Consider the following 114105-nt stretch of genomic DNA (forward strand, 5'->3'; position numbering starts at 1 on the left):
CCAGGTTTTGTTCGTTTGTGTCCACGCCGCTGATATGCCCGGCCAGACCCCGTTCACTGAGAGCCAGCCCCAGCGAACCGCCGATTAAACCAACGCCGATGATGACGCAGCGGTCGATCATTTCAGTTTGCCCATTTTCCGCCCCATTGCCCGGGCAATGTCGCCCAGCTTTTGCATCATGGAGCTGAAATTCTCCGGAGTCAGGGACTGGGGCCCGTCGCACAGGGCTTCGGCGGGGTTGGGATGCACTTCCACCAGCAGCCCGTCCGCGCCGGCCGCTATAGCGGCGCAGGCCATGGGTTCCACAAACCGCCACTTGCCGATGGCGTGACTGGGGTCAACAATCACCGGCAGGTGGCTGAGATATTTGACCACCGGTACCGCCGTTAAATCCAGCGTGTTGCGGGTGTATGTTTCAAAGGTGCGCACGCCCCGCTCACAGAGGATGACATCCCGGTTGCCTTCGGCCAAAATGTATTCGGCAGCCAAAAGCCACTCTTCGATGGTGGCTGATGGGCCGCGCTTCAACAATACGGGCTTGCCGGCCCGGGCCACTTCCCGCAGCAGGGAAAAGTTTTGCATGTTGCGCGCCCCGATCTGTAAAACATCGGCGTACTCGGCAACCAGTTCCACGGTGCGGGGATCCATCACCTCGGTCACGATGCGCAACCCGGTTTGCTCCCTGGCCTCCGCCAGCAGTTTCAGACCTTCTTCCTCCAGTCCCTGGAAGGAATAGGGCGAGGTGCGGGGTTTATACGCGCCACCCCGCAGCAAGGTGGCGCCGGCGGCCCGGATCAATTGTGCGGCCTGCAGTAATTGTTCCCTGCTTTCCACGGCACAGGGGCCGGCCATGACGTGGATGGTGCCTCCGCCTATCTCCAGGTCCCCCACTTTCACCACGGTGGGTCCGTCCATGTAAGCCCTGCTGGCCAGCTTGTAAGGCTGGAGAATCGGCACAACTTTTTCCACGCCCGGCATGGCCTCCAGCGCGTGGTCGCTCAACCTGGTCTTGTCTCCAATGGCTCCGATGATGGTTCTTTCCACTCCCCGGGAAAGATGAGTTTGGAAACCGGCATCCTTTAATTTTTGCAGCACGCGATCTATATCAACATCTTCGGCATTATGGTTCATAATCACAATCATCAATAATCCCCCGCCAATCCTTTCTTTTGTTTGATAGTATTATTTTTTTACAACACCTGGATTTTCTACACACAAAAAAACAAAAACTCCCCAAGGGAGTGACTATGTCTTCATGAAACATCGCCCCCTGCCGTGCTACCGTCATCGTCTTCCATGTGATCGCCAGTCAACTATTCTACCAGTTTAGACCATACTACCGTAGATATATATTAGCATTTTTACCAGTTCGGCGCAACCCGAATGTAAAACACCGCCCAAACCGCCAATCAATCTTTAAGGTCAGGCCGGAGTTTAACGGCATCATCAAGGTAGACGTGTTTTACATCCCGCTGTGCTACGTCTATATTTGCATGCATCAAGACCCTGATGCACCCGCTCATGCTTCCGGGCACGTCCACTTCCTGGGCACAAAGCATCGGGATGTAGCTCCACCCCTGCATTTTCCTGGCACACGCGGCCGGAAAAGCCGCGTTCAAATCGCTGGTCAGGGTAAACATGACGCTCACAATATCACCGGTCGTAATATTGTTTTCACTCATCATGGCGCGGAGAAGCTTGCGCGTGGCCTTGCCGATGGCTTCTTCCGTATTTTCCTTGACCGTAATCGCTCCCCTGATACCGCGCATGGAAAACCCTCCGTTAATCAGGAAGATACCGCCCGGTGGCCAAGCCCGATCGCCACCTCGTCCAGGTGCAACAGGCCCACGCCAAAAAAAACAGCCACGCTGATATGGTCCGCGTAACGGGCAATACCGATTTTCCCGCCCACATTAAGCCCCAAAGCTTTGGGCATAATCTGGCTCAGCGCCTCACGGGTGGCCCCGGCCACGGCGCCCTCGTCGGCATGCACTTCGCGGATCACGCCTTCCCGTTTGGCGGCTACCACGGCCCGTTCCGTTATTTTATTGACCGAGGCGATAAAGTCGCCCCCGTGATCGACTGCGGCCGTTTTTATACCGGCTTTTAAAAAGCGGGCCTTATACTCCTTTTCCTGTTCCCTGCTTTCAGTAAGAGCCATTTTGATCGCGGCCCTGGCCACCTCTCTGCTGCCAACTGGCGGCATGCGCACACCTCCGTCCGTTAATGTTCACCTTTACTTGAGTCGCCTATCTTCACCGTACCCAACCTTTTCGTGGTGCCTTCCACTTTATAAACCCGGCCTTTAACGGGCCACACAACATCCCCGAAAGTTTCAACAACCTTAAATGAAACCGGGTGCTTGTAATATTTCGTATCGATCGCCAGCACGTCGCCGTGGGAAACGGATACGGTTACATAACGGTGCTCGAAGCTTTCCTTTTTCTCGCCGTTGACAAGCACCGCCGCCCTGGGTAAAGTAGTGTAGTCCAGCATTTGAAAGGTAACCAGGTGGTCCAAATCTTCGCTGTTAAAGCCCGAGCCGGCGTTATATTGATCTTCAACTTTACTGACGGTCCGTACCACCGGGTCGTAAACAAACCACTGCACTGTAACGAGCATTACCGCGCAGAGAACCACCACCCGCAACAACCAGCGCTCCAGCCTGGCTCCCCAAAAAAGAAAATCCTTGCGCACGGCATATCACCCTTCTTTTTTTAACATGATATATGCCGCGCCCGTAACGAATATTAACGCAAGTTATATTTTCTTTCCAGGTGTTCGATGGAATTTTTCAACTCACCGTAAATTTTAAACAAGAGCCGTTCCATATCCTGCCGGCTCAAAACCATCCGGCCCGGTTCAATCACTTCAATTTTACGGAAATCTTCCCGGGCGATGAACCGGAGCAAATCTTCAAGGTTTTCGGCCGTCATGGTCAGGATGACCGGGGCGTAGGCAACCTCATTATTAGTGACATCGTCCCATACCGTGTAAACCTCGGCGCTCATGTCAATGTCTTCTATATGTACACCCTGGATGGGCACGTTTCTTAAAAGCGCTACCTGTTGTTCCCGGGCTTCTTCGGCAGCCTTGTCCACCGGCTTGCCGCCGAACAAAAAACGACCGGGCCGGGCCTGTCCCCTGAAATCCAGCCTTATTCTCACCTTGATCTCCCGGTCTTCATTCAAGTCGCCAACGCTCATGCCCAGCGCACCTCCGAGCGATTTTGACACATAATTCTACCGGCAGGCCGGAATTTCCTGCCTCGGGTATTTTTTCATCTTAATTTCTTAATTTTGAGTATCACCGGGCCGGGCCATCTTTTTCAGGCGGGCTATTTCCCTGAAAGTAAGGTGCCTGTATTGGCCGGGTTTTAGACCGCCCAGTTCCAGGGGGCCGATTCGAACTCTGCGCAGCGCCAGCACGGGGTGTCCGATATGCTCGCACATGCGCCGTACCTGCCTGTTCCTGCCCTCGTGGATGGTAATTTCCAGCAGTCCGTTCCCCCCTTTGTCGCTGACCAGGCGAACCCGGGCCGGCGCCGTCGGCCCGTCTTCCAGCGGCACACCCCGGGCCAGCGCCTTCAGCTTTTCCGGCGCGGGCACCCCTTTCACCCGGGCCAGGTAAGTTTTAGGTACTTCGTGGCGCGGGTGGGTCAGCGCGTAAGCCAGGTCCCCGTCATTGGTAAGCAATAATAGCCCCTCGGTATCGTAATCAAGCCGGCCCACGGGGTAAACCCGTTGTTTAATCCCCCGCAATAAATCGGTGACCTTGGCCCTCCCCCGGGGGTCTTTCACCGTGGTGACGTATCCCGCGGGTTTATTTAACAGAAGATAGACCTTTTTTTCCGGCCTTGCCAGGGGGCGGCCGTCAACCTCAACCCGGTCCTTCAACGGGTCGATTTTCAGCCCCGGCGTGGTGACAACTCTGCCGTTTATCTTTACCCTTCCCCGGGCGATCAATTCCTCGCATTGCCGCCGCGACGCCACCCCGGCCCGGGCCATAAATTTATGCAGGCGTTCCATGTTTATTCACCTCAATATAATCATACCACTTTTTCCGCACAACAAAAAAACCCCGGGCCGGGGTTTTAGTATAGCTTAACCAAACATTTTATTGCACACGTAAATCGACGCCACCAGGGTGGTGAAATCAGCGGATAAACCGGAAATAATGGAATAACGGTAGCGGGAAATACCCACCGAGCCAAAATACAGGGTCAACACATAGAAGGTGGTGTCCGAACTGCCCTGCATGGTGGAAACCAGGCGACCGATAAAGCTGTCGGGACCGTTGGTCTTAATGATATCGGTGGCGATGCCCAGGGCGGCTCCGCCGGAAAGGGGGCGCATGATCGCGTGCGGCAGCACTTCGGCGGGAAAGCCCACCATGTTTAAAACCGGCGAAAAAATGTTGACCAGGATGTCAAGCGCTCCCGAAGCCCGGAACACGCTGATGGCCACCAGCATGGCAACCAGATAGGGTATGGTTTTAATGGCCGTGCCGAAACCGTCTTCCGCTCCCTCCACAAAGGTTTCAAAAACGTTAACCTTCCTCACCATCGCAATCAGGGGCACCAATAGCAGCACAACGGGAATGGCCCAGCGGGAAAGATCCGACACTATGCCGAACATTATTTTACCTCCCCCGGCTAGATAAATATCTCAGCAGTCTGTCCATGCATACGGCAACCGTCATCCCTGCAGCGGTGGCAAAAATGGTGGTACCCACGATCTCGGTGGGGTCCGCCGACCCGTAAATCAGCCTGATCCCAATGATGGTGGTGGGGATCAGAGTGATGCAGGAAGTATTTAAAGCCAAGAAAGTACACATGGCGTCGGTTGCCGTTTTAGGGTCCCCCCGGTTCAGTTTTTGCAGTTCCTGCATGGCGATCAACCCCATGGGCGTCGCGGCGTTGCCCAATCCCAGGATGTTGGCGCTCAAATTCATCACTATCGCCCCCATGGCCGGGTGATCCTTGGGCACGCTGGGAAAAAGAAAGCTCGTGACCGGCCGGACCATCCGGGCCAGCGCGCGCACCAGCCCGGCCGCCTCGGCCAGTTTCATGATCCCCAGCCAGAAAGTGATGATGGCGATCAGATCGATGGAGGTCTGCACCGCGAACTGCGCTCCCTCCAGGGCCGCCTTGGTCACCAATTCCACGTTGCCGTTTACCGCGGCCACCAGTACCCCGACCACGATCATGCCCAACCAGATGTAATTGACCATGCTTGTAATCTCCTTGCGTTATGGTATATTTAATCAATATGACCGGGTTGTCCCAAATATGAAAAAATCCGGGCCGGTTTCAAGACCCGGATTTTGATGTCACCGCGGCCGGCTGAACCACCGGTTTTCGCCATCCAATAAACTAATCATTGCATATCACCGCAAATGAAGAAACAGGGCATTGCCGTCCCTGTCTTAAATCAGCTTTTTCTTTATTATACCGCATAACCCGGACCGGCGCACCCTTTCGTGGATTGCCGCGGTGTCTGTTGTATACAGCCCCCTTTGTTTCATCCTTTCAAAATAAACAGACCCCGAAAAGGTGTATTTTTTGGCCAGTCCCTCCGGTTGTTTGATCTCCCGGTGCATAAAGCTGATTATGTCACCGGCGGCCAGGTCGTCCGGCAACGCCAACGGTTCCTTGCCGGCAAGCAGGCGCACGGCGTTGTGCCCGGCCAGCAAACCGGTGACAATGGCCTCGGTATGGCCCACCAGCGGGCCGGTTTTTTCCCCGGCGCAGAACAAATTGCTTACTCCTTCCACCTGCAGGGTGTCATTGCAGTAGGCCATGGCCATGAACCGCACCGAGTTTCCCCTGCCCCCGGAATAAGGATCGGCATAGCGGGCATTGACAAAACCCGGCAAGTCTCTCAGTTTTTCCAGGGGGAAAAAGGGCGTCATTAACTTGGCGTGCCCTGTATCCAGGATAATTAAATTCCTGGCGTATTCCTCCAGGGCGTACTGCTGGCATGCCTTGGTACCAAGCAGTTCTTCCTTGTGCATTTCAGCGGTTAAAGGAACAACCAAAACGCCTTCCCGATCCAGCTGTTCCACCAGGTGCGGCGCAAGGGAACCTTTTTCCAGTTTACAGGAACCGCTCATGGCTTCAAAGCGCGCCAAACCTTCCCCCGCCCTGATTTCCGGCAGGCCCGCCCTGGCCGTGACACTGGTGCGCGGGCCAAAGGTGGGACAGCGCAGTATACACATGGCGCACCCGGAGCCAAAGCGGGTGCAGTACTTGGCCGGCCCCGCGGAACCGGTGGTATCGATAAACACATCGCCGTGCAGCATTTCATTGGTGGAAGTAACCACGCCGTTAATCCGGCTGTTGCTTAAAAACACATCCGTCATCCTGGTTTGCAGCTTGATTTCGACACCATACCGGGATAAAAAGTTTCGCACCGCCGGTTCAATTTTAGTCACGTCATAAAGCATGGCATGCCTGTGTCCCGGGAAATCGATGCAGTCATGCCTGGATACGGATTTGATTAGTTCAACCAGCTCTTCACCGCCCAGGGCACGGGTTTCCTCCAGGGCGGTAAACCTGCCGTTGTTGCACATAATTCCGCCCACCAGCCCGGTGCCAAGCAGCATATCCGTTTTTTCCAGCATCAAAACATCCGCCCCCGCGCTTTTGGCCGCAAATGCGGCCGCGCAGCCGGCCCAGCCGCCGCCCACGATAATAACCTTCATCTTCATCCTCCTTCAGGAGGCCGCATGCTCCCGTATTATTATATTCCGGCACGCTTTTAAAGTTCACCGGATAAAAAGCAAAAAGGCCCGCTCAAGCAAGCCTTTGTCAAACAAGTTTCCTATGTATAACTTTTCCGGATCAGTACGGGTTCCGGTTACTATCCTGCCTGTTGGCCTTATTTGCCGCGCGCCGTTCCAATATCCCCTGAAACTGGTTGATCAACTGCGGGGCCAGGTCAATCAGCCTGTCGTAAATGGCGTTGCCGTCCACCGGCAGCATTCTCACCTGCCCGTTCCCGGCCACCAAAAAGCCCACGGGCTTCACCGACATTCCGGCGCCGCTTCCCCCGCCGAATGCGGGTATCGAGTTTTCACCCTGCTCTCCATCCTTGCCCTCCCCGCCAAATTCAAATTCACTGCCGCCCGCGCCAAAACCGCACGCCACCCTGGAAATAGGAATAATTACGCTGCCGTCGGGTGTTTCCACCGGTTCCCCCACCACTGTGTTGACGTCCACCATTTCTTTGATACTTTCCATGGCCGTTTTCATTAATCCTTCAATGGGATGTTGCTCCATGCCTCAATACCCCCAGACTTTTTGGCGATTTTTCAGGTACAACCACCCGGCCAGCATTCCCGCATAGATAATATGGCCCAGCCTCAGGCTAAATATGCAATTTAACTGCATCCATAGCGCCACACGGTCATTAAACAACGGTTTGATTTCCAGTTCCGGCCTGGGTGCCGGTTTTTTCAATAAACCATAAACCCGGGCGGTAAGATTGCTTTTCAAAACCCACAGCATGCCCACCGCCAGTCCGGTTTGGCCGGCCTCCCATAAACCCAAACCGGTGCGCCAACTGAACCGGTGCAAAGTGGTGCCGGCCAATAAATAGCGTTGGGCGGGATAAGTCGCCCGGTACAGCCCGGCCGCTATTTTATACAAATGCCAGGCCCGTCCGGGAGTGACGCGGGTTTTTTCCCTGGCCAGGGTGGAACCGGACCGCCCGGCCAGCCTGGCCCGCAGTTTAAGCACCGGTCGTAAAGCGCGGAAGCCCAAACCGGCGGAGGACAACCGCAGGCGCAATTTAACCAGGCCCCATAACAGCGTCAAGCGCACTCCGGTTACCGGCGTCGAAAGTTTGAGCGCACGGTCCGGGCCGGAATTTTCCTCGCTGTTGTAGGTGTATTTGATGCTGACAATAACCGGGGAAGCCAGCAATAAAAAAAACAGCACCAGGCCAACGCCGGTAACAAGTAAAATCCACATGTTTTACCCCTTGCCTTATTTTGCCGGCGCCTCCGCATAATTATACGTATCAAAATTGTTATGCCCTGCAAAAATCTTTAGGGCATAACAATTTGTTTATCTATCATAAACCGCCCAGAGGACTCCCTCCTATATGTTGTATTGATCTAACATTTTATTTTATAATTTAGCCTGAGGGGGTTGGATAAGCGGCGTGGAAGAACTGTTTTTTGGTGCAGCCAATATAAATTCACCACTCCGGAAGGTAGACATTCGCATTAAGATAGTGGCTATTATGAGCTTTGTAGTTATATCATCTACACTCGGGTCATATTCAGTACTTTCTATGGCTGCAGTATTTGTACTTTTTTTAACGGCCATTTCAAAGATACAACTCTCCTTTCTGATTAAGAGATTGTTTTGGCTTTTTCCGTTTACAGGAGTATTGGTATTGCTTTTTCCCTTTGTCATTCCAGGGGTACCCATATGGCAAGTCAATACCGGCTTTGCAACCCTTACTGCATCGGATGCCGGTTTGCAACGGGCAGTTGTACTATCGCTGCGGGTTATTGTGGCCGTACTTTCAATAAACCTTTTAACGGCTAATACCGCCTTCAGGGATCTGATGGCCGGTTGTAAGGACCTGAGGATACCGCCCATTATTATCCATCTTATAGAATTCACTGTAAGATTTATGTTTATTCTGGTTGATGAACTGCAGCGTATGCGGATTGCCCAGCGTTCCAGAGGATTCCAATCAGGCAAGAGTCTTTTTCATAGGCATACTTTTAGAGCATTAGGGCAGTTAATAGGTATCCTTTTTATCAGGGCCTCAAAGCGAAGTGAGCGAGTATATAATGCCATGTTAGCCAGAGGTTTTACCGGTGAAATGAAAACTAGATCTCATTTTTGTTTAAAAATATATGATTTATGGTGGGGCTTCACTATTTTGGCTGCGGGATTAAGCTTGAAATTGGTAGAATTTATGACCGGCTAATTTATACCTATGAACTATTCATAAAAATTTTTTTTAAATTGAACTTTCAATGAAGGAAAATTACAAATTGCATAGAATGAAATTGCATAGAATGAAATTGCATAGAATGTTAGTTGTTACTTATAGAATGTATAACTGGTGGAAAGAAACCACCAAATAAAATGAGAATATGTTTTTTTAACATACCACGAAGGTATATCCCTGTACGAAACAGGGGGTTACTTCGTGGTTTTTTTATTGAAGGAAGGTGATAAATGAGAGTCGCTATAGTAAATTAGATGTTCAACGAGGTAAATAGGGAAACTAATTATTATTTATAAAAGAAAAGGGGGTTGATGCAGTGCATATACCAGATGGATTTTTGGATGTGAAAACTTGGGTCAGTACCTACGCATTAAGTGCAGGTGCCTTAGGTTATAGCATAAAAAAATCAAGGGAAGTTTTGAACGACCGGCTGATACCTAAATTAGGGATTATAGCTGCATTTATTTTCGCTGCCCAGATGGTCAACTTTCCGATTGCGGGAGGTACCTCCGGACATCTTTTAGGGGCAGCTCTGGCGACAATCCTATTGGGGCCTTTCAATGGCTGCCTGATAATTTCAACTGTACTAATTATCCAGTGTATTGCATTTCAGGATGGCGGCCTGACGGCACTTGGGGGTAATATCTTCAACATGGCAGTTGTGGGAGTTATCACAGCATACTTGATATACTCTCTGCTCTCAAAAATTTTACCTGGTAGCACAGGTAGGAATATAGCCGTCTTCCTGGCGTCCTGGGCTTCAGTAGTTATGGCTGCGTTTGCGGCTACGGTTGAATTAGCAACGTCAAACACAGTTCCCTTTAGTGTTGCATTCCCGGCCATGGTGGGTATTCACATGCTGATCGGTATTGGTGAGGGTTTGATTACTGTAGTGGTTATTAATTTCGTTGAAAAAGTTGGTTTTGTAGATGCAGGTCCCGCTGTTAAATCCAATTGTGAGGTGAAAACGAATGGGTAACCTGGCTAAGGTTTTTATCGCAGCCCTTATAGTAGCAGCTTGTCTCTCGCCTTTTGCCTCACCTCATCCTGACGGGCTGGAAAGGGTGGCGGAGGACAAGGGTTTCCTTGAGAAGGGCGAGGGAAAAGAGGTAATTACATCTCCGATTCCGGATTATCTGTTCCCGGGCATTGGAAACGAATCGCTAGCTACATCCGCAGCGGGAGTAGTGGGTACATTGCTTACCTTCGGGGTAATGTACGGTTTGGCAAAGGCGGTGGGAAAAAAGAACTCACAAACTGGTTAAAATAAATATTGCACAACTGACTTAATGGATAGTTGTTTGGCAGTATAATATTATTGCTTTCACGAAATAACCTCCATATAAGATAAGAATAAGGTAAGAGGCCGGCTTCTTTTTGAAAAGCCGGCCTCTTAGTTAAATATATTAGTGCTCGTGAGTGTGATCTGCGTGATCGTGTTCGTGATGAACTTCAACCCCTGGCACGTGTCCGTGTTCATGTTCATGCTCGTGTGTGTGGGTTATAGCCGGGTGTTCATGTTCATGTTCATGCACCTCATCTCCATGCATGTGCCTGTGTGTGTGCCGCACCGCAGGATGGGTATGTTCATGCACGTGTTTCACCTTTTCGACCATTACGGTCCCCCCCTTCATGAAGGTTCGCTGCCGTTCGTCGGAGCGTTTCTGATTAAATTATACCTCTTTTTCCCTCTCCTGTCTAACAGTTAGTATTACTAATTATTAGTTTAATTATCCGCATTAAAGCACATTTTTCGCACCTACCCCACCAAAGATATTCAGCAGGTAAACAAAAAAATCATTGATCTTGACTTGAAGTTTTTATATAATATCCTTGAAAGTTGCAGTCACGGATGCCGCTTTCTTTAACGGTGATAAGTGGAGAAAGTGCACTTTTAGGGCCACGGAGGTCCTGTCCACATTACGGCAGGGTTTATGTGGCTTTTTTGATTTATAAATGGGAGAGAGCATTGTCATGGAAATTATGCTCTCATATAAAGGCCTTAAATGCAGGTTAAGGGATGGATGTGTTGGCCACGGTATGTTCCTGCAAGCATTGGAAATTGGGGGTTGGTAATGGCTAATGTCGTTGAAGTAAATGACCTTAGTTTTGTATATCCGGATGGCAGCAGGGCTTTAAACGGCATATCCTTTTCCATCAGGGAAGGTTCGCGAGTAGCCATCCTGGGGCCTAATGGGGCTGGCAAATCCACCCTTCTTTTGCACTTGAACGGATTGAACCTGCCCCAGCAAGGTACGGTAAGGGTTTTGGAAAGGAAAGTGGACAGGAAAACCGAAAAATGGGTACGTACCGTGGTGGGGATGGTTTTTCAGGACCCGGACGATCAAGTGTTTTCAGCTACGGTATGGGATGATGTGGCCTTTGGACCTTTAAACATGGGCTTGGCTGATGACGAAATTGTGTCGCGGGTAGAAAGGGCCTTGCAGGCAGTGGGAATGTTTGAGCACAGGGATAAACCCCCTTACAACTTGAGCTACGGCCAAAAAAAGCGAGTGGCTATTGCCGGAGTATTGGCCATGGAACCCAAAGTTATTGTATTGGATGAGCCCAATGCGTTTTTAGACCCTGCAGGGAAAAAGCAGGTGGTGCGCATCCTTGAAAACCTGCATCAAAGGGGAATAACCATTATCATTGCCACCCACGATGTGGATTTGGCCGCCGAATGGGCAGATCAGGTGATTATTATAAAAGATGGCAAAATAATAGCTGAGGGCGAGCCATGGCTGTTAACGGATAAGAAATTAGTGGAGGAAGCCAGCCTGAGATATCCGTTAGTGGCCCAGATATTTCTTGCCATGCCGGAATTTAAAATTAACCCGGTACCCCTGACCGTGGAGCAGGCTATAAAGGCGATGCGTCGTTTTTTAAATGCACAAATTAGCAACAAGGCCATTCTTTAAAAAATGGAAAGCTGATTCAAATTAAAGTGGGGCCTGAAATTATTGACCATGAAGGTCTTTCATCTTGCTTGAAGCTAGATGGGTCTTCATGGTTTTTCATTTTATAGTGGTATTGAAAGGCTGGGCTTTTATGGTTTTATTTTTTATTTCTACAACTGATATAAGAGGGTGATTTGAATTTTAAGTATATTCTCATTATGCAATACAAAACTGTTTGACGTTCTCGGGCAGTCGATCGGAAAAGAACTTAACATCTTTTTAAAAGACCGGTTGCTGTACAATCACTGCCTGCGTGTGGCAAACCATGCCGCTCGTCTCGCTTCGGTTCTGGGTTTGATGGAGGAACAGCAAAAAGTAATTTATTATGCCGGCCTGCTTCACGACATCGGCAAAATCATGGTAAAAAAGTCTATTCTTTATAAGCCATCCGCCTTGACGGTTCAGGAAAGACGAATTATTGAAAAGCATACTTGCTGGGGAGAATTAATTTTACATAACGTTTACTTTTTGAAACCGGTTTTACCGGTAGTTTTGCACCACCATGAACGCTTTGACGGTACCGGTTACCCTTCTAAACTGAAAGGGGACGACATACCGTTGGGAGCCAGAATACTTAGCGTTGCCGATGCCTTTGATGCCATGACCTCCCCACGTATTTACCGTAAAACGTTAGCGCATAAAGATGCCCTGGAGGAATTGAGAATGTGCAGTGGTAAACAATTTGATCCTCTTGTCGTAAAGGCCTTCATTGGGTCCTGGCCATCTAATACCAAACTTGCGGGCAAAATAGTTGGTTATCCAATTAATATGTTCGAAATACCGCCAACGACAAAGGACGGATAACCTTGAGACATTCTTTAACGCAATTATTAACGCGGTGGTTTTTGATTTTTGCCTTCTTGCCCGCAGTTATCTTCGGTTACGCTGCATGTAAGTATATGATAGTAGCTACTGAACACTCTACTGCTGTGATTCTCAACAGTACATGCCAAAAAGATGCGGAGTTTATCGCTTTCTGGTTTCAAGAACGTCTTGATGACCTGAGAAAAGTGATACCTACCGGTCCTGTAAAATCACTGCCGGTTCTGGAAACCGAACTCAAAAAAGCAAAAGCTGAAATTAATGGCTGCACGCGTGTTGCCTGCGCAGATATGAAAGGAGTTGTTCTGGCAGATTCCGCCGGGAGGGTTGGGGATAACGTTTCGGCTTTAAAATGGTTTGAAGCGGTAACAAGTGGGCAGGTCCACGAAACGGCAATTTTTACGGACCCTGACAGACGGGCTATGATTATTGCCATGCCTGTTCATGCCGGCGATGTGCAGGTGGTATGGGCGGAATTTGATGTTAAGCTATTTCATTCCATATTGCAACAGAGTCACCTGGAGCAAATCAGCCATCTTGATTCATCCGGCCAGAAGAGATGGCTATACGGATTTGGCTATCGTTCTAAAAAACCGGAATGGGATGAAATAAGAATATATTTACTGAGACCGGATGGCCGGGTTTTAGTTGAACTGGATAATCATTCAGGTGCAAAGGTTTCCAGCCCCCAATCGCTTCCAGATACTGCTACAAAGGCTGAATCCGAAGTTATGCGCTGGCTTCAAAACAAAAGTTCCGGATATGGTACTTACATCAACCGGCATGGGGAAAAAGTGCTTGCTGCGTGCCGGTGGATACCCGATCCCGGGATGATGCTGGTTGTAGAGGAGAAAAGAAAAGATGTCCTGCGCGGACTTTATTCCCAGGGCTCTACCATGATTTTGCTGGCCTTGTTGTTGATGGTACTGTTAACTGTCCCTTTGAGTACCATCGTAACTCAAAGAGTGACTGAGCCGTTGCGCCAACTGGCCAAAGAGGCCGACAAGATTGCCGCGGGTCACTTCGGGCACCAAATTGCAGTTACTTCCCGGGGAGAAGTTGAGATGTTGTCCCGGGCTTTTAACGAGATGTCTTTACGCTTGCAAGAATTCTATGCCCGGCTTACCCGGCAGATAGAACTGCTGGCGCAGCAAAAAGAAGAAATCATTAAACGCAACCAAGAGCTCGAGGCGCTCCAGGAGCAACTTAAAGAGAACCAGGCAGAGCTTGAGGAAAAGAACCTTCGTCTTGAGGAAATAGCTCATATTGATGAGCTTACCCAGGTCCTTAACCGCCGCGCATTAATGGAGCGGACCATGCTCGAATTGGAGCGGGCGCACAGGTATGCGCAGCCGGTGGCAATGATCATGATGGATGTGGATAAGTTTAAACAGATCAATGATAACTGCGGGCACGCGTACGGAGATCTTGTGCTCAGTGACCTGGCCAAGTTGATTAAAACAACTGCCCGTGTATCCGACGTTGTGGGACGCTATGGAGGAGATGAATTTGTTGTTGTTTTGCCCAATACGGATGAGGAGGCGGCATTTTCCTTTGCCCGAAGGGTTATTGAAAAAGTGAACAAGCATTCTTTTATCACTCCATTAGGGAGATTAGAGATAGGCGTAAGCCTTGGGGTTTCGGTATGGCAACCGGATAACGGTAACGGTAACCTTGAAGAACGAATGCGGGTATTACTGCACCAGGCCGACATGGCTTTGTTGGAGTCAAAACGGCAAGGCCGCAACCGGGCTACATTGTACAGTAAGCATCATTAGGGTTGCAAAACAAGATTTTTCGCTTGTCAAACCCCGAAATAGCTCAAAACCAGCAAAAATGGCAGAGAAATCCTGTTCTGCAACAATACTGATATTCACTTCCAATAATCCAGGCCCACGTTGCGCCGGGCCCGATCCAGGTAAACCGCCCCCCGCCTCCCGCGCTTTTTGCGCACCCCGGCGCAAGGTTTCCGGGGCCACCAGTACCCCGACCACGATCATGCCCAACCAGATGTAATTGACCATGCTTGTAATCTCCTTGTATTATGGTATATTTAATCAATATGACCGGGTTGTCCCAAATATAAAAAAATCCGGGCCGGTTTCCAGCCCGGGTTCTATGTCACCCAGTTTTATTTAATTCCTTCCCGCTTATTCCGACATCCTCAAGCTCGTCCTGCTGCAACAGCCCCCTGGTGTAAGCGCTGATGATGTCCGTTCTGGACAACAGCCCGACGACTTTTTTTTCGTTACCGGGATCAATAACCGGCAGTCGTCCGACATCGTGTTCGTTCATCCTTTTAACCGCCACGCTGATCGGCTCGTATGGCGTAACGGTCACCAGGTCGTGCGCGGCGATTTCTTGCACCGGTCTGTTCCCATCCCCGCCGGCAATTGCCTTTTCCAGTTCGTTCCGTGTAATAATACCACAAATATGCCCATGTCCGTTGATCACTGGAAAGCCCCGGTGGGGGCTGCCATGTACCAGTTTCCATGCTTCTTTGCAAGCAAAACCGGCGGGAATGGTTTCAATTTGGGCGGTCATCACATCCTTGACCAGCACGTTTTTCAGAATGTCGGGCCTCCTGGCGGCCTCAACGTCCAGGCCGCGCCTGATCAATTTAACCACATAGACATTGCTGGGGTATAATGTTTTAGCCACCACCGAACTGGTAATGCAGGCGATCATGGTGGGCAAAATGATGTGGTAATCGTTGCTCATCTCAAAGAGCATAATGATTGCCGTGATCGGGGCGTGAGCGCTGCCCGCAATCACACCCCCCATGCCCACCAGCGCGTACGCGGCGGGAATTTCGGCAACGTCGGGAAATAAGAAGTGGAAAAGATAGCCCAGTGTAGCGCCCAGCATGGTGCCCATGAACAACCCGGGTGCGAAAACGCCGCCGGAACCACCGGAGCCTATAGTAATGGAGGTAGCCAGCAATTTTAAAATCAACAGTGCTGCCGCAGTTTCCAAGGCCATTTTGCCGGCAATCGCGGCTTCAATACTTTCAAATCCCACTCCGAAAACATGCGGCGCGAACAGGCCGATGCAGCCCACAAACAATCCCCCAAGTGCGGGCTTCAAATATTCGGGTACCTGTTTGATTAAATTAAACATGTCCTCGATTTTATAAAAAACTTTGATGTAATAAACCGAGAACAGGCCGCATGCCACCCCCAGTAGAGCGTAAAGAAACAGTTCCAGCGGGTGATTGAGCGGGTATGCCGGAACGGCGAATGCCGGGCTGGCGCCAAAAAAAATGATGCCGACAACCGCGGCGGCGACGGATGAAATGATGACAAGCACCAGGTGATTGCCGGTAAAATCCCCCAGGATTACTTCCAAGGCAAACAACACGCCGCCAATGGGTGCGTTAAATGTTGCGGCAATGCCGCCGGCGGCGCCACATGCGACCAGTGCCCTCATTTTACGGGACGGCACCTTGAATAGTTGGCCCAGTGTGGAGCCAATGGCCGCACCGATGTGCACAATGGGCCCGACGCGGCCGGCTGAACCACCGGACCCGATGCACACCGCGGAAGCTAAAATTTTAAGCGGCACCACCCTGGGACGGATATAACCCCCGCGCACGGTCACCGAAGCGATGACCTCCCCGACGCCGGGTCCTTTCACCTCCCTGGCGAAAAAATATGTAATTGGTCCTACCACCAGGCCCCCCAGCGCGGGTAAAAGGATCACGTAATAATGCCCCAGAAATGGTAGCCACTGTTCCCCCCGGCCGAAAAACACCGCCTCGAAAAGAGCGATCATTTTACGGAAGGCAACCGCGGCCAATCCGGTGCAAATGCCGGTAGTTACGGCCAGGGTCACCCGGTAAAGTTGTTCGTAAAACCCGGCGGCGCCTCCATTGTTTTTATCTTCGCCATCCAGTAAACTAATCATTTATATCACCGCAAACAAAGAAATAGGGTATCGCCTTCCCTGACTCAAATTGGCCTTTTCTTTATTATATTGCATAACCCGGACCGGCGCACCCTTTCGTGGATTGCCGCGGTGTCTGTTGTATACAGCCCCCTTTGTTTCATCCTTTCAAAATAAACAGACCCCGAAAAGGTGTATTTTTTGGCCAGCCCCTCCGGTTGTTTGATCTCCCGGTGCATAAAGCTGATTATGTCACCGGCGGCCAGGTCATCCGGCAGCGCCAACGGTTCCTTGCCGGCAAGCAGGCGCACGGCGTTGTGCCCGGCCAGCCTGGCCCGCAGTTTAAGCACCGGTCGTAAAGCGCGGAAGCCCAAACCGGCGGTGGACAACCGCAGGCGCAATTTAACCAGGCCCCATAACAGCGTCAAGCGCACTCCGGTTACCGGCGTCGAAAGTTTGAGCGCACGGTCCGGGCCGGAATTTTCCTCGCTGTTATAGGTGTATTTGATGCTGATAATAACCGGGGAAGCCAGCAATAAAAAAAACAGCACCAGGCCAACGCCGGTAACAAGTAAAAAAATCCACATGTTTTACCCCTTGCCTTATTTTGCCGGCGCTGCCCGGCAAATATGCGCACCGTCACAGTATATTTTAAAAATGGGACGGTTATATTTAACAAAGCACCTGTCCCAATAGATTTAGCTTTACTTCCAATAATCCAGGCCCACGTTGCGCCGGGCCCGCTCCAGGTAAACCGCCCCCGCCTCCCGCGCTTTTTGTGCACCACGGCGCAAGGTTTCCAGCACATAAGGTTTATTTGCAGCCAGTCTTTCCCGTTCTTTCCGGTACGGGGCGAAATACTCCCAGATGACGCCAAACAGTTCCTTCTTGACCTCCCCGTATTTAAGGCCGGGAGTCAGAAACCGCTCTTTAAGCGCGGCTTTTTCCTGTTCGCTTAAAAAGAGGGCATACAAGTCGAACAGCACATTGCCCTCAATGGGCTTTGGCTCGTCCACCGGAGTGGAATCGGTTTTGATGCTCATTACTTTTTTACGCAGGGTTTTTTCGTCGGCGAAGATTTCTATGGTATTCCCGTAAGACTTGGACATTTTTTGGCCGTCGATGCCCGGCACCAGGGCCACGTCTTCCGCTATGTCCGGCTCCGGGACGACAAATGTTTCCCCGTAAGTGTTGTTGAACCGGATGGCGATATCCCGGGCCACTTCCAGGTGCTGCTTTTGGTCCTTCCCCACCGGAACCTTTTCCCCGCCGAAAAGCAAAATATCCGCCGCCATCAGCACCGGGTAGGAAAACAACCCGTGGCTGGCCGGTATTCCCTTGGCTGTTTTGTCTTTATAGGAGTGGCAGCGTTCCAGAAGCCCCATTCCCGTGACGTTGGACAGCAGCCAGGTCAGCTCGGTCACCTCGGGCACATCGGACTGGACCCAGAACACCGATTTTTCCGGGTCAAGGCCCAGGGCCAGGAAATCACAGGCCGCTTCAAAAGTCCGTTGTCTCAATAAACCGGCGTCGAACACGGTAGTTAAAGCATGGTAGTTCACCAGAAAGCAAAACAATTCGTTGTTTTCCTGGTACTCCACCATTCTTCTCATCATCCCGAAATAATTGCCCAGGTGTAGCGATCCCGAAGGCTGGATACCCGATAAAACGCGCATAGCTGGTCCCCTTTTCCGTATGGTATGGATTTGCCTGCTTTAAGGCATTAAATTATTTTTGCTATAGCCAGTAATATATTAACAATAAAATTCACCACCGGCCACAGGATTTTTCCCAAAATCCCGGTGAAAAGCAATAAAAGCAAGATAATTGTACCGTACGTTTCCATCTGGTAGAGGAAATGGGATTGGCGCGGCAGCAGGCCGGCCAGTATTTTCGACCCGTCCAGGGGCGGCACCGGGATCAGGTTGAACACGGCCAAAACAACGTTAATCTGTAAAGCCAGCAGTAAAAAATAATACCCGTAAGGAATCAGGTGAGTTACTCCCGTGCCCAACAACAAGGCTGTAACCAGGGCCACCAGCAAATTGGCGGCAGGGCCGGCCAGCGCGATCATCAACATCCCCCGGGCGGGGTCGCCGCGCAGGTTGTAGGGATTGACCGGCACCGGCTTGGCCCAGCCGAACCGGAATAAAACCAGCATCAAGAATCCCACCGGATCGATATGCGCCAGGGGGTTCAGGGTCAGCCGGCCCTGGTACCTGGCCGTGCGATCGCCCAGGCGATCGGCCACCCACCCGTGGGCGAATTCATGAAAGGTCAGGCCCACCAGTATTGCCGGCAGCAAAAGCAGTAGTTCTCGCAGGCTGGGGAAATCTAACATTTCTTTTCTCCTCCGGTTACCCTGGACAGGTAATTACGCACAAAAAATTGTTCTTCCTCCTCGGTCCGCACATTGCCGTCCAGGCGCTCCCGCCATAGCGCGTCAAGCGTTTCCCTGTACAGGGGGCCGGGCGGGTAACCGAGTTTTTTAATATATTTTCCGTTAATCGTAGGTTTGCTATCCATTATGGTATTCAACAGTTGCCGGAATCGTTCCTTGATCCAGTCCTCTTCCAGAATAGCCAGCAACATGGGGTAGGATTCACGGGGCATTTCCAGCAGCACACCCGCCAGTTGACTGGTTTTAACATCCTCCGGAGCCTTCCAGATCATCGCTATGGCTTCGCGCCATCCCTTAAGGGCGGCCAGCACTTTCCCGGTCTGCCGTTTGCTCAGGTGATACCTTTCGCAAATCCCGCGGGCCACTTCCATATCCGACCAGTGCAGTGCAGCAATCAGGTGCGGCAGCCACTTTTCCGAAGTTTGAAAGTAACCCCATGAGTCAAGCAGGTCCATGGACTGGCTTAAATCCCTCAGCACCGGGTCGACTTCCCAGTAATTCACGCCCGGGAAAATAAAGGACCAGACCTTTAACTCCTCCAGGCGCCGCAACATCGGGGCCGCTTCCCTTTCCACCAGGATATGCTTCAGCTCTTCCCAGATGCGCTCGGGGGTCACCCGGGCCAGTACGGACTGGCGCACCGCTTCCTTTAAAAATTTAAGGGTTTGCTGTTCGATTTTAAAACCGTACCTTTGTTCAAAGCGGACGGCTCGAAGAATCCTGATGGGATCCTCAATGAAACTTAAATTATGCAGCACCCTGATCAGGCCCTGCTCCAGATCTTCCCGGCCGTTAAAAAAGTCAACGATATTGCCGAACTTTTTATCGTTTAAACACACGGCCATGGCGTTGATGGTAAAATCACGCCGGTACAGGTCCTGGTGCAGGGAAGAGCTCTCCACCTGGGGCAGGGCGGCCGGGTAAGCGTAAAACTCCAGCCTGGCGGTGGCCACGTCGATTTTAAATTCCTCTGAGAATACCACCTCGGCAGTGCCGAATTGCTTGTGCACCCTGACCCGGGCGCCATGGTGTTCGCCAAGGGCCTCGGCCAGCAAGATGCCGTCCCCTTCAACCACAAGGTCCACGTCCAGGCTGGCGTGGCCGAGCAAAACGTCCCGAACCAACCCCCCGGCGGCGTAAACCTTGTAATTCATCTCATCCGCTATTTTTCCCGCCTGCTTCAAAATACCCCACACCGTGGGGGACAAATTCTTGCGCATGATCCAGCTGATATTCCGACGGGTGAGCTGGGAACCGTTATTGTAGATGGTTTTGTGCCTGTTTTGCACTTCGCCGTGCAGCGTGCGCAGTACGTCGGTGCGGGAGACGATGCCCACCAGCTTGCCGTCATCAACCACAGGAACCCGCCCGATATCGTGGTTGATCATCAACTGCTGCACCTCGGAAACCGGCATGTCGCTCGGTACGGACACAACCCGCACGCTCATAAACCCTTTCACGGGAGCATGTCCCAGGCCGTGATGGTTGGCTTTTTCCACGTCGCGGCGGGAGATTACCCCAATCAGTTTGTCCCCTTTAACCACGGGCAAGCCGGTGTGCCCGTAGCGCAACATAATCGTGCCCGCCTCGGCGATACTCATTTCGGGGGTTACCGTTTTCACCGGCGAGGACATGATGTCGGCGGCACAAAGCGGCGGCCTGACCTTTTTATAAATCACATCCAGCAGTTCCCATACTATGTCCTCGACGTTTCCATTCTTTACAGTGGCGGATGCCGCACCGGCGTGCCCCCCTCCGCCAAAGTGTTTTAATATTTCGGCTACATTGGCCTGGGGGATACTGCTCCGGCCTGCAATATGCACCCGGTCGTCCATCTCGGCCAGGACAAAAACCACGTCGATGCGTTCAATTTCCGAGATCATGTGGTTGATCATGGACAGGCCGACCACAAATTCATCTGTTTTGGCCCGGGCCAGCAAAACTTTGACCCCGTTGATCTGGTGCAGGTCGGCATTATTGAGCAGTTCCTTAAGCAGCTTTTTCTGCTCGTCCGTCATCGGCCGGCCCAGAAATTCCGCCACCACCGCCAGGTTGGCGCCTTTTTTCAGCAGGTAGGAAACAGCTTCGGCATCCCGGTGCGTGGTATTGGTGAACATCAGCGACCCGGTATCGCCGTAAATGCCCAGGGCGAAGATGGTGGCCTCCAGGGATGTCAGGGATAAACCGGCTTCCTTGATTTTTTCCACCAGCAGGGTAACGGTCGCCCCCACCGGGTCAACCACTTCCACAGAACCCCTCACGTCGCCTTCCATCCAGGGGTGATGGTCGTAGATATGCACGTCGACCCCGGGTTTGCTTAAGATATCGCCGATTTTACCCACCCGGCGGGGGTTCTTGGTATCCACCATTACAACCCTTTTAACCTGCCCCAAATCAATTTGCCTGATGTTGTAAACGTTCAAGGTATCTTTATGCAGCGATACGAATTCTTCCACGTTGCGGGAAAGTTTGCCCGGCAGCACCATCTTGGCTTCCGGGTACAATTTTTGAGCCGCCACCATGGCGGCGAGACCGTCCATATCGGTATTGGTATGAGTGGTAATGATTTCCAAAACCCATCTTCCTCCACCGGACACAATTATTTTTGTTTGTCGCATTAGTTTCATATTATACCATATTTGCCCGCCCGGTGTGAAAAAAAATACCCTGCAGGTGTTCAAAAGACCCTGCGGGGCATTTTCCTCAGGCTCCGCATCCAGTGCTCCTTTCGCTCCAGAAAGCCACCGGATCACCTGCCGCTGTGGTGATTTGACAACTAATACCCGGCCCCGGCCAGTTGCACCACCTTCCGTTTGACCAGCCTCTCCGGCACCACATCGTTTCTGATCAAGTCTTCGTAGGTTTCCCTGGCTACGATAACATCGGCTTCGCCGTCCCTGACCAGTACCATGGCCGGCCGCGGCAGGCGGTTATAGTTCATGGACATGGAATAGTTATATGCTCCCGTGGCGGAAACGGCCAGGATATCGCCCGGGTTGACCGCGGGCAGATTGATGTCCCAAATCAACATGTCGCCCGACTCGCAGCACTTTCCGGCAATGGACACCGTTTCCTGCGGCTCCTCCGCCGCCCGGTTGGCAACCAGCGCCTCGTACCGTGACTGGTACATGGCCGGCCTGGGGTTGTCTGCCATTCCGCCGTCCACGGCCACGTACTTGCGGATACCCGGTATCTCCTTCACCGCGCCCACCGTATAAAGGGTGGTACCCGCAGGGCCGCTGATGGAACGGCCGGGTTCCACCATTACCCTGGGTACGGGAAGGCCATGTTTTTGAGCCTGTTCGCGTATCGATTGCATTACCGTTTCAGCGTAAGCTTCCACCGGCCGCGGTTCGTCACCCTCGGCATAATAGATGCCCAAACCGCCGCCCAGGTTCATTTCCTCGGGTGCCCAGCCGGTCTCCCGCCTTACCCCGGCGGCAAAACCCATCATCACTTCGGCGGCATGGGCGTAGGACTGCAGTTCAAAAATCTGCGAGCCGATATGGCAGTGCAGTCCCCTGACCCTGATATGCTCCATGTTCAGGGCCTTTTTAATTGCCTCCATGGCCTGGCCGTTTGCTATCACCATGCCGAACTTGCTGTCTATCTGCCCCGTCTTGATATACTCATGGGTGTGCGCTTCCACCCCCGGGGTCAGGCGCATGATTATATTGGCGCAAACCCCCGCCTCGCCGGCCAGGCGGTTCAACATTTCCAGTTCATAAGGGTTATCCACCATGATCCGGCCGACCTTGAAATCCAGGGCCATTTTCAGTTCGGTCACGGATTTGTTGTTGCCGTGAAAGTACACCCTTTCCATGGGGAACCGGGCCTTCCTGGCCGTATACAACTCCCCGCCCGATACCACGTCCAGGCTCAGGCCTTCCTCGGCGACAATGTGGCAAATCGCCAGGGTAAGCAATGTTTTCCCTGCGTAAATAACCACCCCGTCATATTTCTCAACGAATGCGCGGTAATAGCTGCGGCAGTTTTGGCGGAAATGCTCCTCGTCCAAAACATAAAGCGGCGTGCCGAACCGCCTTGCCAGTTCCACCGTATCGCACCCGCCTATTTCCAGGTGACCCTTGTCGTTGATCCGCATCGTACCCTGAAGTTTCATTAAACTTACTGCCTCCAATCAGCTGATATTATAAATTATGAAAAATGTATGCATGGCACTCCGCAAAACTGGTTCAGCAAATAAAAAAACCCCTTCCAAGCGGAGTGAAAGGCGGTCACCAGTGCAAAATGACCCTTTCCGTCTCGCCGGTGAATAGCCCTCCACCCGGAAACCCGCAGGAACGGGGCGTACCGGGTGACAGTCCGGCACCTGTTTAATGCCGGCCCAGCCCGGCGCTTTCGGGAATTACGCCGGACTTCGGCGGCTTGCCCTTTCACCCGGTTCATCGGATACCCGTTCCTCCACCGGAGTTACTCATGCAACCCGCGCCTCTACTCACCTCCCGGGCGGAGATGAGGTATTTATTTTTGGACATTGTAACATGATCCTTTTGCACAGTCAATTAAACATTACAGGGCGGCAAAAAATTTTGCCGCCCTGTAGGTACATAAATTTATATTTGAGGAAGATTTTTCAGCGATTTGGCGAGGACATCCTCGGGCAGCGGGTAATCCTCCAGTTTGCCCGCCAGGTACGCGTCGTAGGAAGGTAAATCCAGTAAACCATGCCCGCTGAGGTTGAACAAGATGGTCCGGGCTTCCCCGGCTTCCCTGGCGGCCAATGCCTCGTTAATGGCACACTGGATGGCGTGGGCCGATTCCGGCGCGGGTACAATGCCCTCGCTACGCGCAAACAACCTGGCTCCCTCAAAGACTGAAGTTTGACCCAGCGCGGTGGCCTCGATAATGCCGTCGTGCAGCAGCTGGCTCACCAGCGGCGAATCCCCGTGATAGCGCAGGCCGCCCGCATGAATGCCGGGGGGCATGAACTCCGAACCCAGGGTATACATGCTGAGCAGCGGCGTCAACCCCGCCACGTCCCCAAAGTCATAGCCGAATTGGCCGCGGGTTAGCGTCGGGCAGGCGGAAGGCTCCGCGGCGATCAACCTTATTTTGGCGCCGCGTACCAATTTATCATGCACAAAGGGGAAGGCCATGCCGCCGAAATTACTGCCCCCACCGCAGCAGGCAATCACCACGTCGGGGTACTCCCCGGCCTTGGCCATTTGTTCCTTTGCTTCCAGGCCGATGACGGTCTGGTGTAGCAGCACGTGGTTCAATACGCTGCCCAGGGCGTAGTTGGTATCGTCGCGCTGCGCCGCGACTTCCACCGCCTCGCTGATGGCAATGCCCAGGCTGCCCGGAGAATCGGGATCGACGGCAAGCACTTTCCGGCCCGCTTCCGTCTCGTCGCTGGGACTGGGCACCACGGTGGAACCGAATATCTGCATCATGGACCGGCGATATGGTTTTTGCTGGTAACTTACCTTGACCATGTAAACCCTGCATTCCATGCCAAAGAAATTGCAGGCCTGGCTGAGGGCCACACCCCATTGCCCGGCGCCGGTCTCCGTGGTCAGCCGGTTGATGCCTTCCTTTTTGTTATAATAAGCCTGCGGCACGGCGGTGTTCAGTTTATGACTGCCAGCCGGGCTTACGCCTTCATACTTGTAAAAAATTTTGGCCGGAGTGTCCAAGGCCTTTTCCAGGCGGCGGGCCCGGCAGAGCGGCGAAGGGCGCCAAAGCCGGTAAATTTCCCGCACTTCATCCGGAATCTCGATCCACCGCTCCTGGCTGACCTCCTGTTTGATCAATTCCATGGGAAAAATGGCGGACAGGTCTTCCGGGCCCACGGGCTGTTTGGTGGCCGGGTGCAGCGGCGGCTTGGGCAAATTCGGCATGTCGGCCTGGATGTTGTACCACTTTTCGGGCATTTCCTTTTCTGTGAGCAAGATTTTTACATCGCTCATCTCCACTTGCTCTCCTCTCTACTCGGGTTTTGGGGAATCAGATAAACCCATTGTAGAATATGGATTATTTTTCTGCAAGGGGACAATCAGCTAATTTTTTCTTTTTGTTCCAACAGGCCGCTCCAGCGCCCGCAGCGGTCGCCCCAGCGGGCGATGACCCGGCCGGATTCTGTAATCTCTACAACTTCGCAAACGTTGGGGCACCCGTCACAGGCAAATCCACCGGCATAAAAATCTCTGTCAACAATACCGAATCCCCTAAAACCGGTATTCTTCCGGCTGGTTGCCTCCCTGGCCAGCATGGCCGCCCCCAGCGCGCCCATTACGTTGAAGTAGGGCGGCACATGTATTTCCATGTCCAGGGCTTTTTCAAACGCCCGTTTCATTCCGACGTTGGCCGCTACGCCGCCCTGAAACACCACCGGCGGCAGTATTTCCTTGCCCTTGCCGACATTGTTCAAATAATTGCGGACCAGCGCGTCGCAAAGACCCGCCAGGATATCCTCCACGTTGTAGCCCATCTGCTGCTTGTGAATCATGTCGCTTTCCGCAAACACGGCGCAGCGCCCGGCAATTTGCACGGGCACCCTGGACCGCAGCGCCAGAGGACCGAATTCCTCGATATCAATGTTCAGCCTGGCGGCCTGCTGGTCCAGAAACGACCCGGTCCCGGCGGCGCAAACAGTATTCATGGCGAAGTCCGCCACAACGCCGTTGCGCAAAATAATGATTTTTGAATCCTGGCCGCCGATTTCCAGGATGGTTTGCACACCCGGTACCACATTTGAAGCGGCTATGGCATGGGTGGTAATCTCGTTCTTGATGATATCGGCGCCGGTAATCACGCCCGCCAGGTGTCTGCCGCTGCCCGTGGTTCCCACGCCCGTAATCTTTGTTTGCGGCGGCAGCGCTTCTTTCAACATTTTCAAACCCCGTTGCACCGCTTCAATGGGTTTCCCCCGGGTGCGCAGGTAAATGCTGTGTTTCACCGTTCCGTCCTCGCCCATAAATACCAGGTTGGTGCTGACCGAACCGACGTCAATGCCTAAATAACCGTACATTTTACCGAACCCTCCCTGATTTCTTTTTTTCTCATCAAAAGGTCTACAAATGCTTCCAACCTGGTTACCACTCCGGCGTCACCGGATTGCTCGTCCACAATCAGCGTCATCGTGGGAATACCCAGGTCTGCGCTGACCTTCGGTAAAATACTTTGGGCCACAATTTCCGGCATACAGGTAAACGGCAATAACTGGATTACCCCGTCAAATCCCTGTTCGGCGTAAAGCACGGTATTGCCGACAGTCTCCATGCCGTGGCCGCCCACAAAATGGCCAAGATATGCCAACGCCTTTTGCTTGGCCAGTTTACTGCTGCGCATGTTTTTGGCCAGCCCTAAAAACAGGTGATCGTTGATCCACTCGCTGAGGTGGATGGAACGGTCAACTTCCACCCCCATCCTGCCCAGCTTGCGCTCGATATCCTGGTTGGCAAATGGATCCAGCAGGGTATAGATCTCGCCCACCAGGCCCACACGCACAACCTTGCGTTGCCTGTCCAGCGGTACGGCGCGCATAATTTGGGCGGCCTTTTCCCTGGCCGCCGGCAATTCCTCCGGCGCTTTTACCGCGATAATCTCTTTCAACGCCCGGTTCAAAGCCAGGTCGGTTTCGCCCGCCGTTATTTCCCGCGGCCTCATGTAGTAGGCCATTTTTTCCAGTTCATCCACCGCCTGCGCCTTATGGTAACCGAACCGGACACCTCTAATTACCTGCCGCCACGAGCGGTTGCCGGTAATGTGTCTGATTTTGCCCAAAAGTTCACCAATGTGCTTTTCCGGCGGCTCCAGCACCACCAGCTGGTACTTGTACCCCAGGTCCTCCAGGATGGCGTGTTCCACCTGGGCGTAGTAGCCGAAACGGCAGGGACCGCACCCGCCCGCCATGACTATGGTGTCGGCCCCCAGCTCCGCCGCTTCCATAAAATTGCCCAGGTTCAGTTTCAGAGGCATGCAGGCAAACTCGGGAGCGTGCTTGACTCCAAACGACAACGTTTTTTTGCTTGACGGCGGGGGCAACACAACGTCAACTCCCAGGTATTCCAGCATGGCCTTGACACAAATCCACATATAGCCCATGTGGGGGTAGGTTACCTTCACGATCACCAACACCTTTTTGGTTATTATTTGTACCCATTATTTAGCTGCAAAAACCCCGGTACTTGTATCTGGCGCTCCGGTGGTTTCTTCCGCTTTCTTCGCAATTATCTTCGTAGTGGTTGCTGCCGCCGCGTCCGCCAGGTTGCGGCGCCAGCGCACCATGTCCAAAAACGCCTCCAGCCGCGTTACCATCCCCGCTTCCCCGGTATGCTCGTCCAGGGTAAGGATCAGTAACGGTTTGCGCGACCATTTCCGGGCGTACCTTTCAATTAACTCACCCGTCATGGAATCGGGACCGCAGCCGAATGAAGCGACGTGAATGACCCCGTGCACGTCCGGCCGCTCAAAATAGTGATAGGCGGCCCCGATCATGCGCTGGTTGAGAGTCCAGAACAGCTTTTTGGGCAGCCTTTGCGCCTCGCGACGCGCCATTTGTTCCGGCAACTGCTCGGCGGTCAACACATTGGCCCCGTTTTCCTTGAGCCGTTTGATCAGGTTCATGCTGATGAACCGGTCGTAAAGATTATACGGGTGGCCGATAACGGCAACATTGACATCCCCGGCCCGCGCTTCCCCGGTCCTGTTTTGGTGCGCGGGGGTTGTTTCGGGTGCCGTTTCACCGGCCAACGCGCCCGACTCCATGGCCAGGCAATGCCTTCTCAGCGCTTCCAGCGAAGCATGGTATGCCCTGCGAATTTTAACCGGGTTACGGGTGAACATTTTACCCACCGCATAAAAAAAATCATACTGGCTGCTGTTCTTCCGGTACAGGTCGAGATTGCAGTCGATCAGCGGCCCAATCCCGTCGATGGTGTTGCGCACCATGTCAGGGAACCCCAAAAATTTGGGACAAATATATTCCCGCCTGGCCATGCTGACCAGGCGAGGTAAAAAGATGTAGTCCACCCTGTCCCGCAAATCCAGCACATGTCCCACTGCCAGCTTTACGGGAAGGCAGGCTTCATCAACCGTCGACCGTAGTCCCTTTTCCAGCAGTCCCCGCGTGGTCTCGCGGGATACGACGACCTGCACCCCGAGGTGATTAAAAAAAGCAGCCCACTGGGGGAAGTAATAATAATAAAGCAATGCCCTGGGGATACCCACTTTTAAGGACATTTTTCAACCTCCGTCGATAGACGTTTACCACATTAATCTATTATGAACCAAAAAGTGCAATGGTATACTTTTGGCCACCGTTCACCGGCGGCCGGTGAAAAAAAATGCGGCCGCGGGCCGCGTTTAATGCTTGCGTTCTTACTCATTCTCTTTTTTACCGGGCTTGCGTGCCGGTACGGGCACTCCCTGGCGGTCCAAATCCCGGGGTTTAATGATGCTGGGCCTGAGATTGGTCGTAGGCACCGGCCGGCGCACCAGTATACTCCACAGCGCCCCGGCATTGAACGGAATTAAAGGCCAGAAATAAGGCACCCCGAACGACCGGGTAAAAATCAGCAGCGCCAGCGTGAGGGCAAGCCCCACCAGCAATCCCGGCAAGCGGAACAACCCCACCATGAACAGCAGGAACAGGCGGATCAGGCGATTGGCCAGGCTCAGTTCATAACTGGGGGTAAGGTAATTTCCCACCACCGCTGCGGCGGTATACATAACCACTTCGGCATTTAATAAACCTACCGACACCGCCATATCACCGATAAGCAATGCGGCAATAATGCCTACGGCGGTGGCCAGCGCCGTGGGCGTATGGATGGTGGCCATCCGGACCATATCCACCGCCAGCTCGGCAATCAAAAACTGAATAAAGATTGGAATTTTACCCATTTTCGCGGGGCCGATAAACTTGAGGGCCGGCGGCAAAAGTTCCGGCTGAAGAGCCGCCAGCAGCCAAACGGGCAACAAAAACACAGAAATAAGCACTCCTAAAAACCTGACCCAGCGCAGGTACACCCCTATGACGGGGCTCTGCCGGTATTCTTCAGCGTGCTGCAGGTGATGGAAATAGGTTGCCGGTGTGATAATCACGCTGGGCGAAGTGTCAACCAGTACCAGTACGTGGCCCTCCAGCAGGTGAATGGAGGCTACGTCGGGTCTTTCGGTGTAACGCACCCGCGGCAACGGGTTCCAGTAGTTACCGGGTGTAATCAATTCCTCCACCGCTTTTTCGGCCATGGGCAAACCATCGATATTGATGCTGGAAACCTTTTCCCGGATGCTGTCTACCAGGTCCTTGTTGGCGATGTCCTCAATATAGCAGATCACGATGTCCGTTTTGGATCGATTACCGGCCTGGATATACTCCATGCGCAGTTTGGGGTCGCGGATGCGACGCCTGATCAAGGCAGTATTGAAGACCAGGGTTTCGGTGAAACCGTCCCGGGAACCCCGCACCACTTTTTCCAGGTCCGGCTCTTCCGGACTCCGCGCGGGGTAGGTGCGCACATCAAGCATGATTGCCTGCTCAAAGCCGTCTATCAGCAATGCCAGCGGACCCGAAAGCATCTGTTCAATCAAATCTTCAAGGTATTCGACGGATTGAACTTCGACGTAATTTATATGCTTGTCAAATAGTTTTTTAAAGGCGTCTACCGACAGGTCTTCACGATCCAGCAAGGTCAGGTTGTCCAATATCTCAACCATCAAGCCGGCATTGGCAAAGGCATCAACAAAAAGCATCAGCGTCTTTTTGCCGCCGATGGTCATTTCCCGCCTGACAATATCAAAGTTTTTGTCGAAAGCGAGCTTTTCGTCCAGTAAATCTTTGTTAATATCCAGGCTTTTATTCAGCTTTGTTTTATTTTCAATTGCAGCGGGACTCACGGTATCCACTCCTTCTGATAATTTCCCGCAATGCCCTGGTGGTCAGGGGAGCACCGGTGGTATAATCGTCGGCGCCGTTCATTTTACCCACGTCCCCGATGCCGATCACCACCGGCAAATTTAACCGGTCCAGCACTTCAACGGTATCCCCGTTCAGGGTTTGTCCACGGGTACCGTAAGCGCGCCCCAGTTTATCAACCGGCCCCTCAACCAGCTTGCCCCGGCAATCTATAGAAAAATCCACGTGCGCGCCCTCGGTGGCCCCGGTATTGGAGGCCACCGCCAGGGCGCCGAGAATGCGGATATCCGGATGCCGGGCCAGGTACGCCAGTATCGATTCGCCCTTTCCCTGGCCGTGGAAGCCGCGGTCATCCAGCATTACCACCACGGGGTCATGGGCGGCCTGCTTGATTAATTGCAACAGCTGTTCACCGTTTAATTTCGTAGGGTTGCCCGCAGAGGCGGAAATACACCTGGCTCCGATGTTGCGCGCAGCTGTTTCCACGGTCTTTTGAGCCACCTGGTCCCCGTCGGTAACGATAATGACGTTGACCGGCCCGTTCACACCCTATACCCCTTGTTTGGTCCCATACCTTACCCCTTCCCCGAAAATTCATTTACCGATTAGAAGAATAAAGACACCGTTGAGGTGTCTTTATTGTTTAGCTTGTATGGGCTATTTTTACGTTGGCCTTGTATTCCACTACTCTTCCGTTCTCGACGTTGGCGGTAAAGTTTACAACTTCCACGCCCACAATATTGTTCACCGTTTTGGAAGCCTCGCTGACGGCGGACTGCACGGCGCTGCGCCAACCGTCCGGAGACTCTCCCACCATTTCCATGACCTTAATATGCATGTTCCACATCCTCCTTTATTTGCTTGATATACTATAACGTTTGTTATTATTCGCCCTGTTTCGATTTTTATACGGCAGCATGGAGATGGTTTGAATTTAGTTGGCGTTTTCCATCATATCGTGCAATTTTTTCAACGCCTGGCGTTCCAGGCGGGATACCTGAACCTGGGAAAGGCCCAGCTTGTCGGCAATTTCCCCCTGGGTTTTATCCCCAAAAAAGCGCCAGAGTAAAATAAGCCTGTCCCGGTCCGGTAGCTGCTTGAGCACTTCCTTGACCGCAATGCTGTCCAGCCAGGGCGCTTCCCCCCCGTCCCCTTCGCTCAACTGGTCCAGCAAGTAAATAGGGTCACCGTCATCCTGGTGCAGCGTCTCGTAAATGGAGGTGGGGGACTGGGCCGCTTCCAGCGCCGTCACCACTTCTTCGCGGGAAATGCCCAGCTCGGACGCTATTTCGGCGACGGTGGGCTCGCGCCCCAGTTTGGCCGTCAATATTTCCCGGGTTTGTTGTACTTTATAGGCGGTTTCCTTAATGGAACGACTGACTTTAACCGGGTTGTCATCCCGCAAAAAACGCCTGATTTCCCCCACAATCATGGGTACGGCGTAGGTGGAAAAGCGAACATTGTAATTTAAATCGAATTTATCAATTGCTTTTATCAAACCGATACAGCCGATCTGGAATAGATCCTCCAGCTCGTAACCCCTGTTTTGAAACCGCTTGACCAGGTTAAACACCAGTTTGAGGTTGCAGTTGATCAGCCTTTCCCTAGCCCGGGCGTCGCCTGCCTGGGCACTGGCAATCAATTCTTTCATCTCACCGTCCTTCAGCAGGGGAAAGCGGGGCAGGTTCATTTCGATTAATCTACTGCTCATCCATCACTCCCCCTACTGTTCGGGTACCGCCGCGCGGCGGGGAACCCCCGCCCTTCTGATCATTTTGACCCGTGTGCCCTTTTGCGGTGTGGATTCCACACTTAATTTATCCATAAAAGACTGCATGAAAGCAAAGCCCAGGCCCATTCTTTCGGGATCGGTTGAATAAGCCGGTTCCATGGCCCTGGCAACGTCTTCCATACCCCGCCCCCGGTCGATCACTTCAATTTCCATGTAATCCCCGGAGATGGTTAATTCAAGCCGGACCATGTGGTTGGGATCGTTCCCGTATCCATGCACAATGGCATTGGATACCGCCTCGGAAACCGCCACCTTGATTTCTTCCAAATCGGATAGCGTGAAATCAAGCTGAGAAACAAACGCCGCCACCGCTACCCGGGCAAAAGCCACGTTTTCCGCTCGGCTGGAGAATTCTATCACTGCCCTGTTCATTTCTTTTTTGCCTCCTTATTTCTCTAAAAGTAAAAACCGCTTAAAAAACATAAAAACCTTACAACCTTATTTTATAATGTGGCCGCCAGCAGCACGGGAATGGGTCATGATATCTTTTCCAGGATTTCCGCGGCTGAAAAATATTCTTCCATTATGTTCAACAACCCCGATAATTCAAGCACTTTTTTAACCTGTGGCTTGGCCCCGGCCAGGTACACCTTGCCGCCCTTGCCGGCCACCTTTTTATACCGGCCCAGGATTACCCCGAGGCCGGAGCTGTCCACGAAATCGACCTGGCCAAGGTCAAAGATTAAAATGTTTACGCCATAATTTACCAGCGCCCGGTCCACATCCTCACGTAAAGAATCGGTTACACTGATGTCTATCTCACCGGTGACCGCAACCACTAAGCAATTTTTTTCTTTCTTGATCGTGTAATTCATTTTATAGTATCACCCCGGTCATGGTATATGTTTAAAATCAACACTTTCCGTCTTCTGTTAGATTCTACCATAATTTTGAATTTAATTGCAAACTTATTGAACAGCAAAACAACAAACAATTTGACCGACAAGGCATTATTAATCTAAAAATACAAAAGAAAAGGACGCACCAGCGCCCCCTCAACCGAGTTTTTTATCTTCAAAATCTTTATTCCACCGCAAAAACCTTGTTCATCACCTTGTACATTTGCCGGAAAACCGAGGCCCTGCTCACCGTATTTTGGGCCACCAGCGGCACCCGCTGAACTTCCCTGTCCTCTTCCAGCACCACAAACTCACCAACTTTTTGTCCCTTATTCACCGGGGCCGTTATTTCCTCCGGCAAAACAACATTGCCCCGGTATTTTTCCTTTTGACCTTTGGGAACCGCGACGGAGATATCGGCGCCCGCCACAACGCCCACTTTGTCCAGGGTACCTTTGCCGACTTTAACGTTTTTTATCTTTTCGCCTTTTTGGGCGAAGTTAACCGCTTCATAGCGAGCAAAGCCGTAATTGAATATTTTAATTGTTTCCCTGAAATGGCTTCTCGGCTCGGGCGTGCCCAGCACTACCGAAATCAAGCGGAGACCGTCCCGTTTGGCAGTGGAGGCAAGGCAATATTTTGCTTCGTTGGTCCAGCCGGTTTTCCCGGCGTCAACCCCGCGGTACCACTTGAGCAATTTGTTGGTATTCCACAGCACAAAATCACCGCCGCGGATATCATACCGGTAAATGGAAGAAGTCTTAACAAATTCGGGATATTTTAACGCCTCGCGTAAGATTATGGCCATATCCAGCGCGGAAGTATAGTGGTTCTCCGCCGGCAGACCGGTGGGATTGGCGAACCTGGTATGCTTGCATCCCAGTTCCCGGGCCCGCTTGTTCATCATGTCCACGAACGCCTCCACCGAACCGGCAATGTGTTCGGCCACGGCCACGCTGGCGTCGTTGGCCGACCCCACGGCTACGGAAATCAACATATCTTTCATGCTCATTTCTTCGCCGGGCTCGAGATAAATTTGTGAACCGCCCATTTTCCAGGCGTTTTCCGACGCGGTGACCCGGTCATCGTAACTGATTTTTCCCTGGTCCAGAGCTTCAAAAGCCAGCAGTAAGGTCATAATCTTGGTTACGCTGGCCATGGGCAGTTCCTTGTCCGGTTCCTTGGACCAGAGCACCTTGCCGCTGGAGGCTTCCATCAATACCGCCGACTCCGCGGTCGTTTCCAGGGCCGGTGCGGGCGCGCTTTTTTCCGTTGCCGCTAGTGCCGCCCCGGCAATTACAAAGCAAAATACCACCACCGAGACAACCAGTACGGAAATGTATTTGCCTTTCATACACTACCCCCCTGTTTTTATCGACTCAAAATATTATGTGAAACTTGAAAAAAGTTATACGGACGGCAATGTAAAGGCATGTAGACATGTAATTTTGCATATGTACGTAACAATGGTTAAATCTCTGGTCGGATCCGGTAAAAAATGTTTACCCTTAAGCCGGCCTGTAATAGTAAATGGGCCAGTTGCTAGATCGCAATTCAGAATTTTCTGTTATGGCATATTTTTTGCATGTTAAACTGGTTAATAATTAATTTTTTGAGGAGGTCGGTACCATGTTAATGAGCGGAGAACAATACATAGAGAGCATGAAAAAATATGACCCGCGCATATTCCTGGGCGGCAAACAGGTTAAGTTGCTGGAAAACCCCACCACGATGACGGTGGTGAAAGCCAATGCCACGGTTTACGATTTGGCTTTAAAGCCGGAGTACGAGGCGGTCATGACAGTCCAATCACCCTTTACCGGTGAAAAGGTCAGCCGCAACCTGCACATAGCCATGAGCAACGCCGATCTGGAAAAGAGAGCGGAAATGGCCCTGCTCACCAGCCAGGTGCTGGGCACATGCAACTACCGGTGCGTGGGAGCCGATATTTTAAACGCGCTGGCGGGCATCACCTGGGAAATGGACCGCGATCTTGGCACGGGGTACCACAAACGCTTTATTGAACATCTTAAATACCTGCAACAAAACGACCTGGCCTGCAGCGGCGCGGTAACCGACCCCAAGGGTGACCGGAGCAAGCGGCCCGCGCAGCAGGAGGACCCCGACGTTTACGTTCACGTCAAGGAAAAAAGGGCGGACGGCATTGTGGTACGGGGAGCCAAAGTTTCCCAAAGCGGGGCCATCGGGGCACATGAAACCATCGTTATTCCGACCATGGGCATGAAGGCCGGTGAAGAGGACTTCGCCGTGGCCTTTGCCGTGCCGAACGGCGCCGAGGGAATCACGTATATCTGCCAGTACACGCCGTTTACCGCCGAACGGGAATTGAACGACCCGCGGTATCTCGGCAACCCGCAGTACGGCCAGCGGGAGACCTGCATCATGGTTTTTGATGACGTGTTTGTCCCGTGGGAGCGCGTGTTCATGTGCGGCGAAACCAGGTACTGCGGCAAATTGATCGCCCGCTTCGCCAAGACCCACAGAATGAATTGCGGCGGCGCGTGTAAAGTCGGGTTTGCCGATATTATCATCGGGGCGACGCAGTTAATGGCTGAATACTCCGGCGTGCAAAAAGCACCCCATATTGTGGACAAAATTACCGACATGATCCGGATCAGCGAAACCGCCAGGGCCTGCAGCATCGCCGCCGCCCTTAAAGGCAGGGAGGAGCCGGAAGGTTCCGGGTTCTACCAGCCCGATGACGTGTTCGGCAACGCGGCCAAATTGACGGTGGCCGAAGGTTTTTGGGACATCATGAAGTGGGCCGGTGACATCGGCGGCGGTATGGCGGTGACCATGCCCTCCGAAAAGGAACTGGAAAATCCTGAAACCGGCGATTACGTGCGCAAGTTCATGAAAGCCTCCGCCCCGGCGGAGCTGCGGCTCAGGATGGCCAAGGTGATTCAAAACTGGTGCGCCGGCCTGCACGGCGCCGGGACCTGGCATGGGGCTGGCTCGCCGATGGCCCAAAAGATGGCCCTGTATAATTTGGCCAACCTGGAAGAAAAGAAAGCCCTGGCCAAAAAGATTGCCGGGCTTCCCGAGTAAAATTTTCAACTTATCGTTTCCAGAATCAGCGGTGTCTGTGCCGGGGAGTTTTCGCTCAGGGTGTAGGCCGCCGCCACCATGCCCGCCGCTCCTTCCAGGGCATGCTCGCGGTTGGTGTGCAGCACGGCCAGGGGTTCGCCCCTATTGACGAAATCCCCCGGCTTCTTGTTTATTTCAACCCCGGCGGTGTGGTCAATGGGATCCTCCTTGGCCGCCCTGCCGGCGCCCAGTACCATGGCGGCCCGGCCTACCCGCAGGGTGTCGATGGCATGGACGTATCCGTCCGCGGGCGCCGCTACCTCGCGCCGGTACTTCGCCATTGGCAAGGCCCCGGGGTTGTCCACCACCGTGACATCACCGCCCTGCGCTTCCACCAGCGCCTTGAATTTTTGCAGCGCCCCGCCGCCGGCCAGCAAATCCTCAAGTATTCGCCGCGCGGAATCAAATTCCCGGCTTTTGCCCCCGAGGATCAGCATGTGTGCACCAAGGGTCAGGCATAACTCCCGCAAATCCGGCGGCCCGCCACCTCGCAGCGTTTCAATTGCTTCGCGCACCTCCATGGCGTTGCCCACGGCGCGGCCCAGAGGCCGGCTCATGTCGGTCACCACCGCAACCATGCGCCGGTTGACTTGTTTACCTATTTCCACCATAGCCCGGGCCAGCTCCGCCGCCTCCTCCCCGGTGCGCATGAAGGCGCCGCTGCCGCACTTGACGTCAAGCAGGATCGCATCCGCCCCGGATGCTATTTTTTTGGACACAACGCTGGATGCTATCAGCGGAATGCTGTCCACCGTGGCGGTAACGTCCCGCAGGGCGTACAGTTTTTTATCGGCCGGGGCGATCCTGCCGGTCTGGGCCGTCAGCGCAATGTTTATTTGCCTGACCTGTTCGATAAAGGCGCCGGGGTCAAGGTTGACCTTAAAACCCGGTATTGATTCCAGTTTATCTATCGTCCCCCCGGTATGACCGAGCGCCCGGCCGCTCATTTTGGCCACGGGCACCCCTGCGGCGGCCACCAGCGGGGCCAGCACCAGGGTAGTCTTGTCACCCACGCCGCCGGTGCTGTGTTTATCCACTTTGACACCGGGAATCCGTCCCAGGTTGATTTTTTCCCCGGAGTCAACGATGGCTATGGTCAGGTCCGCGGTTTCCCGGCCGTTCATACCCCGGAAGTAAATGGCCATAAGCAGCGCCGCGGCCTGATAGTCCGGAATTTCCCCCGTCGTATAACCGGCGACGAAATAATTGATTTCCTCCGTTGTAAGCTCGCCGCCGTTTCTTTTCTTTAAAATCAGGTCATACATCTGCATCAAACCGCCCCCTTACGGCGTTATTTCCCGGTCAAACGGAACCCCCACGCCAAAACTCAAACCAAAGATACGGGCCACCGTGGCCGCCACGTCGCTGAAGCTTGAACGGGTGCCCAGGTTGACACCTTTCTTTAATTGATGTCCAAAAACCAGCAGCGGTACAAATTCCCGGGAATGGTCCGTGCTGGTTGTGGTGGGGTCGCAGCCGTGGTCCGCCGTGATCAGCAACACGTCCGCCGGGTGCAATGCTTCGATTAAATCCGGCACGCGGCTGTCAAATTCCTCCAGCGCGCCGGCGTATCCCCGGGGGTCGTTGCGGTGACCGAATTTCTGGTCAAAATCCACCAGGTTGGTAAAAATCAACCCGTTAAAATCCTCCCGCATCAGCTCCAGGGTTTTGTTCACGCCGTCAATGTTGCCGGTAGTGTGCACCGACCGGGTAATTCCCTCGCCGGCAAAAATATCGTTGATCTTGCCCACCGCCACCACTTCCAGGCCGTTATCCTTCAACAAGTTCAGCACGGAAGGGGCCGGCGGTTTCAGGGAATAATCATGCCGGTTGGCGGTGCGCTGGAAAGAGCCGGGGGAGCCCACAAAAGGCCGGGCAATGACCCTGCCCACCGCGTGCCTCCCCGTTAGTAACTCCCTGGCCACCCGGCACATGCGATACAGCTCGTCCAGGGGAATTACCTCTTCATGGGCGGCAATTTGAAAGACGCTGTCGGCGGAAGTATACACGATGGGTTTTCCCGTCCGCATGTGCAGTTCGCCAAGCTCTTCAATGATGGCCGTGCCCGACGCCGCCTTGTTGCCCAGGATGTCCCGGCCGATACGATCCTTGAACGGTTCGATTATTTCGGGAGGAAAGCCGTCCGGGTAAACCGGAAAGGGGCGGTCCAAAATGATGCCCGCTATTTCCCAGTGCCCGGTGGTGGTGTCCTTGCCCGGAGAACGCTCGGCCATTTTCCCGTAACATGCCGCGGGCTCGTCCACGGGCGGCACGCCGGCTATGCCGGTCAAAAGCCCCAGGCCCAGTTTCCCCAGATGGGGCATCTTAAGACCGCCCACCGCCCGGGAACAATTGCCCAGCGTGTTGCTTCCGGCATCCCCGTATTGTTCCGCGTCCGGCAGCGCTCCGATCCCGGCGCTGTCAAGTACAATCAGTACAACTTTCAATGATATTCCCCCTCACTGAGTTACCAAATATTTTTGACGGCCCTGGGGTGAGATTTATTATAAGTTTCCCGCAGCCTGGTGTCGGTAAGGTGGGTGTAAATCTGCGTGGTGGCAATATCAGCATGACCAAGCATTTCCTGGACGGAACGCAGGTCGGCGCCGTTTTCCAGCAAGTGGGTGGCAAAAGAATGGCGCAGTGTGTGCGGTGTAATTTCCCTTGTAATGCCTGCTTTAAGGGCATATTTTTTTATAATTTTCCAGAATCCCTGCCTGGTCAATCTCTTGCCCCGCATATTCAGGAAAAGGGCATTTTCCGCTCGGTTTGCGGTTATTTTGGCCCTTCCCCGCCGCAGGTATTCGGCCAAGTAATATTTAGCCACCGAACCCACGGGAATAATGCGTTCCTTGGATCCCTTGCCCATGCAGCGAACGTAGCCCTGTTCGCAGTCCACGTGTTCCAAATCAAGTGAAATAAGCTCGGAAACCCGCATTCCGGTGGCGTACATCAACTCCAGCATGGCCCTGTCCCGGAGTCCCGAGGGATTTCCGGCACGTGGCTGTTCCAGTAAATTTTCCACTTCTTCGCGGTCGAGCACGCCGGGCAATTTCTTTTTCACGCCCGGCGACTCCAGGTTGGCCGTGGGGTCCCTTGGAATTACTCCCTCCTCTACGAGAAACCGGCAAAAGGCTTTGAGCGCAGCCATATGCCGGGAGACCGTGGCCGGAGAGCGCCCGCTTTTCTTCAATTCCAGCAAGTAGTTTAAGATGACGGACCGGTCAATTCCGGCAACGCCTGCGATTTTACGCCCGGTGCAGAAACCCTGGAATTGCTTTAAATCAAATTGATACGACACAACTGTGTTTGCGGCCAAGCCTCTTTCCACGGCCAGGTAGTTTAAGAAGTTTTTAATTTGCTTTTCCATATTTTACTGCCCCCCGCTTTATAACACTTGATTCCACGCGAATTTTAATATTCCTTTTAACCGGGATTAATTAAAAAGAGCCGGTGTAATTCGGCCCTTCATATGTGCATATCGTGGCGGGTTTCATATTCACTTTGACTGATCAACCCGGATCGCATCCGGAGGCGCTTTCGTTTTGTCAAACAAGTTGCCGGAAATACCGCTGGATTTTAAAATTCCATAAAGCTGAACGGCAAGGATCAGTAATATGCACATGATTAAAATCAGGCGCATTAAAAGCAAAACTTTATCTTTCACCCGGGAGATCACAACAAAAAACATTGACGCGCCCCCTTTCGTCGCTCATTACCAGCCGGCCGTTAATGACGCGACAAATCGGGTCAATTCCGGCGTCACGTACGCTTCCATCAGGGCCGCCAGAGCGAAGGCAGCCAGTACGCCGGCCATAATCAACGTGTAAGCGGCAAACGCCGGCCAGACCCTGGTCTGCGAGTTGAAAAATCTTTTAATCAATAATAATGAGAACGATAGTGAAGCAGTGCCTCCGATAATCATGGCGGGAATAAAAAATAAATTTTGCGGCAGCATGGAAACCAGGATAACCAGCAAGCCCTGCAGTTCACGGTCCATGGTCAGAAAGCCCACGGTAAATCCAAGAATGAAGCCCCGGATAAAAATAAAGGCCAGCATTAAAGGCAGGCAGATGACGGTTAAGCCCAGGATATACATAATTGCAGCTGTGAGCAGGTTGTCGTACAGCGCCCCCCTGACCATTTGGGTCCGGTCAACGTTTAATTCCGCAGCCTGGGCCAGAAATGACTGCAGGTAACGGTGCAGTTCCGTGGTCTGATCTTCCCGCAGCGTATTCACTCCGAGCGAGCCAAGCAGTATGCCCAGGCTGAAGATGATGATCACGATCAAGTATAACGGCCAGCTTTGCCGGAGGGAGGCGGTCCATAACCGGTGCACATACCCCATATCACCTTTCCCCTTGCCATAACCTGTCCATATTTTATCTTATGTATATGTGCCCCGGTGCACCGGATATAACCCTTTATGATAAATATTCTTCCATAATTAAGCGGGTAATGTATTCCGCCGCCAGGATATCCTCCAGGGAATTGCCGCTGGCGGCCACTACGGTAATGCCGGTCCGCAGGGACCCGGCCCGTTCCACCGCCCGCGCCGCCGCCGCCCGGGCCGGCGCCGGGCCTTTTTTGCGCATGGTCCTGGCCACGGTCCCCGTGAGCACCGCCGGGGCGCCGGCTTTGACGGCGGCGTCGAAGGCCACGCCTCCGGTGGCGGTTGCGGCTATCACCACGTTGCCCTGCATATCGAACAGTTTCGGCGTTTCAGCGCCGATGTTGGGCAGCACAGCTTCAATTTTCGCCCCGGCTTTGGCCAGCCCGGCGGAAACCGCAGTTATCCTGCTTAGTCTTTGCGCGTCGGTACCCACCCTGGGTTCGGCCACCAGCACCACCCCGGCGCCTTTTTCCACGGCGAGTTTACCCGCCGCAAACCCTATTTCCGCCGGGTCGATTTCCACCGGCGGCGAGGCGTGGTCGGGAGCCGCCCCGTACACCGCGATGGCGCCGGCGTCCAGGGCGGCCTCCAGCGTGGTGGACATATCGATTACATCCACAATCACCACCACATCCCCCTGCCGGGCGGCGGCCGCAGCCCCGCTGGCGTTGACGGTCAGTTTAACGGTTGGTATTAGCATGGCATCACCTTCGGTATATTGAACTGCTTTACAGCATATTTGGCCACATCCCTGCATTAACTTCCGGCGTTCGCAATCCCGCGACCGGCGACCAGTTTTCCGGCGTAAATTCCAGCAGCGCCGGCCGCCAGGAAAAAGGCCGGGTCGTCCGCCGGGGAACGTCCCATTGAGGTGACCCTGATCCCCCGACGGTCCAGTTCGTCCAGGGCCGGCCGGCCTTCTTCCCGAACGATGGTATGCTTTTCCGCCAGCCCGGCCCGGCCGATTTGGCTTGTCACCAAGTCTTCCTGCCCGGCGTCTGTTAATACCGGTAAAACCATCGTGCAGGGCGTCAACGCGATCTTACCCAGCGCGGTGACCGTGTGGTGGCTCAGCCCCCTGTGTCTTTCCCGCAGGTCGGCAAAACTGATCCTGGGGATGGACACCGGCCGGCCGTTCAGAATATTTACGGCGTTGACGATTTCACCCTGTTCCACGCCGGTGAAACCGTATTTCGATGCGGTGCCCACAATGCCCGGGCCCATGGCCGCCACCACCACGTCGGCCCGCGCCGCTTCCACCGCGGTCAACAGCGCCGTGTAAATGTTGATGGTTTCGTAATCCCCCCCAAAGGCGTGCCCGCAGGTGATCGTAGCGTCAACCAGTCCTTTTTCCCTCAATTCGTACGCCATGTTGCTGAGCCATAACGGCAGGGCCGCGCCGTCGGTCATAACGTAAACCACCCTGGCCCGGCCGCCCGTCGCAACCTTGATGCCCGCGGCCGCGGGCGCCAGCATGCTGTGCAGGGTACCCACAACCACGGGCGTTCCCCCCAGCGTTTCCGTGTTTTTAATCCCTTCGGCATGCGGGCTGTCCGGTTCCTCGGCCGCCAGCACCTTGACCTGGCACGGGCTGTAACGCAACTTCATAATATGCCCCGCCCCGGACATATCCTTATCCGGCCTGGAGACATTGGCCATAACAAAATGCGCGCCGCCCGTGCCCAGATTTTTTGCGACGGCGGTGGTGTTCAGAATGACTTCGTCGCCGGCGGACACGGGACCGGTCATTAAGTCGTAATTGTAGGCTTTTTGCTTGCCTTCACCCGGTATGCTCACGATTATTTCCGTAATGTTCGGCCGCCTGGCTTTAATTTCGGCCACCCGGCCCCGCCTGACCCTGATCAATGTTTAAAACTCCCCTTCCGCCGCCGCCTTGATGATCGCCAGCACGTAACCGGCGGTGCCCACCAGGTCATCCACGGTGATGTATTCTTCCGTGGTATGTACCTTTTTCATGCCGATGCCCAGGTTAACCGCCTGGATGCCGTTTTCGTTGAAAATGTGGGTGTCACTGCCGCCGCCGGTGCTTTTGATTTCCGGGTGCAATCCCAGATCCCGCGCCGCTTTTTGGGCGAGCCTGACTACGCCGGCTTCCCCGGGCACGTTCATGGCCGGGTAAATGGTTTCCACTTCAATTTGCACCCTGGCACCCGCCTCGCGGGCTGCCTTTTCCAATTCCTCGCATATGGCCCGGGTCTGCGCCCGGCGCTTCTCTTCGTTCAAGCTCCTGGTCTCGCCCTCCAGCGCCACCCTGTCCGGAACAATGTTGATCGCCCGGCCGCCGGAAATCACCCCGATATTGGCGGTGGTTTCTTCATCAATCCGTCCGAGCCGCATGGCCGCAATCGCCCGCGCGGCCACCTGAATGGCGTTGACGCCCTCTTCTGGTTTAATCCCGGCGTGAGCGGCAACCCCCAACACGGTGGCAACAATTTTATCCTGGGATGGCCCGCGGTTCACAATACTGCCCACAGGTCCATCACTGTCCAGAACAAACCCCATGCGGGCCTTCAAAGCGGAAAAATCCAGGAACTTGACGCCTGACAGCCCCGTTTCCTCACAGATGGTAAATACCAGTTCCAGGTCGCCGTGGGGCAGGTTATTTTCCTTGATTGCCCGTACCGCTTCCAGGATGGCGGCAATGCCCGCCTTGTCGTCCGCCCCGAGGATTGTCTCCCCGGCCGAGCGAATTACGCCGTTTTCTTCCACCGGCTCAATTCCACATCCGGGCGCAACCGTATCCATGTGGGCGCAGAAAAGCACCGCGGGCGTATTTACGTTGCCGGGCAGCCTGGCGATCAGATTACCCGTTTCGGTCCCCGTTTTTTGCGCGGCGCCGTCGATGCGCACTTCCAGTCCCAGTTCCTCCAGCTTTTGCTTCAACAGCCCGGCCATCCGCCCTTCCCGGCCGCTTTCGCTGCCCACCCTTACCATGTTCATGAAACCGGCCACCAGCCGTTCCCTGTTAACCAAAGAAACACCACCTTTGTAATGTGCTACTAATATAATAACCGCCAGAGGCCCGGCTGTAAAATACCGGGCATGGCGGTTCGGTCGTCCGTGGTCGGTCTTTGGATAATTGAATTTCAAAAACTTTTTCATTCGCTTGCCGGTACCGTGTAAATACACCAAATGTTTAACTTGCTTTGAATTCTCTCGCCAGTTGACGGCCTTTTTCCAGTGCTTCCTGGTTGATGGGAATTAAATTGTGCCGTTTCGGCGGTAAAACCTCTTTCAGAGCTTCCAGAACGGATTCCGTGGATACTACACCGGTTAATTCCAGTAAAACCCCCAGAATAATATTGTTGGCCACCTTGCCGTTTCCGAGGGACTCGGCAATATCGTTGGCGGGCACGTAAACGGTTTTTACATCGCTGCGCTTGGTTTTAATATGGATCAAAGAGCTGTTGACCAGGATCAGCCCGCTCGGCACCACGGCAGGTTCGAATTTTTCCAGCGAAGGCCTGTTCATGGCGATCAGAACGGTAGGCTCGCTGACTACCGGAGAACTGATGGGCCGGTCGGAAATGGTCACACCACAGTTGGCGGTACCGCCCCGCATTTCCGGGCCATAGGAGGGAATCCAGGCCACGTGCTTATTCTCCTTCATTCCGGCGTAAGCTAGAAGCTGTCCCGTGGAAAGCACGCCCTGCCCTCCAAAACCAGCGATTAGGATACCCTCGAACATTATTTACCCACCTCCGCCGGAGTTTTGTATTCGCCCAGTGGATAGTACGGAATCATATTTTGCTCCAGCCATTTGAGCGCCTCCAGCGGAGACAGCCCCCAGTTGGTGGGGCAGGAACTGAGCACTTCCACAAGGGTAAACCCGTCACCCCGCATTTGGATGTCAAAAGCTTTCCGAATGGCCTTTTTAGCCGCGACGATATTTTTCGGGTTGTGCACGGAGACCCGGGCGAGATAAGCGCTGCCGTCCAGCGGGGCCAGCATTTCACAGACCTTTACGGGCATGCCGTTGATCCCGGCGTCCCGGCCCGCCGGGGTGGTGGTGGTTTTTTGGCCCAGCAGCGTGGTGGGCGCCATCTGCCCGCCCGTCATGGCGTAAACGGCATTGTTGATAAAAATGACCGTGATTTTTTCGCCCCGGGCAGCAGCGTGCACCAGCTCACCTGTACCAATGGCCGCCGCGTCCCCGTCCCCCTGGTAAGTAAACACCAGCCGGTCGGGGAGAACCCGCTTGATCCCTGTTGCCACCGCCGGAGCCCGGCCGTGGGCCGCCTGGTACATATCAAAATCCATATAGTTGTAGATAAATACGGAACAGCCAACCGGAGCCACGCCCAGTGCCCGCTCGTACATATCCATTTCATCTATGACTTCGGCCACCAGCCTGTGCACAATGCCGTGGGTGCAGCCGGGACAGTAATGAAAGGGGATATCTTTCAGCGATTCCGGCCTGGTAAAAACTTTTTTCATTGTTCCGCACCCCCGTTGTACAGTTTCTTGACCTCGTTGAAAATGTCCCTGGCCACAGGCATCATTCCGCCGGCCCGGCCGTAAAAATGTACCGGCCTCGCGCCTTCAACCGCCAGGCGCACGTCCTCGATCATCTGGCCCATGTTCATCTCCACCACCAGGAACCGGTCCACTTTTTCCCTGATTCTTTTAATCACACCGGTGGGATATGGCCAGACCGTGATGGGCCGGAGCAGGCCCACCGCCATGCCCTCGTCCCGGGCGCGGTCGACTACAGCCTTGCAGACCCTGGCACTGGTACCGAAAGCGACGATTACCAGCCTGGCGTCATCCAGGTGGTATTCTTCCCAGCGCTGTTCTTCCCTGCTGATAACGGCGTATTTTTTCGCCAGCTTGAGGTTATGCTGCTCGCACTCCTCGGGTACGATATACAGCGAATTGATCAGCCGTTTCGGCCCGCCCTTCTTGCGTCCCGTAGCAGCCCACGGTTTTTCCGGCGGCTGCACAAATTTCTCTTCCCCCAGTTCCACCGGTTCCATCATCTGGCCCAGGACACCGTCGGCCAGCAGCATTACCGGGTTGCGATACTTGTCGGCCAGGTCGAAAGCATCTTGCATCAGGTCGATAATTTCCTGGACCGAAGCCGGGGCCAGGCAAATCACCCGGTAGTCCCCGTGGCCGCCGCCTTTGACGGCCTGGAAATAATCCGACTGGGCAGGCGCTATATTACCCAGGCCCGGGCCGCCCCTGATCATATTGACAATCACGCAGGGCAGTTCCGCGCCGGCGATATACGAAATTCCCTCCTGCATCAGGCTGATGCCCGGGCCGGAGGATGACGTCATCACCCGGGCCCCTGCACCCGCGGCGCCAAACACCATATTGGCCGCCGCCGTTTCACTTTCCGATTGCAGGTAAAGCCCGCCCACCTCGGGCATGCGCTTGGCCAGGTAGTGCGGCAGCTCACTCTGGGGTGTGATGGGATAGCCGAAAAAATAGCGGCAACCCGCCCGTACGGCCCCCTCGCCTATGGCTTCGTTACCTTTCATCAATACTTTAGCCAACTTTCTTTTCCTCCCTTGCCACTTCGATTACCAAATCAGGACACATCAGGGCACACAGGGCACATCCCGTGCATTTATCCTGATTCTCCACGACTGCAGGGTGAAAACCCATTACGTTGATGTGATCCGCCATTTTAATAATCTGCTTGGGACATACCGCGGTGCATAATTTACATCCCTTGCAGCGATCTTCGCGGAAAGTTACAAGCGCTTTTCCCAAAAAAATACCTCCTTTAACTGTAGTTAGGTATATAACTTATAAAAACAGACTTGTCCAAAATATAACCGATATTATTATTAATGTCTTTTAGACAAAGACGCTTAAAAACACAAAAAAATAAAATTAATTTTGCTGCAAAAACCAGTACTTGTATTGGCGCTCCGGCGGCATCAATCGTTCGTTTCGCAATTTTACCTTTGTGGCTGGAGCAGCTTTTAGTCAACGCTTGCAGCAAACTGCCAGCCTACTTCTTCACGCCCTTAGGAGTCATGGCTCCGGGGCTATGACGGTATCGTTGGGGACATACCTCCGACCCCAAAGCTTTGCCCTAAAGAGGAGGTGTGTCCCCTAACCGCTATTCCGCATCCAGTGCTCCACTCACTCCAGAAATCCGCCGGATCGCCACCGCTGTGGCGTTTCGCATTTAAATCAAAATTGGATATCCTTCAGCCACGGCGGAAGCATGTGCCGCTTGATGGGAAACAACGTTACGCCGGGCAACCGCCGGCCCACCTCCCGGGCCAGGTTTTCCTCCACCGCCGCAAAGGCAACGGGCAATCCCAGTTGCCGCGCCGTTTCCTCGATGACGGTGTGGCCCGCCACCACGGTGTCGGCATCGGTGTCCCGGCCGAGGTTCGGGTTGCTTACCAGCGCGGTAACTTGCAGGCGGGACGCCTTCTCCACGGACCTGAGTATTTTAATGATACCCTCCGCCGTGCGGGTAAAGGGGCGGCAGGTGTTGACCACAAAATACATATTAAACGATCCTTCGGGTAAATACGGCTTAAACCTGCCCAAAGCGGTGGCGCCGGTATCATCACCGCCCACGTCAAAAACGCCGTGGACCCGCTCATCCTCCAGCACTCCCAGGGTAGCCGGGGGGAGGGCCGGTACGTCGGCGCCCGCCAGTTCGCCCGGCGGGCATACAACCTGCAACCCCCTCTGTTCCAGGTATTCCCGCATCACCCTGGTCCGAAAATAGGGGTTGACAATATCAAGGTCCACAATGCCAACCCGCGGAAAGCTGTTTTTTAACCACAGGGCGTAATTGATGGCCAGCTCCGTTTTACCGCTGCCCAAATTTCCCGTGAATAAAGTAATTTTTTTTACATCGCGCAGCATAAACTACCACCCGGCAAAGCAAATCGATAAAAAGTTCGACAAAAGTTCCCTTATTCCTTCCCTCGCCCCAGCATGTCCAGGTAATTGAGGAGGGTGTTCCCGGCGATAATACGGGTTAAGGAATATCTTTCAGTGATAATATGAATCAAAATTAGCGCTCCCAGAAAAATAAACCGGGAGTACCCCTGCAGGGACGCGGCGGCGGTAATGCCGGCAACCATGCCCAGAGTATTGGAGCCCGCATCTCCCATCATGGCCCGGGCTTTAAGGTCTACGGGCAAAAAAGCCACCAGCCCGCCAAGCACCATGGTGGCCATAACGCCTTCCGGCCGGCCCCAAACCGCCGGCAGCAGGATCAGATACAGCAAAATATACATCTTGCCGGCCCGCCCCGGGCGCAGGTCGAACAAATTGATCAGGTTTGCCGACAGGGCGATGATCAGCGAGCTGTCAATTATTTTAACATAATTGCCGGGGTAAAGCTGCGCACCTGCAACCAGGGCGAGAATACCGCCCCCTATGGCTTTAACGGCCCCGGTGGTCACGCGCCCATTGAATAAAGCTTTGAAATGACCCAGCAGGCCGGAAGCATCCCGGGCGCCCCAGAAATCATCAACCAAGCCCAGGCAGGTAGCTCCCGCCACGGCGAATAAAAAAACCAGGGCCTGGTTGCGCATGTACTCCGGCCAAAATAAAAACAGGGGCATTGTAACCGTTACCGTGGTGATAAAAAAAACAACCCCCGCAGCAAGAGGAATGTTTTCCCCCTTAAAATTGGGGCGCACAAAACCGCCAGAGATAATCATGTCCAATATTTTATTCCTGATTAACAAAGTCACAATAAAAGCTAAAGCAAAAACAACGGGCGGGTAAACGATTTCAGGTTGCCAGTTCAACAGTGTTTCACCTCAAAATGGGCTTCTTGACCAGCACCGTTCCGGCCAATACCAGGGCAATATGCCAGAACTGCCTTCCCCGGTGCATAAAACCCTTCAGGTCGCGCCCCGTTTCGGCATGAGTCATCTGCACCGGCACTTCCATCACGCGAAAACCGGCCCGGGCAGCACGGATAGTTAAACCGACCTCTACTCCGTAACCGGAAGCAAAGGGAAAAACGCTGTCCAGCACCTGCCGGGTCATGGCCCGTTGCCCGGACAGGGGGCTTTTCATTTCCAGGCCGGTATACAGCTTGATCCCAAACCGGGCCAGTCCCTTGACCAACCCGAAACCACCCTTGCGACGGGGGGGAGGAAACTGGGCCACAGTCATATCGGCTTCGCCGGCCATCACAGGGGCCAGCAGCAAACGGGCATCCGCCGCCGAAGCGCCCAGATCGCCATCAAGGAGCAAGTAAACATCCGCCGTTACCGCGGTGACGCCTTTGTTCAGCGCAGCGCCCTTGCCCATATTTCCGGGCAAAGTGATTACCCTGGCCCCGGCGCCGGCAGCCAGTGCAGCCGTGCGATCTGTGGACGCGTCATCCACCACAACAATTTCCGTTATTTCCGGTATCCCGGCCAGCGCGGCAACGGTGTCGCCGATGTATTCCTGCTCGTTGAAGGCCGGTATAATCGCCGCTACGGTCCTGGCACGCATTTAATCAACCCCCTGTTTTTTTAAATCCGGCAGCAATTTCTGCGCGGTGGACTTGATGCCGTAATTGCCGGGCTTACCGCTCAAGGCCATTACCATGGCCAGCCGGCCCGGCGCCGTGTCAATATTGTCTACAGTGCTGATATGTTTACGCTGGTATTCCTTCATGGACGAATAGGAAACATCGGTTTCCTCCACCCCGATGACGGGAATGTTTAATTCCGTAAAATAATCGATAAAAGCAAGATCGATTTGGATATTGCGTTTATTTTCCTCGTAGCTGCCACCCACGACAATTACACCATCCACAGGTATCCCGTAATCGCCGCTCTTTTTTAGCAATTCCTTTTCCATCAACAGCCGGATGAGCTCCTCGTTTTCTCCCGTGATAATACCAATGGCGATTTCTGTACCCAGCTGGTTCAATAATTCATCGTTGCTCAGGTCGTTCCGGTTCAAGTTTTGTTTTAATTCATTCAACGTTTTTTGCTCATTATAAAAAGTGTTGAGAGAGGTTACAGAGCTGATGCTGCCTCCGGCGTCGGTGATTACCTTGGCCAGTTCGGGCGGATAGCCGAAACTATTTAATTCAACGATGGCAAAACGTTTATCCTTAAGCCTGTCACCAACCAGGAGCGGCATAATTTGTTCTTCAAACTGTTTATTGACATTGTTATTCATTTCCAGGGTGTTGGCCCTGGCTTCGATTGCCTCGTTGGCCTCCCGTAAAGCCTGAAGCTGGCTTTCCAACCTGTCCGTAACCTGTTTCTGGTATTCAACAACGGTGTTGTTGCCAAGCAGGGTGCTGCCGATCAGGATGCCGATGCCCAGGGCCAGAAAAACGGCAACCAGGGAAGCAATATGATACTTATAATCGATAATCATTATTAATCACCTAGATTCCCACCAGTAATCGAAATTGAATAAACAATAGCCGTAATAGTTCCCTGGTAGAGGGGGCGATAATCATTACGGCAGCAACGGGTAAAAGAGCCGCGATGAAAATCGGCGCAAGATGTTTGAACTTCAACCTGCTCTTGTAAAGTTTGCTGACTCCTTTGGCATCCACCAGAATGGACCCGACCTTTGCCCTGACCAGAAAGGTGCTGGACATGCCCTTGCGTCCTTTTTCCAAAAAGTCGATCATGTTGGAATGAGTGCCCACCGCCACAATCAACTCGGCCCCTTTTTCATAGGCCAGAAGCATTGCTATATCCTCACTGGTACCGGGAGCGGCGTAAATTACGGCTTCGAGTCCCAGTTCCTTGACGCGGGTCATGCCGGGAGCCCTGCCGTCCGTATAGGCGTGCACCACCAATTCGGCCCCGCAAAGCAACATTTCATCGCTCACGCTGTCCATATCCCCAACAATCACGTCGGGCCGCAGCCCGAACTCGGCCAGCGCGTCCGCCCCGCCGTCGACTCCGATCAGAACCGGCTTCACTTCATCAATATACGACTTGATCGCCTTTAAATCTTCCTTGTAATTTTTACCTCGCACTACAATAAGGGCATGCTTGCCCTTAAAATTTGTTTTCACTGCAGGCACTGCATATTCGCCACAAATCAAACCAATTTCATTTTTGGCATAATCCATTGTATTTTGAACAAAATGAGACAGCACAGTTTCCAAGTTGGACCTGGCAGCCTCCATTTTTCTTTTAATTGTACCGGCATTTAATTCCTCTCCCTCTGCCAGTACCCGGCCTCTGCTGATAACCCGCCCTTCACGGATTTCGATTTCGTCCCCTTCCACCAGCAGCTCAAATAAATTACTGCCGGGGCAGTCCAAAAGCTTGATCCCGGACTCAACCAGGGTCAGGGGCCCGTGATTGGGGTAATCTTTACTCATCGAAGGTGAAACGTTGATTACCGCCTTAACCCGTGCCTCCACCAGGGCATTCGCAGCCACCTCGTCCAGGTCCCCGTGGTCGATCACGGCAATATCGCCGGGTTGCAGCCTTTTAACCAGTTTTTTTGTTTTTTTATCTAAACGGACAGTGCCCTTAATCGTGTTTTTTATCACAGTTTCACCACCTTTAACTAATACATTTTACAGTTTTTGCTTGTAAGCGTCAAGATTATGTGCACCGGCTAAAAATAAGTGTAAACAACATTAATTTAAAAAAGGTAACAATATGAACAAAGAACAAACAAAATAAATAAAAAATACCCACCGTCACAGTGGGTACATTTAAAAAATTCTTCGATATAGAGACTTAACTGACCTTGGATTCAATCCGGAGCTTGTCCGCCACCATGGCAATAAATTCAGAATTGGTCGGCTTTCCGCGTTCCAGGTTAATGGTATAGCCAAAAAATTTGGTCATCATCTCGATATTACCCCTGTCCCAGGCCAGTTCAATAGCGTGGCGAATGGCTCTTTCCACCCTGCTGGGGGTGGTTTGATACTTCTGCGCAATCATCGGGTAAAGTTCTTTAGTTACAGCGCCCAGCAAGTTGACATCTTCGATAACTTTTAAGATGGCATCCCGCAGGTAATGATAACCTTTAATATGAGCCGGCACTCCCATTTCATGAATGATGTTCGTTACCGCAACGTCCAGGTTTTTGGGTTTGGCCACCGAAATATACTGGGAAACTTTCAAGCCGCCAGCAAGCTGCCTGATCCTGGTGGCCAGCACGGAAAAGTCAAAAGGCTTTAATATATAGTAATCCGCACCCAGCTCCACGGCCCTTTGAGTGATGTTCTCCTGGCCGAACGCCGTCAACATGATTACTTTCGGTTTATCCCGGTAATTCATATCGCTCAATTTTTCCAACACGCCTATACCGTCCAGGTGCGGCATTATTACATCAAGAACCAATACATCGGGTGATTTTTCTTTGATCAATTCTATGGCTTCCAGTCCGTTCAGGGCAATACCAACAAGTTCAAAATCGTCTTGTTGTTGCAGAAATTCTTTTAATAATTCACAAAAATCTTTATTATCATCTGCAACAAGTATTTTTATAGCCTTTCTCATGAAAATTCCCGCCTCCTAATATATATCTAATATAACTATTTATATTTTTTTCTTCGACGTGGAGGTGGGAATACCTTTAATTAATCTTAACTTTTTTGTTAAATTTTAACTTTTTTATGGTAAATAAATTGCATTTATCCTGCTTTCTTTTTAAAATTCTTATTTTTTAATAAGTTTACTTCCTTTAACATATTTTCAGCCAGTACCCCGTAACCCTTGGTGGGGTCGTTGATAAAAACGTGGGTTACAGCTCCCACCAGCATGCCGTTCTGGATAATGGGGCTGCCGCTCATTCCTTGGATTATCCCGCCCGTGCGTCTGATTAATTCTCTGTCGGTTACCTTGATTACCAGGCCTTTGTTCTGGTTGCCCGGCAAAACCTGCACTATCTGCACCGTAAACCTTTCTATTTTATCTTCATCGAGAACGGTTAAAATTTCAGCGGGGCCCTGTTTGATCTGGTAACTTAACGCCACGGAAACCGGTTTACTGTAATAGGGGTTTGTGATCACCGCTTTTTCCAGTTTGCCGAATATTCCATACCGGGTATTCTTTTCAATGGTACCGATAATATCACTTTCACCTTTAAACATCCCCATTTTTTCACCCGGTTCACCTTTCCGACCAGGGTGCAATCCTTTAACCGAAGCTTCTACTATTTTTCCGTTATATGTGCTGATCCTGCCGTCGTTTCCGTAGTTGCTGATCATATGCCCCAGCGCCCCGTACATCTTCGTTTCCGGCTCGTAAAACGTGAGCGTACCCACTCCGGCGGTGCTGTCCTTGACAAAAAGTCCGATGCGGTACCGGCCGGTTTCCCGGCATAATCCCGGTTTCACGCTAAGCTCTTTAATTTCATTTCCATGTTTGACTAATAAGTTGACTTTTTTTCCTTGCCTGCCACATTTATCGATCACTTGCTGAAGTTGATGTTCACCGGTAAGTTTTATGTTATTTACCCTTAGGATCAAGTCTCCTACGGAAATGCCGGCCTCCCGCGCGGGATTGATTTTTCCGGTTTCGGTTTTAACCGCCGCTTCCCCCACCACCATTACGCCTTCCGAATGTAATAGTACACCGATGGATTGCCCGCCGGGTATAACTTCTTCCGGCGCAACCACGTTTACCATCATCCGGTGAATGGGTATTAGTCCGAACAACTTTACCTGCATGTCCAGGTGTCCGGGTTTTAGAGCCACAGGCATTGTTTTTTCAGGATTAAAATTTAACTCTTTATAATAATTCCCGCCTACTGAAAAAATTTCACCCGGGGACCGCAAGTATACGCTTATATTTTCACGAATTAAACCGGGCAGCTTCAAACCCGCCGCTATACCATCGCCTACATGCACATACTGTCTTGCCGGAAGAAAATTAAGCCAGTAGGAGTGTAAACAGATTAAAAACATAAAAAAAGTAAATACTAGAATAAATGCTGTTGTCGAACGGCTGCGAATATTGTTGCGACTCAGGCTGCATACCTCCTTTAAAAATATTTAATTTTAATATCAGGTCTAATTTTAAATTGGCCTCGCCACCATTCAATTATTCGGCCCTGAAGTGCCGCTCTTTGGCATCACCAGAGCCATTGCGGGTTAGTGCCGGATTGTAACATATTGATAATAAAAGCAGGCAATAAAAAAACCGCATTTACAGCGGCTGTGTTAAAAATTGTTTTTTATGTATTAATTTTTCAGCATTTGACGCACATGCTGAACAAGATTTTCAGATTCCGCGTCCCCACCCATCATCCGGCTTAATTCCTTGATACGCGCCTCCCCGTCCAACCGGTATACGGACGTTACCGTTTTACCGTTTTGGGACGATTTTTCAATCAAGTAATGAGTTGAGGCGTAAGCCGCCACAGTGGCGGCGTGAGTTACACAGAGCACCTGTTTTTGACGGCCCAGTTGTTCCAGTTTTTCCGCCACGGCCTGCAATGTGCGTCCACCAATACCGGCATCCACCTCGTCAAACACCAGGGTACAGTATTCATCATTGCCGGCCAGGATGGATTTAACGGCCAGCATTACACGGGAGAGTTCTCCGCCCGAGGCGATTTTGGCCAGCGGCTTTAGCGGTTCTCCCTGATTGGGGGAAATCAAAAATTCAACCTTATTTTTGCCGGTGGGGCCGGGCTCAACGGCACCTACTTCCACGGAAAAACTTACGTTGTTCATTTCCAGGTCCCTGAGTTCTTTTTCCACCGCCCGGCTGAGCGCCGAAGCCGCCGCCCGCCTGGCGTCTTCCAGTTTTTGGGCCAATTCGTCGTATTGCCTGGCGCACCTGTCCACCAGCTCGTCGATACCGGCAATGCCAGTTTCCATTGACTCCAGTTCTTCCAGCTCACTGGCCAGGTTGTCGCGGTATGCCAGTATTTCCGGCAGGCTGTCCCCGTATTTTCGCTTCAACCGTTCAATCAACGAAAGTCTTTCCTCGATATAATCAAGCTCCTGCGGGTTTACTTCCACACTTTCACGGTAGGCGGCCAGTTCCCGTCCGGTTTCTTCCACCAGGCACAGGGCCGAGTACACATTTTCCAGGAAAGTTTTACCCGCGGGTATATACAAGGACAATTCTTCCAGGTCACGTTTTGCCTGGCCCAGCAGGTCCATAGCCGCGGGACTTTGACCGGTGCCGGTGTAAATGCGATGTAAAACCTGTTCGGCCAGCAATCTGATTCTTTCCGCATTGGCCAGCAGTTCGCGGCGGTTTTTCAGCTCTTGTTCATCCTCCCCGGCCAGCCCCGCCGCATCTATCTCCTCGATCTGGTATAAAATCATGTCCCTGCGCTGCTGCCTCTCCCTGCCGCCGGAGATCATTTCCTTACGGCGCCGGACATGGTTTTGCCACTCACGGTACGCGCGTTCCGTTTCCCGCCGCATATTTAATAAACCGGAGCCGCCGTAACTATCCAGCAGCAGCATCTGTTTTTCCGGCACCAGCAATGACTGTTGATCGTGTTGCCCGTGCATGTCAACAATTGATCCGGCAATTTCCCTGTAAACGCCCAGGCTGACGATGCGACCGTTGATCCGGCAGACATTGCGGCCCTGGCGGTTCAGCTCCCTGCTCATGATTAACAAGTTGCCGTCCTGGTCGCCGCAGTCAAGACCGTATTCCGACATCTTTTGCTTTACGTGGCTCAATTGGGAATAGTCAATGGTGACTTGTATCACCGCCCGGTCCCGGCCGGTACGGATCATTTCAGCCTGCGCCCGGCCGCCCAACGCCGCCCTCAGTGCCTCGAGCATTATGGATTTGCCCGCTCCGGTCTCACCTGTCAAGACGTTTAATCCCGGCCCGAATTCAATTTCATTTTGATCAACTAAACCAAAATCTTTTATGTACAGGGAAATCAGCAAGCCGTTTCACCTTCCCGACAAAGAAATGAGCTTTTTCTTGACGGCATGGGTAATTTTCTTGGGTTTAATTACCACCAGAATGGTATCGTCACCGGCCACGGTACCGATAATTTCCGGCCAGCCCGAATTGTCTATGGCGGAAGCCACACCCTGGGCCTCGCCCGGCAGCGTCTTGATAATGATCAGGTTCTCACTGTTATCGATGGAAACCACCGAATCCCTGAAAAATCTTTTCAACCGGTCACTGTTTCTCGGGTTAACCGTTTCACCGGCCGCGGCGTAGCGGGAACCGCCCGAATTGCCGGGAACCTTGACCAGGCCCAACTCCTTGATATCCCTGGATATGGTGGCCTGGGTGACCGAAAACCCGGCTTTTCGCAACGCTTCCGCCAGGCCCTCCTGGGTGCTGATATCCTGCTCTTTAATAATTTCCAGGATTTTTTTATGACGCCAGGTCTTCATTGCTTCACCCTTTCTATTAAAACCAAATATGGGGCCGAAGCCGGCCGGTTGAGAAACGATACCTTCAACGCCCCAAAAAGTTTCGGGTTCAAGCCGGCGGCCATTTGCTCCACAGCCCTGCTCTCTTCCCCGGCGCCCCGGTGACCGGTATATACAACCATACTGATTCTCCCGCCCGGCTTCAATAAATTAAAAGCTGCATTAACCGCCTGGAGCGTGGTTTCCGGTCTGGTTGTGATGCCGTGGTCACCACCGGGCAAATAACCCAGGTTAAAAATAAAGCCGTCCACCGGCCTGTTAATGTATCGTTCCATATGTTCGTGACCGGCGTGGATCAACTCAACCCTTTGATCCAACCCGGATTCTTTCAGCAATATGGCCGTGCTCTCCAAAGCCTCGCGCTGTATGTCGAACGCGTAAACCTTGCCGCTGTTTCCCACCGCCCCGGCCAAAAATAACGTATCTTTACCGTTGCCCGCCGTTGCGTCCACCGCCACGCTCCCTTCACGTAAAATCTCGCCCAAAAATTTTTGCGCCAAAAGGACGGCATTACCCCGCACACCGGCAAATTGAACCGGTAATTCATGAACCATTTTTTCCGTCCCCTTCTTTCAATTTTTCCCTCAGGATATCAAAAAAGGTTCGGTTGTTTAATTTGATAAACCTGGCACTGTGGGCCGCTTTTTTTACCTGAACCACATCTCCGTACTGCAACCGCATGCCGTGTTGGCCGTCCATGGTCAGCATCACTTCGCCCTGCCTGGAAAGCAAAGTGACCCTGACCTCGCTTTCCGAAGCGATCACCAGAGGCCTTGCCCAAAGAGCATGTGGACAGATGGGGGTTATTACCATTAGTTCCAGGCTGGGCACCACCAGCGGCCCCCCCGCGGAAAGCGAGTAAGCTGTCGAGCCGGTGGGAGTGGATATGATCACTCCGTCGGCATGGTAGGTGCTGAAGTGCTGCCCGTCCACCACCGTATCCAGGATGATCAGCCTGGCAAAAGCCCCCTTGGTGATTACCGCGTCGTTCAAACCTGTTACGGGTTCGTAAACACGGTCGCCCCTGATGACCTTCGCTTCCAGCATCATCCGTTCCTCAACGGTGTATTTCCCAGCCAGCAAGCATTCCAAGGCGTCGCCCAGGTTGGGAATTTCAACTTCAGTAAGAAAACCGAGGCGCCCGAGGTTAACTCCGAAAATGGGTACGCCGAAGGGTGCCGCCAGGCGCGCGCTGTACAACAGCGTACCGTCACCGCCCAGCACGATCAGGCAATCCGCCCGTTGCACCATTTCCTGGCGGCTGCAGCGAGTTACCGGCCTGTTGCCCGAATAAGGGCCTGCTTCATCCAGCAGCAGCGTAATGCCCCGGTTACCGAACCAGGCACAAATCTCGTCAATTAAACCGGCTATTCTTTCCCTTCCCAAATTGGACAGCAGACCGATAACCTTCAAAGCTCCGCCTCCCCGGAAAAATATGGTTGGATAATTTAAAACGCCGGCCCCGGTGCGGTGCCGTGTGGCGGCGTTAGCGCAAAGCAAGGTGGGCGGTTTCCACCGCGGAATCAATTAACCCGGTCAGATTATCCACGTTGCGGCCGGGCTTTTGAAAATGCAACAGGTATTCTACATTGCCCTCCGGTCCTTTCACCGGTGAATAATCCACGCCCAGGACGGCCCCGCCGGCATCCAGAACGGACAGGGCCACCTTGTGCAGTACCGCCCGGTGTATGCCCGGGTCCCTGACCACACCTTTTTTGCCGACATGTTCCCGCCCCGCTTCGAACTGGGGTTTTACCAGGGCCACCCCCTCGTAATTTTCCAGCAGGTAGTCCACCCTGGGCAAAACTATCACCAGTGAAATAAATGAAACGTCAATGGTGACAAAGTCGGGCAACCCGGACTTAAAAACATCTTTTTCCATGTAGCGGATATTGGTGCGTTCCAGTAAGTGAACCCGGGGGTCGTTGCGCAACGACCAGGCCATCTGCCCGTAGCCCACGTCCACCGCGTAAACCACGGCTGCGCCATGTTGCAGAGCGCAGTCGGTAAAGCCTCCGGTGGAAGCGCCGATATCCAGAACCACTCTCCCACGCAGGTCAATGTGGAAAACCTCCAGGGCCCTGGCCAGTTTAAGCCCGCCGCGGCTGGCGTAGGGCATTTTTTTACGGATGAAAATGTCCGCTGCCCTGCCGTCCACCTTTTGGCCGGGCTTGTCCACCACGGCGCCGTTAACTGTAACGTCCCCGGCCATAATTGCGGCCCGGGCCCTTTCCCTGCTGGGAAAGTGTCCCCTTTCCACCAGCAGCTGGTCAATTCTTTTTTTCTCCGTCACGGTTTCAAGATCCTCCACCCAGCCCGGCTATTTTTTTGCCGTTTACATTCCGCACGGCCAGCATCTGCAGCGCCGTATCCACCAGGTTTTCCACCGTCAGGCCGTATTTTTCACGGAGGATGGCCTGGCTGCCGTGTTCCACGAATGTATCCGGGATGCCCACGCACTTAACCTGAACATCCCTGGCGCCGGCCGACTGCAACAATTCCAGTACGGCGGACCCGAAACCACCGGCCAGAACGTTTTCTTCCACCGTGATCAACCGGCCGTTGCGAACGGCATACCCGGTGATGCAATCTGCGTCCAGCGGCTTGATGAAACGGGCGTTAATGACGGCGGCGGAAACACCATGTTCTTTTAGCATTCCCGCAGCCCGGCGAGCCACCGGCACCATATTGCCCACCGCCAGCAGGGTAATGTCTTTGCCGTCGTTGATAACCTCGGCTTTACCCACCGGTATTTCTGTTAATGCGGGGGATAAGGCCACACCGAGGCCCACCCCGCGCGGGTAGCGCAGGGCGCACGGCCTCCCTATTTGCAAAGCGGTATTCAGCATGTGCTGCAATTCGTTTTCGTCCGCCGGGGCCATTAACACCATGTTGGGAACAGAGCGTAAGAAAGAGTAGTCGAAAAGACCATGGTGCGTCGGGCCGTCGTTACCCACTATGCCTCCCCGGTCAACGGCAAAGACGACAGGCAAGTTTTGCAGGCAGACATCATGAATAATCTGGTCATATGCGCGCTGCAAAAAAGTCGAATATATGGCCACCACCGGTTTTAGACCCGAAATGGCCATGCCCGCCGCCAGGGTTACGGCGTGCTGTTCGGCAATGCCCACATCAAAAAACCGGTCGGGATATTTTTGAGCAAATTCACTTAAACCGGTTCCGCTGCACATGGCCGCGGTAATGGCGACAATGCCCGGGTCCTGTTCCGCCAACCGCACCAGCGTGCTCCCGAAGACCTCGGTGTAAGTGCTGATATCGCTTTTTTTCAGACTGTCTCCGGAGCTAATATCAAAAGGCCCGATGCCGTGAAACTTATCCGCCTTTTTTACCGCGGGTTCATACCCACGCCCTTTTTCCGTGATCACGTGAACAAGCACCGGGCCGCCCAGCGCTTTGGCCTGTTCAAAGGTATTCAGCATGGATGGGATGTTATGGCCGTCAATCGGCCCCAGGTAGGTAAACCCCAGTTCCTCGAAAATCATGCCCGGCACAACCAGATACTTCAGGCTGTCCTTTAATCGCTCGGCCACTTTCAGCACGGTGGAACCAATGGAGGGAATCCGGCGCAGCAGCTGTTCTATTTCTTCTTTACCTCTGGAATACTTGGGGTCGGTTCTAATTCGGCTCAAGTACCCCGACATGGCGCCCACATTGGGGGATATGCTCATCTCGTTGTCGTTAAGCACGACGATCAGGTCGGTCTTCAGGTGGCCGGCGTGGTTTAGTGCCTCAAAAGCCATCCCGCCCGTCATGGCCCCGTCTCCGATTACAGCCACCACGGAATGTTTTTCACCTTTAAAATCTCTTGCCAGGGCCATACCCAGGGCGGCAGAAATTGAAGTACTGCTATGCCCGGTGGCAAACGTGTCGTGCTCGCTTTCATCCGGGCGGGGAAAACCGCTTAAACCACCGTACCGCCTCAGGGTGTCGAACTGTTCCCTCCGGCCGGTGATCAGCTTGTGGACATAACTTTGATGGCCGACATCCCAAATGATTTTATCCCGGGGGGTCCGAAAAATCCGGTGCAGCGCCAGAGTCAATTCAACCACGCCCAGGTTCGGCGCCAAATGGCCGCCGTTTTGGGCAACGGTGGCGATAATTTTTTCTCTGATTTCTTCAGCCAGGTAATTTAGCTGGGCTACGGTAAGAGCCCTGATGTCCTGGGGGGAATTTATTCGATCCAGGTATTTGCCCAATGTTTCACCCTCATTCCAATTTAGCCCTGTATCTTATTTTTTAACCAGCTTGATGCCGGTTATACCGGAGAACGCCGCTATAACCCTGCCCACAAAAAAAATCACGTCGTTGGGCCGGCTCAAAGCGATTTTTTTCCCATATGCCTTGCCTCCCACGGTAAAAGCGGCTATGCAAGCTGTTATTATCATATTCAGCACAAACCTGTTTAGGTCCTCCCGGATGCTCATAATCTGAATCACCAACGCAATCCCAAGCGCACCGCTCACCGTACCCGCAATATCGCCAATCACATCATTGGTAATATTGGCTACCCGGTCGGCGTTGCGAATAAGAAATACCCCTTCCCGCGCCCCCGGTATCCGCTTGGAGGCCTTGGCGTGAAAGGGCGCTTCACTGGCGGCGGCAACCGATGTCCCGACGATATCCGCTAAAATGCCCAAAAGTATAATTATGATTAAAAATAAAAAAGATAATATTATGCTGTTGATGGTTCTAGCCAAAAATTCAGATAATAAAAAAAACAAGGCCGCGAAGGTAAAAGAAATAAAACCGACAAATACAATAAACTTGCCGGAAACAGTTGACTTGTTATTTTTCAAAGGGTTCACTCCGTTTAGGTGCAACAAATTTTTGAAGGAAATATGTATGCAGCAAGTGACAACGATACGGGTAAATGTTGTGGCTTAGGTCCAGCAGGTTTTCCCAATTCCGTACCAGCTGTCGCCATACCGGCGGTTTCCCTTTAAACGGAATTCCGGGACGTTGCCGCTTCCGGGGCTGGATTACCACTTAGACCACACTTCAATCCCCGTATCGTTCCGAACACTCGGATAGCCTAGGAGTTTTCCTCAACGGGAGTACCTTTTTTTAGCCTCTTTTGCAATGACGGTTTAAACCCGCAGCACATTGAGTAAGGGCCCGTATTCAATGTGCCGCTTGAAGGGCCTCCACCGGCATCACTCAAGGCAGGCTACACTGCACGCAGCTTTCCCCACGTGCAGGTTTTACCCCAAGCCATAGTTTTAGCATCAGCATTCCCACGCACTTGGGTCTCCACGGGGGCAGGGTCAACGCCCACATGCCATTGTAGATCGCCCCGCCCCCTTAACTCCCAGTACCGACCCCCGACTGGGCGTCAGCAGCCGGCACCAGGAACTTCATCGATGTGCCCTTGACGGATTTTTAGGCCCGCCTTCAAAAAAGGGTTCCCGACTAGGATACTACGTCACTTGCTTTTATAGTAAATATCGTCAGTGAAGAATTATAACACATTGTTCATTATGGTGGCAAACAGCCATTCCCACCGCGCAGGATGATTTACGGCCTGTTTTGATTCTTTTTGAACAAGGGCCGCCTTTTTATGACCCCGCGCTAATGCGTTTTGATTATAGCTATATTTAGGACTATTCGCCAGATGACAAAAATAATCACGGTTTTTACGCTGGTGATCACGTTTAGTGCTCCCTGGTTACGATAAACCGTACCAGCTCGCGCAGGAACTCAGCTTCGCCGCCCAGGGGCGCCAGGGCTTTCAGCGCCCGGTCCCCGGCCCGCCGGGCTTTCTCCCTCGCTTTTTCCACACCGTACAGCGCCGGGTAAGTGGCTTTCTGGTTTCTGATATCGCTGCCCACCGGTTTGCCCAGTTTTCTCTCGTCCCCTTCGATGTCCAGAATATCGTCAATAATTTGAAAAGCCAGGCCCAGGTTTTCGGCATAAATGGTAAGGAGATCAATTTGTTCGGCAGTGGCGCCGGATAAGATGGCCCCCGCCCGCACCGAAGCCCGGTACAGCGCGCCGGTTTTACGGGTGTGAATATATTCCAGCGTATGTTCATCTATTTCCTTTTCCGTGGATAATAAATCCACCACCTGCCCTCCGATCAGGCCCATTGTCCCGGCCGCCTCGGCGATTTCTTCAATAACCTTGACGGCCAGGTCGGGCTTTACCAAACCCGAACCGGGCAGCCGGGCCAGCAGGGAGAAAGATGCCGTGAGCAGCGCATCGCCCGCCAGGATGGCCATGGCTTCCCCGAAAACTTTATGGCTGGTGGGCTTGCCCCGGCGCAGGTCATCGTTGTCCATAGCCGGCAAATCGTCGTGAATTAGCGAATAGGTATGCAGCAGTTCAATGGCACAGGCCGCCGGCATGACGGCCTCCACATCGCCCCCCACCGCCTCGGCTCCGGCCAAAACCAGCGCGGGGCGCAGCCTCTTGCCGCCCGCAAACACGCTATACCGCATGGCCTCGTGAATGACCGGAGGATAACTATCGGCCGGAGGCAAATATTTATCCATAGCTTGATCTATTTTTTGGGCCCGTTTGGCCAGTTCCGCCTTAAAGTCCATCATTAAACATCCTCTTCCCGCACGAACGGGCTGCCGTCCTCGCTTTCCAGCAAAATGCCGATGCGTTTTTCCGCCTCTTCCAGCTGCCGGGTGCACTGTTTGGTAAGTTTAATTCCCTCGGCAAAAAGCTCCAGCGACTCCTCCAGCGGCAAGTTCCCCTCTTCCAGCCTGCCGACCAGTTCTTCCAGCCGGGCCAGGGCTTCCTCGAAGGACAAGTCTTTATTACTCATTATTGCCTGTTTAAACCTCCATATTTCTATTATTTTTACAATTATAATATATAATCAGTCAGGTGAAAACCAACGAAATCTTTAAATTGCCTGCGGCATGAGTATCCAAGAAAAAAAGAGGGCTTTTTCAGCCCCCGTGCATCGAATTACCTCATCCTCTCCTGCACAACCGCAACGGCCTTTTCCTTTAGTTCTTTGGCCCTGCTTACCAGTTGTTCTTTCTCCGCCACGATGTTTTTAACGTACTCTTCATCCTTGATCATCGGTATATTGATATCGGCGCTCAAAAGCACCGCGTTTAACGCCGCTTCACAGATATACGCCGCCACACCGGCGTCGCTGATGGCCATTTTGTTGCCGATCTTGGCCAGCCGGTCGGTTATCTCCAGTGCCTCCAGCAAAGTCCGGGCGATTTCCATGGGCGTGTCGGTGGCGGTTTTCAACGCTTTTTGCATCATTTCTTCCCGCCTGGCCTTTTCCTCGTCGGTATTCTTGGGCATGCGGTACACGTCCATGAACTTTCCGAACGCGGCAATGTCGGCCGAAACCAGCTTTTCCAGTTTGTTGATGATAAAGTAGGCCGCACCGGTAATTTCCTTGACTTCTGGCTCAACATCTTTGAACTTGGGTTTGCCGGCGGTGAGGTTGCCCACCATCGCCGTCATCGCCACTCCCAGGGAGCCGACCAGGGCCGATACGCTGCCGCCGCCCGGTGTGGGAGCGTCGGATGCCGACACCGCAACTACTTTACGAAATGGAAAATCGTAAATTTCGCTCACAATCTCACCTCTTCTTTATTTACTTTGATTGCAGTTTGATTGCTTTAAGCACGTTTTTCTGGATTAACACCGTAGTCAGGCTGCCGACGCCGCCCGGTACGGGGGTAATGGCTCCCGCCACTTCCTTGGCGTTTTCAAAATCAACATCGCCACAGATTCCGCCGCCTTCGGCGGGATTGATACCTGCGTCCACTACAACGGCCCCCGGTTTAATCATATCGGCAGTGATCATTTTGGCCCTGCCGACAGCGGCGATAAGAATATCGGCCTGCCTGGTATGGTAGGCCAGGTCAGCGGTCTTGGTGTGGCAGACGGTGACGGTGGCGTTCTGGTTGAGCATCATGAAAATCAGCGGCTTGCCCACTGTTTCGCCACGACCCACGATTACAGCGTTTTTACCCTTGATCTCAATCCCGGAGCGCAGCATCACTTCGATGCAGCTTTGCGGTGTAGCCGGAAACAGCCCCTCGCCGCCGCTTAAAATATAACCGCGGTTGATGGGGTGGGAACCGTCCACGTCTTTCTTGGGATCGACGGCTTCAAGCACGGTTTTCTTATCCATCCCCTTGGGTAGCGGCAATTCGATCATGATGCCGTGCACCTTGGGGTCCTTGTTCCAACCGTCAATTACGGCCAGCACCTCTTCCAGCGTGGAGGTGCCGGGCATGGTTTTTAGTTCAAAATCAATACCCACGTTGGCGCAGGATTTTTCCTTGGACCGGGCATAAACCACCGACGCCGGGTCATCTCCAACCAGAAGCACGTTTAGTTTGGGAACAATTCCTTTCGCCCTCAGATCGGCAACCTCGGCCTTTACTTCTTCCCTAATGGCGGCGGCAATGGCCTTGCCGTCAATTAATGTCGCAGCCATTAATTTACCTCCCCCTTGTAATAATTTTCAGTTTTTTATTTCCCTGACCGTACAGTCAAGTATCCCTCTGTACAGGTGTACAGTAACGGAGTCGCCTTCTTTAACCTGGCGCGCCTCGCGCAATAGCGCACCGTCCGGTCCGGATACGATGCAATATCCCCTGGCCAGCGTGGACAGCGGGCTTAAAGCGTTTAAACGCCCCGCCAAAAGGGCCAGGCGATTGCTGTTGTTTTCCACCGCCCCGCGGACAGCCCGGACCATTTGCCGCTCCCACAAATCAACCACCAGGCGCCGCTGGTCACAGATGCATTCCACCGGCCTGACCATGACCCGGCTGGAAACACAGCGCTCCAATCTTTGCCTTAAGCTTGCGGCCTGCCCCTGGAGACACCGGACCAGGCGAACCCGGTGCATATCGACGGCCCGTTTTACCTCCACCCGGTCGGGCACCGCTATTTCGGCCGCCGCCGAAGGGGTGGGCGCTCTTAAATCGGCCACCAGGTCCGCAATGGTATAATCCGTTTCATGACCCACCGCTGAAATTACCGGAATGCTTGAACCGGCAATGCTCCTGGCCACCGTTTCAGTGTTAAAAGCCCAGAGCTCTTCCAGTGAACCGCCTCCACGGCCAACAATAATCAGGTCCACACCGCGCAGTTGATTAAACAGGCTTATGGCCCTGGCCACCTCTTCCGGCGCAGTTTCCCCCTGCACTGTCACGGGCGCCAGGATAATCCGCGCCGCCGGCCAGCGGCGGCGCAATATATTCAGCATATCCCGAATCGCCGCGCCCGTGGGTGAGGTTATTATGCCGACACAACCGGGAAAACGCGGTAGCTTTTTTTTGCGACCGGGGTTAAACAGGCCCTCGGCTGCCAGTTTTTGCTTTAACTTTTCCAGCGCGGCAAAAAGGGCGCCTGCGCCATCGGGCTCTATTTCCTCGGCATACAGCTGGTACTGGCCGTCTCGCTCGAACACGGTGACGTAACCTCTAACCCGCACGGCCAAGCCATTTTCCAGGATACATTTGACATTTTTCACCCGGGAACGGAACATGACCACCCTAACGCAGGAATAACCATCTTTTAACGTAAAGTATACGTGCCCGGAGGAAGCTCGTTTAAAGTTGGAAATTTCCCCCTTCACCCACAGGTTGCCCAGCAAATAATCGCTTTCCAACAGTTCCTTGATCCGTACGGTCAGCTCCCGTACAGTTAAAACAGGCATAAGTTCCTCCAAGGTGCCTAAATTGGTCGTTGGTGGTCGGTGGTCGGTTTTTGCCCGGCGCCCGGTTGCCGGGGGCGGTCGCCGATTGCCCCCTGTTGATCGAAATATGACCATGCGTCTGGCGGAACCAGCAATTTCGCGAATTATTGATTGCAGCGCCAAGCGCTTATGGTAAGCGCCTGGCGCCGTATACACGTCTTGCTATGAATGTAAACTTTTCCTATTTATTCATAAGGTACTCATGGATGGATTTGGCGGCGGTACGCCCGGCTCCCATGGCCAGAATCACCGTGGCCGCGCCGGTGACCACGTCGCCGCCGGCAAACACACCGGGCTTGGAGGTGGCACCGGTTTCCAGATCGGCCACGATATTGCCCTTCTTGGTCAACTCCAGTCCCTTTGTGGTCCTGGGGACCAGCGGGTTCGGTCCCTGGCCGATGGCCACTACCACGGTATCCACATCCATGATATATTCCGATCCTTCAATGGGAACGGGACGGCGCCGTCCGGAAGCATCGGGTTCGCCCAGTTCATACTTGATACACTTCATGCCGGTAACCCAGCCGTCATCGTTGCTGAGAATTTCCACCGGGCTGGTCAGGAAGGCGAACTTGACGCCCTCTTCCTCGGCATGTTCCACCTCTTCCTTCCTGGCCGGCAGTTCCGTGTGGGAACGACGGTAGACAATCCAGGACTCTTCGGCGCCCAGGCGCAACGCAGTCCGGGCAGCGTCCATGGCCACGTTGCCGCCGCCCAGCACGGCCACTTTTTTGCCGATTTTAATCGGAGTATCCCAGTCGGGGAACATGTAGGCCTTCATCAGGTTGGTCCGGGTCAGAAACTCGTTGGCCGAATATACGCCGCAAGAGTTCTCACCGGGAATGTTCATAAAGTAGGGCAGGCCGGCGCCTGTGCCGATGAACACGGCATCGAAACCCTCTTCTTCCATCAAAGCGTCCACGGTGGTAAATTTACCGACCACGGAGTTGACCTCGATCTTGACGCCCAGTTTCTTGAGATTTTCCACCTCGGCCTGCACCACGGCCTTGGGCAGACGGAACTCGGGAATACCGTACATGAGCACGCCGCCCGCCACGTGCAGGGCCTCAAACACGGTTACCTCATGCCCAAGCTTGGCCAGGTCGGCGGCGCAGGTCAAGCCCGCGGGCCCGGACCCTACAACGGCTACCCTTTTGCCCGTGGGCGGAGCGACTTCCGGCACTTTAACACCGGTGGCAAGCTCCCAGTCGGCGCAGAAACGCTCGATCCGACCGATGCCCACCGGTTCATGTTTTTTACCCAGAGTGCAGTATTTCTCGCACTGGTTCTCCTGGGGGCAAACCCGGCCGCAGACGGCGGGTAAAGCGTTCTTTTCTTTGATCTTGGCGATGGCTCCGGCAAAATCGCCCGCAGCAGCCAGCCTGATAAAAGCCGGAATATCCACTTCCACGGGGCAGCCCTGGCGGCAGGGTTCCTTCTTGCACTGCAAGCAGCGATTGGCTTCGTCTATAACCGCTTCCCGGGAATAACCCAGAGCGACTTCATTAAAATTCCTGGCCCGTTCAACGGGATCCTGGGCCGGCATCGGGTTTTTCTTCGGTTTAATTTCTTTTTTCGGTTTACTGGCATCAGTCATTACTTAGCACCTCCGCATCCGGATCCGCACTTGCACTGGTGATGCTCCATAGCTCTTTGTTCTTCGGGACGGAAATAAGCCCCGCGGCGGCCCAACTCCAACCAGTCCACCTCGTGGCCGTCAAACTCCGGACCGTCCACGCATACAAACTTGGTGGCACCGCCCACGGACACCCGGCAGCAGCCGCACATGCCTGTGCCGTCCACCATCAAGGCGTTGAGGCTGACAATGGTTTTAATCCCGTATTCTTTAGTCAGGTTGCACACCGCCCGCATCATGGGCTGGGGGCCAATGGCCAGAACCATGGGGATATTGTCCTTGCCCCTTTCTTCGATAACTTCTTTCAGTACATCGGTCACAAAACCTTTACGCACGTAACTTCCATCGTCGGTGGTCACCAGCAGTTCGGAGCAGGCTTCCCGCATTTTATCTTCCCAGAACAGCAGGTCGCCGCTGCGGGCGCCGATAATGCCGATAACATGATTGCCAGCCGCCTTTAAATCCCTGGCGATGGGATGCACCGGGGCGATACCCACGCCGCCGCCAACGACAACCACCGGCCCGTCAAATTTCTCAATGTGCGAAGGCTCTCCCAGGGGGCCCACAAAGTCCTTGATGTAATCTCCCGCTTCCATTTGACCGAGCTGGGTCGTAGTTTTACCCACTTCCTGAAACACAATGGTTATGGTTCCTTTCTCCCGGTCATAATCCGCAATGGTCAGCGGAATCCTTTCCCCCTCTTCATGAATGCGGAGAATGACGAATTGACCAGCCTTGCAGCTTTTGGCAACTTTGGGTGCTTCAATGACGAATTGCTTGATTATTGGCGAGAATACTTGTTTCTCTAAAATTTTAAACATAAAACCCCTTAACCCTCCCCCAAGTTGAGATTTAGACAGAAAAAATCTAAATTATATATTTCGAGACCAAAGGTACTATTCCTGCTACTATTTCGGTAATGAACGAAATTTTAAAAATAAACCGGGCAAGATTTTACCCGGTTTATCCTTTAGTCTTTTACATGTTGTTTTTCCTTATGAACCACTGAGCTTAAGATGCCGTTGACAAATTTGCTTGATTTTTCACCACCATAGATTTTGGCCAGTTCGACGGCCTCATTGATGGATACGCTGTAGGGTATCTGTTCATCGAAAAGAATTTCAAACAGAGCCAGCCTGAGAATGTTCCTGTCCACCGCCGCCAGGCGTTCCAATTGCCAATCCCGGCTGAACCCGGCAATAACTTCGTCCAATTCCGGGAGCTTCGACGTAACTCCTTCAACCAGATACCTGGCAAATTCCATGTCCCGGTCCGCCACAACGAAATTTTCCTGTAAATATTTAAAGGCGGTTTCAACTTCAACTTTTCCCACGTCAACCTGGAATAAAACCTGCATCGCCGATTCCCTGGCCTGCCTTCTTCCCATAACCAACCGTCACCTTTCCCCGAGAAACCGTAGAATCCTGTCCTTGATATCCACCCGGTCGTCCAGTTGCTTGCCCACCAGGTACCCCAGGAACACAAAAACAATAATAAACAACGTTTTAAAAAAACCCCAAAAGATAACCGAAAGGCTAAACAACAGACCTGCCAGTGCACCTAATATCTTGCCCCGGTGGGTAATGATCCATTCCAGGAAAAGGTGATTCTCCATGTTCCAGGTCACTCCCTACTCAACCCTGGTTTTGCGAATAAAGAAACTTTCCACCGCCACCTGTACCTCATTAACGGCGATGCCCACTACGTTATATATTTTATCCTTGACCAGCCGCTGCATATCTTCCGAGAGCGAGGGAATATTGACGTCCGGCGCGACGATCACTTTCAGGATGATATTAATGCCCTGGGGCAGCGCCTCCACCCTGGCCCGGGCTTCTTTAACGCCCTCGACGGAAGAAACTGTTTTTTCAGCCAGCGATTCAACGGCCGGTAGGGACACGCGAACCTGCCCCAGGCTCCGCTCATGCACAATGGCCTGTTTTCTTTTCGGCCGCTCAACCCTGATTCCCTTCCAGAGCAACCAAATTCCCATGATCACATACACTGCCAGTAAAGCCCAGAGGATTTCCCTGTTTTCCGGCAAAAACGCTTCCCGCCCCAGTCGCAACAACAGAGCTTGCCAACCCGCCATAAACGCCGCCGCCGCCAGGAAAAGCAGGGTCAGGGTCAGCGTGTAGATTACTAATATCCCTCGATCAAAGGGCCCCATGCATGATCCTCCCGGTTATTTTACTCTGTTTTCCTCTTCGTTGTATTCATTGGCGAAGGCTACCCCCTGCACGTTCACGTTAACCTCCACCACCGTAAGCCCGGTCATTTTCTCAATGGCTTGTTTCACGGAATCCTGAATATTGGCCGCCACTTCCGGAATGCGTGACCCAAAATCGACGATCACGAATAAATCCACCGCCGCTTCTTTCTCCCCAACCTCAACCTTGACACCTTTGGAAAGATTTTTGCGCCCCAATTTTTCGGTAATGCCGCCGACAACTCCGCCGCTCATATCGGCTACGCCAGGCACCCGGGTGGCGGCCAGCCCGGCGATAATACTGACAACTTCCTCCGCTATGCGGATAGACCCCAGGCTATTTTTTTCTTCGCGCACAGCACTGTTCTGTTGTTGCATGTTCTTCTCCCCCTCCTCTGCCGGTTTTAGCTATTATACCAAAGGGGGAAAATTATCGCAATTTATTTGTTAATTCAGTCACTTGCACCTGAGCCTTTAGTTAAATTGATTTCCACGGCATTTCGGGGTCAGGCTCCGGGGCTATGACGGGCTAAGCGCCGGGCAAAATCCTTCTTTGAATGAAATTGGTATAAAATTCGCCGCGGCGGAAAAATGCGTTGCGCAGGATCCGCCGGTGAAAAGGAATGGTGGTTTTAACCCCTTCAATTTCAAACTCATCCAGCGCGCGCTGCATTCTGGCCAGGGCTTCTTTCCGGTCCCGTCCCCAGGTAATGAGCTTGCCGAGCATGGAGTCGTAGTGCGAAGGCACCTCCCAACCGGAGTACACGGCGCTGTCCAGGCGCACCCCCATCCCTCCGGGAGGCTGAAAGCGGGTAATTTTACCCGGACAGGGCATAAAGTTGCGGTCCGGGTCCTCTGCGTTGATCCTGCACTCGATGGCCCAACCGGAAAACTTGATGTCCTCCTGCCCGTAACCAAGCTCCTGACCGGCGGCGATGCGGATTTGTTCCTTCACCAGGTCGATGCCGGTAACCAGTTCGGTTACCGGGTGTTCCACCTGGATCCGGGTGTTCATCTCGATAAAGTAAAAATTGCCGTGTTTATCCAGTAAAAATTCCACCGTGCCCGCGTTGCGGTAGTTCACCGCCCGCGCCGCCTTTATCGCCGCCTCGCCCAGGCGCGCGCGCAGCGTCTCGTCCACGGCCACGGACGGCGATTCCTCGATGATTTTCTGGTTGCGCCGCTGGATTGAACAATCCCTTTCGCCCAGGTGCACGATATTACCGTAATTATCCGCCAGGATCTGAATTTCAATGTGCCGGGGCTCTTCCACGTATTTTTCCAGGTAAACGTCCCCGTTGCCGAAAGCCGCCGCGGCTTCGGAACGGGCGGTTAAAACGCCCTTAACCACTTCTTCCTCGCAGTGGGCGACTCTCATCCCCTTGCCGCCCCCGCCATAAGACGCTTTAATCAACACGGGATAACCGATCTTTTCCGCCACTTGCAGCGCATGCCCGGCATCACCGATAGACCCGTGGGACCCGGGAACCAGGGGTACCCCGGCATCCTGCATGGTTTTCCTGGCCTGCACCTTGTTGCCCATCAGGCGAATGGCTTCCGCCGGGGGACCGATAAAACTGATGCTGTTGGCGGCGCACATCTCGGCAAACCTTTCGTTCTCCGCCAAAAAGCCGTACCCCGGGTGAACGGCGTCCACGCCGGTAACCAGGGCGGCGCTGACGATGTTGGCTATATTCAGGTAACTGCGCCCGGGGGGCGGCGGCCCGATGCAAACCGCCTCGTCGGCCATGCGCACGTGCAGGCCGTCCCGGTCGGCTTCCGAGTATACCGCTACACTCCTGATGTTCATTTCCCGGCAGGCTCTGATGATGCGCACGGCAATTTCGCCACGATTGGCAATTAATATTTTATTAAACATGGATGTCATCACCTAATCTTCTTTGATTACAATGAGCGGCTGGCCATATTCCACCGGCTGGGCGTTTTCCACCAAAATCTCGACCACCGTGCCGGAAACTTCCGCTTCAATTTCATTCATCAGCTTCATGGCCTCGATAATGCATAATGTTTGCCCTTTTTCCACCCTGCTCCCCACTTCCACGAAAGGCGCGGCCTCGGGCGCAGGTGCCCGGTAAAATGTTCCCACCATGGGCGACTTGACCACAAAACCGCCCGTCAAGTCACCGGTTTTGGAAGGCTCCGCGGCGGGCTGGGCCGGTGTATCCGCCCGCTCCGGCACGGCAACGGGTTCGTGCTCGTCACCGGACGGCGCCTCGTATCCCGCCGCTCCCGCTTTTTTAATGGCCAGTTTAAAATCATTGTTTTTCAGGGAAAACTCGGTGATTTCAGTTTGGTTGATTAAATTAACCAGTTCCTTGATTTGTTGGAAATTCATATTGATATCCTCCTCAACTCCGGCAAACTGCCGGTAATCCCCCGGTTTCGGTCCGGTTCCCGCATTTTGCCCGGATTTACGTTCCTCCAGGAATTTTCGAGTTACCTGCGGAAAAACAGCATAAGAAATTATATCATCTTCCGACCGGGCCAAATCCTTGATCTCGTTGCGGGCTTTGGCCAGCCGCGGCTCCAGCAGGTCGGCGGGACGGCAGGTGATGGGGGCCTTGTCGCCAAGGATGCGCCGGGCGATTTCCGGGTCCACCGGCGCCGGTGGTTTGCCGTAAAGCCCCTGGACATAAGCCTTGACCTCGCCCGGTACCAGTTTGTACCGTTCACCCGTCAGCACATTGAGTACGGCCTGGGTACCCACAATCTGGCTGGTGGGCGTAACCAGTGGGGGGTATCCCAGTTCCTCGCGTACCCGGGGAATTTCCTCCAACACCCGGGGCAACAAATGCGCGGATTTTTGTTCTTCGAGCTGGGTAACCAGGTTTGTGATCATGCCACCCGGCACCTGGTGCTCAAATACCCGCATATCGTTAATGCGCGTCACGCCGCGCTCCTGGCGGTTTTCCCTGCGCAGGCGCTCAAAGTATTCCGCGATTTCAAACAGCAGGCCCAGGTCGAGGCCGGTATCGTGCGGCGTGCCCTGCAGCGCCCGGACCACCGTTTCCACCGGTGGCTGGGAAGCCCCAAAAGCCAGGGGCACCGATGCGGTGTCGATTACGTCGACCCCGGCCTCCACTGCCTTGATATACGTGGCCAGGGCCAGCCCACCTATGTAGTGGCTGTGCAACTGTACCGGCAGCCCGGGATTTTCTTTCAGCTTTTTGATCAAATCGTAGGCTTGGTAGGGAGTGAGTAATCCGGCCATATCCTTGACGCAAATCGAATCGGCTCCCATTTCCGCCAGCCTTTCAGCGGTTTCCAGGTAATGTTCGGTGGTATGGACGGGGCTGATTGTGTACACCACCGAGGCTTGCACATGGGCGCCCGCCCTTTTACCGGCCCGGATGGCGGTTTCCATGTTGCGGATATCGTTGAGGGCGTCAAAAATTCGGATAATATCGATCCCGTTTTCCACCATCTTAAATACAAACGCCTCTACCACATCATCCGGGTAATGCTGGTAGCCGACCAGGGATTGCCCGCGCAGCAGCATTTGCAGCGGCGTCCTCTTGATCAATCTTTTTAACGCCCGCAGCCTTTCCCACGGGTCCTCGCCCAAATAACGCAGGCACACGTCAAACGTGGCGCCGCCCCAAACCTCCAGTGAATGGTAACCCACCGCATCCAGTTTTTCCACCACCGGCAGCATATCCCCGGTGCGCATTCTGGTAGCCCATAAACTTTGGTGACCATCCCGCAGTGTGGTATCGGTAATTCGCACGCCAGCCATAATTTCTCTCCCTCCCAAAAAAAGAAAGGTTGTTAACAGTCAACAACCTGATTCAACACAAATTCAATTATATATATTTTATTCTAAAATTAAATAGATTTTATAGAAGTATACAATATATCGTTAAATAACACTGTATACAGTACTAGATATACTTCTTCTTTTTCACTCCAGGGAAGGCTCTTGTGTACAAGATACTCTAATCTATTGGGCGCTCCGTGGTTTCACTCCGTTCGTTTCGCAATTTACTTTTCTGGCAGAAGATGCTATCAGGTTAAACGCTTGCAATTCAGCACCCGGCCGCCACACTCAAGTGATGGGCTTCGGGCTATGACAAACACCTCTTAGAAGTCCTTGGTAATGATAATCACGTTGTTCTCCGCCACGCCGGTGCTTTTGGACACCAGTTCGGCTATGGCATCGTTTTCGGCATCCGCCGTCATTTTCTCCCCGGGTTGAACAACAACGGTGACGCTTTCATTGTCCAGGAACACCGCCGCATCCTGAAATCCCCTGGCTCTGATTAAGTTTTCCAGCTCCATTTCCTTGGAGATATTGTTACTGATGCGCAAAAATTGTTCATGGGCCATTTTACGGGTATCTTCGTCGGTTGACGAAGACGCCATCACCTCGCGCAACAGTTCCACCTGCATGCCCCTGGCCCGTTCCCGGTCCATGCGGTATTCTTCAAAATAAGCCGCTTCGCCGGAACCGGTCTCCCGGGCGCCGTCCGTCAATTCGGGCGCGTCGCCGGCCGGCCGTTGTTCCACAGGAACACCACCGCCGATGGATTTGCCGCTTTCCTGGTCCGGCTCGCTTACCGTAACACTGGCGGGCGCGACCTGTTTCTGCTCCCTGCCCAACAGCCGTTCCGTCAAGCCGCCGAATCCCACAACACAGCAGCCCAACCCCAGCACCACAAGCAAAATAAGCATTATTCCCTTACGGTTGAGTTTAATTACTTTAATCAACTGAACCACCTCTTTTCATGGGTAAAACAATAACCTTATGCGGTTCCACGCCCAGCGCCACCTGCACCGCCCGGAACAGGCCTGCCTTGACCTGCGGTGACCGGGCTCCTTCGGCCACCACCAGCACACCGGCCACCTCGGGCGCCATTTCCCGTTCCAGCACCGGGCCTTCCATTCCCTGGTTGTTTCTGCTCAGCACCACCGTTTTGGAATCGGTGTTCTCGGTTATTTGCCTGGACCCGCCACTCTGGTCCTTTTCCTCGGTGGTCTTGAGCCCGGAGGTGGTATTAATGGCGTAATTATTGTACGTTGATGAGGCCAGGTGCACCGAAACCTCAACCCTCCCGGCCCCTGCCACGCTTTCCAGCATCTGGCGCAATTCCGCGGCCAGTTCCTTCTCCTCCCTGGTCATTACCGAGGGGAAATCAGCTTCACTGGTTTGATTATGATTACCCCTTTCAATAACCTTGTTGCCGGCAGCCTGCTCTTTTTCGCTCCCGGAATTTACGGTATCACTGCCGCAACTGCCCACTACCATCAACATAATACCCAGCATCAATAATAGCAGCAATACCCAAAACTGCTTGTTCCTGGGATTGAATAAATCAGCTTTGTCCATGTAATCACCTCCCACTGGATTCCCGGAATTCGTACTTTACCTGCCCGGGCTGCAAATTGTAGAATTCGGCTACCACCCTGGTCACCTCAAGCGCCGCCTTTTTTTCCTCCGGCCCGGGCATAGCGGCGTTACCGGTATCCCGGGTTGTTTCATTGCGGTCGACATCAATCATTACCGGTTCCACGTCTACCGGCCGCTCTGTTTTGCCCGCCCCGCCCAAGTACTTGTCACCGGTTGTACTAAAGATAATGGTTATTTCCCGGATCTCATTCATCTCACCCCCGGTGCTTACCACGGCGTCCACCGCGTGCACTTTTGAATTTAACCTGGCCAGTGAAAGCACTTGCCCGGCAATACCCTCCCTGTATTTTTGCGCCGCCTCGTCCCGGTTCAATTCCGACAGTTGTTTTCCCGCCGCCATAATTTCATCCAGCGGGGGGGCGCCCGCATCCGACATGGTAATACTGGGCACGTCCCGCATCAACTCACTGTGCACGGCATTGGCGGCGGTTTGCAGCACCGCCAGGATGACCAGCAAGCCCATGACCATTTTCACGTACCGGCGCATGTCCCCCCGGGGAAGGAGCATTTCGATAAACACCGCCAGCACCACAATTACCACGATGGTTTGCACCAGCTCGCGGATTATGCCCATTAAAACAACCCCCAATTAATGCAGCATCACCGTAATGTTGCCCAGCCCCACCACGATGGCCAGGGCGAAGAAAAACAGCAGCCCCACCGTAGCCACGGCGGCGAAAACGGTAATTAAGCCATTGCCCAGACCGTTCAGGCAATCGCTGATCTTTTCCTCCCCCACGGGCTGGATAACCGCGCCGGCCAGCTTGTAAATAAAGGCGATGGTAATAATCTTTACCAGGGGGATCACCAGGATCATCACAATGATTAAAACACCCGCAATGCCCACCGCGTTTTTCATCAGCAAGGACGAGCGGATGACCGCTTCCAGGGCGTCGCTGAACACCCCGCCCACAACGGGAATAAAGGTGTCCGTGGCAAACTTGGCGGTACGAAAAGTTACGCTGTCGCCTACCGCCCCGGCCACGCCCTGGATGGCCATCACTCCGAGAAAAATCGTACTGAGCAGGCCCATTATGCCCATTGCGGCTCCCTTGAACAGCCCGGCCAGCCTGGACACCTGGAAGTGCTTGGACAGGCCGCTGACAATTTCCAAAACAGCCGCCAAAAAAATCAGGGGTAGAACAATGTTCTTAATCACCGTACCGAACGCGGTGATGGTAATAAAAATCAGGGGGTGAAAAATCGCCGCCGAGGCAATTCCCCCCACTGCCACCAGCAGCGTTAACAACAGCGGCAGCAGCGCCTGCATAAAGGTGACCATTTTGTCCACCACCTCACGTCCCATCTGGATGGCGAAACCAAAGGAGCCGACGGCTATAGTGACAAGCACGAGATAAGCCACCATGTGGGTCAGCTGCCCGGTGGTGCTTTTTTCAAAGGCGCCGGTTAAATTTTGCAACACCGCGCAGATTACGGCCAGCACCACCAGTTTCCCCAGCAAAGCGGAATTGGCCACCACCTCGCGGAAGATATAACTGATGCTTTGATTGAATATCTCCGTTGGTTTTAAAGATATACTTCCGCTGGCCAACCCCGTAACCAGGGCGCGGAAATCGGTTTCCGGCAGGGCGCTTTTCAATTCATTGTCCATCTTGTTGACAAACTGCTGAATCTCGCCCATATCCAGCTTATTCAAACGCTCGTCCAGCTCATTTCCGGCATCAGGCGTAGCCCAGGCCGCTACAGGAGAAGTGGCGATAAAATTAAAAAAGATCAGCAACATAAACGCAAATTTTCTCAGGTTCATCCCCCCTTACGGTATCAACCGCAATAGCGCCTGCAACACCGCCACCACGATCGGCAACGCCAGCATAAGCACCATGACCTTGGCCGCCAGTTCCACTTTTACCGCAATGGCTCCCTGTTCCGCATCCCGGCAGATCTGAGCGATAAAATCGGCTATGTACGCAATTCCGATGATTTTCAGCAGCGTGCCCAGGTAGATGGAGCTGATGTCGGCCCGTTCCGACAATTGCCGTAAAATGTCAATAATCGCGCCGATCCTGCCGATAACCAGCAGGAAGATGATGACGCCGACCGCAATGCCCAGCAACATGGCCATGGGCGGTTTCTTGTACTTGAGCACGACGGCCAGTACCGCCCCGACCAGGGCGATGCTGGTCACCTGAAAGATAAACTCCATGCCACCACCGCCTAAAACAGTTTGAAGACCGATCTAACCTCGTCAAAAAGGGTGCCCAGCATCTGAATCACCATGATCAGCACCACTGCAATGCCGGTTAAAGTAACCGCAAAACCGTAATCCTCCTTGCCTGAATTTTTCAACACCATGTGGGCGACGGCCACCAGAATGCCGATTCCGGCAATTTTAAAGATTAAATCGATGTTGGCACCCATAAGTTCTCCTCCTTTTATAATGCAAGCTAGCATCAAGTTAACTCTCGTCAATAAAGGGCCAGCACTATGATCAAACCGCCCAGCAACCCAATGTAGTTCCACATTTTTACGTTTTTTGACGCCGATTCTTCCGCCGCCGCCAGGGCCATTTTCAGTTGTTCCGCGGCCAGGCGCAGGTGTTTCCCCTGGTCGTCCCGGTCCGAAATGCCGATATTATTGCCTAAACCACGCAGGATACCCAGGTCGTTGCGGACAAGCGCGCTTTTGGGGAAATACCATTCCAACGCCCGGTTCCAGACCTCCCTGGCGGAGCAGCCCGCCTGCTGTCCCAGTTCCCGGGCTACGCGCCGGAAAAACAAAGCCACCGGGAATTCCACCTGTTGCGCCACCCTGTCCAACGCGTCGGGAAGCGGCGTCGCAACATACGTAATTTCCGTTTCCAGCATCTGCAACGCGGAAATAAACAACCTCAACTCCACCGGCCTCCGGGCATAAACCCTGGCTACGGCCCAGCCCGCCAGACCGGTAGCCGAAACAACCAGCAATCCCCCAATTAATTTGAGCACATCTTCACCCCCGCCCGGGGCAAGTCGTTCCCGCTTAAAATTTTTTCCACCGTGCCCACGCCCCTGGAACGCCCGAGCAGCACGAAACGCTGAATAATATTAAGTTGCAGCAGGTATTTCAAGGCGGGACGATTGACCAATTCCTGCAGCGATGAGCCGTGAATGGTCACAATAACCCGCACGCCGGCGTTAAACACCTCTTCCAGGGCCTGCACATCCTCCATTTTGCCGATTTCGTCCGTGACAATGATGTCCGGCGACATGGCCCGGAGCAGCATCATCATTCCCTGGGCCTTGGGACAACCGTCCAGCACATCCGTTCTCACCCCCACGTCCATTTGCGGCACTCCCCGGTGGCACCCGGCAATCTCCGAGCGCTCGTCCACCACGCCCACGGTGCGGCCCGGGAAGTTCAAGCCGGGAACGCCGTTGCTGATCAGCCTTACCAGGTCGCGCAGCAGCGTAGTTTTTCCACAGCGCGGCGGTGAAAAAATCACCGTATGGTAAACATTGTCGGCCTTGTAGTCGATCAAATGTTTGATTACCCGGTCTGCTATACCCTTGATTTCCCGGCAAACACGAATATTCAAACCGGAAAAATGCTTCAAGGTTTTAACCCGGCCGCCGGCCAGCACAGCTTTTCCGGTCAACCCGACCCTGTGCCCGCCGGGCAGGGTGATATACCCGTTTCTTAATTCCTCTTCCAGGGCGTAAATGGAATGCCCGCTGATGTTCTGAATAACCTTTTCCAGGTCCCCGGCCTCAACGATATACCCGCCCTCCGGGCGGGTTTCCAGCCCACCCCCCTTGCGTACAAAAAAATCCCGGCCGGCCATGCCGAGCATGAGGGGTTTATCCCGCCGCAGCCTGATTTCTTCCAGCTGGGCCAGGTAGCCCGGGGGGACGCCGGCGATCAGTTCTTTTAAGCTTGGAGATAAAAAGGGCATTATATCCCGCCAGGCCCCGGCGGGGGCTTCGCCAGGTCCGGTCAACGGCAAACCGCCCAATGTTTGTCCCCCTTTCCCATAAACTGCCTTTACCATAAATGTATTTTGTCCATTGGAAAAATATGCTTGGAAAAGAACAAATTATGAGGTCCAGAGAGGCTTACGAGCTGATACGTGCCGGAGAAATTCATGGTGGGTGGTGATTATACGGATGGTAATTAAATGAGAAGAAAGATGCAACAGCCAGCAAGCTGAAAAATAAAAAAGACCGTTTCGGCCTTTACCTTTTTAGTAATTCGCTATAAGCTAATATGTCCGCCCGGAGTACCCGCCCGTCGCTACGATCAGGACGGGAACTCCAGGCAGGCAACTTAAAACACCTGAATATATATGATACAGAATACTAATTGACACAAACGACCGGCGACTATAACTCGTAGGGCCAGGCCTGCAGGCCGCCCTCCATGTATTTTACGTTTTTAAAGCCGGCCCCTTTGAGGATGCGCAGGGCCTCGTAACTCCTGGTGCCCATGGCGCAGATAACCACGATTTCCTTGTCTCTGGGCACATCGTTGATCCGCTCGCGCAGGTCGCCCAGCACCACCAGTTGCACCCTGTCATCCTTAAGGCGGCGCATGTTAAACTGCGGCTCTGTGCGCACGTCCAGGATCACCATGTCGTCACCGCGGTCCATTTTTTCCTTCAATTCTCTCGGCGTAATGGTTTCGGCCAGCCCGGCCACCTTGTTGCGCACGATATTTGCGGCATGAGCGGTTACATCGATAGGCGTGGAGAAGGGCGGAGCGTAGCCCAGGTCCACTTCGGCCAGTTGGTTGACCGTGGCACCCAGGGTGATCGCCGTAGCCACCACGTCGATACGCTTCACCGTATCCCCTTGCCCCAGCGCCTGGGCGCCCAGCACTCTACCCGTGCCTTCTTCGGTGATCAGCTTCATCAACACCATGCCGTGGTCGGGATGATAGTGCGTGCGGTCAAAACCGTGGTATAACGCCGTAACCACTTTATACCCCAGGTCCCGGGCCTGTTTTTCACCAAGCCCAGTACGGCCGATGTTGAAACCGGCGGTATGCAACACGGAGGTGCCCAGAACGCCACGGAAAACAGTATTGCCTCCGGTGACGTTGTCCCCGACCACGCGCCCCTGCCTGTTGGCGGTGGTGGCCATGGGGATATAAACCTTCTTGCCGCTCACCAGGTGAGTGGTTTCCACGCAATCACCCAGTGCGTAGATGTCGGGGTCGCTGGTTTGCAGGTATTCGTTAACGGCAATCGCCCCGGTTTCACCGATGGCCAGACCGGCTTCCCGGGCCAGCTTCACGTTGGGACGCACTCCTACAGCCACCACCACCAGCTCGGCGTCGATAGGGCCTTTGTCCGTAACCACGGCGGTGACGTTGCCGTCTTCATCGCCTTCCAATTTAAGCACCTTGTGTCCCAGGTAAAATTCAATACCCTGGTCGGTTAGTTTTTTGGCCAGTATTTCAGCCATATCTTCATCCAGCATGCCGGGTAAAATCTGGTTCTGCAATTCAACCACCGAGCAGAACATGTGCAACTTCATCAAAGCGTCCGCGGTTTCCAGGCCGATGAGACCGGCACCGATGATAACGGCCTCGCCGCCCTCTTCCGCATCAAGGCGTTCCTTGATTTTTTGAGCATCGTCGGGGTGATTCAGCTTGTAAACTCCTTTAAGGTTCAGACCCTCAATCGGAGGCGCAAAGGGTTCGGCACCGGTGGCCAGAACCAGCTTGTCGTAGGGAATTACGTATTTTTCACCCGACTCCAGATTCTCCACGTGCACTTCCTTTTTATCCCTGTCTATTTTTTGAGCTTCGGTGCGGGTCAACACGCGACAGCCCTTTTCACGCCAGAAATATTCCTCGTTCCTGATGACACCGTAAGTGGTTTCAAACAGGCTGTCGAACTTGTGCACTTCACCGGACAGGTAGTACGGCATGCCGCATCCCGCGTAGGAAATCAGCCTGCCTCTTTCAATAATGGTGATTTCCGCATCCGGGTCCAGACGGCGAGCCCTGGCTGCCGCTTTGGGGCCAGCCGCCACGCCACCGATGATCACAATTTTCTTTGCGCTCATTACTTCCACCTCATCTGCTTAAAATTGTTGGGGCCAAAAAATTGCCGACCCCGCCTGATTTTTTTGAACGGTAATCCATTTAAAACCTGGGATTATTTTAATTTGAACCATACAAGTAAGTCAAGGATCAGACCGTGGTGGAAAATTCATCGTAACGATCAGATTCGGGCAAAAAAAACGACAGTTTGGACTGTCGCTTAATATTTATTTTTTTATATATCATCATCTACGGATTCAATTCGGGCTTCCAGATTTTCGGACTCGTCCGCGCTTTCATAGTTATCGTCGTTCACAAAAACCACCTCGTCGCAATTGGGACAGGTAACTTCGATGACGTCATCGTCCTCGATAATCCCGGGGTCAAACAGTACCGTCTCCCCGCAGCGCGGGCAATCAACCTCAACATATTCACCCAGTTCATCTTCATCATTGAGCTCGCTTTCCAGGGAATACAAGTCCTCGTCAATTGTTTCAACATAATCCTCCAATTGTTCATGGGCGTCTTCAAGTTCCGTAAATGATTCGGCGATTTCCCCGAGTACGTCGATAATGCCGTTTAATATTTTTCCTTCTTTACTTTCGGCGTCAAGATTCAAGCCGTTTGACAGCCCCTGCAGGTATGCCACTTTTGATCTCAAGTCGGACATAAAAAAACCCCCTTTGGTTTTTCCGAGTTGCACTGACAAAAGTAGTATTTCTCTCCCCGGGGGTTTTTAAACATATATTTCCTAAACTCTTTTAATATAGTGCCCGGTACGGGTATCTATTTGGAGAACATCGCCAACATTAATGAAAAACGGAACCTGCACCACGTAACCCGTTTCCAGCGTGGCCGGCTTGGAACCGCCGGATGCGGTGTCGCCCTTGATACCGGGCGCGGTATCCACCACTTCCAGTTCCACGTAGTTGGGCAGGTCTACACCGATGGACCGCCCCTGGAACGACAGCACGGTGATGGTCATGTTTTCCTTGAGGAATTTTACGGCGTCGCCCAGTTGCTCCTTGGTCATCGAGAACTGGTCGTACGTTTCCATGTCCATAAAGTTGTATTCGCTGCCATCCGTGTACAGGTACTGGACTTCCCTGCGATCCACCCGCGCCCGGGGGATTTTTTCACCGGCGTTGAATGTTTTATCAATCACGGCGCCGGTTCTGAGGTTTCTAAGCTTGGAACGAACGAATGCCGCGCCTTTGCCCGGCTTGACGTGCTGAAAATCTACGACCTGGTAGACATCCCCTTCCAGTTCAATGGTCAGGCCGGTGCGAAAATCATTGGTTGAAATCAAATTCCACGCCTCCTTAAAATTTTTTATCCAAAATTTATTTTTCGCTGCAAAAACCGGTACTTGTAGTTGGCGCTCCGGCTAAGGGGTCATGACTCTTGGGATATGACGGGCTAGGGACCGCATCCAGTGTTCCACTCACTCCAGAAATCCGCCGGATCGCCTGCTGTAAGGTCTTTTTGCGTTAAGTAATATTGGTTTACAGCTCGATCAGTTTATTTTTGGGTGATTTTGTCAGCACTCTACACCCGTCCCTTTCCACGACCACACTATCTTCGATCCTGACACCGCCGGTGCCCGGGAGGTAAATGCCCGGCTCCACGGTTACCACCATACCCTCCTGCAATACAGTATCGTCCCTGGGGGATAAGCGCGGTCCCTCGTGCACCGCCAGCCCGACCCCGTGGCCCGTGCCATGGCCGAAATATTCACCATAGCCGTGGGATTCGATCACTTTCCGGGCCGCCGCGTCCACCGCGCTGGCCTTGACACCGGCCCTTACCGCCGCCAGCCCCGCCTGCTGGGCCTCCAGCACGATGTCGTATATTTTTCTGATTGTCCCCGGCGGTGTACCCAGAGCTACCGTTCTGGTCATGTCGGAGTTATAGTGGTCCAATACCACACCAAAGTCAAGGGTAATTACATCGCCCGGGCCAATGAGCCTGTCCGAGGCCGTTCCATGCGGCAGCGAGGACCGGGGTCCGGAGGCGATAATAAAAGGAAAGGCCGCTGCGGTCGCGCCCTTGCGGCGCAGAAACATTTCCAGCTCCAGTTCCACCGCCCTTTCGGTGACCCCCGGCTTGATCCACCCGCAAATATAATCAAACCCTTCGTCCAGCAGTGACATTGACCTGGCGATGGCCGCCAGTTCTTGATCATCCTTGACCTGACGCAGTTTTTCGATTACGCCCTCCAATGGAACCAGTTTGATCCCGGAAAGCTTTCGACCCAGTTCCTCATAAAGCTTGTAGTTGACGTAACCGGACTCAAAGGCCAAGGCGCGGATACCGGTTTTTTCAGGCATTGCCGCAAGCGTATCCGCAAGGTTATCAGTCATTTTAATAACTTCCAGGTGCGGGCTTTGTTCCCGAGCCTGTTCCAGATACCGGAAATCCGTAATCAGGTAAGCTTTTTTCTTCGTAACCAGCAGCGCCCCGGAACTGCCGGTAAAGCCGCTGAGATAAAACCTGTTCTCGGGCTGCATGACCAGCATGGCATCGGCGCCGTAATCCGCAAGCGTTCCGGCAACTTTACGCACGCGATTTTTCATTGATTATCCTCCGGAATATTTTGATACGTCTTCCCGGTTTATATTGCACAAAAAATAAAACCATAGTGGTTTTATAAATGTTGTCTTATTTATCACTTAACGAGGATTATTCGGCGAGGTGTGCCGCCGCCCTTAAAGCCAGCAGGTAGCCCTGCGGGCCGAATCCCGAAATCTGGCCGGCCGCCACGGGTGCGATCACCGAGTGCCTCCGGAAATCCTCCCGGGCATAAATGTTTGAGATATGCACCTCAATCACGGGTATATTTATAGCCGCCACCGCGTCGCGCAGGGCGTAACTGTAATGGGTAAACGCGCCGGGGTTGAAAATTACCGCCGAACAATCCCGCCCGGCGGATTGCAGCCGGTCGATCAGCTCGCCTTCGTGGTTGGATTGAAAAAATTCCAATTCCACGTTCAATGTTTTAGCCAGATCCGCCAGTGACGCGTTAATACTTTCCAGCGTAACGTTCCCGTACACCCCGGGCTCCCGGATTCCCAGCATGTTCAGATTAGGGCCGTTTAAAACCAGTATTTTCACAATTCTCCCCCTTGGAATACTGGGAATATTTTAACACAATTGCTGCGGGTTGCAAAGGCAGTTTTACTTCCCACTGATGCTCATCCGGGAAACCCGGATGGTGGGCGCGCCCTTGCTGCCGAAAAATTGCAGATCATTCCCCACCGCATCCACATTCTTAATCAGGTCCATGATATTCCCCGCGATGGCCATGCCGCGCACCGGGCGGGACAGGCGACCGTTTTCTATCCAGAGCCCGCTGGCGCCAAAGGAAAAATCACCCGAGATGGGGTTGGCGGTATGCAGTCCCATCACTTCGGTCACATAAAAACCGTTGCCGACTTCGCCAATAATTTGTTCCGGGGTCTTGTCGCCCGGCTCGATAAAAAAGTTGGTGGTTCCCACTTCAGGCGTTCCCTTAAAGGAACCGCGCACGCCATTTCCGGTGGAAAGCACGCCGTCCTTGGAAGCGGTATAAGTATTATGCAGGAAACATTGCAGCACGCCGCCCTGAATCAACGCCGTCCTGGACGTGGGCACTCCTTCACCGTCGAACGGAGCTGAAGAAATGCCGTCTTTAAGCGTGCCATCGTCAATGACGTTGATCAGGTCCGAGGCGACCTTTTGCCCCACCTTGCCGGCAAAAAGCGAACGCCCCTTCTGCACCGCTTCGGCGGAAAGAGCCGGAGCCAGCAAGCCCAAAAAACCCGTAACCACGTAGGGTTCCAGCACCACGGCAGCCTGCTGGGTGGAGCCCGGCTTGGCCCCCAGCATGCGCACCGCCCTGCCCGCGGCCTGTTTGCCCAGGCTTACGGGGTTCAGTTCGTTTATCCGCAAGCCATAATTCAGGGCAAAGCCGGTCTGGCTGTCTTCCCCCGAGCCGGCAACAAGTGAGATATACATGCCGCAATAGGCACCCGGGTAATGCAGCGAGATTCCGTGGGAATTAAACAGGGTTACCTCCACTTCCCCATCCTGGTAAGTCGAGCTTTCTATGATCTTAACCCGTGAATCAAAAGCACGGGCCTCGTTTTCCATGATCCGGGCCATTTCTATTTTATGCTCAACGGTAGTTTCCCTGATCGCCGGATCATATAAATCCATTTCCGGGTATGACGGTGCCGGCTTTGGAAGCAACCGGTGCGGGTCGGGCTCGGCACAGGAGGCGTTGGCCAGGGCCTGTCTGATAGCCTCATCCACAGCGGCGTCCCCAAGGTCAGTGGTAAAGGAAAACCCGGTTTTTTCGTCCGTAAAAACCCGGATGCCCATGCCGCGATCCTCGGCCAGTTTCATTGTTTCCACTTCTCCATTGCGCAAGTCGATAACCAGTTCCTTGCTATTGCTGATATAGGCTTCGGCCATCTTGGCACCTAATTGTAACGCCTTTTGCACGGCGCGCTCCGCATTCTTTATGTACCTGGATTCCATGACGGTTTTTCCTCGCTCCTTTCAGTTAACTTAGTATAATTCAATAAAAAATAATCTATTCCTTTTAGTACCAAAACAAAAAACTGCCGCCGGGCAGTTAATGCAAAAAGCATGAGTTTGTGGTTAAAGCGATTAAATCTTTCAAAGTTACCGGTACCAGCTCCTGTACCGAAACTTCAACCACCGAATGGGGATCAAGCATCGCCACAATGGCCACCTTGTCACCGGTATTCTGATCAGTGTAAAACCCGATAATACAAAACCGGGCCTCATCACCGGCAACCTTCCTGGTAACTATATCTCCTATTTTCATGAAAATAATACCTCCTACAAGGAAGTACCACCGACCGGAAAAAGAATTGTGTACCCCTCCCGGCTTTTTATTTTTCATACCTCTTAATTTCTTTTATCAGCATATGCCCTTGATTTGTCCTTTGTGTCATTAAATCTTTCTCACTTTTTTTAATCATTGGATAGGAAAGAAAAATATGTTGTTTACCGGCGCATAACTTTTTTAATCGGGGAGAGAATAATCATATTCAGACTTTGTTTGATCATAATTAACAAATGTCGAGGTGATGAAGTTTATGGACTTCAATTTCAGGGCAAACGCCAATACCGACTGGCAAACCTGGAAAAGCTACCTGAGACAGGCCATGGAATTCGCGGAAGAACTGGGTATTTCGCGGGACAAGATCCAGTCGCTGGCCTACCAGGTGGGGGACCTGCTGGCTCAAAACGTTCCCCCCACCAACCCCGAGCAGCAAGCTTTAAAAGAGCTCTGGCAGGTGGCCGACCAAAGCGAGCGACAAACCCTGGCCCGCCTGATGACCAAGGTGGTAAATCAATAGCTGCTCTGTCATATGTGCAAAAGCGCCCGGAAACACCGGGCGCTTTTGGTTTATAAACCGGAAATCCTCAAGTACCAGTCAATCAATCTTTCAGCATAAAACGAGGCTACAACCCCGCCCATGGCCAGGTATGGGCCAAAAGGTACGGCATCCTTCCTGCTTTTTCGGCCCGTTGCCAAAAGTAAAATTCCTGACAAGCCGCCCGCCAGGAAAGAGAGGAACAAGGCGACAATAATACCCGGCCAGCCCAGGAATAGCCCCATAGCGGCGCTTAATTTAATATCTCCGCCGCCCATGCCGCCTTTGGAAGCCAGGGCGATGACCAGCAATAGCAACCCGGCCGCGAAAAAACCAATTGCCCCGCTGATCAACTTACCTGGTGAAGCCAAGAATATGGAAGGCACTCCCAGAACCAAACCTGTGATCAAAATTTCGTCGGGAATGATTTTATGATGCATATCTATTACCGAAACGGTAATTAGCATGGCAAAGAAAATCCACATCGCGGCCGCCTGCCAGCCCAATCCCCAAAATCTGTGCGCGGCAAGAAACAATGCCGCCGTGACGAGCTCCACCAGGGGGTATTGCGGCGAAATTTTGCCTCCGCAATACCGGCAGTGTCCTTTTAAGAATAAATAACTTAAAACGGGCACCAGGTCCAAAGCTCTGATCTTTTCGCCGCAACCCGGACAGTGAGACGGTTTATGAACCACTGATTCATTCCGCGGTATCCGGTAGATGCACACATTTAAAAAGCTTCCAATACAGGCGCCCAGTAAAAATACCAGTATTCCGGTCAAATCCATGGCTGCTCCTAATCATCCCCGTGGCCGGTGCCGCCGACCACCAGCTCCTTGATTCGGATAGTGGGCTGGGCATCGCTCACCGGCACGCCCTGGCCGTCCTTGCCGCAAGTCCCAATGGTGAACCCAAGGTCGTTGCCCACCGCCTCAATGATCCGAAGCACCTCGGGACCATTGCCGGTCAATGTGGCGCCGCGCACCATGGGCCCTACTTCCCCGTTTCTAATCAGATACCCCTCCGCCACATCGAAAACAAAGTCTCCCGTGGTGGTGTTGACCTGCCCGCCGCCCATTTTTTTAACCAGCAGACCATTTCCCGTTTCGCGGATAATTTTTTGCGGGTCATCCCGGCCCGGGGCGATATAAGTATTGCCCATTCTGGGGATTGGTTTATGCTGGTAAGATTCCCGGCGCCCGTGCCCGTTCGGTTCCACCCCGTCGCGCTTGGCGGTCAGCCGGTCGTAAAGATAGTCCTTTAAAATACCTTTTTCAATTAAAACAACTTTACGGGAAGGAATGCCCTCGTCGTCAAAGCTGTAAGACCCGTAACGGTCGGGCATGGTGGCATCGTCAACCACGGTGACACAATCAGCCGCAACTTTCTGCCCTTTTTTACCCGCGTAAACGGAAAGCCCCTTTTGCACCAGGTCGGCCTCGAGGCCATGTCCGCAGGCTTCATGCACCATGGTACCACCCGCTTCGCCGGACAGCACCACCGGCATCTTGCCCGCGGGAGCCGGTCTGGCCGACAGCATTTGCACCGCCCTTTGCGCGGCTTTAGCTCCAATTTCCTCCGGCCTGTTGCGCTCCAGCAACTCAAAACCGCTGTGGCTTCCCACCGCCTCGTAACCGGTTTGGATTACGGAACCCTCCGCCGCAACAGCCTGAACCATCAAACGGGTCCGCACCCGTTCATCCTCCACGTAGTCACCTTCGCTGTTGGCAATGATCACTTTTTGCACCACATCGCCATACCCGACCATGACCTGCTTGATCTTTTCCCGGTCCACCGCCCGGGCGGCTTCATCCGCCGCTTTGACGGCCCGCACCTTTTGTTCGGTGGTAACCTTGTCGGGCATCTGAATGATTTCAAATTTAACTGCGGGCTTTTTTTCACGGAATTCGACGCCGGCTTCCTTTTTCTCCCCGGAAACGGCATGGCTCACTATCCGGGCCGCTTCCAGCAAGCCTTCCCTGCTGAGATCATTGGTGTAAGCATAAGCGGTTTTATCGCCCGATAAAACCCTGATTCCCGCACCGGCTTCAATACCGGAATGAATGCGTTCAATCTTGCCGTCCTCGCAACCTATACCGGTCACCCGTTTATACTCAACGTAAATGTCGGCAAAGTCGCCGCCACCCGCAAGCGCCCCGGCCAAAACTTCCCGCAACAAGTTTTTATCCAACAAAATCACCGTCCAGTTTTTTGTTTTACATTATAGAATTTTCCTCCAGTGAACATTTTTATTATAAATCATTCCAGCAAATAATAGAAAATAACCCCTGCCAGAGCCGGTGTTTATGTTGTTAATCAAATATATCCCGCAACCTGATAATTAAACCCTCGAAGATCACCGGCGCAATTTCATTACCTGCGTAAGTTTCAGGCATACCATATTCATTGTTTGGCTGTAGCTTATAAACCATTATTTCCGCCCTGAAGTGGGGCGCAAGAGTCCGGTCAACATCCTGATAGTGGTGGTTTTTCCCGCCCCGTTGGGACCCAAAAAACCGAAAATTTCCCCGGGCGCCACTTCCAGATCCAAGCCGTCCACGGCGGTAAAGCGGCCAAACCGTTTGGTCAACCTTTCAGTTTTAATCACACGCTCTGCACCATCCAGATCTGTAAAGATTAAGCATAGAAATGTTTTATTTATACGCTTAGCCAGAAGACTCACACATTTATTAGCGGGGGGGTATTGACTGTTTGCAGTAATTTAACGTATTCCTTTCTGCTGCCCAAACCCTTTACCAGCCTCTGATCCGCAGTCCAGAATTCACACTTTTTTCCATTTTGCTTTGTTACTATTTCCGCTACAGCTAGATAAGCTGCATCGTATAAAGTTGGCAATTCCTCTGTTTCTGCTATCCGCCAGGCTGCCCGCATTAATGAAACATCGTTTATAAAGGTTATAATTCCGAAGCTGTTGAAAGATTCCCAGGCAATTGCGGCTTGTTCCGGACTGATTAATTCTCTTACAACTTTTTTTCTTAAAACGGTACCCACCTCGGCCCAGGCAAAATCGGGGAGAACCACCGTCATCCTTTCGTTAACAACCGTCTCCATTAACAACGCTGCTTTATCGCTGTCCTCTTCGTTTACCAGCAGCTTTACCAGAACGCTGCTGTCAAGGCATATATAACTATTCACTTCGAGCATCCCCCTCCCGCAGTTGTCTGATTAACGGGGTGGAATCGGGTTGGAGTTTCATTTCATTTCTCAATCTGGCAAGGCGTTGGAGAGTTTCTTTTGCCATTTCATTCTTTTCGTACTGTTCCACCCTTCTGGCTTTTGCCTGCAATTCCTCAAAAGCCCCGGCCTCGACAATGTAGGCTACAGGTTTTGACCTCTGTAGTAAAACGATGGGTTCTCTTGTCTTAATGGCTTGAGCAATTATCTTGCTGACATTTTGTCGTATTTCTGTTACATTAAACATAATCATTCAACTGCACCCCTGTCCATAGCATTACCTTTATATTACCATGCAATATAACAAAAACACCCGTATTTCAACATGGTTTTTTCTTCGCTGTCCGGCCTATTGCCCCCTTGTATAAATTGCTAATTCACCTTTTCGGGTAAACGGCGTCGGCAGCCAGGGTGCCGGAGATGACCACGGCCTCGATGCCGGCACCCGGAAAAACGCCGGCGCCGGCCAGGTAGAGCCGCTCCACGGGGGTTTTGGCCGGCGGCCGCCACCGACCGGCAGCGGGGCCGTAGATGGCGCCGCCCGTCGTCCGGGCATAACGGGCGAACGTGGCCGGGCCGGCCTCCTCCCGGAAGACGACGTGCTCCCGCAGGCCGGGCAGCACCTTTTCAGCCAGGGCGATCAGCGCGTCGCCGAACTCTCTCTTGCGCCGTGCGTAGTCGGGCGCCCGGCGGCCCCAGGTTGTTGCCTCCATCCTGGGGACCAGAGTCAGCAGGGTGATGACGGCGTCCGAGCGGCGCCAGGCCGGGGTCTACCCGGGAAGGAGTGATTATACCAAGCTCCCTGCCGACCTCCAAAACCCCGTTCAGGCAACCACCCTTGACAGGAACTGATGTAAGGTTTATGTTGGATGTAAGGAGATATTTAAATGTTAAGAACAAGGGTTGACGAGTAAGGGGCAGGTAACAATACCCGTAATCGTCCGCCGCAAGCTTAACTTGCAACCGGGAGACGAGCTCTTGTTTGATCTCGGCCCGGAGGGGGAGGTTAAGGTCAGGGCCTTGAAACGCAAACGTTTAACCGAACTATACGCCTCTTTGCCTGCCAAAAGACCTTACCCCGGCAAGGCAGAAGTCCGGGAAGGGGTGGCCGCCGGACTGGCCCGGCAGATACTGGGTAAGGGGAAAGAAACGTGAGGGTTTATTTGTGGATTGATGCCAACGTTGTCTTGCGCTTTCTCACCGGCGACCCACCGGAAATGGCCGCTAAAGCCTGGAGCTAATGAGCCGCGCGGTTCAACACAAGACGTATATTTTGTCAATCAAAGAAATCATCCGACCTTTCATTATTGAGGCAGTGCAGCGAAGGCTTCCTTAAATACAGGTGGTGACCGGGGAAACTGTTATCAGTTCCTTCACCTTGCTGGAATCACACTACGCTGAAAATTACTTCAGTTCGGTCCCCAAATGCTGGAGTTATTACAGACGCTGGTTAACTGCTTCAACTAACGCCGCCGGGTTACTGGGCGAAAGGTAACATACCCGCTTAACAGTATCTATCCGAACTAACCCGGTACAGCGGGTAACGTAAGCATTCACCGGCCCAAGAAACGGGTCGGCTGGGCCAATGAGCCCAAAATGCCACCAGAGCGGCACGTGATTTACCAATGTGACCCTCCTTATTTCGGAAAACGGGATAACGACCCTGCGGATGGGTCTTTTAATAACAATTCCTTCCGGGCTTACAGAATACCGCCGGGGAGTGAAGAAAAAGTATATAATTCCGACCGCAGACCATATTCCGGTGTAAACCATTGCGATGAAAAAGATCAACCTTTTCAAATCGGCAAAACCTGTCCCGGGAGAAATAACCATCCCTGTCGCTCCTATCAGCATAACGATCAAAGCAATATAGGCGAAATACTTTAGCCAGCTTTTTACGTGCAACCTTATTTCGTCATCCCAGGGGGCCACCGAAAAGTTCACTTCGGGCTCTTGCCCGTTTTCCATTGTATTTCGCCCCCAGGAAAGGGATAGCGCTTTCTTCAATGTCGACCGGAACACCCGCAAAAAGGCATTCATCATCTACGCACCTCAACATCAGGTTGTTCCTCTAAAAGCACTCTATTTGTAGTGCTAACAAAAACCTCTGGCTTCGCCGGGGAAAGAAGGTAAATTTCCCGCGAGGTCTTGACCCGCACCATCCGGTCCCAGCGGGCGGCGTAGACTTTCGCCGTGCCCCCGTCAGCCAGGGCAAAGAGACCGGCGTAGCCGAAAAGCCCGGCCAAGCACGTCAACCCGGCCCCAGGTTTCACATCTTCGACTATCTCAACACGCTTAATCTTATTTTTGGGTATGACGCATGACGTCACCGGGGCGCGGATGGTTATCCCCTCCGGCGACACCAGGTAGCCGCGCGGCGCAAACAAAAACGACAGAACCGCCCAACACGCGCCGGTAAACAGGTACAAGGTCGTGGTCAACTTCCCCGTCCTGTCTAAAGGCGCGACCTTGAATTTTTTGCGCGTCATAGTGAACCTCTCCGTTCCCCGCTGAAAAGCCGGCACAGATGATGTTTAGGCGGCAAACTGCCTGAATTCGTCCCGGCTCAGGTTCCTTAACCCGCCGGCCAGCTTCCACAGCCGCCCCATCAATTCCCCCGCGCTCACCCTCTGGTCCAGCGCAAATACGCTGGAAATCAGGTTGGCCGCCTGGTATAGTTCTTCTACATCGTACCGGTTTACGTCAAACAGTATGTTCCGGAAATCCAAAACGTGCTTTTTCCTCACTGAATAAAGGTTTTGAGCAATTCCAGAAATGCACGCTTGCTGGAGAGAAACTCTCTGTATCCTTTGTCGTGGGAATGATGGGGCTGTATTTTGTCCGGCACGGGTTCATTCCTCTTGTGGCTGTATTATACCACACCCGGCCGGGGATTGACATGAGGCGGAACTGAACCGGATACTGAATCGTGTACCGGAAGTGAGAAGAAAAAACCCCGCCGGTGCGGGACCGGGGGGCTCGATAAGTTTAATAAGTTAAGTGCCGGGCACCACTGCTGGACCTGCGGTCTTTTACGTAAACGCTACCCGGCAGGGACTTGGCGTAGCGTTTGAGCTGAGCCGCCTTTTCCGAAAATTTTTTCTGGTCGTACAGGCAATCGCGGCCAGTGCATTCAACAATGGTCATGGATATAGAAATTAAAGGGAAAAAAGTCTCCCCGCCGCTCCGGTCGCAGCCGCGTATTCCTCCCGCCGCACGGTCCTCCGAGTCGTAAAAGCGGCGGATCAGCCGGTCGAAATACCGGGCAATTTTTGCGCATAAAATCTCTGCCTTTTCCGGAACGGTTATGATGATAAAGTCATCGCCCCCGATGTGGCCGATGAAATCATTTCTGGTGCCGGACTTTTTTACGACGCTGTTCAAGAGAGTGGCGGTAAACAAAATCACCCGGTCACCGTTTTCAAAGCCATACCTGTCGTTATAAGACTTGAAATGGTCCAGGTCCAGGTAGATCACCGCGCAGTCCTCATCTTCCCCGGCACGCCTGGACAGTTCCTGCTCGATGGCTATATTTCCCGGCAATCCGGTCAGCGGGTTGGCGCCCCTGGCTATCTCCAGCCGGATTTTGGTCATGGTATCAAGTAAAGTCTGGACCGATACAACCCCCTTGAACATCTGATTTCTTGTAACAATGATATAATCGTAGAGCTTGAGCCTGTCCCGGTTCATGGCAACCTGGGAAACCATTTCAATGGGAGTGTTTTCCTCCACCACCAGGGGGGAAGTGTCCATTATCGATGTTATCGGGCGCTGATGCCAATGCGGGAAGTGACGGCTATTTTCTGCAGTTCACCGTGCTCCGGCTTGCCTTCCATCGCCAGCAGGACGACAAAATCGTCACCCCAGAGATTCTCCACGGCAAGGATTTCGATACCGGGGAAAATTTCGGGTATTTCTCTTTCCAGGCTTTTTTTAAACATGACCAGGATTTTCGAGGCAGCCTGAGAGCCGCTCACCTGCTCCACCTCGTGGAATTTCACCAGGTCAAAATAAAGGAGCACCACCGGCCTTGACTTTTGGAGGTTTTCCAGAATCTTTCCGGCCAAGCCGGGGTCCTTCAGGCTGTGGTTCCGGAATATGGTCCTTCTTTTAAAGCCATGGAAAGAAAAGAACCTGAAGGCGACTTCCCAACCCTTGATTATCCCGGAGATCACGGTCAATCACCCGAACTTTTTAATACAAATATATAACAGCAAGTTTAAGGCATTATTACTTTTCCAAAAAAAAGATGCAAATTTCCGGTTAAATTTTCTTTAATCCCCCGGCCTGCCGGCCATTCGCAACCCCTTTACCGCCATCCCTGCTATCCTGATAAACCTGCTTTCCCGTTGATATCGAAAAAGTGGTGCCAGCGGTTAAGCCGATCCGATAAAATTTTGGAAATTAATACCTATTATACCTTTTCAGCCTTGACGGTTGTCCACCTTGCTCGGCCGCACTGTCCGGCCCCCTAGTTTCCCATTAATCAAATATATCCCGCAACCTTATAATTAAATCCTCGAAGATCGCCGGCGTAATTTCATTACCTGCGTAAGTTTCAGGCATACCATATTCATTGTTTGACTGTAGCTTATAAACCATTATTTCTTTACGAAGATAGTTGGCAATCCAATATTCTTTAACTTGATGCTTTTCGTACAGGTGAAGTTTTTTCACATAGTCCATGGATGGTGACGAAGGTGATACTATTTCTATGATCCAATCCGGTGAACCGATACAGTACTTGTCAGTTAGCTTGGACTGATCACATACAACCAATATATCGGGTTGAACAACCGTTTTAATATCTTTAGCTTCTTCGTTTCTTTCCGGAAGCAGCACATCGTAAGGTGAACCAAATACTTCACAATGTTTGCCTTCCAAGTAATTTGCAATGCGGACAAGCAATTTACGAGAAACTCTCTGGTGTTGTGTTGAAGGCGATGGTGACATGGCAAGCGTTCCTTCGATAATTTCGTATCTTATATCAGCAGGAAGGCTTAAGTAATCTTGATAGCTATATTGTTTTAGTTTGTCTTCAGCTGTGCGTGTCACTTTATAGATGACCCCCTTTTCCAGGTGCCAGGCACCTGGCATCTATTCCCAGGTGCCTGGCACGTTAAAATACCGGGTAAAGCTCTTTCCACAATACTGTTTTTGTTTTGACGGGTACAGCACCCGCCATTGGCATCAGATCTTCTTCATAACACATAGCAAAATCACCTGTACTCTGTTCCCCTTCATCCAGAATTATGCCCCTGGTACAAACGGCCCCGTGCAGCGCGGCGCCGCCCCGGGCACGCAATTGGCCGTCTGCCAGGATGTTTGCATATACTGTATGATTGTTGATGTTAACATCACCCAGGGCGACGAGAGTCAGGCTTCCCGCACCAACATCGACATGCTCGCCAACATAGTACTTGGGTTCCAGATCGCCCACCACATTAATGTCCCCGGTGCAAAAAAACAGAGCCGTCCCGCAGTAATCCCCCGAGACGGTAATATCACCGTCCACATAATAAAAGCCGTTGTAACCGGCTGCTGCCCTGGCAACTTCGATCACTTCACCGCCGGGCGGATGGGACGTCTCAAAAGTCTTATCTGTAAGAAAAACATGCCCGTCCTCCAGGGCCTTTTGCAGGTAATATGCCGTATCCAGTTCCGGAAAAGGGGGTATATAGTTATAATTGCTTCGTTTTTGACCATCATGCCTGCCGGTTATTTCTCCGCTGGCGTAAATACTGCCATTAACCTTCAACGTGCCCCCAAGGTTAACATCGCCATCCATAAAAAGGTTCGCATCAACATTCATTTTCCCAGGAGGATTAAAAATCCTCGGCTTTTCGGGTAAAATGACGAATCCTTTAAAATAATCTTCCGCATTGTACACGGCAACGACGGATTCCAGTGTCTTTTTAGCCAGCAAATCACCATTGTCACCCGTACATTTTCCAACCGAGTTGATGACCAGGGACGTGCCGATATCCTGCCGCTGTTTTAATGCCATAACCTCATAAGTGATATTATCTTTTAGTTCTGTTTCCGGAAAAACCGTAATATTTTTACCCGCCTCAGGTAAATTGTTGTACCAGCTTATATTTTTTTTAATCCTAGCAATGGTTGTTTCGATACCGGCTTCCGCCGCGTAAAGCGCTTGAACAAACTTTTCTTCGCGCACGATGTTATTATGTTTGTGATAAGCAGTTGTACCCAGGGCAACGATAAGCGTAAAAAGCACAGCAGTGACCATAATTACTAAAATTACAGTCTGTCCATCTTTTTTAATATAAAAAGACCTTTTCACAGACCGCCCCCCGGTTTAATTCCTTATCCTGACAGTAGTGCTTACCTCTATTTCCCCGCTACCGTCCTTTTCCCCGACCAGAGTCAGGGTAACCAACCCGGTGCTTGTACCAGCACCGGCAAGTTCAACCTGAAGCTTTTTGACATACCTGGCTACCGGATTATGGCCATGTCCCCCGATTGATCGAGTTAACTGTTTAGCCGTCTCGACATCACCGCTGGTACTGATCCGGTAGGTGATTATATCTCCCCGGGTGTTCTTAAATGACAGCCTGCCGCCCCCGTCCTGCTGATAAGAAACAACAACATCAGCATGGCGAAGTTCCCGGGAAAGCCGGTTTATCCCCAAGCGCAGGTTTTCCTCAACTTCCGCCCGGTCCCTGTTTTGATGATAGATATGAACACCAAATATAAAAAAATTCTTAACAATGGTTATCACCAGTAAAATTAATAACAGGGATACCACCATTTCCACCAGGGTAAACCCGCCCCGGTCTTGCAGCATCAATCCATCACCTTTTCGCCCTGGCCCCGGTAATAGTTACTGTTCTTTCCCGGCCGGTTCCCGGCTCGGTGTAATAAACAGTGACACAAATATTTTTTAAATAGCCGCTGTAAACGTCATCTTCCCTGACTTCCACGGCATACTGGTAACCGTCGTATGGAGCAGCGAAAATTTTCTTTTCCTCCGGAGCAATTTCTTCATATTTGTTGCCGGAAACCTCTTCAAATTTACCCTGAGCCAGTTCCAACGCGACAAACCTTTTCCCGGCACCTTCCGACTGGCGTGAAACAGCAACCATCGCCATGGTTGCCGGTATAACGCTAATGCCAAAAATTAAAATGGCTACTACAACCTCCATGAAAATAAAGCCGCGTTTATCGTTCCACAACAGAAATACCTCCCATTTAAATTATTCGTTGCCCTCGGGAGGGTAATCACTGATTCTGGTGCGGCCGGTAACGACAGCAACTATCACGTATTGATATTTTCCTGTTTTACGGCTTCGTAAACTGATGTGCCCGCCACTGGTGGGCATACCCTTGGGAGTGAATTTGATGATGTCGTTTTCAAAATTTGTATAGACAATATCCACGCCGCCAGGCATGACAACTTCACGGTAAACGCCTGGTTTCGACAGGTCAATCATCCTGTACTTATCATCCCTGACATACAGGTTGATCTGGTACGTGGAGGACTCGTCGGCCAGCGCATCCTGCCCCGTGGAGCGTATTTCCTGCTGCAACTGCCGGCAAGCAGCGTCAAGCTGGTAATCGGCCAGAAAATTATTAAATGAAGGTATGGCTATGGACATAGCGATGGTTAGAATTAAAAGAACAACTATTAACTCAATTAACGTAAATCCTTTACGGTTAAAAATACATGCTCCAATCACCTTTGAGTAAATTACATTTTACAGGTGTCTATACCCTTATAACTCTTTTTGCGGCAGCTTCTCTGTATCAGTGGAATTATTTACTTGTAACGTATCGCCGCGCCGTTATTTACACCGGCAATTGTATCAACTATATTCAGAATCATCACTTCGGATTCAATACCATACTTTTGTTTTACGTCGTTAATTTTAAAATATAAGATTTTGCCCTCAGCTTTAGGTTGAAAAACTAATTCAAAACCACCGGTGGTGATATGGTTAATAATCTTTGAACCATCTTTATTTCTAAACTCAATAAAGCCATCATCATTAATAAAAATGTAATTGTCCTGATTAGTTATGGTTTCCGGAATAGCATCATTCTCATCTAAAATTTCCAGCTCAGCAGCATAGCGAACCTGCCTGGTTATAAAATCCGCTGCCAGTCTTATATCCTGCTGAACATTTGATTGGCTTTCTCCAATTGTGAAAGATGTCGTGCCGAAGTAAAAAAAAGAATACCCCACCCCCAAAACGACAGCCAAAAGGGCAAGGACAATCAGGAGTTCAACTAAACTAACACCTCGCTTGTCATAAGTTATTTTTAAAATATTAATCTACTCCTTCACCGAAATGGTTATTGATTGGGTACGAATGAAGTTATGGTTACCGTCCGTTCATTTCCGTTACTGTCAGTGTAAGTTTGGTCACATATCACAAATTTTCCTGTTACAGTTATAGGATCGGTGAGGGATGGAAAACTTATTGATATTGTGCCATCTGTAACATTATTGCCACTTTTATTAATAATTGCATTTTCCATTTCCTTTTGTACCTTATATAGAGCCTCGCTCTTACGCCCGGCGGAAAAAATGCCCGAAAAGCCGGCAGAAAAAAGAGTTGTAAAAGTAAAAACAATTATTACTAATATAGATATTGCTACAAGGACCTCTAATATCGAAAAACCTTTTTTATTGTTCATTTAACCACCTGGCCTTCAATTTCCTTCATAACACTCCATCAGACCACCGGCCCCTTTTGAAACCTATTATAGTTGAAATAATATCAACGTTATTAGGAAGCCTATAAAATATTTTTTAATAAAGCCTTAATTCCTTGCCCAACTACAAGTTACTCAACACCTGAGCACTGGATTTCATACTAACGACCCCTTACATAATTACAATTTTTTTATTCTTCTAGCCAGGTACCTTTTTCATACGCTAATACTGGGAGGTTTTCCGAACTGTAGTATTTATGTATTATCTCTATGTTCCCCGGTCCTCCACATTTATAATTTTTCGCAATAAAGGCACCCACATACGTACCATTTCCGCTAAAATCAATAGTAGCACCGGGGGCATAAATAGCTCCCTCAAATCGAATCTTATCTTCCTTAGATTCACCCCCACCTCCCACAAACTTAATTTTACCGCCTTCTTTTACAAAAATGTAAAGCGATGCGTTATCATTTATTTGGAATTCAGCATTACCCTTTAAATCAAGTGTATCGTTCACAAATAACATCAATCTACCTTTTCCTTCTAGTTTGATTATTCCATTGCCGCTCACGTTAAATGTATCTACCATAATTTTTAAATCATTATTATCCATTCTAAAAGTCAGCTCATCATTTCCCTGGAGATTGATCCTGTCATACATGCCATTGCTGCTAATCGGTTTTTCATCAGTATTCTGCTTATTTCCTTTTCCATTTTCATCAGGTATGGAACCTTTATACTCGAGACCTGTTGGGAATGATGCCGGGGGATAAAACATATTTGAATATGGGTATATTCCATATTTTTCCCAATCGAATTCAACGTTCTTATTAATCGTGATACCGGCATTGGCTCCCAAATCACCTTCAATACCGGCAGATCCGCTATTGATCACAATGTTATCTTCACTGCTCGCAGAAAACAAAGCCCATTTTTTAAATATATCCATTCTCTTCAGAGTAAGGGTCACGCTTTGATTGACATCGTTTACTTTGCCTGTGGATTTAATCGAGATGTTATCTGTATCTCCGGCAACATCCACTTCAAACGTACCCCTGCCAAGACTAGCGGGGTCTGATTTTGGAGCATTGATTAAATCAATTGCCTCACCGGGATGTTTGATTATCCATTCAGCAATAGCCTCTGCTCCGGACCGAGCAATATAGTAGGCCTGCATTCTTTTCTCATCCCTTGAAACCTGCAAAGCGTCTGATACGCTGTACTGCAACAGGGTTGTTCCCAGCAACATTAAAACAACCATAATTACAAGAACCAGCGGCACAGCTAATCCTCTTTCATCGATTACGATTTTCATATACTTCCTCCAATCGAATGCAGGGAACTATCATCATCCAGTATCCTCAGCTTAGCCTGAACGTTATAATAAAATGCTCCGTAAGGTTTAATTATGCCGGCTATGTGGTTCGTTTTCCTTATATTTCTCCTACCCGCCGGGCATAACTACATCTTTATATTCCCCGAGCCAGGCCAGGTCAATCACCCGGCACATGTCCGAGTCGAGACATAAACGGAATTGATAGCCGGCGGATTCCTCAGCCAGCGCATCCTGCCCAAGGAAGCGTATGTCCTGCTACAGTTGCCCGCAGGCTGAACCAGACGGGTAGTCTAATAAGTAATTATTAAGCGCTGAATTTATTGAATGTGGTTGGAATTTTCCCCGGCCAGCCGCCAGCAGTTTCTGCCTTCCCGCTTGGCCCTGTAAAGGGCTTGGTCCGCAAGATCGACCAGCTCCGCGGCTTCGCCGGCGTGCGCCGGAAAGCTGGCGCCGCCGAGGCTGATGGTCAACCTTCCCCCGGGCTGGCGCTCCCCGTTGGGAAAAGGATATTCCTCCACCGCCCGGCGGGTGTTTTCCATCACTTGCACCAATCCTTCCGGCCCGGTGTTGGGGAGGATCACCAGGAATTCCTCGCCGCCGTACCTGGCGATGATGTCGGATTGCCTGAGCGTCGCGGCAAGTATTTTTCCGAGGGTTTTCAGCACCATGTCCCCCGCGGGGTGCCCGTTAGTGTCGTTATAATGTTTGAAGTGATCCACATCCAACATAATTACGGACAGAGGCGACTCGCTGCTGGCAGCGTCCATTATTTCCCGTTTCAGGGCGTATTCCATGTACCTCCGGTTATACAAACCCGTAAGAGGATCCCTGCTAACCTCGCTGGCAAGCACGGCCAGCTGTTTTTTGCGCTTTAATATATTATCGATTTTAAGCAACAACTCCCGGCGATCAACAGGTTTAGTGATAAAATCATCTGCCCCGTGCCGGAGGCTGTTAAGCTTGTCCTCCTGGTCGTTCAAAGTAGTGATGACGATAACCGGCACCCCGGAAGTAGCCGGCGTCGACTTGATACGGCGGCAGACCTCAAAACCGTCCATGCCGGGCAGGACCAGGTCCAGCAGCACCAGGTCGGGAACGTGTTCCAGAGCAAGTTTTAAAGCTTCGTGCCCGTTGGTGGCGGTAATGATATCCATATCCCGGCCTTCCAGGTACCGCAGCAATACTTTCATCTGTAAGGGACTGTCTTCCACCACGAGAACCAGCGGTTTATCTTTAAGTGACTCAACCGGTTTCTCAGCGCTACTCTCAGCCCGCTTCCCGCTTGCCATCAGGGAATTTATAGCTTCGGCAAGCTTACCGGGGCAAACGGGTTTGCTGACGGTCTCACCGGCAGACAATGCCTGCAACGGCGACACCTGACGTAAATCCTTCGCATCTTCGACAGTAATGACTAGGACGGAGGGGGGCGGCGAAGCGTTCTCCACCAGCCGGGCCAACGCTTCCATTTCCGTCTTGTCGCCGGGTGAATCCACAATCAGTATGTCGGGCGGCGTACAGGCAATTACCCGGGCTAAAGCTGTCAGTTTGCCGGCCACCTGTAGACAAAACAAATTGTAGTCCAGGGACCTGGCCACGGTTTCAATAGTGGTGATATCAGAACTGTAGAGAGCAATACACCCGGTCATTTCTTTGATTTCCATACGCTCACCATGCATATTTCATTATAGGCATACAAAACCCGGTTTGGGGCTTGCTCCGCAAGGACAATCTTTTCCCCGGCATCCTGCGTTAGCCGGGTAGCAGGCGCCGCGCCCGGTGACGGTCAACCAATCCCCGGGCGCCCACACTGCCGGGGAAAAGATGCAATGTAGAAGGGGGAGTACGAATGTACATATGCACCGTACTCCCTCGAAAAAAAGACACAACATTCCAAATGCGATCCATAGCAACGTAAGCTTGTAACTTCCTCTAACAATAAGTTAACAAAGCACCGTAGCTTGTAGCTTGTTCTGGCATTTTAGTTTGTTTTTGCGACAACCAAGAACCGTCCCCTGTCGCATTATACCCCTTGGGGGACATAGTGATTTGTCCAATCACCTACTGGACCAATGGTAGGCCGGTCCCCATCATCTGAAGTATTTAATTCATAGTTTCCCTCACCGGCACCTTCTAACCCACAACCTTCAGGTATTACCATAGATGAAGCACCCTGTACATAATCATCAAGATCACTTAGGTCATCTGGCCATTCGCCTTCTACTGCTCTATATTGGTCTATTGCTCCATCAAGTATGCGCAAATTAGCATCATGTGCCCTCTGTGCAGCCCCTCTGGTAGTACTATTATAAATCGGCACCGCAATCGCAACCAAAATACCAATGATAACCACAACCACCATCAGTTCCACCAAAGTAAAGCCCTTCTGGTTCTTCATCTGGCGGCACAGTTTGTAAAACATAGCTTTTTCACCTCCTTTCCGTCATATTTAAAAATGCCATTTTTTTCTTAATAACACTATACCAACAAAAATCATTTTGAGACACTTATCAAAATAATTGATCAAGTCGCTATTTTATCGAACCTTTAGCGGTAAGGATGATAATCCGGCCGTCCTTGTCCAGGGTTACCCGGCCCCCGGCCGGGTTAATGTTCAGCACCCGGTACCCGTTAAAGGATTCACCTTCCCTGACGTCGTAAAAGTTATCCTGGTGGCTGAAATAAGCATGATTCTCGCCGTTTTCAATGTAAGTGGTGACAAGTTCGGGGCCGCCGGCAACCGGCATGCGGTCCTCCGGTACTATAGCAGGAGAATCACCGTTACCAGTTGTTTCCCCTGCTGTTTTTGTGGAATTTTCCGAAGCGTAAGCCACTACCAAGGGCTCAAAGGGATCGCGCCACGAACCGCTTTTCGGCTTTTCCACCGGTCCGGGCCCTGCGGGCGGGGACGCCGCCGCAACCCCGGTTACCGGCGTGCCTGGCGCTGCGCCGGTAACCACCGGCGCCTGTACAAGCGGGTTAAAGGGGTCCTGTTCCGGTTTAACTAGATTTTGTTTTTCTGTGCCTTTGCCATTTTCTGCGGCGGATTGATTGATACTGTAAGCACCCGTTTCACCAGCCGCGGCGAGGACAGCCGGCGGTTTTCTCAAGTCACTGCCGCAGCCTGCGGCGGCCATTGCCGGAATGACGCACAGCAGGCTTAAAACAATTGTCTGCAACAATATTTTTCTGCGGCAGGTATCCCCGGTCATTTTACCTCACCTGCCTTGCCCGGAGGCTGAGCTTCCGAGTAAAAAGCGCTGGCGGCAATCTCGGCCTTAATCTGGGGGAGTTCCTCACGACCCTTGCCGATTTTGATATTATCAATGCGCAATGCCCTCGGCCCGTCCTGCAGGTCCGCCAGCAGGTCAAGCAGTGCGTGGTAGCGCCCCTCGAAAGTGATCCTGAAAGGCATCTCTACATAATCCTGTTTTTTTACACGCTGCTCAAAGCGGACCTGTAAAAAGTGCATGCCTGATTTTTGAGCAATGTTAGTAATATCTGTAATCAACATATCTTCGGCTGGTTCCGCAGGTAGAACTTTATTATATAACGCCAGCTGTTCCTGCAAACCAGCGGACCGCTCTTTGACGCGCGTCAATTCCCGAAGGCGTGCCCGGGCGCTTTCAACGGCCGCCTGTTCAGTGGCCGCCATGTCCCTGGCTGCTTTAAAAGCGGTGACCTGGTTATACATCAGAAAAGTTATTAGTCCCAATATTGCAAACCCCAAAGCCCCCCATAGAAGGGTGCGGTTTTTCTTTTCCGCCAAAATCACTTACCCGCCTTTCCTTCCAACCGGGTGATAAGCCGGTCCCGGCAGCAGCGCAGCCTTGATTTCAAACTGAATCATGGGCTGTTCCAAAAGGTTTTCCTCGGAAGAGAACTGGCAGCGGATATCAGCCAGCCCTGGAACACGCTGTAAATCTTTCAGCCACTGGGCCACTGCCAAGTGGTCGAAGGCCCAGCCGCGGATAACCAGCTCTCCGGCTGAAGTGTCAGGTGAAGATTGCGCCGGTTCGTTTAACAATTGTTGCTGCCCCTCCGACGATTCCCGGGGATTGTCCCCGCCTTGACCTGCCGGGGCTTTATTGCTTTCGTCAACCTTATATGTAGCTGATAAATCCGTCAGCCATATGTTTACGGGCATGTCCAGCCCGATACCGGCCAAAACCCTTGCCCAGTCCGGAGGCGTTCCCACGGCCCGGCGCACAAGACTGCCGGTTCGCGTCACCTGATCCTGAATCCCGGCATATTGCTCGAGGGACTGAATTTTACTCTCCAAAGCTTCACGTTCCCGCTGCAACCTGGCAACCTCGGCCCGCGCCTTGATGGTATTGATGGTCAGCGCGCTGTAGGCGCCGGCTACAATTGCCAGTACCAAAGCACAGGCCACCAGCAACAGGTGCATCCTTCTCTGCTGCTCCTGCCGGGCTAAAATTTCCGGGGGTAATAAATTAATGCTTACAGGCATACCTTCAGGCCTCCAACCCGCGCAGAGCCAGGCCGATACTTACGGCAAAGTCCGGATATTCCCGTTCCGGGCTGATATTGTTAGCCCCACCCTGCCCTTTTATTCTGGCCAGGGGGTTTATTATTTCCACCGGCAGGTCCAGCGCCGCCTCCAGCAGTTCCGGCAACCCCGCAAAACGTGCACCGCGCCCGCTGAGAACCAGCTTGTCCGGAGGGGCCGCGTTGGGCTGAGCAAGATAATAGCTGATAGACGATCTAATTTCGCCGGCCAGTGCCGCTGCCCAATCATCCTGTGCATTTCCAGCGTTATCATTGCTCTCCGCCGTTGAAGCCACCTGGCTCATCGCCTGTTCCAGGACCGTGTCCATGGGATAACGCTGTTCACGGGCATATGTTTGCAAGGAAAGCGGCACCACCCGCGCAAAGCGTGGAAAACCACCGGCAATTAACAGCAGCGCGGTTAAGCCGTTGGATATATCAACCAGGGCTGCACTGGCATCCAATTGATCTTCCGGCAATGTACGCATTAGCGCCAGGGGGGAAGCGTCTATAATTACCGGTTTCAGGGAAGCTTCCGTTAAAGCCTGGATACTTTTATCCAGAAAATCCCGCCTGGCCGCCACCAGCAGCACCTCCAGCTCGGGACCGTTCTCCCCGTTATATTCGCTGATTACCGAGTGGTCGAGCACCAGCTGAGAAAGCGGAATCGGAAAATATTCTCCAGCATGAAAACGCAGCGCCCGGGCCAGCTTTTTCTCGGGCACTTTCGGAAACCTGGCCAGCCTCATGAGCACCCCTTGATTGGAAATACCTAGAACAACTTCGCGCTTCTTAATCCGGGCTTTCGACCACAACTCGTCCAAAGCTTCCGCCACCGGGGTGACTTCCATCACCACCCCTTCGGACACCGCGTGCTCGGGAATGGTAATCTCCTCTAATGCGGTCAAGGAGAATGAACGCATTGTGCCTTTAATTTCAGCAACCCGAACAACCCCGGTGTCCAGTTCCAGGCCCACCGCCCCTGCCGGTTTGAAAAATCCCAAAAGTAATCATCTCCTTCAACTTTAATTGGAAGTCAGGATAGGGCTTGGGCAATCAAATTAAGGCTCCTTGCCGGCATTTTTACCTCCCTACAGAGGTGACTACGTTAAATATGGGCAGGTAGACGGCAATAACGATACCGCCGATGATAAAGCCGACAAAGATAATTAACACCGGCTCGATAAGCGCGGTCAATCCTTTGGTCATGGTGGACACTTCTTCCTCGTAGAACTCGGCCACCTTGGCAAGCAACGTGGAAAGATCGCCGGTTTCTTCCCCGACAGCCACCATATTGGTGACCATCGGCGGGAAAAACCCGCTCTTCTCCAGGGGTAAGGCAATGCTCTGTCCTTCTTGAATCCCTGCCCCGGTCTGTTTGACCGCTTCGGTGACCCGGATACTACCGGACGCCGGGCCGGCGGCATCCAGTGCCTGCAGCACCGGGATACCCCCGGCAAGGAGTGTGGCCAGTGTACGGCAAAAGCGGGCGATGGTAGCCTTTTTAAAAAGCTCGCCGAAAACAGGCAGTTTAAATTTAATGTAATCCCACGCCCGTTTGCCGGAATCGCTGCCGGCATATAAGCGCAAACCGGTGACAACCAGGATAAAAAACAGCAGGTAAATATACCAGAAATTACGCAGCGAATCGCTTAAAGCAATGATAATCCTGGTGGGCAGGGGCAGGGCCACACCGGTTGGAAAGAAATTCATAAATATGGGAACGATGAAAAACATCATCGCCAGCACGACACAGGTGGCAAAGAGCACAATGACAACCGGATAAAAAGTGGCGGAACGAATATGATCCCGCAGGCTTTTATCCCGCTCAAGCTGTTCGGAAAGGCGTTTCAGCATTTCTTCCAGCGAGCCGCCTATTTCTCCCGCTTTAACCATGTCAACGTACATGGTGGAAAAAACATCCGGGTGGGCAAGCAGCGACTCGGAAAAACTTGCCCCGCTTTCCACATTGCGCGCGACCTCGCCGGTAACACGGCTCAAGGTGGGGTTTGTTGTCTGTTCGTGCAACGTATAAAGACAGCGAGTCAACGGGATGCCGGCTGCAAGCATGGCCGCCAGCTGCCGGCTGAAAAAGCTGAGATCCCCGATACCGACTTTTCGCCGCATCTCAAATGCTTTCTTAAATTGGGACTGTTTCACTTCCGACAAATCAACAACGGTGTAGCCCATCCTGCGCAACCGTGCAGCAGCCGTCAATTCATGCTCGGCTTCCAGCTTACCCGTTATTGAAACCCCTGTCCTGTCATACGCTTGATAAGCATATAAGGGCATACTATCACCCTTCCTCCGGGCACTATGTAATAACTGGTTATCGTATTACAGGTAGTTTCTCCGCAGCGCCCTTTCCAGCTCGGTCCGGTCAACACAACGTGCCAGGGCCGTTTCCCGGCTAATGACCCCGGCCAGGCATAAATCGGCCAGGGCCTGGTCCATGGTCTGCATACCCATGTTTCGCCCGGTTTGCATCACCGTGTACAGCTGGTGCTCTTTACCCTCCCGGATTAAATTTTTCACCGCCGGGGAGGTAAGCAATAATTCCACGACAGCCACTCTACCCTGACCGATCTCCTTCGGAATCAGCTGCTGGGCTATGACGCCCTGCAGCGAATCGGCAAGCTGTTGTCTGATCTGGCTGCGGGTACCCTCCGGGAATACATCTATAATACGGTGCACGGCAAGGGTCGCGGTTTGGGTGTGCAACGTTGAGAACACAAGGTGCCCGGTTTCAGCGGCAGTAAGGGCAATGGAAATACTCTCCAGATCCCGCATTTCCCCAATCATGATCACATCGGGGTCATGGCGCAGCACGTGCCGGAGGGCATTGGCAAAGGAATGAGTATCATTGCCTACTTCCCGCTGTTTAATTATGGATTTTTTATGACTGTGTAAAAATTCAATGGGATCTTCCACTGTGACAATATTCAAGCAGCGCTCTTCATTGATCAGGTTAATAATTGACGCCAGGGTAGTCGATTTGCCGCTGCCGGTCGGCCCGGTAACAAGCACCAGGCCGCGCGGCAGGCGGGCCAGTTCCTTAACCGCCGGCGGGAGGCCCAAATCTTCCAGGCGCGGTATATTCATGGCCACCACCCGGAAATTGACGGCCAGCGAACCGCGCTGCCACATGATGTTACACCGGAAACGGCTGACACCGCGAATTGAATGCGAAAAATCCAGCTCCAGGTCTTTTTCCAGCTTCTCCCTGTGGTGGGGCCCAAGAACGGGAAAAATAAGATCTTCTATATCCTGGGGCATTAAAACCGGGAGATCCTCCATTGGAACCAGTTCCCCGAATACACGAACAACCGGTCGGGAGCCTGCCGTGAGGTGAAGATCGGAGCCTTTCATTTCCACCGCGCGAGCCAGGATTTGATTGAGATCCGGCAGATTTTGTTGAATCATTGTACCACCCTCATTAATTCTTCCAGTGAAGTAACGCCCTGTTTCACCTTCACCAGTCCATCCCGGCGCAGGGTAACCATCCCTTCGGCAACCGCGGTCGCCTTAATATCCTTTGCTGACTTTCGCTCAAGGGTCAGGCGCTGGATGCTTTCAGTGACAAACAGGAGTTCATAGATGCCGGTTCTACCCCGGTAACCCGTATTACTACAACGCATACATCCCCTGGGGCGGTAAAGCTTTAAGGTTGTTTCATTTTCATCCAGGGGAAAATCCGGTATATCCAGCAATTTTTCCAGCGTTAGCTCATAAGGTTCTTTACAGTTGGGACAAAGCACCCGGACCAGGCGCTGGGCCATAATACATACCACGGACGATGCGGTTAAAAACGGTTCTATACCCATTTCGGCCAGGCGGGTAATGGCACCGGCGGCATCATTGGTATGCAGCGTTGAAAAAACCAGGTGACCCGTCAGGGCCGATTCGATGGCTAACTTTGCGGTCTCTTTATCTCTGATTTCACCAACCATGATAATATCCGGGTCACTGCGCAGGATCGACCGTAATCCTGACGCAAAGGTAAGCCCGGCCTTGGGATTAATCTGAATTTGATTAATCCCATCCATGCGGTATTCAACAGGGTCTTCAATAGTGATGACGTTTTTCGCCACTTTATCCACTGTAGCCAGGCTGGCGTAAAGCGTGGTGCTCTTGCCGCTACCCGTGGGGCCGGTGACCAAAATACAACCATAAGGGAGGTTGATTATTTCCCGGTACTTTTCCAGGATTTCAGGGGTAACACCAAGTTCTTCAAGGGTAATCATTTTAGACGAGCGGTCCAGGAGCCGCAAGGTTAACCGTTCACCGAAGCTGGCGGGCAGCGAAGCAACCCGGGCGTCAATGGTCCGCCCCTCGATTTTCAGTGACACCCGCCCGTCCTGGGGTATCCTGCGCTCGGCAATGTTCATGTTAGCCATAATTTTTATCCGTGAAACCAGTGAAGCGTGCATTTGCCCGGGCAGTTGCATGATGTCATGCAAAACGCCGTCAATTCTGAAACGCACCCGCACATAGTTTTCATATGGTTCGATATGTATGTCACTCGCCTTGGTGCCAACCGCCTGGGCCAGAATCATGTTGGCCAGCTGCACGGCAGGCTTGGCGGCAGATTCTTCCTCTTCAAGGGTAATATCCTCTTCCTTTTGTTCCTCATTATCCAATTGATCAAACTCCATACCGGCACGGGTATATTTTTCTATTGCGGCGCTCAATTCACTATCCGGCACAACCACCGGTTTAATGTCATACCCGGTGAGAATGCGCAGGTCGTCAATAGCCATGATATTATCAGGGTGCTGCATAGCCACGGTGAGCTTGTCACCATTGAAAGCAATAGGCAAAACATTATATCTTTTTAAAGCCTCCGCCGGCAATGTGGCCACAGCGGCGGGATCAATCCGGAAATTTTCCAGTGAAATAAATGGAACACCGGCGCGCTTGGCAATTACCCTGGCTATGTCGTCTTCAGTGCAATATCCCAGCTTCACCAGTACTTTGCCGAGATAATTTTGTTTATCTTTACTCAGTTTTTGATTATTCAGGGCTTCATTTAATTGTTCTTCTGTTATTACACCTTCTTTAACCAGCCATGTCCCAAGAAAATTTTTTGCAAATTTCATCACAACTTAACCTCATGGGATAAATATTAACAGATTTTTTATTGTCAATTATTTTCTCGAAAAGCAATTATTCTCCTTCTTGACGGGCCATATTGTCACACCTAAATACAAAAAACAAAAAGTGCGGTATTAAACAATTGCCCGCACCTGGTTGCCCGGCCGCCATAGCATTATGCCTTAGGCCCGTAACTCTGCGCCCGCTCCTTTCGGAACGTTTGCCTTTTTCAGGTAAGTAAATTGGAAATTGAAATATTAAAAAATAGTAAATTTTGGTCTAATTATAAGAGAAAAATGGACCAAAAACAATAGCTGCCTCTTACAATTTATACGAGACAGCTTAATAGTGGCTAATCCTTGCTCTCAGCAATGGCTTGCAATATTTTTTCACGGCGAATGTTTCTTTCAATACTTACTTTGCCGATGGTGCGTGGTAAAATAAATGTTATTTCGTCGTTATAAACTTTTTTATCCCTGGCCATTGCCTCCAGCATATCGCTATCCCGGAGCGCCCCGGGCACTTTTAGCGGCAAGCCGGCTTTTTCTATTAGTTTATTTATTCTAAATTCTTCCTCATAGCTCATTTGTTTCAGGTTCACAGCCAGCCTGGAAGCTGCTGCCATGCCGATGGCCACCGCCTCGCCATGGCGATATTCCGTATAACCGGTTAAAGCCTCCACCGCATGCCCCACCGTGTGCCCGAAATTCAGCACAGCCCGGCTGCCCTGTTCGGTTTCATCCTCTTCCACCACCGCAGCCTTAATGCGGCAGGACATTACCACGACATAAGCCATAGCATCAGAATCAAGTGTTAAAACTTTTTCAACATTATCTTCCAGCCAGGTAAAAAAGGAAGCATCTTTTATCACACCGTACTTGATTACTTCGGCCAGCCCGGACCGCACCTCGCGGCTGTCCAGGGTGCGCAGCGTGCCCGTATCGGATATCACCAGCGCGGGCTGGTAAAACGCGCCGATGATGTTCTTGCCCCGGGGGTGGTTTACCGCCACTTTCCCCCCCACACTGCTGTCCACCTGGGCCAGGAGCGTGGTGGGCACTTGTATGAAAGGCACGCCCCGCATGTAAGTGGCGGCCACAAAGCCGGCCAGATCGCCGATCACCCCGCCGCCCAGCGCGACCACCGGGCACTGCCTGTCCAGGCCGGCGTCAAATGCCCGGTCATAAAGGAACTCCGCGCTTTGCAGGGTTTTATACTGCTCCCCGTCGGGAACCTCGGCCCGGACAACCTCGAAGCCCGCCTGCTCCAGGCTGGCGGCCACCCGGCCGGCATAAAGGTTCCCCACCACCGGGTTGGTTACCAGCAGCGCCTTACGGCCGGCACTCACCCCGGCGATCAACTCTCCGGCCCGCTCCAGCAGCCCGTTGCCGATCATAATTTGATAAGACCGGTTGCCCAGATCAATACCAACTTCTTTCATCATCTCAGCATCCCTTTTGCCTGACATACTTGTAGAGTTCATTCAACGCTTCATGAAAGGACAGCTTGCCGGTGTCAATGGTGTATTCAGCCACGTCGTAAACTCCCTCCCGCTCCCGCAACAGTTTCAACACGTTTTCCCGGAGGTCGCCCCGGTGCAGCAGCGGCCTGTGTTTTTTATTTTTGACCCGGCTTACAATCACCTCGGGATCGGCCCGCAACCCGATCAGTATCCCGTTTTGCCCGAGCAGGGCCACATTTTCTTCGTTAAGCACCATGCCGCCACCGGTGGCGATGACCAGGCCGGACTGGCCGGCCAGTTTACGGGCCAGGAGATTTTCCTCCGAGCGGAACCTGATCACACCGTCCCGGCGAAAAATTTGTGCCACGGTTTTACCGGTTACTTCTTCGATGGCCTGGTCGGTATCGATGAACCGGTACCCCAGCCGCCTGGCAAGCTGGCGGCCCAGTGAAGTTTTACCCGTGCCCATAAAGCCGATCAATACAATATTTTTTTTCATTTTGCTCCTTTCCGGCGCTCTTTTAAATTCCCATCAGGTACTCCCGGTACAGGCGCACCCGTTCCGCAATTTCGCGCATGGTGTCTCCCCCGAATTTCTCCAGCATCGCCGCCGCCAGTTCCCATGCCGTAACCGCCTCGCCCACCACGCAGGCGGCGGGCACGGCGCAAGTGTCGGATCTTTCCACCGATGCCTCAAATGGTTCTTTGGTCTCAATGTCAACACTGCGCAGCGGCCTGTATAAGGTTGGGATAGGTTTCATGGCCGCCCTGACCAGCAAAACTTCACCGTTGGACATACCGCCCTCGATGCCGCCGGCGTTGTTGGTTTTCCGGTAAAACCCCTTTTGCGGCGCGTAAAAAATTTCATCGTGCACCTCGGAACCACGGCGTGCAGCCGCGGCAAATCCGGCGCCCACCTCAACCCCCTTGATGGCCTGGATGCTCATCAGCGCCCCGGCCAGCCTGCCGTCCAGCGTCCGGTCCCGCTGGGTATAGCTACCCAGTCCCGGCGGCAACCCGAACACTTTTATTTCAAAGATGCCGCCCAGGGTGTCACCGGCCGTTCGGGCGCGTTCAATCTCACGGATCATCTCTTCGGAAGCGAGATCGTCCGCGCAATATACTTCGGATTTGCGCGCGGCGGCGGCCAGTTCACCGGCGGGCAGTTCCGTTGCCCGCGCCTTGACCCCGCCTATTTGCACCACCGTTCCAACGATAATAACGCCAAGTTCCTCCAGCAACCGGCGGGCCACGCTGCCGGCAGCCACCCTGGCCGCCGTTTCACGGGCGCTGGACCGTTCCAGCACATTGCGCATGTCCCGGTGCCCGTACTTCATGCTTCCGGTCAAGTCGGCGTGGCCCGGCCTGGGCCTTGACACCGCCCGGGCCGCCAGGTCGGCCTCCGGCCCCGGCGCCATAACCCGGCGCCAGTTCTCCCAGTCCCTGTTTTCCACCACCAGCGTCACCGGGCTGCCCATGGTCAGGCCGCCCCTTACCCCGGAGGTAATTTTCACCCGGTCCCGCTCAATTTTCATTCGCCCACCCCGGCCGTATCCCCCCTGGCGGCGGGCCAGCTGTTCATCGATGTATTCACTTGTCAGGGGAAGCCCCGCCGGTAAACCGTCCACGATGGCGGTAAGGGAGGGGCCATGGGATTCCCCCGCGGTAAGGTAGCGCAGCAATTATTTCAACCCCCTATTTTTCATAACCCGCGATTCCGGCAACCAAAGAGCCGGTCTGTGCTGATAAATTGCCCGGTACTAGTGTTCCGCGCACAGGTGATAACTTTTCATTATTTCTGCCGGCGCCGCGTCACAGCGATATGGGCGTCAATACCGATGCTTCTATTCTGAAATGCCCGTCTGCTTGTACAATTCACGGCGCATCACTTCCACCGGAGCGGCCAGCCCGGTCCATTCTTCCAGGGCAAGCACTCCCTGGTACAACAACATGCTCAGCCCGTTGGCTACAACCGCGCCGTTGCGGGCGCCCCTAACCATAAAGGGCGTGCGGGGCGGGTTGTATACGGTGTCGTATGCCAGCTGGCCTTTGCCGGGCAAATCGCCTGGTAACGGAAATTCTTCCACCGCTCCGCCGGCCATGCCCACGGGAGTGCAATTGACCAGCAGCGCGGACCGCCGGGTAAATTCCTCCAGTTGCCGGTCCCCGGCGTCCCAGTGAAACGCGCGCGCTTGCGTTCCCGTGGCCGCGGCCACCATTTCAGCCAGTTTGAGCGCTTTTTCAAACCGGCGGTTCACCACGGCCAGTTCCGGGCAACCCGACCGGGCCAGCGCCACGGCTATCGCCCTGGCCGCGCCGCCCGCCCCAAAGATCACCGCCGGGCCCTTACCGGGGTCAAACTGGTAATCCTCCCGCAGCGCCTTGATCAAGCCGGGCCCGTCGGTATTATGGCCGGTTAAAACGCCTCGCCGGTTGATAATGGTATTAACGGCCCCGTATAATTTCGCCTCACCGGTAAGTTCATCCAGGTGGGGGATAACCGCTTCCTTGTAAGGCACCGTTACGTTTACCCCGGCAATACCCAGTGCCCGGATGCCGGCCACCGCTTCCCCCAGCTTTTCCGGCGGAGGACAAAACGGCACGTAAACACAATTGATCCCCAGTTCCCGCATGGCGGCATTGTGCATGGCCGGTGAAAAACTGTGCGCCACGGGATTGCCGATGATACCGTAGACAACGGTTTTACCGTTAATCATAACAAGCCCCCTGATTACCAGACCCGGTATTGTTTATCCTTATGTGACACCCGGTCCGATATGCGTTTTATAACCAGTTTTTCCAGAGGCCGGTTGATCAGCCTGGTGGCCCAAAAATCCCTGCCCGGCATGGGAACAACCAGGATGGTATATAACCCCAGCATATTCCCGCCCAGGATATCCGTAAAAATCTGGTCACCGACCACCGCGGTTTCTTGCGGCTTAACCCCGAGCAGGTCCATGCCGCGCTGGAAAGCATGGCGAAACGGTTTTACCGCCCTGACAACGCAGGGTATGCGCAGAGGGCCCACCAGCCTGCGGACCCTGGCGTTGCTGTTATTGGAAACCACGCATAACTTGAAACCCTTTTCCAGCATGCCTTGCAGCCACTGCGTTATTTCCCGGGAAAAACGGTCTTGATCCCTGGGAACGATGGTATTGTCAAGGTCCAGAAGTAAGGCTCTGATACCCATTTTTTTAAGCTCTTCCGGATTGATTTCGTATATGGCGGGCACGTACATCCGGGGATATAATACGCTCAGCATCTCGGCCCCCTCAAACCAGTAAATTAGCTTTTTCCAGATCTCCGGGCGTGTTGACGTTAAAAAAAACCCGGTCCAGGCGCGGTTCCACGATCGCCATTTCATTTTCTTCCAGGTATCTGACTTTAACCCGGTCGTAAAAACCGGTAATTTTATTCCGCCCCTCGGCCAGACGGTGTTCAATAATATTAATGCATGATTTGCCGTACAGGGCGAATAATGGTTCGGGATACCCGCGGTAACGGGGCACAACCACATCGTAGCCCGTCGCCTCCTTAATTATCAACCGGGCCAGTCCTGCGCTGACGAAAGGCATGTCACAGGCCGTAACCAGCGCCCGGGGATATGAGGCGTGAACCAGCCCGGCATGGATACCGCCCAGCGGCCCGCGCCCGGTGATAATGTCGCTTATGACCCTGTCGCCGTAACCGGTATATTTTTCCGGGCAGCCGGTAACCACCAGAATTTCACCCACCAGATTCTTCAACACGCCGGATATTCTCTCAATGATAAAATATGGCCCCACTTTGAGCAAGGCCTTTTCCGCACCCATGCGGGCATTCTTTCCCCCGGCCAGAATTATTCCGGTGACCCCTTCCCCGGCTTGTTTCACCATAATGCACTCCCAATAACCAAGCATATATTCAATATTATTGTTGCCGCCCTCCGCTGTCAATAAAACCGTATCCCCGTCCGCAGATCCCGGCAGGCAACGCTTAAGGGTATAGTATGCTGTTAATTTCTACATTGTCAAATAATTTCCTTTCTTGTTGTAAATTTTTAGCCGGAACTGTTTTTTTTGCAATTACGCTATCAAGGTCATAAACTGTTGGAAAAAAGCGTCCC

The 114105-nt window shown here is 52.6% G+C and carries 129 protein-coding genes, 1 pseudogene and 2 riboswitches (2 of these 132 cut by a window edge); of the genes and pseudogenes, 9 read left to right on the plus strand and 121 right to left on the minus strand.

Going from position 1 to position 114105, the window contains the following annotated elements:
• From IT084_RS03415 to IT084_RS03470, 12 genes are all read right to left on the minus strand, one after another.
• Window positions 1-121, minus strand: the beginning of a protein-coding gene (locus tag IT084_RS03415) for a prephenate dehydrogenase (protein WP_195711128.1). Its footprint begins 968 nt before the window's first position; 121 of the gene's 1089 nt are visible here — the first part of the coding sequence; the start codon lies at window positions 119-121; its stop codon lies off the left edge, out of view.
• The gene (aroF, locus tag IT084_RS03420) at window positions 118-1143 is read right to left on the minus strand and encodes a 3-deoxy-7-phosphoheptulonate synthase (protein WP_195711129.1); all 1026 of its coding nucleotides are present in this window, start codon (window positions 1141-1143) and stop codon (window positions 118-120) included. Before aroF ends, IT084_RS03415 begins: the two co-directional genes overlap by 4 nt.
• 266 nt (window positions 1144-1409) lie before the next feature.
• The gene (aroH, locus tag IT084_RS03425) at window positions 1410-1769 is read right to left on the minus strand and encodes a chorismate mutase (protein WP_195711130.1); all 360 of its coding nucleotides are present in this window, start codon (window positions 1767-1769) and stop codon (window positions 1410-1412) included.
• 17 nt (window positions 1770-1786) lie between these two features.
• Window positions 1787-2206 carry a HutP family protein gene (locus IT084_RS03430; protein ID WP_195711131.1) on the minus strand — a complete coding sequence of 140 codons (420 nt, stop codon included), beginning with the start codon at window positions 2204-2206 and terminating at the stop codon, window positions 1787-1789.
• Window positions 2207-2223: 17 nt separating this feature from the next.
• Window positions 2224-2697 carry a hypothetical protein gene (locus tag IT084_RS03435; protein ID WP_195711132.1) on the minus strand — a complete coding sequence of 158 codons (474 nt, stop codon included), beginning with the start codon at window positions 2695-2697 and terminating at the stop codon, window positions 2224-2226.
• A 53-nt stretch (window positions 2698-2750) separates the two neighbouring features.
• Window positions 2751-3206, minus strand: coding sequence for a hypothetical protein (locus IT084_RS03440; protein WP_195711133.1), 456 nt, complete (start codon window positions 3204-3206; stop codon window positions 2751-2753).
• An 87-nt stretch (window positions 3207-3293) separates the two neighbouring features.
• Window positions 3294-4028, minus strand: a complete 735-nt coding sequence (locus IT084_RS03445; RefSeq protein WP_195711134.1) for a pseudouridine synthase — start codon at window positions 4026-4028, stop codon at window positions 3294-3296.
• Window positions 4029-4103: 75 nt separating this feature from the next.
• Window positions 4104-4637 carry a spore maturation protein gene (locus IT084_RS03450; RefSeq protein WP_195711135.1) on the minus strand — a complete coding sequence of 178 codons (534 nt, stop codon included), beginning with the start codon at window positions 4635-4637 and terminating at the stop codon, window positions 4104-4106.
• A gap of 4 nt (window positions 4638-4641) precedes the next feature.
• Entirely contained in the window at window positions 4642-5232 is a 591-nt protein-coding gene (locus IT084_RS03455; RefSeq protein ID WP_195711136.1) for a nucleoside recognition domain-containing protein, read from the minus strand.
• A gap of 195 nt (window positions 5233-5427) precedes the next feature.
• Complete coding sequence (locus IT084_RS03460; RefSeq protein ID WP_195711137.1) at window positions 5428-6705, minus strand: FAD-dependent oxidoreductase; 1278 nt, start codon at window positions 6703-6705, stop codon at window positions 5428-5430.
• A 139-nt stretch (window positions 6706-6844) separates the two neighbouring features.
• Window positions 6845-7282, minus strand: coding sequence for a GerW family sporulation protein (gene ytfJ, locus IT084_RS03465; protein WP_195711144.1), 438 nt, complete (start codon window positions 7280-7282; stop codon window positions 6845-6847).
• A 3-nt stretch (window positions 7283-7285) separates the two neighbouring features.
• Window positions 7286-7975 (minus strand): DUF2953 domain-containing protein, encoded by a 690-nt coding sequence (locus tag IT084_RS03470; RefSeq protein ID WP_195711146.1) that lies wholly within the window; start codon window positions 7973-7975, stop codon window positions 7286-7288.
• A 193-nt stretch (window positions 7976-8168) separates the two neighbouring features.
• Here IT084_RS03470 and cbiQ point away from each other — a divergent pair, with 193 nt between their 5' ends.
• The 3 genes from cbiQ to IT084_RS03485 all read left to right on the plus strand — a co-directional run bounded on the left by cbiQ (window position 8169) and on the right by IT084_RS03485 (window position 10240).
• A complete protein-coding gene (gene cbiQ, locus IT084_RS03475; RefSeq protein WP_195711148.1) occupies window positions 8169-8951 on the plus strand; it encodes a cobalt ECF transporter T component CbiQ in 783 nt (260 codons plus the stop codon).
• 340 nt (window positions 8952-9291) lie between these two features.
• Complete coding sequence (locus tag IT084_RS03480; protein WP_195711150.1) at window positions 9292-9954, plus strand: energy-coupling factor ABC transporter permease; 663 nt, start codon at window positions 9292-9294, stop codon at window positions 9952-9954.
• On the plus strand, window positions 9947-10240 hold the full coding sequence (locus IT084_RS03485) for a PDGLE domain-containing protein (protein ID WP_195711152.1): 294 nt from the start codon (window positions 9947-9949) through the stop codon (window positions 10238-10240). The genes IT084_RS03480 and IT084_RS03485 overlap by 8 nt, the downstream gene beginning before the upstream one ends.
• A 141-nt stretch (window positions 10241-10381) precedes the next feature.
• Here the strand turns inward: IT084_RS03485 and IT084_RS03490 are convergent, their stop codons facing one another.
• A complete protein-coding gene (locus tag IT084_RS03490; protein ID WP_195711154.1) occupies window positions 10382-10609 on the minus strand; it encodes a hypothetical protein in 228 nt (75 codons plus the stop codon).
• A 441-nt stretch (window positions 10610-11050) separates the two neighbouring features.
• Between IT084_RS03490 and IT084_RS03495 the strand changes: the two genes are divergently transcribed.
• The 3 genes from IT084_RS03495 to IT084_RS03505 all read left to right on the plus strand — a co-directional run bounded on the left by IT084_RS03495 (window position 11051) and on the right by IT084_RS03505 (window position 14535).
• The gene (locus tag IT084_RS03495; RefSeq protein ID WP_195711156.1) at window positions 11051-11896 is read left to right on the plus strand and encodes an ATP-binding cassette domain-containing protein; all 846 of its coding nucleotides are present in this window, start codon (window positions 11051-11053) and stop codon (window positions 11894-11896) included.
• A gap of 252 nt (window positions 11897-12148) precedes the next feature.
• Window positions 12149-12739, plus strand: a complete 591-nt coding sequence (locus tag IT084_RS03500; RefSeq protein WP_395879400.1) for an HD-GYP domain-containing protein — start codon at window positions 12149-12151, stop codon at window positions 12737-12739.
• 95 nt (window positions 12740-12834) lie between these two features.
• Window positions 12835-14535: a diguanylate cyclase gene (locus IT084_RS03505; protein ID WP_195711160.1), complete on the plus strand. Its 1701-nt coding sequence runs from the start codon at window positions 12835-12837 to the stop codon at window positions 14533-14535.
• Here IT084_RS03505 and IT084_RS03510 read toward each other — a convergent pair.
• The 18 genes from IT084_RS03510 to IT084_RS03595 form a co-directional block, all read right to left on the minus strand.
• Entirely contained in the window at window positions 14485-14781 is a 297-nt protein-coding gene (locus IT084_RS03510; RefSeq protein WP_195711162.1) for a hypothetical protein, read from the minus strand. The genes IT084_RS03505 and IT084_RS03510 overlap by 51 nt on opposite strands.
• 97 nt (window positions 14782-14878) lie before the next feature.
• Window positions 14879-16663 (minus strand): chloride channel protein, encoded by a 1785-nt coding sequence (locus tag IT084_RS03515; RefSeq protein WP_195711164.1) that lies wholly within the window; start codon window positions 16661-16663, stop codon window positions 14879-14881.
• Between the two features lie 44 nt (window positions 16664-16707).
• Window positions 16708-17229 (minus strand): hypothetical protein, encoded by a 522-nt coding sequence (locus tag IT084_RS03520; RefSeq protein WP_195711166.1) that lies wholly within the window; start codon window positions 17227-17229, stop codon window positions 16708-16710.
• A gap of 117 nt (window positions 17230-17346) precedes the next feature.
• Window positions 17347-18318, minus strand: a complete 972-nt coding sequence (gene trpS / locus IT084_RS03525; protein ID WP_195711168.1) for a tryptophan--tRNA ligase — start codon at window positions 18316-18318, stop codon at window positions 17347-17349.
• A gap of 47 nt (window positions 18319-18365) precedes the next feature.
• On the minus strand, window positions 18366-18983 hold the full coding sequence (locus tag IT084_RS03530) for a site-2 protease family protein (protein WP_195711170.1): 618 nt from the start codon (window positions 18981-18983) through the stop codon (window positions 18366-18368).
• The gene (locus tag IT084_RS03535) at window positions 18977-21616 is read right to left on the minus strand and encodes a CBS domain-containing protein (RefSeq protein WP_195711172.1); all 2640 of its coding nucleotides are present in this window, start codon (window positions 21614-21616) and stop codon (window positions 18977-18979) included. Before IT084_RS03535 ends, IT084_RS03530 begins: the two co-directional genes overlap by 7 nt.
• Before the next feature lie 203 nt (window positions 21617-21819).
• The gene (gene lysA, locus IT084_RS03540) at window positions 21820-23166 is read right to left on the minus strand and encodes a diaminopimelate decarboxylase (protein ID WP_195711174.1); all 1347 of its coding nucleotides are present in this window, start codon (window positions 23164-23166) and stop codon (window positions 21820-21822) included.
• A gap of 146 nt (window positions 23167-23312) precedes the next feature.
• A riboswitch (Lysine riboswitch) is annotated at window positions 23313-23509 on the minus strand.
• A gap of 111 nt (window positions 23510-23620) precedes the next feature.
• Complete coding sequence (locus IT084_RS03545) at window positions 23621-24976, minus strand: TrpB-like pyridoxal phosphate-dependent enzyme (protein ID WP_195711176.1); 1356 nt, start codon at window positions 24974-24976, stop codon at window positions 23621-23623.
• 86 nt (window positions 24977-25062) lie between these two features.
• Window positions 25063-26037: an acyl-CoA dehydratase activase gene (locus tag IT084_RS03550; RefSeq protein WP_195711177.1), complete on the minus strand. Its 975-nt coding sequence runs from the start codon at window positions 26035-26037 to the stop codon at window positions 25063-25065.
• Window positions 26022-27134, minus strand: coding sequence for a CoA protein activase (locus tag IT084_RS03555; RefSeq protein WP_195711178.1), 1113 nt, complete (start codon window positions 27132-27134; stop codon window positions 26022-26024). The genes IT084_RS03550 and IT084_RS03555 overlap by 16 nt, the downstream gene beginning before the upstream one ends.
• A gap of 36 nt (window positions 27135-27170) precedes the next feature.
• Complete coding sequence (locus IT084_RS03560; RefSeq protein ID WP_195711179.1) at window positions 27171-28250, minus strand: acyl-CoA dehydratase activase-related protein; 1080 nt, start codon at window positions 28248-28250, stop codon at window positions 27171-27173.
• Between the two features lie 138 nt (window positions 28251-28388).
• The gene (locus IT084_RS03565) at window positions 28389-29909 is read right to left on the minus strand and encodes a spore germination protein (protein WP_195711180.1); all 1521 of its coding nucleotides are present in this window, start codon (window positions 29907-29909) and stop codon (window positions 28389-28391) included.
• The gene (locus IT084_RS03570; protein ID WP_195711181.1) at window positions 29890-30474 is read right to left on the minus strand and encodes a stage V sporulation protein AE; all 585 of its coding nucleotides are present in this window, start codon (window positions 30472-30474) and stop codon (window positions 29890-29892) included. The genes IT084_RS03565 and IT084_RS03570 overlap by 20 nt, the downstream gene beginning before the upstream one ends.
• 97 nt (window positions 30475-30571) lie before the next feature.
• Window positions 30572-30766 carry a dodecin family protein gene (locus IT084_RS03575; protein ID WP_195711182.1) on the minus strand — a complete coding sequence of 65 codons (195 nt, stop codon included), beginning with the start codon at window positions 30764-30766 and terminating at the stop codon, window positions 30572-30574.
• Window positions 30767-30862: 96 nt separating this feature from the next.
• A complete protein-coding gene (gene sigF, locus IT084_RS03580) occupies window positions 30863-31639 on the minus strand; it encodes an RNA polymerase sporulation sigma factor SigF (protein WP_195711185.1) in 777 nt (258 codons plus the stop codon).
• A gap of 12 nt (window positions 31640-31651) precedes the next feature.
• Window positions 31652-32092, minus strand: a complete 441-nt coding sequence (spoIIAB, locus tag IT084_RS03585; protein WP_195711187.1) for an anti-sigma F factor — start codon at window positions 32090-32092, stop codon at window positions 31652-31654.
• A 104-nt stretch (window positions 32093-32196) separates the two neighbouring features.
• Window positions 32197-32535 carry an anti-sigma factor antagonist gene (locus IT084_RS03590; RefSeq protein ID WP_195711189.1) on the minus strand — a complete coding sequence of 113 codons (339 nt, stop codon included), beginning with the start codon at window positions 32533-32535 and terminating at the stop codon, window positions 32197-32199.
• Window positions 32536-32743: 208 nt separating this feature from the next.
• On the minus strand, window positions 32744-33913 hold the full coding sequence (locus IT084_RS03595) for a D-alanyl-D-alanine carboxypeptidase family protein (RefSeq protein ID WP_195711191.1): 1170 nt from the start codon (window positions 33911-33913) through the stop codon (window positions 32744-32746).
• 275 nt (window positions 33914-34188) lie between these two features.
• Between IT084_RS03595 and IT084_RS03600 the strand changes: the two genes are divergently transcribed.
• Window positions 34189-35628, plus strand: coding sequence for a 4-hydroxyphenylacetate 3-hydroxylase N-terminal domain-containing protein (locus tag IT084_RS03600; RefSeq protein WP_195711193.1), 1440 nt, complete (start codon window positions 34189-34191; stop codon window positions 35626-35628).
• A 5-nt stretch (window positions 35629-35633) separates the two neighbouring features.
• Here IT084_RS03600 and IT084_RS03605 read toward each other — a convergent pair whose 3' ends face one another.
• The 55 genes from IT084_RS03605 to IT084_RS03875 form a co-directional block, all read right to left on the minus strand.
• Entirely contained in the window at window positions 35634-36938 is a 1305-nt protein-coding gene (locus tag IT084_RS03605; RefSeq protein ID WP_195711195.1) for a pyrimidine-nucleoside phosphorylase, read from the minus strand.
• A gap of 12 nt (window positions 36939-36950) precedes the next feature.
• Entirely contained in the window at window positions 36951-38120 is a 1170-nt protein-coding gene (locus IT084_RS03610) for a phosphopentomutase (RefSeq protein WP_195711415.1), read from the minus strand.
• A gap of 14 nt (window positions 38121-38134) precedes the next feature.
• Complete coding sequence (gene xerD / locus IT084_RS03615; RefSeq protein WP_195711197.1) at window positions 38135-39037, minus strand: site-specific tyrosine recombinase XerD; 903 nt, start codon at window positions 39035-39037, stop codon at window positions 38135-38137.
• A gap of 129 nt (window positions 39038-39166) precedes the next feature.
• Window positions 39167-39358 (minus strand): hypothetical protein, encoded by a 192-nt coding sequence (locus IT084_RS03620; protein WP_195711199.1) that lies wholly within the window; start codon window positions 39356-39358, stop codon window positions 39167-39169.
• Window positions 39359-39382: 24 nt separating this feature from the next.
• The gene (gene spoIIM, locus IT084_RS03625) at window positions 39383-40015 is read right to left on the minus strand and encodes a stage II sporulation protein M (protein ID WP_195711201.1); all 633 of its coding nucleotides are present in this window, start codon (window positions 40013-40015) and stop codon (window positions 39383-39385) included.
• A 76-nt stretch (window positions 40016-40091) separates the two neighbouring features.
• The gene (locus IT084_RS03630; protein WP_195711203.1) at window positions 40092-40760 is read right to left on the minus strand and encodes a hypothetical protein; all 669 of its coding nucleotides are present in this window, start codon (window positions 40758-40760) and stop codon (window positions 40092-40094) included.
• A gap of 56 nt (window positions 40761-40816) precedes the next feature.
• Window positions 40817-41926, minus strand: a complete 1110-nt coding sequence (locus IT084_RS03635) for a DUF3866 family protein (RefSeq protein ID WP_195711205.1) — start codon at window positions 41924-41926, stop codon at window positions 40817-40819.
• A gap of 3 nt (window positions 41927-41929) precedes the next feature.
• On the minus strand, window positions 41930-43054 hold the full coding sequence (locus IT084_RS03640; RefSeq protein WP_195711207.1) for a M20/M25/M40 family metallo-hydrolase: 1125 nt from the start codon (window positions 43052-43054) through the stop codon (window positions 41930-41932).
• A 163-nt stretch (window positions 43055-43217) separates the two neighbouring features.
• Window positions 43218-43769, minus strand: coding sequence for a 2-oxoacid:acceptor oxidoreductase family protein (locus IT084_RS03645; protein WP_195711210.1), 552 nt, complete (start codon window positions 43767-43769; stop codon window positions 43218-43220).
• Window positions 43769-44518 (minus strand): thiamine pyrophosphate-dependent enzyme, encoded by a 750-nt coding sequence (locus tag IT084_RS03650; protein ID WP_195711212.1) that lies wholly within the window; start codon window positions 44516-44518, stop codon window positions 43769-43771. The genes IT084_RS03645 and IT084_RS03650 overlap by 1 nt, the downstream gene beginning before the upstream one ends.
• Window positions 44515-45582 carry a 3-methyl-2-oxobutanoate dehydrogenase subunit VorB gene (locus tag IT084_RS03655; protein ID WP_195711214.1) on the minus strand — a complete coding sequence of 356 codons (1068 nt, stop codon included), beginning with the start codon at window positions 45580-45582 and terminating at the stop codon, window positions 44515-44517. The genes IT084_RS03650 and IT084_RS03655 overlap by 4 nt, the downstream gene beginning before the upstream one ends.
• Window positions 45575-45802, minus strand: a complete 228-nt coding sequence (locus tag IT084_RS03660; RefSeq protein WP_195711216.1) for a 4Fe-4S binding protein — start codon at window positions 45800-45802, stop codon at window positions 45575-45577. The genes IT084_RS03655 and IT084_RS03660 overlap by 8 nt, the downstream gene beginning before the upstream one ends.
• A 13-nt stretch (window positions 45803-45815) precedes the next feature.
• Window positions 45816-46037, minus strand: coding sequence for a hypothetical protein (locus IT084_RS03665; protein ID WP_195711218.1), 222 nt, complete (start codon window positions 46035-46037; stop codon window positions 45816-45818).
• A 194-nt stretch (window positions 46038-46231) separates the two neighbouring features.
• Window positions 46232-46924 carry a hypothetical protein gene (locus IT084_RS03670; protein WP_195711220.1) on the minus strand — a complete coding sequence of 231 codons (693 nt, stop codon included), beginning with the start codon at window positions 46922-46924 and terminating at the stop codon, window positions 46232-46234.
• 50 nt (window positions 46925-46974) lie between these two features.
• A complete protein-coding gene (locus tag IT084_RS03675) occupies window positions 46975-47820 on the minus strand; it encodes a hypothetical protein (protein ID WP_195711221.1) in 846 nt (281 codons plus the stop codon).
• Window positions 47821-47827: 7 nt separating this feature from the next.
• The gene (locus tag IT084_RS03680) at window positions 47828-48520 is read right to left on the minus strand and encodes a glycosyltransferase family 2 protein (protein ID WP_195711222.1); all 693 of its coding nucleotides are present in this window, start codon (window positions 48518-48520) and stop codon (window positions 47828-47830) included.
• Entirely contained in the window at window positions 48521-49402 is an 882-nt protein-coding gene (locus IT084_RS03685) for a copper transporter (RefSeq protein ID WP_195711223.1), read from the minus strand.
• Between the two features lie 10 nt (window positions 49403-49412).
• Window positions 49413-50543, minus strand: a complete 1131-nt coding sequence (gene steA / locus IT084_RS03690) for a putative cytokinetic ring protein SteA (RefSeq protein WP_313885411.1) — start codon at window positions 50541-50543, stop codon at window positions 49413-49415.
• A gap of 193 nt (window positions 50544-50736) precedes the next feature.
• Window positions 50737-51504: a sporulation transcription factor Spo0A gene (gene spo0A / locus IT084_RS03695; RefSeq protein ID WP_195711224.1), complete on the minus strand. Its 768-nt coding sequence runs from the start codon at window positions 51502-51504 to the stop codon at window positions 50737-50739.
• 134 nt (window positions 51505-51638) lie between these two features.
• Window positions 51639-52856 carry a SpoIVB peptidase gene (gene spoIVB / locus IT084_RS03700; RefSeq protein WP_313885412.1) on the minus strand — a complete coding sequence of 406 codons (1218 nt, stop codon included), beginning with the start codon at window positions 52854-52856 and terminating at the stop codon, window positions 51639-51641.
• Between the two features lie 333 nt (window positions 52857-53189).
• Window positions 53190-54869, minus strand: coding sequence for a DNA repair protein RecN (gene recN / locus IT084_RS03705; RefSeq protein WP_195711226.1), 1680 nt, complete (start codon window positions 54867-54869; stop codon window positions 53190-53192).
• A 6-nt stretch (window positions 54870-54875) separates the two neighbouring features.
• A complete protein-coding gene (gene argR / locus IT084_RS03710; RefSeq protein WP_195711227.1) occupies window positions 54876-55331 on the minus strand; it encodes an arginine repressor in 456 nt (151 codons plus the stop codon).
• Window positions 55328-55924, minus strand: a complete 597-nt coding sequence (locus tag IT084_RS03715) for a class I SAM-dependent methyltransferase (protein ID WP_195711229.1) — start codon at window positions 55922-55924, stop codon at window positions 55328-55330. Before IT084_RS03715 ends, argR begins: the two co-directional genes overlap by 4 nt.
• Window positions 55914-56783 (minus strand): NAD(+)/NADH kinase, encoded by an 870-nt coding sequence (locus IT084_RS03720; protein WP_195711231.1) that lies wholly within the window; start codon window positions 56781-56783, stop codon window positions 55914-55916. Before IT084_RS03720 ends, IT084_RS03715 begins: the two co-directional genes overlap by 11 nt.
• A 73-nt stretch (window positions 56784-56856) precedes the next feature.
• The gene (locus IT084_RS03725; protein WP_195711234.1) at window positions 56857-57663 is read right to left on the minus strand and encodes a TlyA family RNA methyltransferase; all 807 of its coding nucleotides are present in this window, start codon (window positions 57661-57663) and stop codon (window positions 56857-56859) included.
• Between the two features lie 4 nt (window positions 57664-57667).
• Window positions 57668-59587: a 1-deoxy-D-xylulose-5-phosphate synthase gene (dxs, locus tag IT084_RS03730; RefSeq protein ID WP_195711236.1), complete on the minus strand. Its 1920-nt coding sequence runs from the start codon at window positions 59585-59587 to the stop codon at window positions 57668-57670.
• 33 nt (window positions 59588-59620) lie between these two features.
• Window positions 59621-60187: a hypothetical protein gene (locus IT084_RS03735; RefSeq protein ID WP_195711238.1), complete on the minus strand. Its 567-nt coding sequence runs from the start codon at window positions 60185-60187 to the stop codon at window positions 59621-59623.
• Between the two features lie 855 nt (window positions 60188-61042).
• Window positions 61043-61933, minus strand: a complete 891-nt coding sequence (locus IT084_RS03740) for a polyprenyl synthetase family protein (protein ID WP_195711419.1) — start codon at window positions 61931-61933, stop codon at window positions 61043-61045.
• A gap of 2 nt (window positions 61934-61935) precedes the next feature.
• Window positions 61936-62163 (minus strand): exodeoxyribonuclease VII small subunit, encoded by a 228-nt coding sequence (gene xseB / locus IT084_RS03745; protein WP_195711240.1) that lies wholly within the window; start codon window positions 62161-62163, stop codon window positions 61936-61938.
• A 146-nt stretch (window positions 62164-62309) separates the two neighbouring features.
• Entirely contained in the window at window positions 62310-62942 is a 633-nt protein-coding gene (locus IT084_RS03750; protein WP_195711242.1) for a cyclodeaminase/cyclohydrolase family protein, read from the minus strand.
• A 19-nt stretch (window positions 62943-62961) separates the two neighbouring features.
• The gene (locus IT084_RS03755) at window positions 62962-63813 is read right to left on the minus strand and encodes a bifunctional 5,10-methylenetetrahydrofolate dehydrogenase/5,10-methenyltetrahydrofolate cyclohydrolase (RefSeq protein WP_195711244.1); all 852 of its coding nucleotides are present in this window, start codon (window positions 63811-63813) and stop codon (window positions 62962-62964) included.
• Window positions 63814-63840: 27 nt separating this feature from the next.
• Window positions 63841-65040, minus strand: a complete 1200-nt coding sequence (gene xseA / locus IT084_RS03760) for an exodeoxyribonuclease VII large subunit (protein WP_195711246.1) — start codon at window positions 65038-65040, stop codon at window positions 63841-63843.
• Between the two features lie 220 nt (window positions 65041-65260).
• Window positions 65261-66676, minus strand: coding sequence for an NADPH-dependent glutamate synthase (gene gltA / locus IT084_RS03765; RefSeq protein WP_195711248.1), 1416 nt, complete (start codon window positions 66674-66676; stop codon window positions 65261-65263).
• Window positions 66676-67536, minus strand: a complete 861-nt coding sequence (locus IT084_RS03770) for a sulfide/dihydroorotate dehydrogenase-like FAD/NAD-binding protein (protein ID WP_195711251.1) — start codon at window positions 67534-67536, stop codon at window positions 66676-66678. Before IT084_RS03770 ends, gltA begins: the two co-directional genes overlap by 1 nt.
• A 149-nt stretch (window positions 67537-67685) precedes the next feature.
• Window positions 67686-68102: a transcription antitermination factor NusB gene (gene nusB / locus IT084_RS03775; protein WP_195711253.1), complete on the minus strand. Its 417-nt coding sequence runs from the start codon at window positions 68100-68102 to the stop codon at window positions 67686-67688.
• 9 nt (window positions 68103-68111) lie between these two features.
• A complete protein-coding gene (locus IT084_RS03780) occupies window positions 68112-68330 on the minus strand; it encodes a DUF2273 domain-containing protein (protein ID WP_195711255.1) in 219 nt (72 codons plus the stop codon).
• A gap of 15 nt (window positions 68331-68345) precedes the next feature.
• A complete protein-coding gene (amaP, locus tag IT084_RS03785) occupies window positions 68346-68885 on the minus strand; it encodes an alkaline shock response membrane anchor protein AmaP (RefSeq protein WP_195711257.1) in 540 nt (179 codons plus the stop codon).
• Between the two features lie 15 nt (window positions 68886-68900).
• Complete coding sequence (locus tag IT084_RS03790; protein WP_195711259.1) at window positions 68901-69302, minus strand: Asp23/Gls24 family envelope stress response protein; 402 nt, start codon at window positions 69300-69302, stop codon at window positions 68901-68903.
• Between the two features lie 151 nt (window positions 69303-69453).
• Window positions 69454-70803 (minus strand): acetyl-CoA carboxylase biotin carboxylase subunit, encoded by a 1350-nt coding sequence (accC, locus tag IT084_RS03795; RefSeq protein ID WP_195711262.1) that lies wholly within the window; start codon window positions 70801-70803, stop codon window positions 69454-69456.
• Window positions 70804-70815: 12 nt separating this feature from the next.
• A complete protein-coding gene (gene accB / locus IT084_RS03800; protein ID WP_195711264.1) occupies window positions 70816-72681 on the minus strand; it encodes an acetyl-CoA carboxylase biotin carboxyl carrier protein in 1866 nt (621 codons plus the stop codon).
• A 344-nt stretch (window positions 72682-73025) separates the two neighbouring features.
• Complete coding sequence (locus tag IT084_RS03805; RefSeq protein WP_195711266.1) at window positions 73026-73652, minus strand: SpoIIIAH-like family protein; 627 nt, start codon at window positions 73650-73652, stop codon at window positions 73026-73028.
• Complete coding sequence (gene spoIIIAG / locus IT084_RS03810; RefSeq protein ID WP_195711268.1) at window positions 73645-74271, minus strand: stage III sporulation protein AG; 627 nt, start codon at window positions 74269-74271, stop codon at window positions 73645-73647. Before spoIIIAG ends, IT084_RS03805 begins: the two co-directional genes overlap by 8 nt.
• Window positions 74272-74275: 4 nt before the next feature.
• Window positions 74276-74926: a stage III sporulation protein AF gene (locus IT084_RS03815; RefSeq protein WP_195711270.1), complete on the minus strand. Its 651-nt coding sequence runs from the start codon at window positions 74924-74926 to the stop codon at window positions 74276-74278.
• Window positions 74927-74941: 15 nt separating this feature from the next.
• Window positions 74942-76120 carry a stage III sporulation protein AE gene (gene spoIIIAE / locus IT084_RS03820; RefSeq protein WP_195711272.1) on the minus strand — a complete coding sequence of 393 codons (1179 nt, stop codon included), beginning with the start codon at window positions 76118-76120 and terminating at the stop codon, window positions 74942-74944.
• A 6-nt stretch (window positions 76121-76126) separates the two neighbouring features.
• Window positions 76127-76516: a stage III sporulation protein AD gene (gene spoIIIAD, locus IT084_RS03825; protein WP_195711274.1), complete on the minus strand. Its 390-nt coding sequence runs from the start codon at window positions 76514-76516 to the stop codon at window positions 76127-76129.
• Window positions 76517-76527: 11 nt separating this feature from the next.
• The gene (gene spoIIIAC / locus IT084_RS03830) at window positions 76528-76731 is read right to left on the minus strand and encodes a stage III sporulation protein AC (protein ID WP_195711277.1); all 204 of its coding nucleotides are present in this window, start codon (window positions 76729-76731) and stop codon (window positions 76528-76530) included.
• A gap of 47 nt (window positions 76732-76778) precedes the next feature.
• Complete coding sequence (gene spoIIIAB / locus IT084_RS03835) at window positions 76779-77297, minus strand: stage III sporulation protein SpoIIIAB (RefSeq protein WP_195711279.1); 519 nt, start codon at window positions 77295-77297, stop codon at window positions 76779-76781.
• A complete protein-coding gene (spoIIIAA, locus tag IT084_RS03840; RefSeq protein WP_395879380.1) occupies window positions 77285-78304 on the minus strand; it encodes a stage III sporulation protein AA in 1020 nt (339 codons plus the stop codon). Before spoIIIAA ends, spoIIIAB begins: the two co-directional genes overlap by 13 nt.
• A 367-nt stretch (window positions 78305-78671) precedes the next feature.
• Window positions 78672-80360 (minus strand): FAD-dependent oxidoreductase, encoded by a 1689-nt coding sequence (locus tag IT084_RS03845; RefSeq protein WP_195711284.1) that lies wholly within the window; start codon window positions 80358-80360, stop codon window positions 78672-78674.
• 212 nt (window positions 80361-80572) lie between these two features.
• Window positions 80573-81007 carry a CD1247 N-terminal domain-containing protein gene (locus tag IT084_RS03850; protein ID WP_195711286.1) on the minus strand — a complete coding sequence of 145 codons (435 nt, stop codon included), beginning with the start codon at window positions 81005-81007 and terminating at the stop codon, window positions 80573-80575.
• An 81-nt stretch (window positions 81008-81088) separates the two neighbouring features.
• Entirely contained in the window at window positions 81089-81646 is a 558-nt protein-coding gene (gene efp / locus IT084_RS03855; RefSeq protein ID WP_195711288.1) for an elongation factor P, read from the minus strand.
• Between the two features lie 196 nt (window positions 81647-81842).
• The gene (locus IT084_RS03860; RefSeq protein WP_195711290.1) at window positions 81843-82913 is read right to left on the minus strand and encodes a Xaa-Pro peptidase family protein; all 1071 of its coding nucleotides are present in this window, start codon (window positions 82911-82913) and stop codon (window positions 81843-81845) included.
• A 106-nt stretch (window positions 82914-83019) separates the two neighbouring features.
• Window positions 83020-83451, minus strand: a complete 432-nt coding sequence (aroQ, locus tag IT084_RS03865; protein ID WP_195711293.1) for a type II 3-dehydroquinate dehydratase — start codon at window positions 83449-83451, stop codon at window positions 83020-83022.
• 63 nt (window positions 83452-83514) lie between these two features.
• Complete coding sequence (locus IT084_RS03870; RefSeq protein ID WP_195711295.1) at window positions 83515-84858, minus strand: TldD/PmbA family protein; 1344 nt, start codon at window positions 84856-84858, stop codon at window positions 83515-83517.
• Window positions 84859-84955: 97 nt separating this feature from the next.
• Window positions 84956-85171: a hypothetical protein gene (locus IT084_RS03875; protein ID WP_195711297.1), complete on the minus strand. Its 216-nt coding sequence runs from the start codon at window positions 85169-85171 to the stop codon at window positions 84956-84958.
• A gap of 274 nt (window positions 85172-85445) precedes the next feature.
• Between IT084_RS03875 and IT084_RS03880 the strand changes: the two genes are divergently transcribed.
• Entirely contained in the window at window positions 85446-85709 is a 264-nt protein-coding gene (locus IT084_RS03880; RefSeq protein ID WP_195711300.1) for a DUF3243 domain-containing protein, read from the plus strand.
• A gap of 50 nt (window positions 85710-85759) precedes the next feature.
• On the opposite strand, the gene IT084_RS03885 is transcribed toward IT084_RS03880, so the two are convergent.
• The 6 genes and pseudogenes from IT084_RS03885 to IT084_RS03910 all read right to left on the minus strand — a co-directional run bounded on the left by IT084_RS03885 (window position 85760) and on the right by IT084_RS03910 (window position 89635).
• Window positions 85760-86515 carry an A24 family peptidase gene (locus tag IT084_RS03885; protein WP_195711302.1) on the minus strand — a complete coding sequence of 252 codons (756 nt, stop codon included), beginning with the start codon at window positions 86513-86515 and terminating at the stop codon, window positions 85760-85762.
• Between the two features lie 8 nt (window positions 86516-86523).
• A complete protein-coding gene (locus IT084_RS03890; RefSeq protein ID WP_195711304.1) occupies window positions 86524-87921 on the minus strand; it encodes a TldD/PmbA family protein in 1398 nt (465 codons plus the stop codon).
• 246 nt (window positions 87922-88167) lie between these two features.
• Window positions 88168-88335: pseudogene (locus IT084_RS03895) on the minus strand (ATP-binding cassette domain-containing protein); the annotation flags it as partial.
• A gap of 71 nt (window positions 88336-88406) precedes the next feature.
• Window positions 88407-88883, minus strand: a complete 477-nt coding sequence (locus tag IT084_RS03900) for a type II toxin-antitoxin system VapC family toxin (protein WP_195711309.1) — start codon at window positions 88881-88883, stop codon at window positions 88407-88409.
• Window positions 88876-89175, minus strand: coding sequence for a type II toxin-antitoxin system Phd/YefM family antitoxin (locus IT084_RS03905; RefSeq protein ID WP_195711311.1), 300 nt, complete (start codon window positions 89173-89175; stop codon window positions 88876-88878). Before IT084_RS03905 ends, IT084_RS03900 begins: the two co-directional genes overlap by 8 nt.
• A gap of 124 nt (window positions 89176-89299) precedes the next feature.
• Window positions 89300-89635 (minus strand): FAD-dependent oxidoreductase, encoded by a 336-nt coding sequence (locus IT084_RS03910; protein ID WP_195711313.1) that lies wholly within the window; start codon window positions 89633-89635, stop codon window positions 89300-89302.
• A gap of 190 nt (window positions 89636-89825) precedes the next feature.
• Between IT084_RS03910 and IT084_RS03915 the strand changes: the two genes are divergently transcribed.
• Entirely contained in the window at window positions 89826-90077 is a 252-nt protein-coding gene (locus IT084_RS03915) for an AbrB/MazE/SpoVT family DNA-binding domain-containing protein (protein WP_195711315.1), read from the plus strand.
• Window positions 90078-90359: 282 nt separating this feature from the next.
• On the opposite strand, the gene IT084_RS03925 is transcribed toward IT084_RS03915, so the two are convergent.
• The 29 genes from IT084_RS03925 to IT084_RS04065 all read right to left on the minus strand — a co-directional run.
• The gene (locus tag IT084_RS03925; RefSeq protein ID WP_195711317.1) at window positions 90360-90890 is read right to left on the minus strand and encodes a PH domain-containing protein; all 531 of its coding nucleotides are present in this window, start codon (window positions 90888-90890) and stop codon (window positions 90360-90362) included.
• A gap of 71 nt (window positions 90891-90961) precedes the next feature.
• On the minus strand, window positions 90962-91411 hold the full coding sequence (locus IT084_RS03930) for a PH domain-containing protein (protein ID WP_195711319.1): 450 nt from the start codon (window positions 91409-91411) through the stop codon (window positions 90962-90964).
• Window positions 91412-91456: 45 nt separating this feature from the next.
• Window positions 91457-91651, minus strand: a complete 195-nt coding sequence (locus IT084_RS03935; RefSeq protein WP_195711321.1) for a hypothetical protein — start codon at window positions 91649-91651, stop codon at window positions 91457-91459.
• 259 nt (window positions 91652-91910) lie between these two features.
• The gene (locus IT084_RS03940) at window positions 91911-92675 is read right to left on the minus strand and encodes a GGDEF domain-containing protein (RefSeq protein ID WP_195711323.1); all 765 of its coding nucleotides are present in this window, start codon (window positions 92673-92675) and stop codon (window positions 91911-91913) included.
• Window positions 92676-92683: 8 nt separating this feature from the next.
• Window positions 92684-92989 (minus strand): hypothetical protein, encoded by a 306-nt coding sequence (locus IT084_RS03945; RefSeq protein ID WP_195711325.1) that lies wholly within the window; start codon window positions 92987-92989, stop codon window positions 92684-92686.
• 415 nt (window positions 92990-93404) lie between these two features.
• Window positions 93405-93977, minus strand: coding sequence for a Uma2 family endonuclease (locus IT084_RS03950; RefSeq protein WP_313885413.1), 573 nt, complete (start codon window positions 93975-93977; stop codon window positions 93405-93407).
• Between the two features lie 64 nt (window positions 93978-94041).
• Window positions 94042-95226 carry a hypothetical protein gene (locus IT084_RS03955; protein ID WP_195711329.1) on the minus strand — a complete coding sequence of 395 codons (1185 nt, stop codon included), beginning with the start codon at window positions 95224-95226 and terminating at the stop codon, window positions 94042-94044.
• A 15-nt stretch (window positions 95227-95241) separates the two neighbouring features.
• Window positions 95242-95730: a prepilin-type N-terminal cleavage/methylation domain-containing protein gene (locus tag IT084_RS03960; protein WP_195711331.1), complete on the minus strand. Its 489-nt coding sequence runs from the start codon at window positions 95728-95730 to the stop codon at window positions 95242-95244.
• A 7-nt stretch (window positions 95731-95737) separates the two neighbouring features.
• The gene (locus tag IT084_RS03965; RefSeq protein ID WP_195711333.1) at window positions 95738-96118 is read right to left on the minus strand and encodes a hypothetical protein; all 381 of its coding nucleotides are present in this window, start codon (window positions 96116-96118) and stop codon (window positions 95738-95740) included.
• Between the two features lie 21 nt (window positions 96119-96139).
• Entirely contained in the window at window positions 96140-96622 is a 483-nt protein-coding gene (locus tag IT084_RS03970) for a prepilin-type N-terminal cleavage/methylation domain-containing protein (RefSeq protein WP_195711335.1), read from the minus strand.
• Window positions 96623-96702: 80 nt separating this feature from the next.
• Window positions 96703-97218 carry a prepilin-type N-terminal cleavage/methylation domain-containing protein gene (locus tag IT084_RS03975; RefSeq protein ID WP_195711421.1) on the minus strand — a complete coding sequence of 172 codons (516 nt, stop codon included), beginning with the start codon at window positions 97216-97218 and terminating at the stop codon, window positions 96703-96705.
• Between the two features lie 20 nt (window positions 97219-97238).
• On the minus strand, window positions 97239-97583 hold the full coding sequence (locus IT084_RS03980; RefSeq protein ID WP_195711337.1) for a prepilin-type N-terminal cleavage/methylation domain-containing protein: 345 nt from the start codon (window positions 97581-97583) through the stop codon (window positions 97239-97241).
• A gap of 209 nt (window positions 97584-97792) precedes the next feature.
• Window positions 97793-98917, minus strand: coding sequence for a pilus assembly PilX N-terminal domain-containing protein (locus tag IT084_RS03985; RefSeq protein ID WP_195711339.1), 1125 nt, complete (start codon window positions 98915-98917; stop codon window positions 97793-97795).
• A 338-nt stretch (window positions 98918-99255) separates the two neighbouring features.
• Window positions 99256-100599, minus strand: a complete 1344-nt coding sequence (locus tag IT084_RS03990; RefSeq protein ID WP_195711341.1) for a diguanylate cyclase — start codon at window positions 100597-100599, stop codon at window positions 99256-99258.
• A 359-nt stretch (window positions 100600-100958) separates the two neighbouring features.
• On the minus strand, window positions 100959-101357 hold the full coding sequence (locus IT084_RS18495; protein WP_279327807.1) for a type II secretion system protein: 399 nt from the start codon (window positions 101355-101357) through the stop codon (window positions 100959-100961).
• Window positions 101358-101466: 109 nt separating this feature from the next.
• Complete coding sequence (locus IT084_RS04000; protein ID WP_195711343.1) at window positions 101467-102147, minus strand: hypothetical protein; 681 nt, start codon at window positions 102145-102147, stop codon at window positions 101467-101469.
• A complete protein-coding gene (locus tag IT084_RS04005) occupies window positions 102144-102704 on the minus strand; it encodes a type 4a pilus biogenesis protein PilO (RefSeq protein WP_195711345.1) in 561 nt (186 codons plus the stop codon). Before IT084_RS04005 ends, IT084_RS04000 begins: the two co-directional genes overlap by 4 nt.
• Before the next feature lie 6 nt (window positions 102705-102710).
• The gene (locus tag IT084_RS04010) at window positions 102711-103406 is read right to left on the minus strand and encodes a PilN domain-containing protein (RefSeq protein WP_195711346.1); all 696 of its coding nucleotides are present in this window, start codon (window positions 103404-103406) and stop codon (window positions 102711-102713) included.
• Between the two features lie 4 nt (window positions 103407-103410).
• A complete protein-coding gene (gene pilM, locus IT084_RS04015) occupies window positions 103411-104448 on the minus strand; it encodes a type IV pilus biogenesis protein PilM (protein ID WP_195711347.1) in 1038 nt (345 codons plus the stop codon).
• A gap of 79 nt (window positions 104449-104527) precedes the next feature.
• Window positions 104528-105736, minus strand: a complete 1209-nt coding sequence (locus IT084_RS04020) for a type II secretion system F family protein (RefSeq protein WP_195711348.1) — start codon at window positions 105734-105736, stop codon at window positions 104528-104530.
• Window positions 105737-105781: 45 nt separating this feature from the next.
• Window positions 105782-106867: a type IV pilus twitching motility protein PilT gene (locus IT084_RS04025; RefSeq protein WP_195711349.1), complete on the minus strand. Its 1086-nt coding sequence runs from the start codon at window positions 106865-106867 to the stop codon at window positions 105782-105784.
• Entirely contained in the window at window positions 106864-108543 is a 1680-nt protein-coding gene (locus IT084_RS04030; RefSeq protein WP_195711425.1) for a GspE/PulE family protein, read from the minus strand. The genes IT084_RS04025 and IT084_RS04030 overlap by 4 nt, the downstream gene beginning before the upstream one ends.
• Window positions 108544-108689: 146 nt before the next feature.
• Window positions 108690-108773, minus strand: a riboswitch (cyclic di-GMP riboswitch).
• 117 nt (window positions 108774-108890) lie between these two features.
• Window positions 108891-109979, minus strand: a complete 1089-nt coding sequence (gene aroB, locus IT084_RS04035) for a 3-dehydroquinate synthase (RefSeq protein WP_195711427.1) — start codon at window positions 109977-109979, stop codon at window positions 108891-108893.
• Window positions 109980-109983: 4 nt separating this feature from the next.
• Complete coding sequence (locus IT084_RS04040; RefSeq protein WP_195711350.1) at window positions 109984-110499, minus strand: shikimate kinase; 516 nt, start codon at window positions 110497-110499, stop codon at window positions 109984-109986.
• Between the two features lie 22 nt (window positions 110500-110521).
• Complete coding sequence (gene aroC, locus IT084_RS04045; RefSeq protein WP_279327808.1) at window positions 110522-111682, minus strand: chorismate synthase; 1161 nt, start codon at window positions 111680-111682, stop codon at window positions 110522-110524.
• Window positions 111683-111844: 162 nt separating this feature from the next.
• The gene (locus IT084_RS04050; RefSeq protein ID WP_195711351.1) at window positions 111845-112717 is read right to left on the minus strand and encodes a shikimate dehydrogenase; all 873 of its coding nucleotides are present in this window, start codon (window positions 112715-112717) and stop codon (window positions 111845-111847) included.
• 14 nt (window positions 112718-112731) lie between these two features.
• The gene (locus tag IT084_RS04055; protein WP_195711352.1) at window positions 112732-113262 is read right to left on the minus strand and encodes a YqeG family HAD IIIA-type phosphatase; all 531 of its coding nucleotides are present in this window, start codon (window positions 113260-113262) and stop codon (window positions 112732-112734) included.
• 10 nt (window positions 113263-113272) lie between these two features.
• Entirely contained in the window at window positions 113273-113875 is a 603-nt protein-coding gene (locus tag IT084_RS04060; protein WP_195711354.1) for a molybdenum cofactor guanylyltransferase, read from the minus strand.
• 100 nt (window positions 113876-113975) lie between these two features.
• Window positions 113976-114105 carry the 3' portion of a hypothetical protein gene (locus IT084_RS04065; protein ID WP_195711356.1) on the minus strand. Its footprint extends 62 nt past the window's final position, so 130 of the gene's 192 nt are visible here — the last part of the coding sequence; the start codon falls outside the window, past its right edge — the gene reads right to left on this strand; its stop codon occupies window positions 113976-113978.

It is taken from the genome of Desulfallas sp. Bu1-1 (assembly GCF_015594625.1).
In the GTDB taxonomy this organism is placed as follows: domain Bacteria; phylum Bacillota; class Desulfotomaculia; order Desulfotomaculales; family Desulfallaceae; genus JADNRQ01.

Excerpts from the sequence above, each read along its gene's own strand:
- IT084_RS03980 (WP_195711337.1), bottom strand. The coding sequence starts at position 97,583 with ATGAACAATAAAAAAGGTTTTTCGATATTAGAGGTCCTTGTAGCAATA.
- lysA (WP_195711174.1), bottom strand. The coding sequence starts at position 23,166 with ATGAAACTTCAGGGTACGATGCGGATCAACGACAAGGGTCACCTGGAA.
- IT084_RS18495 (WP_279327807.1), bottom strand. The coding sequence starts at position 101,357 with ATGTTTTACAAACTGTGCCGCCAGATGAAGAACCAGAAGGGCTTTACT.
- IT084_RS04000 (WP_195711343.1), bottom strand. The coding sequence starts at position 102,147 with ATGACCGGGGATACCTGCCGCAGAAAAATATTGTTGCAGACAATTGTT.
- IT084_RS03930 (WP_195711319.1), bottom strand. The coding sequence starts at position 91,411 with ATGACGCGCAAAAAATTCAAGGTCGCGCCTTTAGACAGGACGGGGAAG.
- IT084_RS03685 (WP_195711223.1), bottom strand. The coding sequence starts at position 49,402 with ATGATTATCGATTATAAGTATCATATTGCTTCCCTGGTTGCCGTTTTT.
- IT084_RS03545 (WP_195711176.1), bottom strand. The coding sequence starts at position 24,976 with ATGAGCGATGTAAAAATCTTGCTCACAGAAAAGGAAATGCCCGAAAAG.
- IT084_RS03495 (WP_195711156.1), top strand. The coding sequence starts at position 11,051 with ATGGCTAATGTCGTTGAAGTAAATGACCTTAGTTTTGTATATCCGGAT.
- spoIIM (WP_195711201.1), bottom strand. The coding sequence starts at position 40,015 with ATGGGGTATGTGCACCGGTTATGGACCGCCTCCCTCCGGCAAAGCTGG.
- IT084_RS03755 (WP_195711244.1), bottom strand. The coding sequence starts at position 63,813 with ATGGCTGCGACATTAATTGACGGCAAGGCCATTGCCGCCGCCATTAGG.
- IT084_RS03520 (WP_195711166.1), bottom strand. The coding sequence starts at position 17,229 with ATGTGGATTTTTTTACTTGTTACCGGCGTTGGCCTGGTGCTGTTTTTT.
- IT084_RS03470 (WP_195711146.1), bottom strand. The coding sequence starts at position 7,975 with ATGTGGATTTTACTTGTTACCGGCGTTGGCCTGGTGCTGTTTTTTTTA.
- IT084_RS03605 (WP_195711195.1), bottom strand. The coding sequence starts at position 36,938 with ATGCAGATGTATGACCTGATTTTAAAGAAAAGAAACGGCGGCGAGCTT.
- IT084_RS04040 (WP_195711350.1), bottom strand. The coding sequence starts at position 110,499 with ATGAAAAAAAATATTGTATTGATCGGCTTTATGGGCACGGGTAAAACT.
- IT084_RS03590 (WP_195711189.1), bottom strand. The coding sequence starts at position 32,535 with ATGAATTACACGATCAAGAAAGAAAAAAATTGCTTAGTGGTTGCGGTC.
- IT084_RS03575 (WP_195711182.1), bottom strand. The coding sequence starts at position 30,766 with ATGCATATTAAGGTCATGGAAATGGTGGGAGAGTCTCCGGACGGTTGG.
- IT084_RS03850 (WP_195711286.1), bottom strand. The coding sequence starts at position 81,007 with ATGTCCGACTTGAGATCAAAAGTGGCATACCTGCAGGGGCTGTCAAAC.
- IT084_RS03620 (WP_195711199.1), bottom strand. The coding sequence starts at position 39,358 with ATGTTTTTTGTTGTGATCTCCCGGGTGAAAGATAAAGTTTTGCTTTTA.
- IT084_RS04030 (WP_195711425.1), bottom strand. The coding sequence starts at position 108,543 with ATGAAATTTGCAAAAAATTTTCTTGGGACATGGCTGGTTAAAGAAGGT.
- spoIIIAE (WP_195711272.1), bottom strand. The coding sequence starts at position 76,120 with ATGAACCTGAGAAAATTTGCGTTTATGTTGCTGATCTTTTTTAATTTT.
- amaP (WP_195711257.1), bottom strand. The coding sequence starts at position 68,885 with ATGGGGCCCTTTGATCGAGGGATATTAGTAATCTACACGCTGACCCTG.
- IT084_RS03505 (WP_195711160.1), top strand. The coding sequence starts at position 12,835 with ATGATAGTAGCTACTGAACACTCTACTGCTGTGATTCTCAACAGTACA.
- IT084_RS03560 (WP_195711179.1), bottom strand. The coding sequence starts at position 28,250 with ATGTCCTTAAAAGTGGGTATCCCCAGGGCATTGCTTTATTATTATTAC.
- IT084_RS03510 (WP_195711162.1), bottom strand. The coding sequence starts at position 14,781 with ATGGTCAATTACATCTGGTTGGGCATGATCGTGGTCGGGGTACTGGTG.
- IT084_RS04050 (WP_195711351.1), bottom strand. The coding sequence starts at position 112,717 with ATGATTAACGGTAAAACCGTTGTCTACGGTATCATCGGCAATCCCGTG.
- IT084_RS03530 (WP_195711170.1), bottom strand. The coding sequence starts at position 18,983 with ATGTTAGATTTCCCCAGCCTGCGAGAACTACTGCTTTTGCTGCCGGCA.
- IT084_RS03960 (WP_195711331.1), bottom strand. The coding sequence starts at position 95,730 with ATGCTGCAAGACCGGGGCGGGTTTACCCTGGTGGAAATGGTGGTATCC.
- IT084_RS03445 (WP_195711134.1), bottom strand. The coding sequence starts at position 4,028 with ATGGAACGCCTGCATAAATTTATGGCCCGGGCCGGGGTGGCGTCGCGG.
- IT084_RS04060 (WP_195711354.1), bottom strand. The coding sequence starts at position 113,875 with ATGGTGAAACAAGCCGGGGAAGGGGTCACCGGAATAATTCTGGCCGGG.
- gltA (WP_195711248.1), bottom strand. The coding sequence starts at position 66,676 with ATGACTGATGCCAGTAAACCGAAAAAAGAAATTAAACCGAAGAAAAAC.
- xseB (WP_195711240.1), bottom strand. The coding sequence starts at position 62,163 with ATGAGTAATAAAGACTTGTCCTTCGAGGAAGCCCTGGCCCGGCTGGAA.
- IT084_RS03460 (WP_195711137.1), bottom strand. The coding sequence starts at position 6,705 with ATGAAGGTTATTATCGTGGGCGGCGGCTGGGCCGGCTGCGCGGCCGCA.
- IT084_RS03940 (WP_195711323.1), bottom strand. The coding sequence starts at position 92,675 with ATGGACACTTCCCCCCTGGTGGTGGAGGAAAACACTCCCATTGAAATG.
- IT084_RS03870 (WP_195711295.1), bottom strand. The coding sequence starts at position 84,858 with ATGGAATCCAGGTACATAAAGAATGCGGAGCGCGCCGTGCAAAAGGCG.
- IT084_RS03670 (WP_195711220.1), bottom strand. The coding sequence starts at position 46,924 with ATGCTGCGCGATGTAAAAAAAATTACTTTATTCACGGGAAATTTGGGC.
- IT084_RS03885 (WP_195711302.1), bottom strand. The coding sequence starts at position 86,515 with ATGGATTTGACCGGAATACTGGTATTTTTACTGGGCGCCTGTATTGGA.
- IT084_RS03680 (WP_195711222.1), bottom strand. The coding sequence starts at position 48,520 with ATGCGTGCCAGGACCGTAGCGGCGATTATACCGGCCTTCAACGAGCAG.
- IT084_RS03485 (WP_195711152.1), top strand. The coding sequence starts at position 9,947 with ATGGGTAACCTGGCTAAGGTTTTTATCGCAGCCCTTATAGTAGCAGCT.
- aroH (WP_195711130.1), bottom strand. The coding sequence starts at position 1,769 with ATGCGCGGTATCAGGGGAGCGATTACGGTCAAGGAAAATACGGAAGAA.
- accC (WP_195711262.1), bottom strand. The coding sequence starts at position 70,803 with ATGTTTAATAAAATATTAATTGCCAATCGTGGCGAAATTGCCGTGCGC.
- xerD (WP_195711197.1), bottom strand. The coding sequence starts at position 39,037 with ATGGAAAAGCAAATTAAAAACTTCTTAAACTACCTGGCCGTGGAAAGA.
- IT084_RS03910 (WP_195711313.1), bottom strand. The coding sequence starts at position 89,635 with ATGGAGGCAACAACCTGGGGCCGCCGGGCGCCCGACTACGCACGGCGC.
- IT084_RS03880 (WP_195711300.1), top strand. The coding sequence starts at position 85,446 with ATGGACTTCAATTTCAGGGCAAACGCCAATACCGACTGGCAAACCTGG.
- nusB (WP_195711253.1), bottom strand. The coding sequence starts at position 68,102 with ATGGGAAGAAGGCAGGCCAGGGAATCGGCGATGCAGGTTTTATTCCAG.
- IT084_RS03715 (WP_195711229.1), bottom strand. The coding sequence starts at position 55,924 with ATGGTTCATGAATTACCGGTTCAATTTGCCGGTGTGCGGGGTAATGCC.
- IT084_RS03455 (WP_195711136.1), bottom strand. The coding sequence starts at position 5,232 with ATGGTCAATTACATCTGGTTGGGCATGATCGTGGTCGGGGTACTGGTG.
- IT084_RS04025 (WP_195711349.1), bottom strand. The coding sequence starts at position 106,867 with ATGATTCAACAAAATCTGCCGGATCTCAATCAAATCCTGGCTCGCGCG.
- spoIIIAG (WP_195711268.1), bottom strand. The coding sequence starts at position 74,271 with ATGGACAAAGCTGATTTATTCAATCCCAGGAACAAGCAGTTTTGGGTA.
- sigF (WP_195711185.1), bottom strand. The coding sequence starts at position 31,639 with ATGAGCAGTAGATTAATCGAAATGAACCTGCCCCGCTTTCCCCTGCTG.
- IT084_RS03780 (WP_195711255.1), bottom strand. The coding sequence starts at position 68,330 with ATGGAGAATCACCTTTTCCTGGAATGGATCATTACCCACCGGGGCAAG.
- IT084_RS04020 (WP_195711348.1), bottom strand. The coding sequence starts at position 105,736 with ATGCCCTTATATGCTTATCAAGCGTATGACAGGACAGGGGTTTCAATA.
- spo0A (WP_195711224.1), bottom strand. The coding sequence starts at position 51,504 with ATGAGAAAGGCTATAAAAATACTTGTTGCAGATGATAATAAAGATTTT.
- IT084_RS03815 (WP_195711270.1), bottom strand. The coding sequence starts at position 74,926 with ATGGGCATAATCCGCGAGCTGGTGCAAACCATCGTGGTAATTGTGGTG.
- IT084_RS03430 (WP_195711131.1), bottom strand. The coding sequence starts at position 2,206 with ATGCCGCCAGTTGGCAGCAGAGAGGTGGCCAGGGCCGCGATCAAAATG.
- IT084_RS03985 (WP_195711339.1), bottom strand. The coding sequence starts at position 98,917 with ATGAAAATCGTAATCGATGAAAGAGGATTAGCTGTGCCGCTGGTTCTT.
- IT084_RS03860 (WP_195711290.1), bottom strand. The coding sequence starts at position 82,913 with ATGAAAAATCGCGTGCGTAAAGTTGCCGGAACGCTTGCGGATTACGGC.
- xseA (WP_195711246.1), bottom strand. The coding sequence starts at position 65,040 with ATGCCTGTTTTAACTGTACGGGAGCTGACCGTACGGATCAAGGAACTG.
- IT084_RS03875 (WP_195711297.1), bottom strand. The coding sequence starts at position 85,171 with ATGAAAATAGGAGATATAGTTACCAGGAAGGTTGCCGGTGATGAGGCC.
- IT084_RS03790 (WP_195711259.1), bottom strand. The coding sequence starts at position 69,302 with ATGCAACAACAGAACAGTGCTGTGCGCGAAGAAAAAAATAGCCTGGGG.
- IT084_RS03550 (WP_195711177.1), bottom strand. The coding sequence starts at position 26,037 with ATGTACGGTTATTTAGGCATTGACGTCGGTTCGGTCAGCACCAACCTG.
- IT084_RS03450 (WP_195711135.1), bottom strand. The coding sequence starts at position 4,637 with ATGTTCGGCATAGTGTCGGATCTTTCCCGCTGGGCCATTCCCGTTGTG.
- spoIIIAC (WP_195711277.1), bottom strand. The coding sequence starts at position 76,731 with ATGGGTGCCAACATCGATTTAATCTTTAAAATTGCCGGAATCGGCATT.
- spoIIAB (WP_195711187.1), bottom strand. The coding sequence starts at position 32,092 with ATGAACAGGGCAGTGATAGAATTCTCCAGCCGAGCGGAAAACGTGGCT.
- aroB (WP_195711427.1), bottom strand. The coding sequence starts at position 109,979 with ATGAAAGAAGTTGGTATTGATCTGGGCAACCGGTCTTATCAAATTATG.
- IT084_RS03925 (WP_195711317.1), bottom strand. The coding sequence starts at position 90,890 with ATGGAAAACGGGCAAGAGCCCGAAGTGAACTTTTCGGTGGCCCCCTGG.
- IT084_RS03600 (WP_195711193.1), top strand. The coding sequence starts at position 34,189 with ATGTTAATGAGCGGAGAACAATACATAGAGAGCATGAAAAAATATGAC.
- trpS (WP_195711168.1), bottom strand. The coding sequence starts at position 18,318 with ATGCGCGTTTTATCGGGTATCCAGCCTTCGGGATCGCTACACCTGGGC.
- IT084_RS03740 (WP_195711419.1), bottom strand. The coding sequence starts at position 61,933 with ATGGACTTTAAGGCGGAACTGGCCAAACGGGCCCAAAAAATAGATCAA.
- argR (WP_195711227.1), bottom strand. The coding sequence starts at position 55,331 with ATGAAGACCTGGCGTCATAAAAAAATCCTGGAAATTATTAAAGAGCAG.
- accB (WP_195711264.1), bottom strand. The coding sequence starts at position 72,681 with ATGGCTGGCGTGCGAATTACCGATACCACACTGCGGGATGGTCACCAA.
- IT084_RS03650 (WP_195711212.1), bottom strand. The coding sequence starts at position 44,518 with ATGAAAAAAGTTTTTACCAGGCCGGAATCGCTGAAAGATATCCCCTTT.
- IT084_RS03905 (WP_195711311.1), bottom strand. The coding sequence starts at position 89,175 with ATGATTATGTTTAATGTAACAGAAATACGACAAAATGTCAGCAAGATA.
- ytfJ (WP_195711144.1), bottom strand. The coding sequence starts at position 7,282 with ATGGAGCAACATCCCATTGAAGGATTAATGAAAACGGCCATGGAAAGT.
- IT084_RS03515 (WP_195711164.1), bottom strand. The coding sequence starts at position 16,663 with ATGATTAGTTTACTGGATGGCGAAGATAAAAACAATGGAGGCGCCGCC.
- IT084_RS03440 (WP_195711133.1), bottom strand. The coding sequence starts at position 3,206 with ATGAGCGTTGGCGACTTGAATGAAGACCGGGAGATCAAGGTGAGAATA.
- IT084_RS03490 (WP_195711154.1), bottom strand. The coding sequence starts at position 10,609 with ATGAAGGGGGGGACCGTAATGGTCGAAAAGGTGAAACACGTGCATGAA.
- spoIIIAD (WP_195711274.1), bottom strand. The coding sequence starts at position 76,516 with ATGGAGTTTATCTTTCAGGTGACCAGCATCGCCCTGGTCGGGGCGGTA.
- IT084_RS03645 (WP_195711210.1), bottom strand. The coding sequence starts at position 43,769 with ATGTTCGAGGGTATCCTAATCGCTGGTTTTGGAGGGCAGGGCGTGCTT.
- IT084_RS04010 (WP_195711346.1), bottom strand. The coding sequence starts at position 103,406 with ATGCCTGTAAGCATTAATTTATTACCCCCGGAAATTTTAGCCCGGCAG.
- IT084_RS03630 (WP_195711203.1), bottom strand. The coding sequence starts at position 40,760 with ATGCTAATACCAACCGTTAAACTGACCGTCAACGCCAGCGGGGCTGCG.
- aroF (WP_195711129.1), bottom strand. The coding sequence starts at position 1,143 with ATGATTGTGATTATGAACCATAATGCCGAAGATGTTGATATAGATCGC.
- IT084_RS03990 (WP_195711341.1), bottom strand. The coding sequence starts at position 100,599 with ATGGAAATCAAAGAAATGACCGGGTGTATTGCTCTCTACAGTTCTGAT.
- IT084_RS03595 (WP_195711191.1), bottom strand. The coding sequence starts at position 33,913 with ATGAAAGGCAAATACATTTCCGTACTGGTTGTCTCGGTGGTGGTATTT.
- IT084_RS03845 (WP_195711284.1), bottom strand. The coding sequence starts at position 80,360 with ATGAGCGCAAAGAAAATTGTGATCATCGGTGGCGTGGCGGCTGGCCCC.
- IT084_RS04055 (WP_195711352.1), bottom strand. The coding sequence starts at position 113,262 with ATGCTGAGCGTATTATATCCCCGGATGTACGTGCCCGCCATATACGAA.
- IT084_RS03770 (WP_195711251.1), bottom strand. The coding sequence starts at position 67,536 with ATGTTTAAAATTTTAGAGAAACAAGTATTCTCGCCAATAATCAAGCAA.